This is a genomic window from Mesorhizobium sp. LNJC391B00, assembly GCF_000502535.1.
Classification (GTDB): domain Bacteria; phylum Pseudomonadota; class Alphaproteobacteria; order Rhizobiales; family Rhizobiaceae; genus Mesorhizobium.
The window spans coordinates 1-115343 of record NZ_AYWI01000007.1; the positions used below are offsets into that span (position 1 = coordinate 1).

Below are 115343 nucleotides of genomic sequence, written 5' to 3' on the forward strand. Positions count from 1 at the left end.
ATCGGTCCATTCTGTTACCTATCTATCCGGTTCGGACACCGGCACCTTCTCCCCGTATAGTGACGGGGAGAAGGGGGACCGTGTGCCTCGGCGCCCTTGCCCGCAGGGCTGGTGATTGGCGAAACCTTGGGCGCCGGCGACCTTTCTCCCCGTCACTTACGGGGAGAAATGCCCGGCATGGCAATGAGCGGCAGCGCTGGGCCGACAGTATCGCCTTCCCAGTTACCGCGTCCGCGATTTCAGCGGCAGCCTGCTTGCGCCGTCTCGTATGCAGTGCGGCGCGCCGTCAGGCGAAACGGCATGTCGCCGAGTTCGCGCTCCGACATGGTGTCGAGCACGGGATGCGACAGCGGATCGGTCACCCAATTGAGGACATCCCCGTCAGGGCGCCGCCGCGTGTAGCCGGCGGCAAAGACTTTGAGCAATGATACGATCGTCACCATCCTCGCCTCCTCGGTCTGGTTGTCTTTGCTAGAATCTGCCCTGTGTCGCCGTCTTTCAATTGAGATTTCGGCCGCGCCGGTTTAGAAAAACTGGAATGGCCATGCTGAACCGCGTCCATCTCAACGGCTTGCGCGCCGTCGAAACCGTCGCCCGCCTCGGCTCGCTGGCGGCGGCTGCCGGCGAGCTCAACGTCTCCGTCAGCGCCGTCAGCCAGCAGATCAACCGCACCGAAAAGCAGCTTGGACAGGCGCTGTTCGAACGAACGGCGAGCGGGCTGGTGCTGACCGAGTTCGGCACGGTTTTTTCCGCCCGGCTTGGCGCCGGTTTTCGCGAGCTGGCGCAAGCGGTGGCGCTGGCCGACGAGGCAAGCCAATGCACGCTGGTGGTTTCGGTGGCGCCGGCCTTCGCTTCGAAATGGCTGCTGCCGCGATTGTCGCGGCATTTCGACCGCCATCCCAACGTGCTGCTGCGCATCGACGCCTCGGTGCGGCTGGCCGATCTCGAGCGCTCCGACATCGACATCGCCATCCGGCTTGGCGACGGCAAATGGCCGGGCGGCCGGGCGGAACTTTTGTTGGCGCAGGAAGTCTTTCCGGTCTGCGCGCCGGTGATCGCCAAGAAACTGAAGTCGATCGAAGACCTGGCGCAGACCTGCGCCATCACCGACGAACGGGCGATGATCAACTGGGAGAGCTGGTTCAAGGCTGCCGGGGCCGAGCCGGTCAGCTTCCGCAAGGGCGCGCGCTTCACCGACCCGATGCTGTGCCTGGAATCGGCGATCGCCGGCCATGGCGTCATGCTCGGCTGGCAATTGCTGGCCGCCGATGCGCTGGCCGACGGCCGCCTCGTCGCGCCTTTCGGCGTGCGGGCGCAGAGCGGCCTCGGCTACTGGCTGGTGACCTCGGCGACCAAGACCGAAAGCCGCAAGGTGCGCGATTTCAAGATCTGGATCCGCGAGGAAATCGCGGCGACCGTGGCGCAGTTTAGCGCGCTGGAAAGCGCTGCCTAGGGCTGTCCGTCGCGACGGTGCTGGAAAGGACAGCCGCGCCGGCCTATGTTGGAACTCTCACTCCCGGACCAAGGCAGGCAGGATCATGACCACACATTCGCGCGGCGTTTCCGCAACGATCGACCCGGTGAAGCTCGACAGGCTGGCGGAAGTCGCCATCAAGGTCGGGCTGCAATTGCAGCCGGGGCAGGATCTGGTGCTGACCTCGTCGATCGCCGCACTGCCGCTGACCAGGCGCATCGTCGAGCACGCTTACAAGGCGGGCGCCGGGCTGGTAACGCCGATCTTCAACGATGACGAGATCACGCTGGCGCGCTTCCGCTACGGCGCGGATGCCGGCTTCGACCGCGCCGCCGGCTGGATGTATGAAGGCATGGCGAAGGCCTTTTCCAACAATGCGGCGCGGCTTGCCGTGCGCGGCGAGGACCCGTCGCTGTTGTCGGCGCAGGACCCGGCGAAAGTGGCGCGCGCCAACAAGGCGAACTCGATGGCCTACCAGCCGGCGCTGGAAAAGATCACCGGCTTCGACATCAACTGGAACATCGTCGCCTACCCGGATCTCGCCTGGGCAAAACAGGTCTTCCCCGGCGATGCCGACGATGTCGCCGTGGTGAAGCTCGCCGATGCGATCTTTTCGGCATCACGGGTCGATGTGGAAGACCCGATCGCAAACTGGACGGCGCACAATGCAGCGCTGCGCGGCCGCACAAAGTGGCTGAACGAGCACAATTTCCATGATCTGCATTTCAGCGGCCCGGGCACCGACCTCACCGTCGGGCTGGCCGATGGCCATGAATGGATGGGCGGCGCCTCGACTGCCAAGAACGGCGTCACCTGCAATCCGAACATCCCGACCGAGGAGGTCTTCACCACGCCGCATGCACGGCGCGTCTCCGGCCGTGTATCCTCGACCAAGCCGCTGTCCTACCAGGGCACGCTGATCGACGATATCTCGGTGCGTTTCGAAGAGGGCAGGATCGTCGAGGCCAAGGCTTCGAAGGGCGAGGACGTGCTGAAGAAAGTGCTCGACACCGACGAGGGTTCGCGCCGGCTCGGCGAGGTGGCGCTGGTGCCGCATTCCTCGCCGATCTCGGCCAGCGGCCTGCTGTTCTTCAACACGCTGTTCGACGAGAACGCCGCCTGCCACATCGCGCTCGGGCAGTGCTATTCAAAATGCTTCGTCGACGGCGCCTCGCTCACCCAGGACGAAATCGCCCAGCGCGGCGGCAACAAGAGTTTTATCCACATCGACTGGATGATCGGCTCCGACAAGATCGACATAGACGGCGTGCACAAGGATAGCCGCAAGGTGCCGGTGATGCGCAAGGGTGAGTGGGCGTAAGCTCGCGGAGGGCGGATGGGTTTCGACCTGACGGTCAAGCGAATTTACGAAGCACCCGCGCCCGATGACGGGCAGCGGGTGCTGGTTGATCGCATCTGGCCGCGCGGCATCAGCAAGGAGGATGCCGCGCTGACGCTGTGGCTGAAGGAGATCGCGCCGAGCGATGAATTGCGGAGGTGGTTCGGACATGAGCCGGCGCGATGGGCGGAGTTTCAGGTGCGGTATTCGGTCGAGCTGGATGGGAATAGAGAAGCGGTGGCGAAACTGCGTGGCTTGCTCGGCAAGGCCAAGGTGACGCTGCTTTATAGCGCACATGACGAGGCGCATAACAATGCGGTGGCGTTGGCGGGGTATTTGCGCTGGACGGGTTGAGAGACAGCGAACCGCTGCATACGCCGCAAGCGAAAGCCTGCACAATTAGCGATCGCCCTCCACGCGTTCGTCATCCTTGGGTCTGCGCTGCGTCGCTTCGCTCCTTGCTACGCCATAGGCTGACGAGGCAAGGCTACGCTACTTCACCACCCCTTCATAAGCCTCCGGCTTGAACCCCACCAAAATCTCATCCCCGACCTCGAGCACCGGGCGCTTGATCATCGTCGGGTTGGCCAGCATCAGCTTCCTGGCCTTCTTCTCGTCGAGCCCTTGCTTGTGCTTGTCGGGCAGTTCGCGGAAGGTCGTGCTGCCCTTGTTGAGCAGCTTTTCCCAGCCAACCTTGCCGATCCATCCATCCAGTCTGCCCACCTCTATCCCCTCGGCCCGGTAGTCGTGAAAACGGTAAGGCACATCGTGGCCCTCCAGCCAGGTGCGCGCCTTCCTGATCGTGTCGCAGGTGGTGATGCCGTACATGGTGATCGTCAAAACGCACTTCCCTTGGGCTGGTGGTCGAATCCGCCGGACAGCCTAAAACCGTCCTTCCCGCTTTGCCAGCACCCCGGTCACATCAGCCCATTTTTAGGGCTTGCCAATACTAAGGAATTTTCCTAAGTATCTTTCCATACCCGTCGACGGACCTCAGGATCGCCCATGCCAAGCCTCCACGCCCCAACTACAAGTCTCCCGCCGATCGACGGCATCTTCCGCGCGCTGGCTGACCCGACGCGGCGGCGCGTGGTCGAGCGGTTGAACCGCAGTCCGGCCTCGGTCAGCGAGTTGGCGCAGCCTTTCGAGATGGCGCTGCCTTCCTTCATCGAGCATCTGAAAGTGCTGGAAGGCTGCGGACTGGTGCGATCGGAAAAAATCGGCCGCACCAGGACCTATCAGCTGGCGCCCGAACCGCTGCAGCTCGCCGAAAACTGGCTGGCCGAACAGCGCACGCTGTGGGAGCGCCGACTCGATCAATTCGACGCCTATGTGATGAGCCTCAAGGAGCAAGAAAAGTGAGCTATCCCTTCAAGCCCGACCCCAGACTGGACCTGACTCTGGAGCGCAAGCTCGACGCGCCGCGCGAACTCTTGTGGAGCGCGATGACGGTGCCGGAGCATGTCAAGCAATGGTTCACGCCCAAGCCCTGGCTGATCACCGATTGCGAGATCGACCTTCGTCCGGGCGGACTGTTCCGGACGCGCATGCAATCGCCCGACGGCAAGGAGGTCAACGACCGCCATTGCTGCTATCTCGAGATCGTGCCGAACGAGCGGCTGGTGTGGACCGATGCGCTGCTGCCGGGCTATCGGCCCTCGGGCGAGCCCTTCATCACCGCAGTCATTTCGCTTCAGTCGGATGACAAGGGCACGCGCTACACGGCAACGGCCATCCATCGCGACCAGGCTACCCGCAACAATCATGAAGAGATGGGGTTCTTCGACGGCTGGGGCACGGTGGCCGATCAGTTGGCGCAGTATGTGAAGACCATTTGAGCTCTTCCCACTGCGGCCAGGACTTTGTCCCGGCCGCCTGGTTTTTGGGTCGTGCAGCGAAGCGCGCCGGAACCCGACGGCACCCGGGCTCAGTAGTAGAAGCGCTCTTCGGTGATCTTGCCGTTCTTGACCGTGTACAGGCCAACCTCGTCCATGGTGACCCGTTCGCCGGTGGCCTTGGGCGTTATGTCGAACTTGAAGCGCACCGCGAACTGGTCGCCGTTGACATAGGGGCCTTCGACAGAGCCGCCATGGACTTCGTGGTTCTCTTGCCACCATTCGCCCTTTTGCCTGAGAGCCTCCTTGCCACGGGCGATGGCCATCGGCCCCTCCATGGCTTCGAGGCTGACGATATCATCGGCATTGTACTTTTCACCAGCACCCAGGTGATCCCCCTGCTGGAGCATTTCAGTGAAATCCTTGGCAACATCCGCGATGGTCATGTGTGTTCCTCCTGTTCAGACTGGTTTGAAGTAGGGAAGCGCTTGCCGGCCCGCCACCTTTACCCGCACGACAGCTGACAAGGTGTGTCAGGACGATGATATAGCGCGGCTGTGTGACGACGATTGCGGCGGCGTCGGACAGCGACTTCGGTTGCAGACAAAAGCCAATTCCGCAATGCTGGGTGCATGTGCAACCTCTACAACATCACGACGACGCAAGAGGCGGTCCGCCAATGGACCCGCACATTGCGCGATATCAGCGGCAACCTCGAACCTTCGCTTGATGTCTATCCCAATCAACCTGGGCTTGTCGTTCGCAACAGGACGGATGGGGAGCGTGAACTGGCGAAACTGCTTTGGGGTTTGCCAACGCCGCCCGAGCGCATGAAAGGTAAGGCCGACTACGGCACCACCAACGTTCGCAATCCGCAATATTCGCACTGGCAGCAATATGTGGGCGTCGAGCACAGATGTGTCGTGCCGGTGACCAGCTTTGCCGAGCCCAGCCCTGCGGCGAACGATAAAGACCCGGAAACAGGAATCCAGCGAAATTACTGGTTTGCCCGTGGCGAGAGCCGGCCGCTGTTCTTCTTCGCTGGTTTCTGGATGTCTTGGCAGGGCCTGCGAAAGGTCAAGGACGGTCCCGGCGACTTCGAGCTATACGCCTTCATGACCACCAAGCCTAATGCTCTCATTGCGCCGATACATGAGAAGGCTATGCCCGTGATCCTCACCACGCCGGAGGAAACCGAGGCTTGGCTGACGGCGCCATGGTCGGAAGCACGGCGTTTGCAGCGGACGGCGCCCAACGACGCGTTGGTGATCGTTGAGAAGCCAGCCACACAGATCAAGTTCCCACCACAGGCCCCGGCCCAAGGGTCTCTGTTTTAGCCCGAAATCGGCTCTCCTCAATCGTCGTCTCGCCAGATTACCCGGCGAACCATGCGGATTTCGACAAGACGTCTGACGCGAATTTTAAGGCGTTCAGCAGCGCTTGGCAGAATGATGCCTGCATCGAGCTCACGACCTTTGCAGCGCTCGCACCGCATGTGCCGCTCCACATCCCAAAAGGGGATATCACCAACCAGCTTTGCGAGATCGCCAGGCAGATAGTGTCGAGTGATGTTGCAGTTCCGACATCGAACACGAATTAGCTGCCCGACTTCATGCGCCAAGCAGAGGGTTTGCACATTTCGGCGCGGTCGGGTGCTTAGTTCGGGCATCCCGCAAAGTAGGAATATGTTCCTTTGCGAGTCAATTCACACTTAATTCCACCTTGGCGATCTTCACAGCAGGTTAAATCCAACCGTCGATGATGGGATTGGGTTGGATCAGCTTGGCAGCATAGGGCAGTTGGCACCACGGCGCAGGCTGATATGCGCCACGTCGCCGACGCTGAATTGAAAGCCCTCGGCCTGGCGCGGCGCATCGATCACCACCGGCAATCCCTGCCCGAGCTCAGCATGCAGCCGCAGCGTGCGGCCGTGGAAGACGATGGAGTTGACGCGCGCCGGCGCGGTGCCGGCGGCGGCATCGGTGGTGGCCAGCAAGTCCTCGGGGCGAACGCCGATGGTGCGCTCAGTGCCTTCGCCGGGCGTGTCGCCGGTTTCGGATGTTGCCTCCAGCGAGAGCCCGCCGGCGGCAAAGCGCAGGCGGTCGCCATCGCGGCCGATGAAGCGCGATTGCAGCAGGTTCATCGTGCCGATGAAGCTCGCGACGAATTTCGTCGCGGGCCGGTCGTAGAGCGTGGCCGGCGGCGCGATCTGTTCGATGCGGCCCTTGTTCATGACGACGATGCGGTCGGAGATCGACAGCGCTTCGGTCTGGTCGTGGGTGACCATGACGAAGGTGGTGCCGAGCCGCGACTGCAGCCGCTTCAGTTCGACCTGCATCTGTTCGCGCAGATGCGCATCGAGCGCCGACAGCGGCTCGTCGAGCAACAGCACGCGCGGCTCGCAGACGATGGCGCGGGCGAGCGCGACGCGCTGGCGCTGGCCACCCGACAGTTCGGAAACGCGGGCGCCGAGCTTGTCGGCGAGGCCGACCATGTCGAGGGCTTCGCGGACGCGCTTTGCCTGCTCGGCGCCGGACAGTTTGCGCAGCGACAGGCCGAAGCCGACATTCTCGGCGACGTTCATATGCGGGAACAGCGCATAATCCTGGAACACGGTGTTGACGGGACGCTCGAAGGGCCTCAGCGCGGTGATGTCGCGACCATCGAGCAGCACCTTGCCGCCCGAGGGGCTTTCGAAACCGGCAATGACGCGCAGGCTGGTGGTCTTGCCGCAGCCCGACGGCCCGAGCAGCGTGATGAACTCACCGCTGATAATAGCGAGATCGACGGCATCGAGCCCGACAATGCCGCCGGGGAAAACCTTCGAGACCGTGTCCAGCCGCACCAGGGCGTCAGGCGCCATCGCGCACCTCCGAGGGTTTGGTGGTGTTGACCCAGAGGATCTGGCAAGGCTCGGTGCCGGGATTGCGGAAGGCGTGCAGAAGCGTGCTCTTGAAGGCAAAGGAGTCGCCGCTCTTCAGCACGTATTTTGTCGAGTCCACCACCAGTTCGACCTCGCCCGAGACGACATAGCCGAATTCGTGGCCGATATGCGCATAGGCTTCCGCCGTGCCGCCATCGGCTTCCACCGTCACCAAGAGGCCGGTCAGCGCCGCGCCCGGCGGCGACAGCAGCGCCTTGGCGATGCCTTCCGACTTGACCGGGAGCTGCCGCCTTTTGTCGGCGCGCACGCAATAGAGATCGTTGGCGGCTTCGTTGCCGTCGGTGATCAGCGCCGAAGGCTCGATGTCGAGCGCGGCCGCAAGCGGCCAGATCACCTTGACGCGCAGCGAAGACAGGCCGCGCTCGATCTGGCTCAGCGCACCGATGGAGACGCCGGCTTTTGCTGCCAGCTCGGCCAACGACAAATTGCGCTCCAGCCGCAGCGCCCGCACGCGCCGGCCGACGCGAATGTCGGCGTCGGCCTTTGGTTTCGCTTCAAGCATGTCCATCAGTTGGTCCTTGTTGCAGTCTTTGGCGCGGCGGCAAGACCCGCGGGCTTCAGGAGATTAGTCACAATTACCTGCCGTCGGCGCTGCCCCTCATTGTCCTGCCGGACATTTCTCCCCGTATAGTGACGGGGAGAAAGCGGCTGGTCGCAAACTCGGCGCCATTTCTGCAACGTTTGCGATTTGCGAAATCGCTGGTGACAGCGCCCCTCTCCCCGTCACTATACGGGGAGAGGATGCCGGCAGGCAGGTGAGGGGCAGCGCAACCGTCGGCGATGGATCCCTCAGCCGCCCGCCTTCACTTTCTCGAACATCTTCGCCACATCGTCGTTCTGCTTCATCGGGCCGGTGAAGATGGTGGTCTTCAGCATCACCTCCGGGTCCGCCGGCAATTGCAGCTTGTCCAGTTCGTCCTTCGCCACGCCGGCGAAGGCGGTGCTGAGCGAGCTGCCATAGCCGTAGGCCTGGATCAGGTACTTACCCGAGTCGGCGTCGAGCCGGCTGTTGATGAAGTCATAGGCGAGGTCGACGTTTTTGGCGTCCTTGAGCATGACGAAGCCGCAGGCCCAGGTCAGCATGCCCTCCTTCGGCTTCATGAACTCGACCGGCACGCCCTGCTTCTTCAGCGAGGTTGCCGACGCGTTCCAGGTCATGGCGGCGACCAGCTGGCCGCTGGCCAGCGCCTGTTCGACCGAGGTCATGTCGGTGGTGTAGTTGGAGAGGAGGGGACGCTGCTCGCGCAACTTTTCCGCCACCTTGTCCATCTGCTCGGGCGTCATGTCGAAGGGGTTTACGCCGGCCAGAAGTGCGGCAACGATCGGGGTGTCATGCACGGCATCGATGGTCGCCATGCGGCCGGCATATTGCTTGTCCCACAGAAGGTTCCAGCTCGCTTCCGGGTTCTTCACCAGATCGGTGCGGTAGAGGATCGAGGTGTTGCCCCAATCCCACGGCACCATCCAGACCTTGCCGTCGCCGGCCTGGATGTCGGGCAGGTTCTTGAACACCGGGAAGATCGAATCCCAGTTCTTGATGCGCTTGGTATCGATCGGCTGCAGCAGGCCTTCCTTGTTCCAGCGCGCCACCTTGTCGTAGCAGGGATGGGCGATATCGGGGCGGAAGCCGGCCTTGACCTTGGTGAAGGCATCGTCGTCGTCGCCGAAGATCGAGGCCTCGACGCCATCGGGATGGGCCGTCAGGAAGCTCTTGTTGAAGTCGGGCAGTTCATAGCCGGACCAGGTGAAATATTGCAGCTTGTCGGCGGCGAAGGCGACAGTCGACGACAGGACGATTGCAAGCGCGGCAAGCCCGGTGCGGGCTGTCTTTGCAGTGATCGATTTCGGGCCAGTGATCGATTTCAGCCCAGTAATTGATTTCGGGTCGAATGCCATTTCGGTTCTCCTCTTTTGTTATGGTTCAGGCTGGACTGGTGGGCGCCGNCGGGCTGTGCTCAGCCCGCGATGGCGCAGGATTTCGGCGATGCCGGCGATGATGACGGACACAGCAAGGATAGCTGTCCCCAGCGCCATCACGGTCGGCAGCGAGCGAGGAAAACGCAGTTGGCTCCAGATGTAGAGCGGCAGCGTCGGCTCGGTGCCGGCGAGGAAGAAGACGACGATGAACTCGTCGAAGGAAATCAGAAAGGCCAGCATGAAGGCCGAGACGATGGCCGGCAGCGAGAGCGGCAACATCACCCGCCGGAAGGTCGTCCAGTCGGAAGCGCCGAGATCGAGTGCGGCCTCGCGAATGGTTTTCGGAATTGCGGCAAACCGGCCGCGCATGATCACCACGGTGGTCGGCAGCGCCACCAGCATGTGGCCGAGAACGATGGCGATGCGCGACGGGCCGAGGCCGATGAGATTGACGAGGATCAGCAACGATATGCCGACGATGACGCCGGGGATCAGGATCGGCAGCCTGGAGATGGCGCTGATGGTGGCGGCGAGCGGCGAACGACCGTAGAGGTCCATATAGGAGACGGTGATGCCGCAGAGCGTGGCGCCGGCGGCGGCCACGACGCCAATGACGAGACTGTTCAAAAGCGCGTCGGACAGCGCCGGATTGCCATAGAGCGTGGCATACCATTCGAGCGTGAAGCCCTGCAGCGGAAACGCGGCCTGGATGGAGTTGTTGAAGGAAAACAGCGGGATCAACAGCACCGGCAGATAGAGGAAGACGAGATAGGCAAGCACATAGACGCCGAGCCAGCCGCGGCCATCATCTCTCCGCGCCGCGCTCATGTGCGGCTGCCGAATTTGCGGTCGGCGCCGCGTGCGACCAGCACCACGCAGAGGATGACCAGCATCACGCAGACTGAAAGTGCCGCCCCGAACGGCCAGTCATTGGCCTTGCCGAACTGCGACTGGATCAATGTGCCGATCATGGTGCTGGCGGGACCGCCGACCATGGCCGGGGTGACATAGTCGCCGACCGTCGGCACAAAGACGACGAGGGCGGCCGCCAGAACGCCCGGCATCGAATTGGGCAAGACGACGCGGCGAAACGCCGTGAACGGTCTGGCGCCGAGATCGGAGGCGGCTTCGAGCAGTGATTTCGGGATGGTGTCCAGCGCCACATAGATCGGCAGGATGGCGAAGGGCGCATAGGCATGCGCCAGCGTGACGACCACCGCCGCCGGCGTGTTGAGGAAGGCCAGCGTCGGCTCCGACCAGATGCCGCTTTCGATCAGCGCCGAGTTCAAGACGCCGTTGTAGGCGAGCACGATCTTCCAGGCGAAGACGCGCAGGAGATAGCTGGTCCAGAACGGCAGGGTCACCAGAAACAAAAGCAGGCTGCGGCGGCGGCCGGCATAGAAAGCGAGATAGTAGGCGACGGGATAGGCGGTGACGACGGTCGCCAGCGTCACCAGGCCGGCGATCACCAGCGAGCGCAGCGTCACCGTCCAGTAGAGCGGATCGGAGACCACGGTGATGAAGTTGCCTGCCGTGAAGCCGGCGCCGAGCAGCGAACCGTCATTGCCGCGAAGTGAGAGGAAGAGCACAAGGCCAAGGGCAAACAGGATCAGGAACAAGGTGACCAGCCCGCCCGGCAGCAACATGGCGAAGCGGAAGCCTCGGGACGACCCTGCCGGCGCTTCTGTTGCAACGATGCTCGACATCGGACTGCTCAACGGAAATATGAAATCGGCTTAGCTTTTTTCATATTTGTGAAACTGTCAAGCTGAATCCACGAGGCCTAGGCGACCGGCACCCAATCAGCGCTCGAAGGCGTCGAGCATCCGGTACCAGGCGATGGTCGCGGCGACGCCGACCTGGCGGAAGGCGTGGAACGGGATCGGCCGGACCGGCGACAGCGGGAACGGCAATTGATTGACATCGCCGCCCGCGAGGTAGCCCGCCATGCGTTTTCCCAGCGCGGTCATCAGGCCGACGCCCCTGCCCTGGCAACCAACCACGGCGAGCAGGCCCTTTTCCGGCTCATGGATGTGCGGCAGGTGATCCGGTGTCATCGCCACGCGGCCGAACCAGCGCTTCTCGATGACGACATCGGAGAGCGCCGGATAGAGCCGCACCAGCGCGTGCTGCAGATGCGCCCAGTCGGCCTCGCTCCTCGGCCGCGCCATGCGGCCGCGGCCGCCAAGCACCAGATGGCCGTCGGCTGTTTTGCGGTAGTAGACGAGAATGCGCCTGGAGTCGGACACCGCCTGCCCTTCCGGCAGGATCGTCGCCGCAAGGTTGGATGACAGCGGCGCGGTCGCGACCTGGAAGGAATGCAGCGGCACGATCGTTTCCGCGAGGCCCGGAAGCAGTCCATCGGTATAGGCGTTCGTCGCCAGGACAACCGCTTTCGCCCGCACCTCGGCGCCGCTTTCGGTTGAGACACGCCAAAGGCCGGCCTCCTTGCGGAGTTTCACCACCTTCTGCCGCTCGGCAATGCTGGCGCCGGCGGCGGCGGCGATGCGCGCCAGTTCCACTGTATAGGCGAGCGGATCGATGATGCCGGCGCGGCGGTCGAGCCAGCCGCCGAGATAGCCTTGCGCGCCGGTCATATCGGCGATCTCGCTTTCATTCAGAAGCCGGACATCGGCGCCACGCGCCCGCCATTGACCATCCCTGTTCGCCGCCGCTTTCAATGCGGTTTCGGTATGCGCGGCCTGGATCCAGCCCTTGCGGGTGAGCGGCACCGCCAGCTTTTCGTCGCGGATGAGATCGAACACCGTATCCGCCGCCGAGGCGGCGAAATCGACCAGCGCTTGGCCACGCTCGGGGCCGAAATGCTCGAGCAGCCATTCGGGATCATATTTCAGGCCGGGAATGACCTGGCCGCCATTGAGGCCCGAGGCGCCCTGGCCGATCTCGCCAGCCTCCAGCACCTGTACACCGAGACCGAGCCGGGCTGCGTGCAAGGCGGTCGACAGGCCCATGAAGCCGCCGCCGACGATGGCAACGTCGACCGGCGCAGTGACGAGCAACTGGAAGGCGGATGCGGTCTGCGGCTTCTGCCAGATCGGAACGGAAAACGGTGCGGGCAAGGCTTCACCTGGAGTATGCGGAAAATGAAAATACTAGTGCCAGTTTCATTTTTTTGAAAGGGCGGGCCTCATGTCAGAACCGACAATTGCCTGCGCCACGGGATAGACCTTTGGCGTGAATCCGGTGAAAGTGCAGCGGCCCAGCTGCCATCTCGATCATCAAAGGACCGTAAGCCATGACGAACCCAACGCAGCTTCCCGCCGACGGGCTCTTCATCGGCCGAGCCAGGGCAAGCGATGCCTCGCATCCGCTGGTGGTCACCGTGCGCGACGGCATCGTTTTCGACGTCACCTCGACCACCGCACCCACAGTGCGCGACATCTGCGAGATGGCCGATCCGGCCGGACACGTGCGCTCTGCCAAGGGCGAACCGATCGGCTCGCTCGACGCGATCGCCGCCAACAGTTTTCAGGCCACCCGCGATCCGGCAAAACCCTATCTGCTCTCGCCTGTCGACCTGCAGGCGGTGAAGGCGTCGGGCGTGACCTTCGTGGTCAGCCTGCTCGAACGCGTCATCGAGGAGCAGGCGCGCGGCTCGGCGGAAAAGGCCGACGCCATCCGCGCCGACATTGCCGGGCTGATCGGCCACGATCTGTCGAAGCTGAAGCCCGGCTCGCCTGAGGCGATGGAGATCAAGGCCAAGCTCATCCAGCGCGGCGCCTGGTCGCAATATCTGGAAGTCGGCATCGGCCCCGACGCCGAGATCTTCACCAAATGCCAGCCGATGGCGTCCGTCGGCTTCGGCGCCGATGTCGGGCTGCATCCTGTCTCCACCTGGAACAACCCCGAGCCGGAGATCGCCATGATCGCCGCCAGCACCGGCAAGATCGTCGGCGCGACCATCGGCAACGACGTCAATCTGCGCGACGTCGAGGGACGCTCGGCGCTGCTGCTCGGCAAGGCCAAGGACAACAATGCCTCGGCCTCGCTTGGGCCCTTCATCCGGTTGTTCGACGCAAGCTTTTCCATCGACGATGTCAAGCGCGCCACGGTGGGGCTGAAGGTCGAGGGCGAGGACGGGTTTTCGCTGGAGGGCGCGAGCTCGATGGCCGAGATCAGCCGTTCGCCCGAAGAGCTGGTCGCGGCCGCCATGGGGCCGCACCACCAGTATCCCGACGGCTTGGCGCTTTATCTCGGCACCATGTTCGTGCCGTCGAAGGATCGCGGCGAGAAGGGCAAGGGATTCACCCACAAGATCGGCGACATCGTCACCATCTCGTCGGAGAAATTCGGCGCGCTGGTGAACCGCGTGCTTCTGTCGCCCGATTGCCCGCACTGGACCTACGGCGCCAGCCATCTCATGCGGGACCTCGCCAAGGCCGACCTGATCTGATTTCGGAGCAGCGGGACGAACGGATAGCCGATAAACGTTCGCATCCGGTCCCTGTAAGCCGTTTGTTAGCGGAATCCGGGTGACTGTATCGGAAATTCGCTCCAGGATCGGGGCGCGGTCTGTGGGGGCCGAATCGCATGCTCGGTTTGCCGATGATATCGGTGCGCAATCTCGCCATGCGTTATGGCGGCGTTGTCGCGCTCAGGGATATGAACCTGTCTGTCGGACAGGGGACCATCCATGCTGTCGTCGGTGAAAGCGGCGCCGGAAAGTCGACGCTGGTGAAGGTGCTTGCCGGCGTGCTCCGGCCCAACAGCGGCACCATCCGCGTCGGCGACCAGATCGTCACCGTCGACAGCCCGATCGCTGCACGCAAGCACAGCTTCGGCGTCGTCCACCAGGGGCTCGGCCTGTTTGCCGACCGCTCGGTGCTGGCCAATCTGTTCGTCAATCGCGAGCCGTTGCGCAATGGCTTCGTCTCCAGGCGCGAAATGGAGGCACGCAGCCGCACCTTGCTTCGGCAACTCAAGCTCGACGTCGATGTCCACGCTCCTGTGGGACAACTCGGCATGGGCGAACGGCATTATGTCGAACTCGGCCGCGCAATTCTGGAAGGCCCGAGGCTGCTGATCCTCGATGAACCGAATTCTGCGCTCGACCGGCGCCAGACCGAGCACCTGTTCACCGTACTAAGTGACCTCAAGGCCAAGGGCACGAGCGTGCTCTATGTCTCGCACCGGCTGGAGGACGTGTTTGCGATCGCAGACCAGGTCACCGTGATGCGCAACGGCCGTGACGTGCTGACAAGTGAGCGCTCGGCGTTGAGCGAAGCCGATGTGATCGACGCCATGATCGGCCAGCAGCGCGGCAGCCTGTTCCCGCCTGCACTGCCGGCCAATGCCAGCACGATAAGGCCGCGGATCACGGTGGAGGGTCTGAGCGGCGGCCGGATTTCCGGCGTCAGCTTCACCGCCCGCTCCGGCGAGATCCTCGGCTTGGCCGGGCTTGAGGGGTCGGGCGTTGAAGACCTGTTCGAGATGCTGTTTGGCCTGCGCGAGGCGCAAAGCGGCAGGGTGCGGCTCCCCGACGGCTACGGCTTGCCTGGAAATCCGACCGAAGCGGCGCGGCGCGGCATCGGCCTGGTGCCGGCCAACCGCCTGTGCAACGGCCTGATGCCCGACCGGTCGCTGGCCTTCAACATAGGCAACATCGCTACCGGCGCCCGCAACTGGGGGTCGCGCCGCTACTCGCCCAAGGCCGCGATCGCCGCCGCCGCAAGGCAGATCGATGCGCTGCGCATCAAGGGCCTGCCGGACGCGCCGGTGAATTCGCTGCTGGCCGGCGATCAGCAGAAGATCGTAGTCGCCAAATGGCTGGAGACGGCGCCGCAAGTGCTGCTCCTAGACAATCCGGCTGGCGGTATCGAGTCGGCTGCCAAGCGCAAGATCTATGCGCTGATCCGGCAGATGGCGGCCAATGGCTGTATCGTTTTGCTGCGTTCGGTCGAGCCGTCCGAACTGACCAACCTCAGCAACCGCGTCCTTGTCTTCCACCGCGGCCGGGTCGCCGGCGAGCTGTCCGGCGCCGAGATGAAGCGAAGGACAGTGCTGCAACTGACCACCACCGGCGAGATGCCGGAGGCGGAGCGGCCGAAAAAGAAACTCGTGGGAGCCATGGCATGACACGATTGGATCCCATGCTACAGCTTGCCGGTTCGGCTGCCCACCCGAAGCGCAGCCTTCACCTGCCCGTCGAACTCAGGCCGCTCATCGGGCTCGTTGTCCTGGTGGCGATTACAGGCTTTGCCCGGCCGGATTTCCTCGACGAGGCCAATGTGCTGTCGTTGCTGGAAACCGCTGCGTATCCCGGCATGCTGGCGATCGGCATGGTGTTCGTGCTCGCACTCCGCGAGATCGACCTTTCCGTCGGCTGGATATTCCATCTCGCGGCCCTTCTCACCGCATTCCTTCTGGCCGCCGGCATCGACCCGTGGCTTGCCGCCCTTGCCGGCGTGCTGCTCGGCGCCGGGCTCGGCCTCGTCAACGGCCTGCTGGTGGTGGCGCTGCGACGGCCGGCCATCGTCGTTACGCTGGGCACCTTTGCAATGTTCCGGGGCCTGGCGGCGGTGGCCGTCAAGATGCAAGCGACAGCTCCGGCCAGCCCAGGCGGCGACTTCTTTGAGATCGTTCACGGCAAGCTGTTCGGCCTTGTGCCGACGGCTGTCTTTGTCTTCGTCGCAATGGCGGTGGTGCTGCACCTCGTGCTTCACCGCAGCCGCTTCGGCTACCGGATCCAGGCCGTCGGCAGCAATCCGCAGGCGGCGCTCTATGCCGGCATCCCGACAGGTGCTGTGCGGCTGCAGACGCTGGTGCTGATGGGCATCGTCTCGGGGCTGGCGGGCGCGCTGTGGCTTGGCTCTCCCGTTACCGACGTCGACCAAGGCGGCGGTTTCGTGCTGATGGCGATTGCCGCGGCGATCATCGGCGGCACCTCGCTTTCCGGCGGGCGCGGCACCGTCTTCGGTGCGGTGATCGGCATGCTGATCGTCCAGGTCATCTTGAGCGGCGTGACCCTGTTCGGCATCGACGCCGCATGGAGCCCCTTCGTGATCGGCGCGGTGATGGTGCTGGCGCTCGCGCTCGACCGGCTGGACAAGGTGCTGCGCATCCGCCAGGCCGAGCGCTTCCAGGAAAATCCGCGCGCCTGAGTTTAAGCCCCGCCTGCTTGCCGGGAAATATCTCTATCTCTTGGTTGACGCAATTCCGGACGGAAAACCGTTTCACACTTTTCCTGGAATTGCCCTCTAACTGATGCGATCTGATGGGATCGATGATGGCGCGTTGCATCGCGCCACCATCCATTGGGCGGATAGAGGCTTGCCATCGGCCGCAAAAGAAGATGCTCTGCGCATCCGGGTCGGCGCTGGCAGGAGGAGAGGATCAAGGGCATGGCCCGGATCATCGCCGGACGTGGAGGTCGTTTTTCAACATGGGAGGAAAGCAAATGCTGACGAGGCTACGATTACTCGTGCTTGGCTTGATTGTGGCGCTGGCCGTTCCGGCGGCGGCACAGGCCAAGACGTTCTACTGGATTTCACATGGCGGCCCGGCCGACCCGGTCTGGACCTACTTCCTGGCCGGCGCCAAGCAATGGGCGAAGGACACCGGCAACACCGTCAACACCTCGTTCCACAATGGCGACGTTGCCTCGCAGCAGGAGGCCGTGCGCGCCGCGATCTCGGCAAAGGCCGACGGCATCGTCACCACCAGCCCCGATCCGGGCAGCCTGATCGAAATCGCCAAGGAAGCCAACACGGCCAAGATCCCGATCATCAACTTCAACACGCCCGATCCCAAGGCAAGCTTCGACGCCTATGTCGGCGGCGACAACGTCACCTTCGGCAAGCACTGGGCGCAATATCTGGTCGACAAGGGCCTGGTGAAGAAGGGCGACTTCGTCTGGATGCCGGTCGAAATCCCCGGCGCCACCTACGGCGTCCAGGAAGAGGAAGGCATCAAGAGCGTCTTCGAACCGCTGGGGATCACCTATGAGATCACCGAAGCGACCCTCGACCAGGCCGAAGCCATCAACCGCATGGTCGACTATCTCACCGCCAACAAGGCCAAGGTCAAGGCAATCATCGGCCTCGGCGATCTGGTCACCGGCTCGATCAAGCGGGTGTTCGACCAGGCCGGCATCAAGCCGGGCGAAATCCCGGTCGTCGGCTGGGGCAACTCGCTCGACACCACCCAGGAAGTGCTGACCGGCTACGTCAATGCCGGCCAGTGGCAGGACCCGCAGGCGACCAGCTACGTCGCGCTGTCGCTGGCCAACATGGCGGCGTCAGGCATTCCTCCGGGCTTCAACGTCATCACCGGCGCGCTCTATGAAAAGGACACCGCGCAGGTCTACGACGACATCCTGTCGGGCAAATAACCCAGACCTTCAACAGTCGCGGCCGCAGCCGCGGTCGCGACTGTCTTTTCGCCGAGCCCTTCGCGTTGCGCGCTGGGCTCAGCCTTCCCCTTCCTGTCGCAGGTTATCAGTGGAAAACCGTTCGCTCATCCAACGCCTGATCGCGAGGCCGGAATTCGGGCCCTTCGTTCTGCTCATCGTCGAAATCGCGGTGTTCTGGAGCATCAACCACGATTTCCTGTCGCCGCAGAACATCTCCAACACGCTGGCCTTCACCGTCGAGCTCGGGCTGATCGCGCTGGCGATGACGCTGTTGATGACGTCGGGTGAATTCGATCTGTCGGTCGGCTCGCTGTTCGGCTTTTCGCCGGTGCTGATGTGGACGCTGTTCAACAGCGGCCTGACCTCGCTGGAGGTCGGCTTCCTCGCCGCGCTGCTGATCGCGGCCTTCATCGGCCTGGTCAATGGCTGGTTCGTCACGCAGCTGAAAATCCCATCCTTCCTGGTGACGCTCGGCATGCTGCTGGTGGTGCGCGGCACCGCGCTGTTCGTCACCGACGGCTTTCCGCAGCGGACGTGGAGCGCCGAGGGCAGCTGGCTGGCCGAAGCGCTGGTCGGTGATTTCTTCATCGGCCCGTTCCGCATCTACATGTCGCTCTTCTGGTTCATCGCGGCGGCCATCGCACTGGGCTACGTGCTGACGCAAAGCCGGACCGGCAACTGGATCCAGGCAGCCGGCGGCAATCCAGGCGCCGCAAGGGCGCGCGGCGTCAACGTCAGCGGCGTCAAGATCGGCCTGTTCGTGCTGTCGTCGGTGATGGCTTCGCTTGCCGGCGTCATCTCGTCGCTGCGCACGTCGGCCGCCAACCCCAACAGCGGCACCGGCTACGAGCTCGAAGTCATCGCCATGGTGGTGATCGGCGGCACGGCGCTGACCGGTGGGCGCGGCACCATCATCGGCACCGTGCTCGGCATCCTCATCCTGCGCGTCATGCGCAACGGCATCGTGCTGATCGGCGTGCCCGGGCTGGCCTACAACATCTTCATCGGCGCCATCATCCTCGGCATGATGGCGCTGCACTCATGGCTGGAACGCCGGCATCAGGCAGGGACCTAGAACCATGGCTGAACCGCTCATCCGCATGTCCAACATCAAAAAGTCCTACGGGCGCGTGCAGGCGCTCGAAGACGCCAATTTTCATGTCAACGAAAGGGAGATCGTCGGCCTGCTCGGCGACAATGGCGCCGGCAAATCGACGCTGATCAAGGTGTTGTCGGGGGCGGTGCCGCTGACCAGCGGCGACATTTTCATCCGCGGCAAGAAGGTCAATCTGCGCAGCACCAGCGACGCCATCGCGCACGGCATCGAGACGATCTACCAGGATTCGGCACTGGTGACGCAGCTGTCGATCGCACGCAACCTGTTCCTCGGCCGCGAGCCGATCAAACCGCCGCGCTTTTTGAACCGCATGGACCAGGAGGCGATGAACAATGTCGCGCGCGACCTGCTGAAACAGGTCGGCATCTCTAAGAACATCCCGCCGACGACGCCGATCGGCTCCCTGTCCGGCGGCGAGCGGCAGGCCGTCGCCATCGCGCGCGCCATGCACTTCGACAGCGACCTGATCATCCTCGACGAGCCGACCAACAATCTCGGCGTCGCCGAGACGCGAGGCGTGCTGAGCTTCGTGCGCAACGCGCGCGATTCCGGGCATTCCTGCATCTTCATCGCCCACAACATCCACCATGTCTTCCAGGTGGTTGACCGCATCGTCGTCATGCGCCGGGGCAAGGTGGTGGCCGACGACATCGACCCGAAGAAGACCAGCGTGGCCGAGGTCGAACGCATCATCACCGGGATGTCGGACAAGGAGATCCGCGACGCCATCATCGAAGGCGGGCCATCGCACGGCTGAACCGTCTTCGCGCCGTCTGGCACGGAAACGCATCCGCTCTAACTCGTTGTAGAGCATGACCTTTTGACAAAACGGTTCCCGTTTGTCCGAGAAAACCGGTTCCCACTTTTCGGGATCATGCTCTATGACTACAGCCATGAAAGCCACCGTTGCCGACATAGCCAGGAGCTGCGGCCTGTCGACCGCGACCGTCGACCGGGTTCTGAACAACCGGGCCGGCGCGAGCGCCGCCAACCGCCAACGGGTGATGGAGGCGGCCAAGCAGCTCGGCTATTTGCCGGTGGTCGATCAGGTGACGCTGCCGTCGCGGCCGGCGCATCTTGAATTCTTCCTGCCGATCGGCGCCAACGGTTTCATGATCGACCTCGCCGGGCACATCGAGGACTATGCGGGGCGCCTGCCGCTGGTCGCCTCGTGCCGGATCCACAATCTCGGCGGCATCTCGCCGGCAGCGCTGCAGGCGGCGGTTGAAAATCTGTCGCTGAAGGCCAATGGCGTCGGCGTCATTGCCGTCGATCATCCGCGAACGCGCAACATATTGCGCGATGTGGTCGAGGCAGGCATCCGCCTTGTCACGCTGGTCTCCGACGTTCCAGCCGCCCCGCGTTCGGCCTATGTCGGCATCGACAACCGGGTTGCCGGACGCACGGCGGCGCTGTTGATGGGGCGCTTCCTCAATGGCCGCCAGGGTCATCTGGCGATGGTCGTCGGCTCGCGTTCCTATCGCGGGCACGAGGAGCGCGAGATGGGCTTTCGGTCGGTGCTGACAGAGGAATTCCCCAATCTCACGGTCTCGAGTGCGGTCGAGATCAATGACGAACCGGAGGGCAGCTACACCGCAACGATGCAGGCGCTGCACAACGAGCCGGAACTGCTCGGCATCTATTGCGTCGGCGCCGGGCGCTCAGGTGTGGCGAGAGCGCTGCTCGAGGCCAAGCCAAAGAAGAAGCCGGTCTTCATCTGCCACGACCTGACCAAGGAAACGCGCGGCTATCTCGTCGACGACCTCGCCGATGTCGTCATCGACCAGAATGCGCGGCTGATCGCGGAGCAATCTGTGATCCGCCTGCTTGGCTCGATCGCATCCGCCGCGCCATACCTGACGAAGAAGTTCATCGAGCCACGGCTGATCTTCAAGGAAAACGTGCCGGTGCAGTGAAGTCGCGCCGTGGCGGTTTGTCCGATTTGTACGACAAGTCGGGGTAGATGCCGCAAATCTGCACAGCAGCCATGCAACTTTCATTGTTGCCGAATCATTGGGCAACTCGTACTCATCTGGGTGTCGGCCATCTACTCCTCCCAGATGCGATGCCGACGCTGAGCGCGGTGCACCTCCTCCCGCATCTCGTTCGAAATCGGCCCGCTGCCACCTCCTCCCGGCAGCGGGCTTTTTTCATTCTCAAATGAATCTAAATTAGAGTTGACGGGCAAGTTCGGAGAATAGCCAAAAGCCCCGCCGGATGATGGGGACTCCTCAACTCCGAAAGCTGGAATTCAGCGCGCCCTGAAAGAGCTGATCAGGCCTTCAGCCATGCGCACGAACTGCGTGCTGGGGCCTTGGCAGCCCATGGTCTGCACGCTGACGCGCGCCCCTTCGAACAGCAGCGACAGCGTATCGGCCAGAAGCTCGGCCTGACCGATGCCCGCATCCCGGCACAGCGCAACGAGGCGATCGCGCTGAGCGCTCTTGAGCTCCTTGATCACGCTCCTGGCGGGATGGTCCGGCTCGGTCAATTCGGCGGCGGCATTGGCCATGTCGCAGCCGCGACCGTCAGCCGCCAGGCAAGCAGCGGCCATGCGAATCCAGGCATGCAACTGGGCGAGCTTGTCGCCGGGATGCTCAGCCTCGAATTGGTCCCACATCGCGGCGCCTTTAGCCGCCGACGCGCGCAGGCACTGGACGATCAGTTCGTCCTTGGACTCAAAATGACGGTAGAGCGTCATCTTGTTGGTGCCGGCGGCTTCCGTGATGGCGTCGACACCGACGCCCTTGATGCCATGCTTGTGAAACATGTCCTGCGCCGTCTCCAGGATTCGATCCCGGGGGCGCACACGATCAGTAATGCCGTCTGCCATCGCAGTCTCCTTGTCTCCCTAAAAATTCGGTTCACCTCTTGACTAGGGTGTTACCGGTCTGTAACTATCCGAATGTTACTTACTGGTAACACCTATGTGGCCTTCCGTCAATAACAAGGCCGTGAACTGGTCCTGCCAGATCACAAAGGGTGAAAATTGCAGGTCATGCGGCTCCGGCCGGTGAAGAGATGAAAACCGGTTCGCGATCATCCGATGCGGGCCGCTGGAATGGAGACGCTCCAATGTCGCAGCGCAAGGATTTGACCATCGATGAAGCCATCCGGGATCCGATGATCCGGCTGGTGATGAAAGCGGACCGCGTCAACCCGCGCGCCTTCGAAGCGATGCTGAGGACCGTTGCCGATGAGCAGGGCCTCAGCGGCGCGGCGCCGTCTTCGTATTTTTTGCAGGACCCGGGTTCGGTGCGCGGCAGGCGGCTGTCCCGGTCTGCCCATTCTTTTAAAGAGGCCGGTTCTTCTAAAGAGGTTTGCGTGTCGTGGTAAATTATTTCATCCATCGTCCGATCTTCGCCTCGGCCATCGCCATCATCATGGTGCTCGCCGGGACGATTTGTTATTTCCTTTTGCCGGTTTCGCAGTTTCCCGACATCACGCCGCCGCAGGTCGTGGTCAGCGCGCATTATCCGGGCGCCAGCGCGCAAGTGGTCGCCGATACGGTGACGACGCCGCTGGAACAGCAGATCAACGGCGTCGAAGGCATGACTTACATGTCGTCGTCGAGCTCCAATGACGGCTCCTCGACCATCACCATCACCTTCGATGTCGGCTATTCCTTGAGCACCGCGGCCGTCGACGTCCAGAACCGCGTCTCGCAAGCGGCCTCGTCGCTGCCGGCGATCGTCAACCAGGGCGGCGTGACGATCAAGAAGCAGAACCCGAATTTCGTCCTCATCGTCAACCTGACCTCGCCCGACAGTTCGGTCGATCCGGTGGCGCTGAGCAACCTCGCCTATCTGCAGGTCGTCGATCCGCTGAAGCGGCTGCCTGGCGTCGGCGACGTGCAGATATTCGGCGAGCGCCGCTATTCGATGCGCGTCTGGCTCGACCCGGACAAGCTCGCCAATCTTGGCATCACCGCCGTCGACGTCCAGAATGCCATCTCGGAACAGAACGTCCAGGTGGCCGCCGGCAAGATCGGCCAGTCGCCGGCGCCCGCCGGCACCGCCTTCGAGATGCAGGTCAACGCCGTCGGCCGCCTGAGCGACCCCAAGGAGTTCGGCGACATCGTCGTGCGCGCCAACACCGGCACCGGCTCGCTGGTGCGGCTCCGCGACGTCGCCCGCATCGAACTCGGCGCGCTGCAATATTCGTCGTCGGCCTTCTTCGGCAAGGACCCGACGGTGGTGCTGGCCGTCTACCAGATGCCCGGTTCCAACGCGCTCGATCTGCAGCAGCACGTCAAGGACAAGATGCAGGAACTGTCGGCCCGTTTTCCCAGGGGCGTCAGCTACGCCATGCACTACGACACCACGCGCTTCGTGTCGGCATCGATGCATGACGTGCTGATCACGCTCGGTGAAGCGCTGGTTCTGGTCGTGGCCGTGGTGTTCATCTTCCTGCAGAGCTGGCGCACGACGATCATCCCGACCATCGCCATTCCGGTGTCGCTGGTGGCGACGATGGTCGTCATGGAAATGATGGGCTTCTCGCTCAACATGCTCTCCCTGCTCGGCATGGTGCTGGCCATCGGCCTCGTCGTCGACGACGCCATCGTGGTGGTCGAAAATGTCGAGCGACAATTGGAGGCGGGCCTCAAACCGCTGGCGGCGACCAAGGCCGCGATGGCCGAGGTCACCGGACCGATCATCGCCACCACCGCAGTGCTGATGGCCGTCTTCGTGCCCGTTGCCTTCATTCCCGGCGTCTCCGGCAAGCTCTACAATCAGTTCGCGCTGACGGTGGCGATTTCGGTCGGCATATCCGCCTTCAACTCGCTGACGCTCAGCCCGGCGCTGAGCGCCGCCTTCCTGCGCCATCGCGGCGAGACGCAGTTCGCCCCGTTCCGCTGGTTCAACACGGGCTTCGACAGACTGTCGTATGCCTATGCGCACGGCGTGCGTATCCTCATCCGGCTGCGCTGGATCATGCTCGGCTTGTTCGCGGCCGGCCTGGTGGCCACCTACTTCGTCTGGCAGAAGTTGCCCTCGACCTTCCTTCCGGTCGAGGACCAGGGCTATTTCTTCGTCGTCATCCAGCTGCCTGACGGCGCCTCGCTGGAGCGCACCGACGCGGTAGCCCAGAAGGCGCGCGACATCCTCCAAGCTACGCCCGGCGTCGAGATTGTCGGCTCGATCAGCGGTCTGAACTTCCTGACCAGTGCGGCGCAGTCGAACTCGGCTGTCGAGTTCGCCATCCTGAAGCCGTGGGAAGAGCGCGGCCCCGACCAGAGCGCGTCGAAGCTCGTCGCCGACGTGCGCGGCAAGCTGATGCAGATTCCGGAAGCCTTCGCGCTGTCCTTCGATCCGCCTTCGATCCCGGGTATCGGCACCACGGGCGGCTTCGAATTCGTCGTCGAGGATCTCACCGGGCGCGGCAGTTCAGCTCTCAACGACGCGACGCAAGCCGTGATCGCCGAGGCGCGCAAGCAGCCGGAAATCAATCCGCAGCAGCTGTTCTCGCCGTTCTCGACCTCGACGCCGCAGTTCAACTACGACCTCGACCGCAGCAAGGCCAAACTGCTCGGCCTCAACCTGCCCGACGTCTTCAACACGCTGCAGATCTATCTCGGCTCGCTCTACGTCAACGACTTCAATCTGTTCGGCCGCACCTTCCGGGTGACCATCCAGGCCGACAAGGATGCACGTGCCGACGCAGGCGACCTTTCGCGACTCTATGTGCGCAACGCCTCCGGCGGCATGGTGCCGCTGAGCACACTGGGCAAACTGGTGCCGTTCGTCGGCCCGGAAACCGTGCCGCACTACAACAACAACGCCTCGGCCACGATCAATGGCGGCGCAGCCCCCGGCTTCTCGTCGGGCCAGGCGGTTGCCGCGATGGAACGGGCCGCCGCCACCGCTTTGCCCAGGGATTTCGGTTTCGAATGGACCGGCATCACCTTCCAGGAGCTCAAGGCAGGATCGATCGCGTCGGTCGTCTTCGGCCTCGCCATCGTCTTCGTCTTCCTGATCCTGGCGATGCAGTATGAGAGCTGGGCGATGCCGTTCATGGTGCTGCTGGCGGTGCCACTGGCCCTGTTCGGCGCCTTCGCAGCCCTGTTCCTGCGCGGCATGCAGATCGACGTCTACTCGCAGATCGGCTTCGTCATGCTGATCGGCCTCGCCGCCAAGAACGCGATCCTGATCGTCGAGTTTGCAAGGCGGCGGCGCGAGGAAGGCTTGAGCATTGTCGACGCGGCGATGGAAGCCGCGCGGCTGAGGCTGCGGCCGATCCTGATGACGGCCTTCGCCTTCATCCTCGGCGTGCTGCCGCTGATGTTTGCGACGGGTGCGGGTGCGGCAAGCCGGCAGTCGATCGGCACCACCGTGTTTGGCGGCATGGTCGCGGCGACCATCCTGTCGCTGGTGTTCGTGCCGGTCTTCTACGCGGTCATCGAGCAGCTGCGCGAAGGCCGCGTGCGCAGCGAACTGAACGCCGCTCATGACCAGGACAATAATGAACCGACTGCCGAACCAGCGCCGATGCGCCTGGCCGAAGCAGCCGAATAGAATTGGAGACCAAAATGCGTAAATGGAAAATAGCTTTGGGAACGGCCGTCGCCCTGGGAGCGATCTCGGTGGCAAGCGTCCACTTCCTCGACATGGGCAATCTCAGCCTCAATGCCGGCACGGCGGCAGCGACGGCAGCACCTGCGGCATTCGTCATGCCGGTGCCGGTGACGAGCGTGGTCAAGAAGACGATCCCGATCTACCTCGACTACGCCGCCCGCATCGAGGCGATCCGCAGCGTCACCTTGCAGGCCCGCGTGCCCGGCTATCTGCAGGAGCAGACGGCTGAGGACGGCGCGGATGTGCGCCAGGGTGATCTGCTCTACAAGATCTCGCCCGACGACTTCAAGGCGGCTCTCGACCAGGCCAAGGCCGAAGTGCAGCGCGACCAGGCGAGCCTCGACTATGCGCGCTCCAATCTCGGCCGCGGCTCCGAACTCGCCAAGAGCGGCTATCTGGCCAAGGATGGGTTCGACCAGCGTACGAGCACCTTGCGCCAGGCCGAAGCGTCGCTTGCCGTCAACCAGGCGGCGGTGCGCACGGCCGAGCTCAATTTGAGCTACGCCGAAATCCACGCTCCGTTTGCCGGCCGCGTCGGCCGCAACCAGGCTTCGGTCGGCACGCTGGTCAGCGTCGCCGGTACGGTGCTGAACACGCTGGTGCAGCTCGACCCGATCTACGTCACCTTCAATCCGAGCGAGACGGACCTGGCCGAAATCGAACGGGCCCGGGCCGCCGGCCCGATCGAGGTGGAGGTGCTGCTGCCCGGCGAGACCGAAGCCAGCCAGAAGGGCGAACTCACCTTCATCGACAACACGGTCGACCACTCGACCGGCACGATTACGGCGCGCGCCACCATCGGCAATGCGAAGTTCCCGCTGCTGCCGGGCCAGTATGTCCGCGTGCGGCTGCACATCAAGCAGCTGCCCGACGCGCTGATGGTGCCGCAGGTGGCGCTGGGTTCGAGCCAGCTCGGCAAATATGTCTATGTCGTCGGCAAGGGCAACACGGTCGACCAGCGCATCGTCTCGCTTGGCGCGACCAGCGGCGACCTTGTGGCGGTCCTCAGCGGCGTTGCCGAAGGCGACCAGGTGATAACGGGCAATCTGCAGAAAATCGGACCAGGAATGCCGATCTCGCCGTTGCCCCAGGAGAAACCGGCCAGCTGATAACCCCCATCAGCCCCGGTCCTGCGGCGCCTCCGGCTTCCACGCCGAGGGCGCCGTTTTTTTATGGAGCGCCGCACGCCGTTTTTGGGGTAACCGCAAGGCACAAGAATCCGGAACAGACATATTGTAGGATTGTCGACAATCTGCTTGTCTGTTTCCGGCTCTCGCTGGAGTGACGGAATGGCCAAGGTGGACTTCAATCCGATCGCGGATACGACACGCCGGGCCGAGATCGTTGCGCTGTTGCGGCGGGCGATCCTGACCGGCCAGCTGGAACCCGGCCAAAAGCTGAGCGAGCTGAGGATCGCCGAGCAGATGCGGGTCAGCCGCGCGCCTTTGCGCGAAGCTATGCGCGAGCTGGTGCAGGAAGGCATCCTGACCAGCATTCCCTATGCCGGCACCTTCGTCATCGATGTCACCGCCAAGGACATTGACGACGCCTACTCGCTGAACAAGGTGCTCGATGAATTCGCCATCGAGCGGACATGGAAGCTGCGCGACCAGCGCTTCTTCGATGAACTCGACCGCCGCCACGAAGCGGTGAAGCAGGCAACGCGCGCGCGCGACACCACCCGCCAGATCGAGACCGCACTGCAATTGCACGGGCTGATCTATGAATGGGCCGACAATTCGGTGCTGCTGGAAACCTGGCAGCGGCTGACCAGCCGGCTGCAGATGTACTTTGCCCTGCACCAGCGGGCCCGCAACGAGCCGGTGCCGGCCGAAGATCTCCACGAAACCTATGTGCGGCTCTTGAAGGGCGCCGACATGCGCGCTGCCCAGCGCCATGCGCGCGAGCATATCGACCTCGATTTCGAAGAGCTGCTTGCCTATGCGCGTGGCCTCGATCAGCGGAACATCGAAGGGCTGACCCTCCTCAACGCCTAGAGACAACGGACAGACAAGTGCAGATCAAAACCATCAAGGCCTATCGCGTCGTGCAGCCCTTCGTGGACGGGCCCTACCGCATGTCAAAGGGGCGGGTTGCAGACTGCTTCGACGCGGTGATCGTCGCCATCACCTCCGACAGCGGCGTGACCGGCTGGGGCGAGATGGCGCCGCTCGGCAATTTCTATTCGGCCGCGTTTCCGGCGGGAACGCGCGCGGGCGTGGTCGAGATCGCGCCGCACCTGATCGGCCAGGACCCGCGTGGCCTCGCCGGCATCGGCCGATTGATGGATACGGTGTTCAAGGGCCATCCCTACATCAAGTCGGCGCTCGACATGGCCTGCTGGGATCTGGCGGCCCGGGCCGCCGACGTGCCGCTGGTGACCATGCTTGGCGGCCGCGAGAGCGACATGGCGGAGACCTACCGCGTCGTCACCCACGGCACGCTCGACCAGATGGCGGCACTGGCCAAAAGGATCATCGCGGAAGGCTGCCGGCGGCTGCAGGTCAAGGTCGGCGGCAATGTGCATGACGACATCGAGCGGGTGAGCGCAGTCGCTTCGGCCGTGCCGAAAGGCACGGTGATTTTCTGCGACGCCAATGCCGGCTGGACGCCCTATCAGGCACGGCAGTTCGCCGACGCAACGCGCGGCATCGACTACACGTTCGAGCAGCCCTGCACGACGATCGAGGAGAACATGTCGGTGCGCCGCATGCTCGACAAGCCGATGGTGCTGGACGAGAGCGTCATCTCGCTCGAGGCGATGGTGGAAATCTATCGCCTGGGCGCCGCCGATGGGCTGACGCTGAAGATTTCGCGGCTGGGCGGCGTAACCAGGACAAGGCAAATCCGCGACGTCGCCGTCGATCTCGGTTTCATGATCACCGTCGAGGATACGGGCGGCGCCGAGATCGACACGGCGGCGATGGCGCATCTGTCGCTGTCGACGCCGGAAGAACGCCGGCTGCATGCCATCGCCTTCCATGAGTGGGTGACGGTGCGCACGGCCTCCAACGCCCCACCGGTCACCGGCAGCCACATGGGCATTCCCGACGGGCCCGGCCTCGGCATCGATGTCGTGCCCGACCTGCTCGGCAAGCCTTTCCTAGAGATCGGCTGAGATCAAGCGCAGCATGAAGCTGTCACCCCACGAATCCTCCGTGGGAGATTTGGTCCTGCAGCCATTCTCCGATTTGCGGGTTGAAATATTTTTCAAATGGAAATAGGAATGTTCAAAATGATGATTTGACGCTGCGGCGCGTCGTGACTGGAGGAAGCGATATGGCCCATCCGCAATTTGCAGCGGAACTTCTGCAGCGCGCTGAAGCCCAAGGGCCCATCACCATCGGTCTCGCCGGCGCCGGGCAGATGGGCACCGACATCGTCGTCCAGGTGGCGCTGATGCCGGGCATGCGGATCGGTGCCGTTTCCGAGGTGCGCCCGCAAGCGGCGATCGATGCCGCACTGCTCGCCGGCCATGACCGCTCCGACATCGTCCAGGCTGCGAACGCCTCTGCCATCGACCGCGCCATCGAGGCCGGCAAGATCGCTGTCACCGAAGATCTGCATGCGCTGGCCGCGGCCGGCCGCATTGATGTCATCATCGACGCGACAGGCAATCCCAACATCGGCACGCTGTTTGCGCTCGAAGTGATGAAGAACGGCAAGCACATCGTCATGCTCAATGTCGAGGCGGACATTACGATCGGCCGCTTCCTCAAGGAGGAAGCGCGCAAGGCCGGCGTGGTCTACACCGGTGCGGCCGGCGACGAACCCGCCTGCACGCTGGAGATCATCGGCTTCGCCAAGAGCCTCGGCTTCAACATCATCGCCGCCGGCAAGGGCAAAAACAACCCGCTCAAGATCGACGCCATGCCCGCCGACTACGAGAAGGAAGCGGCCGAGCGCAACATGAATGCGCGCATGCTGGTCGAGTTCGTCGACGGTTCCAAGACGGCGATCGAGATGGTGGCTATCGCCAACGCCACCGGGCTGGTGCCCGACGTGCCGGGCATGCACGGCCCGACGGCGACGCTGGAGGAACTGGCCAGCGTGCTTTGCCCGCGCGAGGATGGCGGCGTGCTGCACCGCAAGGGCGTGGTCGACTATTCCATCGGCAAGGGCGTGGCGCCCGGCGTGTTCTGCATCATCGAAACGAGGCATCCGCGCGTGCTGGAGCGCATGGTCGACCTCAAGGTCGGCAAGGGCCCCTATTTCACGATCTACCGTCCCTATCACCTGACAAGCCTTGAAGTGCCACTGTCGGCGGCGCGCGCCGTTGTCTACAAACGCGCCGACATGGAGCCCCTCGACCATCCGGTCGCCGAAGCGGTGGCGGTGGCCAAGAGCGATCTCGGCGCGGGCCAATCGCTCGGCATGATCGGCGAGAACGACTATCGCGGCTTCGCCATGACCTGGGAGGACGCCCGCGCCAAGGGCGCGCTGCCGCTCGGGATTGCCGAACGCGCCAAGGTGGTCAAGCCGGTCAAGACCGGCGACTTCCTTACCTATGAAAATTGTGTACCCGACGATTCGATGGTGATAACGCAGATCCGCCGCCGTCTAGACCAGTCGGATGGACAGTTTGTGACCAACGCCGCCTGAACCTTCGGGATCTCCCTGTGATGGACGATGTCGTTATCGGGATCGATGCCTCGACGACGGCGGTGAAGGCGATCGCCTTCACCGGCGACGGCGCGGAGCTGTTCCAGGCGCGCGAGGCCTATCCGCTGGCCAATCCGAAGCCCGGCCATTTCGAGCAGGATGCCGAACATTGGTGGGCAGCCCTCATCAGTGCGCTGAAGCAGGTTGCCGACAAGGTCGGCGCCGCGCGCGTGGCGGCAATTGCCATAGCCCATCAGCGCGAGACCTTCACCCTGATCGATCAGGCCGGCACGCCGCTCATCCCGGCGATCCTGTGGCTTGACGAGCGCGCCCGGCCTCAAGTCGCCAGGCTGTCGGCCGAGCTTGGCCGCGAGACGATCCGCGACTGGAGCGGCAAGCCGCCGGATCCGACGCCGGCGCTCTATGCCATCGCCTGGCTGGCCGAACACCAGCCGCAGGTGCTGGCCAACGCCGCCGCCCTGGTCGATGTTCATGGCTTCTTCGTTCACCGGCTGACCGCACGGCTGGTTACCAGCACGGCAAGTGCCGACCCGCTCGGCTTGCTCGATGTCGCGACAGGCGAATGGCACCCTGAGCTTGTCGCGGCTGCAGGGCTGCAGCCACGGCAGTTGCCGGCGCTGATCGGCCCAGGCGAAATCTGCGGCGGCCTTGCCGAAAGCATTGCCCAGCTGACTGGCCTCAAAGCGGGCACGCCAATTGTCGCCGGCGCCGGCGATGGCCAGGCCATGGGTCTCGGCATGGGCGTCTATGGTGCCGGCAAGAGCTATCTCTCGCTCGGCTCCGGCGTCGTCAGCGGCTGCTATTCCGGCACGGTCACCACATCGGACGCGTTTCGCACGCTTGTCTCGCCCACCGGCTCGGGCTTCATGCTGGAAACCGTGCTGCGCTCGGGCATGCAACTGGTCGACTGGATCGTGCGCACCACCGGCGCGTCTTCCGCGGCAGAACTGGAGAAGGGTGCGGTCGATGTTGCGGCCGGCGGCGACGGTCTTTTGGTCATGCCCTATTGGGCCGGCGTCATGAGCCCCTATTGGGATGGCGCGGCGCGCGGCGCCGTTGTTGGCCTTTCGCTCGACCATGAGCCCAGGCATCTCTTCCGCGCCACGCTGGAAGGCATCGCTTTGGAGCAGGCCATCGCCAGCGAGGCGATGGAGGCCGAAAGCGGCGGCAAGCCGGGAGAGATGATTGCCGCCGGCGGCGGCACCAATTCGGCGCTGCTGATGAAGATCATGGCCAGCGTGCTGGAGCGGCCGCTGTTCGTGTCGCCGGTCAACGAGGCGGCGGCCCTTGGCGCGGCCATGCTGGCGGCTTCGGCGATCGGCTGGTTCGCCTCGGCGGAAGACGCCGCCAAGGCAATGGCGGCGGCGCCGGCCAGGCGTGTCGATCCGGATATGACGCTGGTGCCGGCTTACCGGGCGCGCAAGGCGATCTACCGCGACCTCTATCACGCGACACGCGACATCCACGCGCGGCTCGGTGCGATCTGAGTTCAAGCGCAGCTTGCCTGCGTGAGGCTCCCATGCCCAACCTGCCCAGCTTGCCGATTTTGCGTCCTGCCCGGCCAATGCTAGACTCATCGGGCTCATGAAAGCAGTATTTCACCTTGCCGCCCTGCCCTGGATTGTCGCGCTTGCGGCAGCTCCGATGACGGCGCGTGCGCAGGACGAGCCGCCCTTCGAGGTCACGCTCGACATGGACAATGACGGCAGGATGGATCGGGCCGCGATCGCGGCGGATTCCGACAGCGGGCTGGCGGATCTCTCGATCTATCTGGCTGCCGGCGAAGGAAAGCTCGATCCTTCGCGCAAGCCTGACTTTGTCAAAAAGGCGCTGACGCAGGACCGTATTCTCGGGCTCGAAAGCAAGGGCAAGGGATCGCTTGTCGTCACCTCGTGCTTCGGCTGCGGCGCCAACAAATCATGGGATACAACGCTGACCATCGTCTGGCGCGGCGGTAAATTCCTTGTCGCCGGCTACAGTCGCGACTGGGACTGGAATGTGCAGAAAGCCGACGGCTCGGTCGAGACGACGCTGGGCGGTTGCGACATCAATTTTCTCACCGGCAGAGGCGTTGCCTCAAAGGACCTGGACGACGGCAAACCGGTCGCGGGAAAATTCGTGCCGATCGCACTGGCCGACTGGTCGGACGACAGTCGTCCGGAGCCCTGCGAATTCTGACCGACGCCGGACAGCGCTCAACGGTTGAGCAGGCCTTTGGCCGCATCTTCATCGGTAATGAGCACCGTAATCCTGGTGTTGGCGAGCGCCGCGCGCATGACGGCGACCTTCTCCTGACCGCCTGACACCAGGATGATGCTCGGAATATCGGACAGATCCTGCAGCGGATAGGCGCAGACGCGGCGGTTGACCTCATGGTCGACAGGGTGGCCCTCGGCGTCGATGAAATGGCACAAGAGGTCGCCGACCGCGCCGGCCGCCTGCAATTCCTCGAGTTCGCTCGGTTTGATGAAGCCGTAATTGGCGATCGGGCTGTCCTTGGAAAACGAGCCGACGCTGAGCACGGCGATGTTGGCGCGGCGCGCGCGGAAGACCACATCCTGAACGCTGCGCTGGCTCATGAAGGCATCGCGCTGTTCCGGCTTGTCGGCATAGACCGGCACCGGCAGCAGGAAACATTCAGCGCCGATCTTTTCGGCGAACTCCCAGGCGCTTTCGGTCGGGTTGAGCGGCTGCGCGTGGGTGAGGCCGCCGAGCATCGAGACGACCGTCGTCCTGGCAATCGGCCGCCTCGGCAATTCGTTGATGGCGAATTTCAGCGTCCGGCCCCAGCCCAGCGCAATGACGTCGCCGGCATTGACGTTGTCGGCGAGATAGGCGGCAGCCGCGTGGCCGATCATCAGCGGCGCGTTGCTGCGGTCGGCGGCCGACGGCACCACGACCGCCTGGCTTAGCCCAAAGCGCTGCTTCAGGCTCTCCTCGAGTTGCACACATTCGACGACACTGTCGCGAATGCGGAACTGCACGATGCCTTCCTCGCGGGCAGCCGACAGGATCCGGTGCACCTTGATGCGGCCGACGCCAAGAATCTCGGAGATGCGCTCCTGCGTCAGGCCCTCGACATAGTAATGCCAGGCAGCGCGGGCCTTCAGCTCGGCATCGGGGAAGCGCGAGGCCTTCTCATTTTCGACGGTCGCCATCTTTTGCCCTCCCGCGGCAGATTTCGGAAATCTTTTCCGCAAAGCGCCGCCCCCTGGCCTTCCCTAGGACAAACCGCCCGGTGGCGCAAACCTTCGCCGAATGGCGCAACGGCTCTTGACAATTTTCTAATGAACAGTTTAGCTGAACAAAATTGCATATCAAAGATAAATTGTTCACAGGGAGGTGCCTGGTGAACAAGAGCGGACGGCAGGCCATTGTCGTTTCGCTGACGGAGGAGACGAAGTGGCCGTGAGTAATGATGCAAGCGAGTCGAAGGCGGGCGAGTTGAAAGCCGCGCCCGGCACTCAAGGTGCGACGGCCGCGAAGCTTTCGGCGCTGTTTGCCGGAACCATGGGGCCGCTGATCGGGCTGCTGCTGCTTTGCCTGGCGCTGACGTTGACCACCGACACGTTCCTCACCGTGCGCAACATCCTCAACGTGCTCGACCAGATCACCGTGCTCGGCATCATGGCAATCGGCATGACGCTGGTGATCCTGATCGGCGGCATCGATCTCTCGGTCGGCTCGGTGCTGGCGCTGGCCGCCATGGTGATGGGCTTTGTCTCCCATCCCGACTATCTCAATCTCGGCCTTGCGGCCGGCGTCGTTGCAGCACTGGTCGTCGCCGGCCTTTGCGGACTGGTGTCCGGCCTGCTGGTGACCGTCACCCGGCTGCCGCCGTTCATCGCGACGCTGGCGATGATGTCGGTGGCGCGCGGCCTTGCCAACATGATCACCGACGGCTCGCAGATCGTCGGCTTTCCCGACTGGTTCACCAGCCTGTCGATCATCCGCCATTTCGGCTTCCTGTCGGTCACAGTCGGGGTGATGATGGTGCTGGCGATCGTCTTCGCCATCTTCCTCAACTACCGCGCCACCGGCCGCAGCCTTTACGCCATCGGCGGCAGCGCCGAGGTGGCGCGGCTCTCCGGCATTCCGGTGAAGTCGCTGACCAACTGGGTCTATGCCATCTGCGGCGTGCTTGCGGGTCTTGCCGGCATTGTGCTTGCCGCGCGGCTGGATTCGGTGCAGCCGAGTTCCGGCCTCGGCTATGAGCTCGACACCATCGCGGCGGTGGTGATCGGCGGCGCCAGCCTCTCGGGCGGCGTCGGTTCGATCGGCGGCACAGCGGTCGGCGTGCTCATCATCGGCGTGCTGCGCAACGGCCTCAATCTGCTCGGCGTCTCGCCCTTCATCCAGCAGGTGGTGATCGGCGTGGTGATCGCGCTGGCCGTCGCCAGCGACACCTGGCGGCGCAGGGCGCGATAGAGAGCGGGGCACAATTGAGAATTCGCCCGGAACGTCCGGGCGATAGACGGATCGGTCGATCCGAAACTGGGATGTTCCAAGGGGCGCGATGCGCTGGCGGGACAGTTTGACTATCAACGGAGGAAACACATGCTCACCAAACGTTCACTGCTGCTCGCCGCTGCCGCAATCATTCCCCTGCTCGGCCTGACCGACATGGCCTCGGCCAAGGAGGCCAAGAAACTCGGCCTCGCGGTGGCCAATTTGCAGGCCGACTTCTTCAACCAGATCAAGCAGTCGGTCGAAGCCTACGGCAAGGAGAAGGGCATCGAGATCGTCACCGTCGACGCCAAGGGCGATTCGGCAACGCAGGTCAGCCAGGTACAGGATTTGATCACGCAGAACATCGACGCGCTGATCTACATTCCGGCCGGCGCCACAGCCGCCACCGTGCCGACCAAGACCGCCAAGGCCGCCGGCATTCCGGTGGTCAATGTCGACCGCAACGCCGACGGCGCGCCCGGCGACACCTTCATCGCCACCAACAGCGTCGCCTCGGCGCAGGCGGTGTGCGACTACATCGCCAAGCAGGCCGGCGGCAAAGGCGAACTGATCATCATCCACGGCCAGAAGGGCACCACGCCGGAAGTGGATCGCTCGAAGGGCTGCGGCGAAGCGCTCAAGGCCTATCCCGATATCAAGGTGGTCGGCGAATTGTGGAGCGAAGGCTGGCACCAGGACGAAGGTTTCAAGCTGACGCAGGACCTGCTGCAGTCGCATCCCGATGTCTCCATCGTCATCGGCCAGGCCGATGCGCTGGCGCTGGGTGCGGCACAGGCGGTCAAGGTCGCCAATCCCGGCCACAAGGTCTGGGTCGCCGGCTTCGATGGCGACGTGGCCGCGCTCAAGGCGCTGAAGGACGGCGTGTTCGACGTCACCGCGACGCAGCAGACGCAAGGCATGGGCCGTCTCGCCGTCGATGCGGCGATCAAGCTGGTGGCCGGCGAAAGCGTTCCGGCCGAGCAGCTGCAGGATGCGACGCTGACCACCAAGGACAATGTCGAGCAGTTCATCGCCAAGCATCCGTAACGAACGGCACCGCTTAAGAGAGCACCACGATGTCTCCTGATCCTCGCCACAGCGAAAGCCCGCACAACGGGCTCTTCGTCAACGGCCTTTGCAAGAGCTACGGACCGGTCCAGGTCCTGGCCGATGCAAGCTTTGAGGTGCGGCCGGGCGAGGTTGTGGCGCTGCTCGGCGAAAACGGCGCCGGCAAGTCGACGGTGTCCAATATCATCGCCGGCTCGACCCGGCCCGACGCGGGCACCATCATCTGGCGGGGGAAGCCCTATTCCCCCGCCTCGCCTGCCGCGGCAATCGATGCCGGTGTGGGCATGATCCATCAGGAACTGAAGCTGCTGCCGGATCTGTCGGTGGCGGAAAACGTCTATGTCGGGCGCCTGCCGATGCGCGGCGGCCGCATCGACCGCGCCGAGATGAACGCCAAGGCCTCGGCGCAGTTGAAGCGGCTTGGCCTCGACGTCTCGCCCGAGCGCAAGGTGGGCACGCTGCGCATCGCCGCCCAGCAACAGGTCGAGATCGCCAAGGCGTTGACGCTCAATGCCGAATTGCTGATCTTCGACGAACCCACCGCAGCGCTCGGCGGCGAGGAAACGGAGCTTTTGTTCCAGCAGATCCGCAAGCTCAAGGCGGAGGGCATGTCCTTCATCTACATCAGCCATCGTCTCGACGAGATCGCGCAGATTGCCGACCGCGTGGTGGTGATGCGCGACGGCCGCATCGTCGCCCGCCACGAGCGGGCCGATATTCCCGTGCGCACCGTGGTCGAGCAGATGGTCGGCCGCTCGGTCGAGCGGATGTTCCCGCATCTGTCGCCACCGCGCGACGAAACGCTGCTCGAGGTCGAGAACCTGTCCTCGCCGGAGAAGAGTTTCAACAACGTCTCCTTCTCGGTCAAAGCAGGCGAGATCCTCGGCATTGCCGGGCTGATCGGCGCCGGCCGCACCGAACTGGTGCGGGCGATCGCCGGCGCCGATCCGATCTCGTCGGGCTCGGTGCGCGTTGCCGGCAAACCGGTGCATCTCAGCGGGCCAGCGGCAGCCATCAAGGCCGGCGTCGTGCTGGTGCCGGAAGACCGCAAGGCGCAAGGCGTCGTGCTCGACCAGACCATCGGCGAGAATTTGGCGTTCGGCAATTTCGACCATGTCGCGCCGAAAGGCTGGGTGTTTCCGAAAGCGGTGCAGAAATTCGCCGAAGCCGGCATCGCAAGGCTCGGGGTCAAGGGCAAACCTGGCCAGGCGGTCAGCAAGCTTTCCGGCGGCAACCAGCAGAAGGTGATCATCGCCAAATGGGTGTCGCGACCGCCGAAGGTGTTCATCCTCGATGAGCCGACGCGCGGCATCGATGTCGGTGCGCGCGCAGCGATCTACGACGTCATCGCCGACCTCGCCCGCTCCGGTATGGCGGTGGTGGTGGTCAGCTCCGACCTCGAGGAGGTGCTGGGGCTGTCGCACCGGGTGCTGGTGCTGAGCCGCGGCCGCCAGCGCGGCATTCTCGACCGCAGCGAGGCGAGCAATGTCGCGGTGATGGAACTCGCCACGAGCTGAGGACAGGAGTCGGAACAAAGCGCAGCAGGTGGTATCCTCCCAAGGACCGGACCGCGCGGGGCGCCAGCAAAAACTGGCGCCCCTTCATTTCAGGAGGGGGAACAACATGAAACTATTCGATCTCAGCGGCGACGTAGCGCTGGTAACAGGCGCCGGCAGCGGCATTGGCCAGGCCATTGCCATCGGGCTCGCCGAAGCCGGCGCCGACATAGCCTGTTTCGGCCATGCCTCGAAAGGCGGGCTGGATGAGACCGCGCACAGGATCGCCGTGCTTGGCCGCAAGGCGGTGGTGCTGACCGGGACGGTGACGTCGGAGGCCGACCTGGCGACCGCAGTCGAGCGCACGGAAAAGGAGCTCGGCGCGCTGACCATCGCCGTCAACAATGCCGGCATTGCAGGAGCCGAGGCCGCCGAGACGCTGTCGCTGGAGAAATGGCAGAAAATCTACGACGTGAATGTCAGCGGCGTGTTCCTGTCCTGCCAGGCCGAAGCGCGCGCCATGCTGACGCGGCGCAAGGGCTCGATCATCAACATCGCCTCGATGTCGGGTTCGATCGTCAATCGCGGCCTGACCCAGGCGCATTACAATTCGTCGAAGGCGGCGGTCATCCACATGTCGAAAAGCCTCGCCATGGAATGGGCCGATCGCGGCCTGCGCGTCAATGTGGTGAGCCCAGGCTACACGCTGACGCCGATGAACAAGCGGCCGGAGGTCGCCGAACAGATCAAGATCTTCGAACGCGACACGCCCATGGGGCGCATGGCGACGCCGGAAGAAATGGTCGGCCCGACCGTGTTCCTGGCCAGCCGCGCCGCGAGTTACGTCACCGGCATCGACCTGATCGTCGATGGCGGCTTTGTCTGCTGGTAGGAGAAGAAAAGTGCAGAAGCGTTTTGAAGGCAAGACTGCTGTGATCACCGGAGCCAGCGGCGGCATCGGCGCGGCGATGGCGAAGCGCTTCGCCGCGGAAGGTGCCGCGGTCGTGGTCAGCGCCATCGATGCCCGCGTCGAAGAGGTTGCCGCCAGCCTGAAAGCCGCGGGCGCCAAGGTCGCGTCGATGCGCATGGACGTCACCAGGAAGGATGAGGTCACAGCGCTTTACGATCTCGCCGAGAAGGAATTCGGCCGTGTCGACATTTCGGTGCAGAATGCCGGCGTCATCACCATCGCCCGCATCGAGGCAATGACCGAAGCCGAGTGGGACAAGGTGTTGGCGGTCAACACCAAGGGCGTGTTCCTGTGCTGCCAGGAAGCGATCGCCCGCATCCGCAAGCATGGCGATGGCGGCCGGCTGATCAACACGGCGTCGGGCCAGGCGCGGCAGGGTTTCATCTACACGCCGCACTATGCGGCGTCGAAGTTCGGCGTCGTCGGCATCACCCAGAGCCTGGCCAAGGAAGTGGCCAAGGAAAAGATCACCGTCAACGCGATTTGCCCCGGCATTATCGACACTGACATGTGGGCTTACAACGACGCCGCCTGGGGCAAGCTGATGGGTGACTACAAGCCCGGCGAGCTGATGGCCGAATGGGTGAAGAACATCCCGATGGGACGCGCCGGCAGCGGCGAGGACGTGTCCGGCCTGGTCAGCTTTCTCGCCAGCGACGACGCCACCTACATCACCGGCCAAACCATCAATGTCGATGGCGGCCTGATCATGTCGTGAACGTCAGCTCTGGCGGTTGGCAATCGCCAGTCTGAAATTCCGCAGTGCACAGGGCATCAGCCGTTGCGCCGCATGAACGTTGGTATATATAATTTCATCTCATGAAACGGCCTGGCGGGGATGGGGCTTGCCGGCCGAGACCATGGGACCTTGATGGCTCGCACGTCTGAGAGCGCCGCTGGAGCGGCGATCGATCTGTTGACGATTGCTCACGCAGCAATCCATCCGATGCCATGACGCGGGCCCGCCCGACATCACATAAACACCAAGTCGAGCAACCATTTCGCCTGCGCAAGTTGCGGCTGCGGCACTGGCTTGGTGCGAACGAGCTTGCGTAACGACCCGCCTTTCCAACACAATCAAGAAAAGACGCAAGAAGGGAACGATCAAGAAATTTCCACATGGTTTGACAGGAGAACAAGCATGTCATTTCGCAGTGTGATTTCGAACCTATCAATGGGAGCCTTGGCGCTTGCCGCCGCAAGTGCGCTTACATCACCGGTCCACGCAGCAGCACCTGAATCCAACGACCCGATCAAGATCGCGCTGTTCGACTGGACCAGCGTCAACCTCAACGCCAAGATCCTTGGCGGTATCCTCGAAAAGCTCGGCTATACCGTCGAATATCCGACAGCCGACTACCTCTCCAGCCTGACCACCGGCCTCACCAATGGCGACCTTGATGTCGGCCTGGAGTTCTGGGACACGACGGCCGGCGAAGCGATGAAGGCTTCAGACGCCACCGGCCAGACCGAGCGGCTCGGCAAGCTCGGGCCGAAGGCCAAGGAGGAATGGTGGTTTCCCGAATATATGAAGGAGAAATGCCCCGGCCTGCCCAATTGGGAAGCGCTGAAGGACCCGAAATGCGCCGAGGCGTTCTCGACAGCGGAGACGGCGCCGAAGGGCCGCTATCTCGGCGGCCCGGTAACCTGGGAAGGCTTTGACGACGAGCGCGTCGAGGCGCTGAAGCTGCCCTTCACCGTCATCCATGCCGGCACCGACGCGGCGATGTTCGCCGAGTTGGACTCGGCCTATCAGCGCAAGGCGCCGATCATGCTGTGGATCTATTCGCCGCATTGGGCGCCGGCCAAGTACAAGGGCGAGTGGGTCGAATTCCCGGAGTATACGCCCGAGTGCTACACCGATCCGAAATGGGGCACCAACCCGGATGCCAAATACGATTGCGGCAAGCCGCATGGCGAGATCTGGAAATACTCCTGGTCCGGCATGAAGGACAAATGGCCGATCGCCTACAAGGTGGCCAAGGCCTACACGATCNCACCGATGAGCTCAACAAGATGAGCGGCGAGATCGATCTTGGCGGCAAGACGCCGGAAGACGTCGCCGCCGCCTGGATCGCTGCCCACGAAGCCGACTGGAAAGCCTGGGCGCAGTGATCGCCTGACTGGAAGCCAGACCCGGCCCTGGCGGCCGGGTCTTATCTCCATTTTCCAGAAGGACCATTGGATGACGGAAGCGACTGAACCGCAGGCGGCTGGCACGCCGGAGGATGCGCGGCCGATAAAGCTTGCCTGCCGTAATGTCTGGAAACTGTTCGGATCGAACGCGGCCAGCTTCATCCGCGAGCGTAACGGCAAGGCCAGCATCGACGATGTCGCTGCCGCCGGACTGGTCGGCGCGGTGCGCGCCGTCGATCTCGAAATACGCCAGGGCGAGATCTTCATCATCATGGGGCTGTCCGGCTCCGGCAAGTCGACGCTGGTGCGCTGCATGTCCAGGCTGGTCGAGCCGACCCACGGCAAGGTCGAATTCGAAGGCAAGGACCTGCTCAAGATTTCCGACGCCGCGCTGATCGAACTGCGGCGCCATCGCATGGGTATGGTGTTCCAGAATTTTGCGCTGCTGCCGCATCTTAACGTGCTCGACAACATTGCCTTTCCCCTGAGCATCCAGGGCCAGGACCGACCGACGCGCGAAGCGAGAGCGCGGGAGGTGATCGATCTCGTGGGCTTACGCGGCCGCGAGCATTTCTATCCGCGCGAACTCTCCGGCGGCCAGCAGCAGCGCGTCGGCATCGCCCGCAGCCTCGCGACCAAGCCGGAGATCTGGTTCCTCGACGAACCGTTCTCGGCGCTTGACCCATTGATCCGCCGCGAGATGCAGGACGAGCTGATGCGGCTGCAGACCATGCTGCACAAGACCATCGTTTTCATCACCCATGATTTCGACGAGGCGATCAGGCTCGCCGACCGCATCGCCATCATGAAGGATGGTGAGGTCATCCAGACCGGCACGCCGGAACAGCTGGTTGTCAACCCAGCGACCGACTATGTCGCCGAATTCACCCGCGATGTCGACCGCGCCAAGGTGATTTCGGCGCGCAGCCTGATGCGTGCCTGCGATGGCGCCGAACATGGCGGCACGGTTTCGCCCGACGCCAGGATCGCCAGCTTCTCGGCCAGCATCGTCGCTTCGGGAAAACCGTTCGCGGTGGTCAACGGCAGCGGCAAGTCGATCGGCGAGGTGACGCCGCAAGCCGTTATCGGACTGCTGGCCGGCCTCGACAAACCGAGTGCCGGCGCATGATTGTGACGGCAAGCGCCAGCGAGACAAGAACGCCGGTTCAGCGCTGGCTGCTGGTCTGGGCGCTGGCACTTGCCGCCGTGCTCGCGGTGTTCCTGCTGCAGGACAGGCTGCCCTGGGCCGTCAACTATCCGGCCGAGGCGGTTATCCCGGTCGCCGACTGGGTCAGTGCGCTGATGCGCTGGATCAAGTCGAACTTGTCCTGGCTGACCCGCTCGATCACCGCGGTGCTCGGCGTTCCCCTCGATTTCGCGCTCGACCTGCTGGCCAAGAATTTCAAGATTGGTCACGGTGCCGATGCCTATGTCCTGCCGCGCCTGTCCTGGATCGGCGTCTGCGTAGCCGCCTTCATCGCCGGGCACGCCGTGGGCGGTAGAAAACTCGGCATGCTGGTCGGCGGCTGTTTCCTCTACACCGCGCTGTTCGGCCAATGGACCAGCGCCATGCTGACACTGGCACTGATTTCCATCGCGTTGCCGTTCTGCATCGTCACCGGCCTGTTCGCCGGCATCTGGGCGTGGCGCAAGCCATGGGCCGAGCGGCTGATCATCTCCCCTGCCCTCGATTTGATGCAGACCATCCCGACCTTCGCCTATCTCATCCCGATGCTGCTCCTGTTCGGCAACAGCCCGGTCTCGGCGATGATCGCCACCGCCATCTTCGCCACGCCGCCCATGGTGCGAGCAACGATGCTGGGTCTGTCGCGGGTGCCCTCCGAGATCGACGATTTCTCAGAGATGGCCGGCTGCACGGCGCGGCAGAAATTGTGGCGCGTGCTGCTGCCGTCGGCGCGGCCGACACTGATGATCGGCGTCAACCAGGTGATCATGCTGGCGCTGAACATGGTGATCATCGCCTCGATGATCGGCGCCGGCGGCCTCGGCTATGATGTGCTGCTGGCGCTGCGTGCGCTGAAGGTCGGCGAAGCGATGGAAGCCGGGCTCGCCATTGTGGCGCTCGCAATCGCGCTCGACCGGCTGAGCCAGGCGATCGCGCATAAGCAGGCAAAAGGCCACGTTCAACGGCAGGCGAACCAGAGCGTTTGGCGGCGCTATCCCAATCTGTCGCTGGCCATCGCCATCCTGGTCGTGACGACGCTGCTCGGCCTGTTCGTACCGGCCTTCGCGGCGGTGCCGAAGGCGATCACCTTCACCACTGCGCCACTGTGGAAGGCGGCGGTGAGCTGGGTGACGATCAACTTCTTCGACGTGATCGAAGCGTTTCGCGTGGCGCTCATCCTCAATGTACTGAACCCGCTGCGCGCCTTCTGCGAAGGCTTTCCGTGGCTCGGCGCGGTGGCCCTGCTCGGCCTCGCCGGCTACCAGTTCGGTGGCCTGCGTCTCGCCGCCCTCGTCGCCGCGCTGACCGCCTTCTGCGCCGTCACCGGCCTGTGGGAAAAGACCATGGCGACGGTTTATCTCTGCGGCATCTCGGCCTTCATCGCTTGCCTGATCGGCATCCCGATTGGCCTGATGGCCGCGCGCAGCGACCGCTTCGAAAAGATCGTCACGCCCATCATCGACACGCTGCAGGTGCTGCCGTCCTTCTGCTTTATCATTCCCGTGGTGATGCTGTTCCGCGTCGGCGACGTGACCGCCATGATCGCCACCGTCGCCTTCGCCGTGGTGCCGGCGATCCGCTACACCAATCACGGGATCCGGCAGGTGCCGCCGGCGCTGATCGAGGCGGCGAAGGTTTCCGGCTGCACGCCGCGCCAGACCTTCTTTCGGGTACAATTGCCACTGGCGCTTCCCGAAATCATGCTCGGCGTCAACCAGACGATCCTGATGGCGCTGGCGATGATCATCATCTGCGCCATGGTCGGCACACGCGACCTCGGCCAGGAAGTCTTCATCGCGCTGTCCAAGGCCGATTCCGGACGCGGCATTGTCGCGGGTCTCGCCATCGCTTTCATCGGCATCGTCGCAGACCGGCTGTTCAATGCCTGGACGGCGAAGGCGCGGGCAAGACTAGGATAATTGTTGAATGTCCAATCCCGGCGAACCGCCTTTTGCCGTACTCGTCTTCGACATGGCCAAGACCGGCGAGCCGGACGGGGAGCACGTAGTTTCGGGGTTTGAGACGCTGGAGGCGGCGACGTCCTACGCCATTGCGCGGGTTCGCGCCTCGGTGGAGGAGTTGCGCAAGCCCGGCATCGCCACTGCTGAGCTTCGCCAGCTCTGGCACTTCTATGGCGAAGACTGTTCGGTGCTGAACGCCGGAGTGCGCGGCAGCGATCTACTCGACGATTTCATTGCGACGCCGTCGATGCCGGCCGAATGCAACTGGCAAGTTCTCGCACCAAGGCTGCGCCGCTTCCGCGCCTCGCTACTGATCTCCAACGGCAACAACGAATCCGTCTGGGCGGGCGGCTTCTTTCGCTCGACCTACAGGCTGACGCGAGACGGCCTCCTCGAGCGCTTTGGCGACGACGCCATTGCCGCCTTCAAGGCCAAGGGGATCGAGCCGGCGGAGCCGACGAAGCTCATGGTCGCCAATTACTTCGAGCTGCCCGACCCGCCCTACCCGCCGCCAGGCGTGACGCTGCGATCCTGGAAGGTCGAGGTCGGTTTCGTCTGCCATGACGTGAAGTTCGGCGGCGACGCCGCCGGAATCTTCGCCTGGCCGCAAGAGCCCACCGACTGGGCGCTCAGAACCATGCAGCTCCTGCTGATGGCCGACATGATGGCCATGCGCGGCGATGGCCCCGACTGGGCCAACGACTGCGAGATACTAACCGCCAAAGTGACCGAGACGGAGGCGCCTCCCGACTATCCGCTGGATTGAAGTGATGATCATCACCTGCCCCGTGGCCGGCACACGCGATCTCGGCCAGGAAGTGTTCATCGCACGGTCCAGGGTCGCGGCATTGTCGCGGGCTGGCAACAACCTGCCATCAACATCATCGCGGTCGGTTTCCGACCCCTGAGCCGCGAAAGCTCAAGCACGGCTCGGATAGACGGTTTCGCCTCTTCTGGAGTTCGCCTCTTCTGGAAATGGCAGGCCGCGCTCCAGCTCTTGACTTGGCGCATTTTCGCGCGGAAAGCTGCTTCATCCTCGACCAGCCTGAGCTTGCTGCCGAATGCCCGATCAGCGCGAACCGCCTTTTACTGTCGTCGTCTTCGACAAGGCCAAGACCGGCGAGCATGTGGTTTCGGGGTTTGAGACGTTGGATGCGGCTACGTCCTACGCGATTGCTCGGGTTCGCGCCTCGGTGGAAGAGCTGCGCAAGCCCGGCATCGCAGCAGCCGAGCTCCGGCGGCACTGGCATATCCATGGTGAGGATTGCACGGTGCTGAACGCCAATGTGCGCGGCAGCGATCTGCTTGAGGATTTCATCGCGACGCCGGGGACACCGGCCGAATGCGACTGGCGGGCGCTGGCGCCACGACTGCGCCGTTTCTACGCCGCTGTGAACGTCTTCAACAACGACGGCAAATCTATCCGGGTCAGCGGCTTTTTCCGCGCGACCTACCGGTTATGGCACGCTGGCCTGCTCGCAAGATTTGGCGACGACGCCATCGCCTCCTTCAAAGCCAAAGGCATCACGCCGGCAGTGCCGACGAGAGTCTCGGTCGACCATCACTTCGAGCAGCCCGATCCGCCGCGCCCGCCGCCCAGCGATATCAGGCCGTTGCTGTCCTGGAAGGTCGAGATCGATTTCGGCTGCACCGATGTGAGGTTCGGCGCCAAAACCGACGGCGTCTTCGCCTGGCCCGAGGAGCCGACCGGCCGGGCACTCAACGACATGACACATCTGCTGATGGCTGACAGGCTGTCTATGTACGGCACCGGCCCGGAGGGCGCCTATTATAGCGAATTGGTGTGGGTCAAGGTGACGGAGACCGATGCGGCTCCCGACTACCCTCTGAATTGAAACCGGGCCGGTGCCGGCGCATTGTTTTGCATCACGCCGACCTATTCCGCCGCGACGCCCTTTACCTGAAGATAGCTTTCCATCGAGTCGTCCAGCGCCTGCAGCCAGGGCGTATGGTGCAATGGCGCCATGGTGCCGGTCATCAGCGAGCGGTAGGCGTGGTCGCGAAAGCTCATAATGTCTTCCGCCTTGTGGTGCTCCCATTCCATGAAGGTTTGGTTGACCGCCTCGACGTCGAAACCGGGATAGTCGGTCTGGTCCATCAATTCCTTGGTGTAGTCGCCCTGGAACCAGATCATCTGCTCGGCGTCTTCCAGCGTCTCTTCGCGTGCCCGCCACTTGGCGCCGTGCTCGGCCATCGCCTGTACCGACGGCAGCTTGATACGGCCCATGATGACGTCGCGGGCGAACCAAGCCTGGGCGTCGAACATGTTGAAAGTGTAGAACTGGTCCTGCATGCCGATATAGGACAGTTTCGGGTTCTTCTCCCACACGACGCCCTCATAGAGCCCGTCCGGCCACATGCGATTGGCGGTCTTCAGTTTCAGCTCTTCCGTGAGGAACGGGAAGGAATGCAGGTAGCCGGTGCACAGGATGATGGCGTCGACGTCCTTGGTGGTGCCATCCTTGAAGTGCGCCGTCTTGCCGACGACCTTCTGCAGCAGCGGTACTTCCTTCCAGTTCTCCGGCCATTTGAACCCCATCGGTTTGGAGCGGTAGCTGGAAGTGATCGATCTGGCGCCGTATTTGTAGCACTGCGAGCCGATGTCCTCGGCAGAATAGGAGCGGCCGATGATCAGTATGTCCTTGCCCTTGAACTCCATGGCATCGCGGAAATCATGGCTGTGCAGGATACGGCCGTTGAACGTCGAAAAGCCTTCGAAATAGGGAACGTTGGGAACCGAGAAATGCCCTGAGGCAATGACGACATTGTCGAACTCCTCGGAGTAGGTGACGTCGTTCGTGCGGTCATGCGCGGTGACGGTGAATTTTCTCGTCTCGTCCGAGAAGGTGACCATGCGCACCGGGCTGTTGAAGCGCACCCATTTGCGCAGGCCTGATTTCTCGACGCGACCCTTGATGTAATCCCACAAAACGGCGCGCGGCGGGTAGGATCCGATCGGGCGGCCGAAATGCTCCTCGAACGTATAGTCGGCGAATTCCAGGCATTCCTTCGGTCCGTTCGACCAGAGGTAGCGGTACATCGAGCCGTGGACGGGGTCGCCATGCTCGTCGAGGCCGGTGCGCCAGGTGTAGTTCCACAGGCCGCCCCAGTCCGACTGCTTTTCGAAGCAGACGATTTCGGGGATCTCGGCGCCCTTGTCGGCAGCCGACTTGAAGGCCCTGAGCTGGGCCAGACCGGATGGCCCCGCTCCAATGACGGCAACGCGCGTTTTCATGGCAGGCCTCCCGGTGTCATTCGATTTTTGGAATTGCTCTTACGAAACAAATTTCACTCACAGGACAGTAATTGCCTCTTGGATGCTGTCAACAGGCCTTGTGGAGAAACCGCGTTTCGCCCCAGCGGATTTCCGGAAAAACGGATGACGGCGTAAATCCTGTTCGGACACCATTCGACTTAAGGGGCTTGCTGCGCGGTTGCGTTTCTGTATCGGCACCGAATATGTTCACCTGGAGTGAAATAATCATGGGGATTCGGAGGCGAGATGGCGAAGACAAGTTCCGATTCCAAGACTGCTTCGACAAGGGCAAAGCCACCGGCAAAGGCCTCCGTGGACGGAAAAACCATCCGCGCGCCGCTGACGCAGAATCCGCACGCCATTCGCGACACGCGCGAAAAAGTGCTGGAGGTGGCGATCGGGCGCGAGGTGCGCGCCTTCCGCAAGAAGCTCGGCATCACCGTCGCCGATCTCGCCGTCGCCACCGATATTTCGCTGGGCATGCTGTCGAAGATCGAGAACGGCATCACCTCGCCGTCGCTGACCACACTGCAGGCGCTGTCGAGGGCGCTCGGCGTTCCCGTCACCGCCTTCTTCCGCCGATTCGAGGAAGAGCGCAGCGCCGTCTTCGTCAAGGCCGGCGAAGGGCTAGATGTCGAACGCCGCGGCACCCGCGCCGGCCATCAATACAATCTGCTCGGCCATATCGGCTCCAACACCAGCGGCGTCGTCGTCGAGCCCTATCTGATTACGCTGACCGAGGATTCGGATGTGTTCCCGACCTTCCAGCATGAGGGCATGGAATTCCTCTATATGCTGGAGGGCGAGGTGGTGTACCGGCACGGCAGCAACCTCTATCCGATGAAGCCGGGCGACAGCCTGTTCTTCGACGCCGACGCGCCGCACGGGCCGGAGCAACTGACGAAACTTCCGATGCGGTATCTGTCGATTATTTGCTATCCGCAGAGCGCGGGGTAGTCGGACCGCCGCAGCCCGCTCACCCGGATTGCCCCGAGGGGAGAGGAGTCTGGCGTCAGCGCTGGCGATCTCTTCTCCGCTCGGGGAGAAGGTGGCCGCGCAGCGGCCGGATGAGGGGGCCTTTAGTCCGGCCCGAACCCCGGTGACGTCGCACTGCCATCATCCAGCTTCGACAGCCATTCCACCAATGTCGGCCGATACCGCGTCAGGCCCTTGTAGGTGGCCAGCTCTTCCGGCAAATCCCGGATCACCCGGTGCAGTCGCCTTGCCCATTTCGGCTGTGTCACCAGTTCGTCCATCTTGATCAGATAGCAGCGGATCGGGAAGACGATGCCGTTCGAGCGCGGCAGGCGCCAGAAGCTTTGCAGTTCGACGCGCAGATGCACCTTGTCGCCGACATTTTCGGGCGTCACCGTCGCGCGGTCCGGGCCCCATTTGTGGTAATTCTCCGGACTGGTGTCGAGGCGCGGGTTGATGGTCATCGTCCAGTTGAGACGCCGCGCCGGCTTGCCCTGCTGGATGTTGGTGAGGAACTTCAGCGCCCTGACGAAAATCCCCTTCTCATGCGCCAGCGGCACCGGCGCGTGCCATTCGAAGAAATTCATGCCGATGTCGAAATCGAGCGACCAGTCGGCCTGAGTGGTGACCATGCCGGCGTCCATCCAAAGATTGCCGTCGCGCTGATCGAGAATGCAGAAATCACCCTGGCTCTGGCGGGTGATGTACTCCATCGGCCCGTAAGGCAGTGTCGAGGTGTCGCCGAAGGTGAAGGTGTCGTCGATGCCGAGCGGCCGGTTGATCCAGCGCCAGCGGTCGCCGTCGCGGGTCAGGGTGAAATGCTCGGGATAGCCAAGTGCCTGTTGCTCCATCAAAAGTTCGAGCAGGTCCCAGCCGGCCAGCGTCATATGCGGCAGCGACTGGCAGCGCAGCGGATCGTCGGCCAGCACCAGTGCACGGTCCTGCATCTCGGCGACATAGTGCTCGTCGACGTCGATCAGGTTTTCCAGAACGCTGCCCTTGGGGCCAACCACATGCGGCTCGATGTTGACCGCATACATGTAGGCGTCTTCGTGGAACGGGAACGGAAACCGCCTGATGTGTTCCGGGCTGTTCCTGAAGGTGAAATCGTCGCGAAACGTTTCCTTGCGAAAGGTGATGCCCAAGCTGGCCTCCTATCTTTCCAGGACCAGCGACTTGCCTTCGAAGCGCGACACGCACGGCATGATCTTGCAGCCGGAACGATGGTCTTCCTCGCTGAGCCAGTGGTCGTTGTGGATGAACTTGCCGTCATACGAGACGACGTTGGTCTCGCACTGGCCGCAGACACCGCCGCGGCAGAGATAGGGCGGATCGACGCCGGCGGCCTCGATCGCTTCGAGCAGGCTCTGCTGCTCGCCGACGCGGATGGTCTTGCCGCTAACGGCAAGTGTGACGTCGAACGGCAGGCCGGGCTGGGGTGCCGCGAAATGCTCGTAGTGCACGGTCTCCGCCGGCCAGCCGAGAGCCGCAGCGCGCTCGCGCACCCAGTTGATCATGCCGGCCGGGCCGCAGACATAGAGATGGGTGCCGAGCGGCTGCGAGGACAAGAGACGGTCGAGTTCGATGCGCTCGTCGCGGTCGTCGTGATAGAGCCGGACGCGACGGCCATAGCGCTCCTGCAGCACATCGGCATAGGTGCCGAGCGAGGCGGTGCGGCAGGTGTAGTGCAGCTCGAAATTGCCGCCGGACCCGGCGAGCTGCGCGGTCTGCGCCATGAACGGCGTGATCCCGATGCCGCCGGCAAGCATCAGATGCTTCTTTGCCCTGAGGTCGAGCGAGAACAGATTGACGGGGTAGCTGACCACCATCTCCAGGCCAGGCTTGACGCTCCGGTGCATGAACAACGAGCCGCCGCGGCCGACATCGTCGCGGCGCACCGAGATGGTGTATTCGCGGGTGTCGAGCGGCGATCCCATCAGCGAATAGGGATTGAGCCTTGTGCGGTCGCCATCGCGCATCTCGACCACGACATGGGCGCCGCCGGAAAAGGTCGGCAAAAGCTCACCGTCACGGCGGCGGAAATGGAAGCGCGTCACCAGTTCGTTGACCGGGACGACGTCGCTGACGACGACATCGAGCTTGGTGGTGCCGGTGCTCATGGGAAGACCTCCTCTATGGGAGGGATCTCCGAGCGATCCTCGGCATTTATGCAGACGCCCTGGAATGCTGCCAGCCGTCGCGAATAATGATCGCGCACCAGAAGCAGCAGGCCGCAATGCGCGCAGGTGGCCGGCTGCGTCGTCACATTTTCGGTGATGCCTTTGCAATGCACGCACTGCATGCGCCGCGCCAATGAGCCGCGATGCTCGGTCTGCATGGAGGTATGATCGATGCCGGCTTCGAGCGCCACCTGCATGGCCTGGCCGATCAGCCCTTCGGTGCCGGCGAGATAGAGGCGCAGGCCCATATGCGCGTTGGCAAGCGTCTGCTTCAGCCGGGGCAGCAGGCTGGCGAAGGTTGGCGCGACATGAAATTGCGCGGACTTCAGTGCCTCAAGAGCGGCAACGTGCTTGCCGTCGGCCCCGGGAATGAAGACGATTTCGGCGCCGTCGAAGAAGCCGGGGGGCGCCGTCCTTGCCATATCGACGATCGCCAGCGCGCCTTCCGCATCCGCCACGAAAAGATGATGCTTGCCGGGCTGCGGGGACAGGGTTCCGTAAATGGGCCGGCTGATGATCGTTTTGGCTGCCATTCTCTACTTCGTACCTCGAAACCCCTCGCTGTCGATTGTGCCTCAGCCTTTCGCCGTGCGCTTGGTCTTTTTGGGATCGTCGAAGGGCAGAGGCTGCGCCGTCGCCCTGATCGAACCGCTCTTGTTGCGGATCTCGAGCTTGGTGTCCTTGACCGCGCAGTCGACGTCGAGGCGGGCGATGCCCATCGATTTCTCGACCAGCGGCGAATACATGGCGCAGGTGACCACGCCCACCTTTTTGCCGTCGCGATAGACCGGCGCGCCCTCATCCGCGGGTTGCTTGCCGTCGAGCAGCACGCCGTAGATCTTGAAGCGCTCCTTGCCCTTGAGGCGGTAATGCTCTTCGGCGCCGCGAAAGCCGGTCTTGCCGGGGCTGACGGTGAAGTCGAGGCCGAGCTCCCACAGCGTGTCGCCGGGGCCTTCGTTCTCGAACGGATATTTCTGCGAGTTGTCATAGGGATAAAACAGCAAATAACTTTCGACGCGCAGCATATCGAGCGTGGTGAAGCGGCACGGAATGATGCCGGCGCTCTTGCCCTCGTCGAGGATCCTGTCCCAGATCGTGCCGGCGTCCTGGCCGCGGCAGAATATCTCGTAGCCGCGCTCGCCGGTATAGCCGGTGCGCGAGATCATGACGGGAAAGCCGAACAGCTGCGTCTGCATATGATGGAAATAGTTGAGGTCGCGAATGCCCGGCACATGCTTTGAGAGATAGTCGACCGCGGTCGGTCCCTGCAGCGACAGGTCGTGCAGATTGTCGTCGAAGCGCAGCGATACGTCGCGGCCGACGGAAGCGCGCTGCAATTCCTCATGGCCGGTGCCGGAGCCGTGCACCACCATCCAGGCGTTCGGCCCGGTGCGGTAGAGGATGCAGTCGTCGGTGAATTTTCCGGCCTCGTTCAGCATGCAGGCATAGGCCGACTTGCCGGGATAGATCTTCTCCACGTCGCGCGTCGTTGCCAGGTCGATGAGGTGTGAGGCGTGCGGCCCGGTGATGTGAACCTTCTTCAGGCCCGACACATCCATCAGCCCGGCCCTGGTGCGGATGGCGGTGTATTCCTCGTCGGCGTCCTTGTCGTAGGTCCAGGCGGTGCCCATGCCGCTCCAGTCTTCGAGCTTCGAGCCTAACGCGCGATGGCGATCCGCCAGGGTCGAAAATCTCCAGGATGCCGTCATCCGCAAATCCTCCGTTCGAAAATTCTATTGTGTTCCCGGCTCCCTGCGCGAGGCGGGAGCATTTGGTCGAATATTGATCGCAAACGTCCTGATGCCGCAATACCCGGAAGCAAATAATTTCATTGTCAGGCAAAATTCGCGGCTGGGGACAAACGGTTAACCCAACGTAGAATCGGCTTGACAATTGCTGGATTCGGCCCGAATTTATGAAAAAAATTTCACTCTGTTGAAAGAGGGCAGCGGGCGGCCAATTCGGGGTCGGGCGCTGGAAAAGGGGAAACCGATGTCAGACCTGCAGCAGCGCATCGAAGCGCTGTACCGTTCCGACCTGCGCGGATCCGCGCTCCTGATCATCTGCCTTTGGGCGACGATCCTCTTCGTGCTTGTCATGACATGGCCCTACATCCCGGACACCGGGATCAAGATCGTCGTCGCTATCGCTGCCGCCGCCGTGCTGATCTTCAATACGGCCGCCATCCTGGCGATGGTCAATCACTACAAGGAAGACAAGGACTTCATCTACGGTCTCGACATCAAGAACGCCGACGCGGCCCGCAACCGCAAGTCCTGAAAACAGAACGTCCTGAGGGGTAGAAGTCATGTCGCGCTACACGCCGCCGGAACAAGGCAAGGCCGGGCAGATTTTCGATATCGTGGTCGTCGTGGTCGCCATTTTCGTGGCGCTGTGGCTGCCATTGAAACTCGGCCTGGCGGGTGCGGCGAAATCCATCGACGCGCTCGATGCCAAAACCTGGGAAGCGTTGGGACAGAACCCGACCATGGCCTCGATCTGGGAAAAGCTCGGCTATACGCCGGAGACCGCGCACGACATCATCCAGAACCGCTTCCACTACATCATCGACTGGCCGACGCTGATCATCATGGCGGCGGTGCTGATCGGCTATTTCGTCTTCCTGTTCCGCGCCTCCGACCGCGAATATCGCGACGTCATCAACGAAAAGTTCGACGACAAGTAACGCCAGAGATTTTGGGGAAGCACGCTCATGTGGGTCGCACTCTCTTACGCATCGTGGGGCATCTCGGTCGTGCTTGCGCTGTGGATGCTCTACGACTGGTTCAAGATCGACACGACCTATTCCGAGGAGGTGCTGACTTCCTCGCGCGAAGGCGAGCTTGAAGCCGCTTCCGAAAAACACCGGATCTGAGTGGGGATTGAACAATGACGATCACGCTTGAACCGGCAATACACGGCGACAGGGTTTCACTGCTACGCGTGCTCGGCCCGGCCCATGTCTGGGCGCTTGGCGTCGGCATCGTGCTGGTCGGCGAATTCACCGGCTGGAATTTCTCGGCCGACAAGGGCGGCGCACTGGCGGCGCTGATCGTCTGCTGGGTGGTCGGGCTCTTGTACACTTCGGTCGCCATGATCGACTCCGAGGTGACATCGACGGTTGCCGCCGCCGGCGGCCAATACGCGCAGGCCAAGCACATTGTCGGGCCGCTGATGGCCTTCAACGTCGCGCTGTTCCTGGTCTTTGCCTACACCATGCTGGAGGTTTCGGACGCCATCCTGCTCGGCGACACCATCGTCGCCAAGGCCGGCGTCGAAGGGCTCACCCACAACTCCTTCATTGCCGCCACCATCGTCGTGCTGGCATGGCTGAACTATCGCGGCGTGCTGATGACGCTCAACGTCAACTTCGTCATCACGGCGATAGCCTATGTCTCGATCGTTATCCTGTTCTTCTCGGTCAGCCCCTGGACGCAGGGTGCTGTGCTGAAGCTCAACGAACTGGTCACCCCCGGCAATGCGCTGCCCTATGGCTGGATCGGCGTCATCGCGGCCTTCCAGTTCGGCATCTGGTACTATCTCGGCATCGAAGGCACCACGCAGGCCGCCGAGGAAGTGCGCTCGCCGGCGCGTTCGCTGCCTTACGGCACCATGGCCGGCATGATCACGCTTTTGATCGCCGCCGCCATGACCTGGTATGTCTGCGCCTCGCTGATGCCCTGGGAGTACCTCGGTATCACCTATTATCCCTTGTGGGACGCCGGCAAGCTGACCGGCAGCCCGCTGCTGGAAAACCTGTTGTTCGTCGCCACGCTGCTCGCGGCACTGGCGTCGGCCAATGGCTGTATCAACGATGCGGCCCGCGCGTGGTTCTCGCTTGGACGCGACCGCTATCTGCCGACATGGTTCTCGGCCGTGCACCCGAAATACCGCACGCCCTATCGCTCGATCCTGTTCCTGTTGCCGATCGCGCTCGCCTTCGCCTTCATCGCCGACCTCAACCAGGCGATCACCTTCTCAATCCTGTCGGGCGTGCTGCAATACACCTTCATGAGCATAAACATCATGATGTTCCGCAAAAAGTGGCCGCTGGGCACGATCCGCCGCGGCTATACGCACCCGTTCCACCCGATCCCGGCGATCGTGCTGTTTTGCCTCTGCGTGGTGACCTTCTTTGCGATCTTCCTCGGCTACGGCACGCAGCTGATCGCCATGGTCGCCTTCTACTTCCTGATCTCGCTGTGGTTCCACTTCTACCGTTACCGCTATGTGCGCCGCGGCGACCAGTTCACCATGCCGTGGCCGAAGCCGCAGGGCTATTGACAGGAGAGGGCCTGCCGGTCTGGGCGGGCATGGCGTGACGAGGTGTCTGACGTGACGACAGCATTGCTGGCCGGGGCGGTCGCCGTGGCTCTCGTCCTGCACCTCGCCTGGCATACGCGCGCCAGCCGCAAAAAGGCCAAGGCTGATCTTGCAGCCGAGGCAGCCAGCATCCGGACCGTCATCACAGATGCCGTTGATGTCTCCGATGGCACAGCCGGCGTTGTCACCTGGGCCGGCACATGGAACGGACAGCGCGTGCAGCTGCGCACCATCGTCGACACGCTGGCAACGCGAAAGCTGCCGGCGCGATGGTTGAGTGTCACGATCACAGAGCCGGTTGCGGTGCCGGCGACCTTCGACATGATGATGCGGCCGGGCTCGCCGACGACCTTCTCCAATTTCGATCATCTTCAGCATACGCTGCCGAAGGCTCCGGGATTTCCGGCTGAAGCCGTGCTGCGAACCGACCTCAGGGCGGCGCGCTTTCCGCAGAACCTGATCGCCAGCCATCTCGACATCTTTGCCGAAGGCCGCGCCAAGGAACTCTTGATCACCCCGAACGGCGTGCGCATCGTCTGGCTGCTGGCCGAGGCCGAGCGGGCGCGCTACGGCGTGTTCCGGCAGGCCGCATTCGGCGGCGCAAGGCTGGATCCAACGCTGGTCGAGAGACTGCTGACCTCGGCCTCAGTGCTGCGCGATGCCATCAACCGACAGGAAAGGCAGGTCGCATGAGCGCACCCGCACCGACAAACCCGTATCTGGTGCTCGGCGCTGCCATCGTCTTACCGGCCAGCGGCCACGTCATTCTGGGCGTGCCCGTGCGCGGCCTGCAGTTCCTGTTCTTCATGGTGATCCTCGCCTGGGTGACGGCCAAGATCGCGCCGGCCGATGCCAGCTTCGTCGGCCGCCACGCCGGCGGCTTCCTGATCTATGCGCTGTCGATCCTCGATGCCTACAGAATAGCCCGCATCCGCACCGCCACATGGATTCACAGCGCCCGCGACGGCGGCGATAGTTCACAAGGCCGCATCGAGCCGGATACGTAACTACAGGAATATTTTTTTCATACGATTGAATTCGCACGACGCATTCGATACATCATCGTCTAGTGGTAACGTCGGGAGGCTGACATGTGTGGAATCGTCGGACTTTTTCTGAAAGACAAGTCGCTTGAGCCGCAGCTCGGCTCGATGCTGTCGCAGATGCTGATATCGCTCAGCGATCGCGGCCCCGACAGCGCCGGCATTGCCATCTATGGCGCGCCTTCCAGGAATGAAGCCAAGATCACCATCCAGTCCGCGAAGCCCGAGCGCGATTTCCGCGGCCTCGACGCCGAACTCGCAAAGGCCATCGGCGCGCCGGTGAGCATAGCGGTGAAGTCCACCCATGCAGTGTTGAGAACCGCGCCCGACAAGGTCGATGCCGCGCGCGAAGCGCTGCAGTCAATCCGCCCCGACGTGCGCATCATGGGCGCCGGCGAAGCGGTGGAAATCTACAAGGAAGTCGGTCTGCCGGAAGCGGTCGTCGACCGCTTCGACGTCCGCTCGATGACCGGCACGCATGGCATCGGCCATACCCGCATGGCGACGGAATCGGCCGTCACCACTATGGGCGCGCATCCGTTCTCGACCGGCGCCGACCAGTGCCTGGTGCACAATGGCTCGCTGTCCAACCACAACAATGTGCGGCGTGAGCTGGTGCGGGAGGGCATGAAATTCGAGACCGAGAACGACACCGAGGTCGCCGCCGCCTATCTCTCCTCGCAGATGGCGCATGGCAAGAACCTCGGCGAGGCGCTGGAAGGCACGCTGTCCGACCTCGACGGCTTCTTCACCTTCGTCGTCGGCACCAAGAACGGTTTCGGCGTGGTGCGCGATCCGATCGCCTGCAAGCCCGCCGTCATGGCCGAGACCGACCAGTATGTCGCCTTTGGCTCGGAATATCGGGCGCTGACCAAGCTGCCCGGCATAGACAATGCGAGGGTCTGGGAGCCGGAACCCGCAACCGTCTATTTCTGGGAGCATTGAGCCCATGCCGGCAACCAAACTTTCGAAGGCGGCGCAAGACCAGGCGTCCCGGGTCTTCGATCTTGATGTGTCGTCGCTGCGCGAGCTCAACCAGGCGCTTCACAATCTGACGCCCGGCTCCAACGAAACGGCGTGGGAAGTGCTGCACCCGAAGGGCAGCCATTCGGTTGCGGTCGGCGTCGACCAGCCTGTCAGCATCGATGTGCGCGGCAGCGTCGGCTACTACTGCGCCGGGATGAATGACGGCGCTGCCATCACCGTGCACGGCTCGGCCGGACCTGGCGTCGGCGAAAACATGATGTCGGGCTCGATCGTCATCAAGGGCGACGCCAGCCAGTATGCCGGCGCCACCGGCAAGGGCGGGCTGCTCGTCATCGAGGGCAACGCCTCGTCGCGCTGCGGCATCTCGATGAAGGGCATCGACATCGTCGTGCACGGCAATATCGGCCACATGTCGGCCTTCATGGCGCAGTCCGGCAATCTGGTGGTGCTGGGCGATGCCGGCGACGCACTTGGCGATTCCATCTACGAAGCGCGGCTGTTCGTGCGCGGCAAGGTCGAAAGCCTGGGCGCCGACTGCATCGCCAAGGAGATGCGGCCCGAGCATATCGAACTGCTGCAGGGACTGCTCGACCGCGCCGGCGTCACCGGCGTCAAGCCGTCGGAATTCAAGCGCTACGGCTCGGCGCGCACGCTCTACAATTTCAATATCGACAACGCCGACGCGTATTGAGGCAGCATGACCTACAAGAACCCGCCGACGACGCCGCGCAAATCCGCGACCTTCGACGACTACACGCTTTCCGAAATCCGCCGCGCCGCGGCGACCGGCATCTATGACATCAGGGGCGCCGGGGCCAAGCGCAAGCTGCCGCATTTCGACGACCTTTTGTTCCTCGGCGCCTCGATCTCGCGCTATCCGCTGGAAGGCTATCGCGAGCGGTGCGACACGTCGGTCGTGCTGGGCTCGCGCTATGCCAAGAAGCCGATCGAGCTGAAAATCCCGATCACCGTTGCCGGCATGAGCTTCGGGTCGCTGTCCGGCCCGGCCAAGGAAGCGCTCGGCCGTGGCGCTACGCTCTCAGGCACGTCGACCACCACGGGCGACGGCGGCATGACCGAGGAAGAGCGCGGCCATTCCAAGCAACTGGTCTACCAGTACCTGCCGTCACGCTACGGCATGAACCCCAGGGATTTGCGCCGTGCCGACGCCATCGAAGTCGTTGTCGGCCAGGGCGCCAAGCCCGGCGGCGGCGGCATGCTGTTGGGACAAAAGATTTCCGACCGCGTCGCCGAAATGCGCACGCTGCCGAAGGGCATCGACCAGCGCTCGGCCTCACGCCATCCCGACTGGACCGGGCCGGACGATCTCGAGATCAAGATCCTCGAGCTGCGCGAGATCACCGACTGGGAAAAGCCGATCTACGTCAAGGTCGGCGGCGCCCGCCCCTATTACGACACAGCACTTGCGGTGAAGGCCGGCGCCGATGTCGTCGTCGTCGACGGCATGCAGGGCGGCACGGCGGCCACCCAGGAAGTATTCATCGAAAATGTCGGCCAGCCGACGCTTGCCTGCATCAGGCCGGCGGTGCAGGCGCTGCAGGATCTCGGCATGCACCGCAAGGTGCAGCTGATCGTGTCGGGCGGCATCCGCAATGGCGCCGACGTCGCCAAGGCGCTGGCGCTCGGCGTCGACGCGGTGTCGATCGGCACGGCAGCGCTCGTCGCGCTCGGCGACAACGACCCGCGCTGGGAGGCCGAATACAATGCGCTCGGCACCACCGCCGGCGCCTATGACGACTGGCACGAGGGTCGCGACCCCGCGGGCATCACCACGCAGGACCCCGAACTGATGAAGCGGGTCGATCCGATCGCCGCCGGACGGCGGCTGGCGAACTACCTCAAGGTGATAACGCTGGAGGCGCAGACCATTGCGCGTGCCTGCGGCAAGAACAGCCTGCACAATCTCGAGCCCGAGGATCTCGTAGCCCTCACCATCGAAGCCGCCGCCATGGCTGGCGTGCCGCTGGCCGGCACCAACTGGATACCGGGGAAAAACGGCTTCTAAAAAACACATCAAAATAAGCGAGGAACTATAATGGGGAACGATCTCGCCGCATTCGCCAAAGAGAACGGCGTCAAATATTTCATGATTTCCTACACCGACCTGTTCGGCGGCCAGCGCGCCAAGCTGGTGCCGGCGCAGGCGATCGCCGACATGCAGAAGGACGGCGCCGGCTTCGCCGGTTTCGCCACCTGGCTCGACCTCACGCCGGCGCATCCTGATATGCTGGCGGTGCCGGATCCGGATTCGGTGATCCAGCTGCCGTGGAAGCCCGATGTCGCCTGGGTCGCCGCCAACTGCATCATGGACGACAAGGAAGTCGAGCAGGCGCCGCGCAACACGCTGCGCCGGCTGATCGCGGAAGCCGCCACTGACGGCATGCATGTCAAGACTGGCGTCGAGGCAGAGTTCTTCCTGATCTCGCCGGACGGCAGCGTCATCTCCGACAAATACGACACGGCTTCAAAACCCTGCTACGACCAGCAAGCGGTGATGCGCCGCTACGATGTCATCGCCGAGATTTGCGACCACATGTTGGCGCTGGGCTGGAGCCCCTACCAGAACGACCATGAGGACGCCAACGGCCAGTTCGAGATGAACTGGGCTTTCGACGATGTGCTCGCCACCGCCGACAAGCACTCCTTCTTCAAGTTCATGGTCAAGTCGGTGGCCGAGAAACACGGCCTGCGCGCGACCTTCATGCCAAAGCCTTTCCAGGGCCTGACCGGCAATGGCTGCCACGCCCATATTTCGGTCTGGGACAAGGCCGGCAAGGTCAACGTCTTTGCCGATAACGCGATGGAACTCGGCCTGTCGGCCAAGGGCAAGAATTTCCTCGGCGGCATCATGAAACATGCCTCGGCGCTGGCCGCCATCACCAACCCGACGGTGAACTCCTACAAACGCATCAACGCGCCGCGCACCATTTCGGGCGCCACCTGGGCGCCGAACACGGTGACCTGGACCGGAAACAACCGCACTCACATGGTGCGCGTGCCCGGCCCCGGCCGCTTCGAGCTGCGGTTGCCGGACGGCGCCGCAAACCCTTATCTGCTGCAGGCCGTCATCATTGCCGCCGGTCTCGACGGCATCCGCTCCAAGGCCGATCCCGGCAAGCGCTACGACATCGACATGTACCAGAACGGTCACACTGTGAAGGGCGCGCCGAAGCTGCCGCTCAACCTGCTCGACGCGCTTCGCGAATACGACAAGGACAAATCGCTCAAGGCGGCGCTGGGTGAGGAATTCTCGTCGGCTTATCTAAAGCTGAAGCAACAGGAATGGAATTCCTATGCTTCGCACTTCACGCAATGGGAGCGCGACCACACGCTGGACATATAATCGTCCTAGCGGTGCGAGCGACCTCGGAATGACCTGATGAAATATTCGATCTTCTCGCTCGCCCGTGCTGCCCTTTCCGGCCACAAGAACTGGCAGCGCACCTGGCGCGATGCGGCGCCCAAGGACCACTACGATGTGGTGATCATCGGCGGCGGCGGCCATGGGCTCGCCACCGCCTGGTTCCTCGCCAGCGAGTTCGGCATCAGAAACGTCGCCGTGCTGGAAAAGGGCTGGATCGGCTCCGGCAATGCCGGCCGCAACACCACCATCATCCGTTCCAATTACGGCCTGCCCGGCAATACCGGCTTCTACGAGCTTTCGATGAAGCTTTGGGAGCGGATGGAGCAGGACCTCAACTATAACGCCATGGTCAGCCAGCGCGGCGTCCTCAACCTCTATCATTCCGATGCGCAGCGCGACGCTTATGCGCGGCGCGGCAACACCATGCGCATCAATGGCATCGATGCCGAACTGCTCGACCAGGCAGCGCTGAAGAAGATGCTGCCGTTCCTGAATTTCGACCATGCGCGCTTTCCCGTGCAGGGCGGCCTCCTGCAGCGCCGCGGCGGCACCGCGCGGCATGACGCGGTGGTCTGGGGCTATGCCCATGCGGCGAGCGAACTCGGCGTCGACATCATCCAGAACTGCGACGTCACCGGCTTTGTCCGGGACGGCAACGGCAAGGTGACTGGCGTCGAGACGTCGCGCGGCAAGATCGGCGCCGGCAAGGTCGGCATGGCAGTCGCCGGGTCATCGTCGCGTGTCGCAGCGATGGCGGGCATGCGCCTGCCGATCGAAAGCCATGTGCTGCAGGCTTTCGTCTCGGAGGCGATCAAGCCGCTCATTCCTGGCGTCATGACCTTCGGCGCCGGGCATTTCTATGTCAGCCAGTCCGACAAGGGCGGGCTGGTCTTCGGCGGCGACATCGACGGCTATAATTCCTACGCCCAGCGCGGCAATCTGCCTGTGATGGAAGATGTCTGCGAAGGCGGCATGGCGCTGATCCCGATGATCGGCCGCGTGCGGCTTCTGCGCCAGTGGGGCGGCATCATGGACATGTCGATGGATGGCTCGCCGATCATCGACAAGACGCCGGTCGACGGGCTCTACCTCAACGCCGGCTGGTGTTATGGCGGCTTCAAGGCGACGCCCGGTTCCGGCTTCGTCTTTGCCCATCTGCTGGCGCGTGACGAAACGCACAAGGAGGCGGCGCTGTTTCGGCTCGACCGCTTCCGGACTGGCGCCATGATCGACGAAAAGGGCCAGGGCGCCCAACCGAACCTGCACTGAGGCTGGCGAGATGCGTATTGTCTGTCCCTTCTGCGGCGAACGCGAACTCGGCGAGTTCAGCTATCTCGGCGACGCCAAGCCGGCGCGGCCGGCGGCGGGTGCCGGCGAGGATGCTGTCTACGACTACGTCTATCTGCGCGACAATGTCGCCGGCGTGATGGCTGAGAACTGGTATCACGGCGGCGGCTGCCGGGCCTGGCTGAAGGTCACCCGCAACACGCTGACGCACGAGATCTCGGCGGTGCAGCCGGCGGCGGGCGCCGGGGCGAGGCAGGTGGCGAAATGAGCTATCCTGTCGAAATCGTAGCCGTCGCGAAAAGCGCCAGCCCCCTACCTCCCCCTTGTGGGGAGGTCGGACCGCAGGTCCGGGTGGGGGNCCCCCACCCCGCTGCTGCGCAGCGACCCTCCCCACAAGGGGGAGGGTAAGGGGCGGCGCCATCCTTCGCCATGACACCATATGGATCAGAGGCTGGACATCGTGACCTCTCATCGTCTCTCATCCGGCGGTCTCATCGACCGTTCCACCCCCCTCACCTTCCGCTTCGACGGCACGACATCTTCCGGCTTCCAGGGCGACACGCTGGCGTCGGCGCTGGTCGCCAATGGCGTCAAGCTGGTCGGCCGCTCGTTCAAATACCATCGTCCGCGCGGCATTCTGACTGCGGGCTCGGAAGAACCCAACGCGCTGGTCGAACTGCGCACCGGCGCACGGCGCGAGGCCAACACCAAGGCCACGACGGCCGAACTCTATGAAGGCCTCGAAGCGGCCAGCCAGAACCGCTGGCCGTCGCTGCGCCACGATGTGATGTCGGTGAACCAGCTGTTCGCACCGATCTTCGTCGCCGGCTTCTACTACAAAACCTTCATGTGGCCGGCAAAATTCTGGGAAATGGTCTACGAGCCGGCGATCCGACGCGCCGCGGGTCTGGGTCGCGCGGCGGTCACCCCCGATCCGGATCACTACGACAAGGCCTGGGCGCATTGCGATGTGGTGATCGCCGGCTCCGGTCCGGCCGGTCTCGCCGCCGCACTCGCTGCAGGCCGCAGCGGTGCGCGCGTCATCCTGTGCGAAGAAGATTTTGCGCCCGGCGGCCGTCTGTTGTCGGATGGCGGCACGATCGACGGTCTGCCGGCCGCGGAGTGGCTGTCGCGCACACTGGCCGAGCTCAGCTCGATGCCGGATGTCCGCATCATGACCCGCACGACCCTATTCGGCGTCTATGACGGCGGTACCTATGGGGCGATCGAGCGGGTCAACGATCATCTGCCGGTACCGCCCGAGCATCAGGTGCGCCAGCGCCTGTGGCGCATCGTGGCCAAGCGCTGCGTCGTCGCCGCCGGCGCGATTGAGCGTCCCATCGTCTTTGCCGGCAATGACACGCCCGGCGTGATGATGGCGTCCGCCATCCGCACCTACGTCACACGTTATGCGGCGACGCCGGCAAAGCGGATCGCGCTGTTCACCAACAATGAGGATGGCTGGCGCACGGTCGAGACGGCACTCGGCGCCGGGCTGCAGATCGCGGCGGTGATCGACGCGCGGCCTGACGTCTCGCCTGCCCATCGTTCTCTCGCTTCCAGGAACGGCTTCACCGTGCTGCATGGTTCGGTCAGCGGCGTCGGCGGCGGCAAGGACGGCGTAAGAAAAATAGCGGTGTCGCTGACCGGCGGCGCGCGCGCCGAGGTCGAGGCCGACGGGCTTGCCGTTTCCGGCGGCTGGAACCCGGCGGTCGGGCTCACCTCTTACCATCGCGGCCGGCCGAAATGGCGAGACGACATCGCCGCCTTCGTGCCGGACGGCGCGCCGCCCGGTATGGTCGCCGCAGGTGCGGCTAACGGCGACTTCGGGCTAGGCGCCTGCCTGCGCGCAGGTTTCGAGGCCGGCGCCGCAGCGGCGCGGGACGCCAGCCGGATCGGCAATGCGGGATCGGCACCGGTCGCCGACGACGAGGCGTTCTCGCTGACCCCGCTCTGGCATGTCGCTGGCAAAGGCAAGGCTTTCGTCGACCAGCAGCATGATGTCACCGCGTCCGACATCGAGCTGGCGCAGCGCGAGGGTTTTGAATCGGTCGAGCACCTGAAGCGCTACACCACGCTCGGCATGGCGACCGACCAGGGCAAGACGTCCAACGTCGCCGGCCTCGCCATCATGGCGGCGGTGTCGGGCAAATCCATTCCCGAGACCGGCACGACCATCTATCGCCCGCCGTACGTGCCGGTCGCCATCGGCGCCTTTGCCGGCCACCATCGCGACGAAAATTTCCATGCGACGCGGCTGACGCCGTCGCATCACTGGGCGGCCGAACAAGGCGCGATCTTTGTCGACACCGGCCTGTGGAAGCGCGCGCAATGGTATCCGCGCGCGGGCGAGAAGGACTGGCTGGAATCGGTCACCCGCGAGGTCAAGGCGGTGCGCTCGGGCGTCGGCTTCTGCGATGTCTCGACGCTGGGCAAGATCGATGTGCACGGCCCCGATGCCGGCGCCTTCCTCGACCGCGTCTACATCAACACCTTCTCAAACCTTGCCGTGGGAAAAGCCCGCTACGGGCTGATGCTGCGCGAGGACGGCCTCGTCTATGATGACGGCACGACCTCGCGGCTGGCCGAGGACCATTATTTCCTCACCACGACCACGGCGAAGGCCGGGCTGGTGATGCAGCATCTCGAATTCTGCCGGCAGGTGCTATTCCCCGAACTCGACGTGCAACTGACCTCGGTCTCCGACCAGTGGGCGCAGTTCTCGATTGCCGGGCCAAGGACGCGAGACCTGTTGAAGGAAATCGTCGACCCTGCCGAGGACCTTTCGAACGAAGGTTTTCCCTTCATGGGCGTGCGCGAAGTCGCTTTGCGCGGCGGCATCAAGGCGCGGCTGTTCCGCATCTCCTTCTCCGGCGAGATGGCGTTCGAGATTTCGGTGCCGGCGCGTTACGGTGAAGCGATGGCACGCAATTTGATGCTGGCGGGAAAACCGTTCGGCGTGACGCCGTATGGCACAGAAGCCCTCGGCGTCATGCGCGTTGAAAAGGGCCATGTCGCCGGACCGGAACTGAGCGGCATGACGACCGCCGCCGATCTCGGCCTCGGCAAGATGATGTCGACCAAGAAGGATTTCATCGGTCGCGTCATGGCCGGCCGCGAGGCGCTGGTGGCGCCGGACCGGCAGGTCGTGGTCGGCATCAAGCCGATCGACAAGGCGCGCCGCCTGCGCTCCGGCGCGCACATCATCCCGAAGGGCCAGACGCCCGGGCCTGATAACGACCAAGGCTACGTCACCTCGGTCTGCTTCTCGCCGACGCTCGACCAGTGGATCGGTCTCGGCCTTGTCGAGCGCGGCCGCGAACGCATCGGCGAGATCGTCCACGCGCATGATCCGCTGCGCGGTGAAGACTATGATGTCGAGCTCTGCAATCCCGTCTTCTACGATCCCGATGGAGGGCGCCAGCGTGGCTGATTTTTCCTGGGATGTTCGTAGCCCGCTCGAGCGGGCACTTGTTGTCGGGCCTTACGGCGCGAACGGCAATGTCGGCGTGTTGCTGACCGAAATCCGCAATTTCGACCTGATCCAGGTGATGGCGCGGCGCGGCAAGGCGGGAGATTTGGCCAACGCTGCGAAGGCAAGCTTCGGTGTTGCGGCTCCTGAGACACCCAAGGCGGTGCAGACTTCGGATGCGACGCTGATCTGGTCGGGACCGGACCAGTTCTTCGTGCTGTTGAAGGGCGGCAAGCATGGGACTGAAGCACTCGCCCAGACGTTCGCGTCTTCCGCTTCGCTATCGGACCAGTCGCATGCGCGAGTGCTGATCAGTATCTCCGGTACCAAGGCGCGGGCGATGCTGGGCAAGCTGTCGTCGATCGATCTGCATCCCGATGCATTTCTGGTTGGGGCGGCTGCCGCGACCTCGATGGATCACACCAGCGTCACGCTCTGGCGCGGGAATGACCGGCCGGATGGGCAGGCGGTGTTCAACGTGCTGATGTTTGCGACATTTGCTGAAAGTCTGTGGCACACGATGCTGGATTCGGCGGCGGAGTATGGTGTCGAGATCGGGCATTCCGAGGATTTGGCGTAGCGCTTGTGCGCTTCTTCCTTCTCCCCTTGTGGGAGAAGGAAGATCGGCGCGTTAGTGCCGAGACGGATGAGGGGTGTTCCAGGGTACGCCAACGTCTCACCGCTGGAACACCCCTCATCCGTCGCCTGCGGCGACACCTTCTCCCACAGAGGGAGAAGGGGGAGCCAGCCTTGCCAAACGCAACTGCGCTGCTATTCTTGCAGCTAAAGTAATTTTACACACAGGCAAACTTGTTTCTCGAACCGCAAGGCTGAGATGAGCCAGTCGCCCTACCCTTCAGTGACAGCCGGGCCGCCCCGGCCAAGCCTCATCCTGCGGCCCGGCCAGATCGCGCTGCCGCCGGGCATGGAGCGGTATGCGGCCCCCGGTAACGGCGCGGTGCTGATCGATATCGAGGCCGGCGATACATTTGCCATCCGCAATGTCGAGGGCGGCCAGGCCTGCGAGCTTTTGGCCTGGGACAAGTCAGGCGCCACCGACCCCGCCATCTTCGGCGAAAAGTCCAATAGCAATGCCGCCGGGATCAAGGCGCTATTGGCCGAGGGCGACGATAGCCTCGCTTCCGTGCGCCGCGGACTCGAGCGCCGCCAGGTGCAGCTTGACCAGGCCAAGGCGGTGCGCGTCTTCGGCGGCGCCACGCCGGCAGGCACCGAGCAGGCCTTCACCGTCGCGCGCGATGGCGGCTTGCTGATTGCAGCGCCTAGCGGGCCGATGCTGGTCGACGGCCACGACACGGCAACGCCGCTCACCGTCATGGTGCGCCGCGCCACCGTGCGCCTGAAGACAAAGTCGCAGCTGGCCGATCCGCTTGCCGATCCGGTGCTCGATCTGCGCGTCCATTCGGCGACAGCCGAACCCTATTTCGTCAAGGCGGGCGACTACCTGCAGATCATCGATGTCGACGGCCGCCAGTGCACCGATTTCCAGTGCTTCTCGGCGCGCAAGCTGGACAAGGGGCTGGACCATCCGCTCGACGTAACGACCACGCGCACGCTGATGGGGTCGAGCTACCCGATGCCCGGCCTTCACTCGAAATATTACGACCAGGACATGGAGCCGTTGGTCGAGGTTATCCAGGACACATGCGGCCGGCATGACGCGTTCGCGCTGGCGTGTGCCGCCAAATATTACGACGACATCGGCTATCCCGGCCACACCAACTGCTCGGAGAATTTCAACCGCGCGCTGGCCGACAAGGGTGTCACCCCACGTGCCGGCTGGATGGCGATCAACTTCTTCTTCAACACGGCGATCGACGCCCATGGCGTCATGGTGTCGGATGAGCCGTGGTCGCGCGCCGGCGACTATGTCCTGCTCAGGGCGCTCACCGACATCGTCTGCGTCTCCTCCGCCTGTCCCGACGACACGACACCGGCCAATGGCTGGAACCCGACCGACATCCATGTGCGAACCTATTCCGGCCAACACAAATTCTCGCGAGCGATCGCCAGACGCATGACGCCCGATTCGGAACCGAAAATGACCCGCGAGACCGCCTTCCATTCAAGCTTCGCCAAGCACACCCGCAACTTCGTGGAATACCGGGGTTATTGGCTGGCCAATTCCTTCGCCAAGGAAGGCGCCATCGCCGAATACTGGGCCTGCCGGCAGGATGCCGTGATCATGGACCTGTCGCCGTTGCGCAAGTTCGAGGTCACCGGCCCGGATTCCGAGGCGCTGCTGCAATACACGCTGACCCGCGACGTCAAGAAGCTCGGCGTCGGCCAGGTCGTCTATTCCGCCATGTGCTACGAGCATGGCGGCATGATCGACGACGGCACGCTGCTGCGGCTCGGCAAGGACAATTTCCGTTGGGTCGGCGGCGACGACCTGTCCGGCGAATGGCTGCGCGACACCGCGAAAAAGCTTGGCCTCAACGTGCTGGTGCGTTCCTCCACCGATCAGATGCACAATGTCGCTGTCCAAGGGCCGAAGAGCCGTGACATTTTGCGAGAGGTGGTCTGGACCTCGCCGCTGCAACCGTCGATCGACGAACTCGAATGGTTCCGCTTCGCTGTCGCGCGCATCGGCGGCGGCAATGGCATTCCGGTCGTGGTGTCGCGCACCGGTTATACCGGCGAGCTCGGCTACGAAATCTGGTGCCACCCACGCGACGCCGAAAAAGTGTTCGATGCCATCTGGGAGGCCGGCCAGCCGCACGGGCTGAAGCCGATGGGCCTGCAGGCACTCGACATGGTGCGCATCGAAGCCGGGCTGATCTTCGCCGGTTACGAATTCTCCGACCAGACCGACCCGTTCGAGGCGGGCATTGGCTTCACCGTACCGTTGAAGGCCAAGACCGACGATTTCATCGGCCGCGAGGCTCTGATAAGGCGCAAGGAACATCCGCAGCACAAGCTCGTTGGCCTCGACATCGACAGCAATGTCGCCGTCGGCCATGGCGATTGCGTCCATATCGGCCGCGCCCAGATCGGTGTCGTCACCTCGGGCATGCGCTCGCCGGTGCTGAACAAAAACATCGCTCTGGCGAGGCTTGACGTCACCCACGCGGCAATCGGCACAGAGGTGGAGATCGGCAAGCTCGACGGTCATGCCAAGCGGCTGCCGGCGCGCGTCGTGGCCTTCGCCCACTACGATCCGCAAAAGACCAGGCCGCGATCCTGAGGGTTGCACCCCCGGCCCTTCGCAGGCTCAGGGCGTTCGAAGCTCGAAAGCAATTGGCTTTCCGTCCGCTACCGCGGACCGCTTCTCACCCCACAAGGGGAGAAGGACAAAGCGAGCGTTTCGCAACCGTGATGTGCACGACGCCACAAATCACTTGACGTGAAAGCGCGCCGGATCAATCTTCACTGTTAAGAAAAAAATACGACTGAGTGGAAACACTGGAGTCGTGCGGTCATGTACCGGGGAACAAGCTTCGCGAAGCCGAGGCATCACCGGCCGGGAACACAAAATGGGGAATTCAGACAGATGAGCACGATTACCACTGCCCTGGAGCAGCCCGCTGAAGGCAAGCTGCTCCGCAACATCGACTGGCGCGGCGCCTTCTGGGTGGCGAGCGGCGTTCCTGCCCTTGTCCTGTTTTCGATCGGCGGCATTGCCGGAACGACGGGAACGCTGGCCTTCGGGATCTGGATCGCTTCCATGATCATGGGCTTCCTGCAATCCTTCACCTATGCCGAGATCGCCGGCCTGTTCCCGAACAAGTCGGGCGGCGCCTCGATCTACGGCGCCACCGCCTGGCTGCGTTATTCCAAGTTCATCGCGCCGCTGTCGGTGTGGTGCAACTGGTTCGCCTGGTCGCCGGTGCTGTCGCTGGGCTGCTCGATCGCCGCCGCCTATATTCTCAACGCGCTGGCGCCGGTGCCGCTGTTCACCGAGGCGTCGCCGGATGTCGTCGCCTATATCGCGGCGCACGCCGGAACGGTGCCTGCCGACGCCATCGCCGCGGTGACCGCGGCGACCACGCCGGCGATCCGCAACTGGACACTGTTCAGCCACACGCTGGGTCCTGTCTCCTTCACCCTCAATGCCACTTTCTTCATCGGCGCGGTGCTGATGCTGATCATCTTCTCGATCCAGCATCGCGGCATTCTCGGCACCGCCAATGTGCAGAAGTATATCGGCCTGCTGGTCATCATCCCGATGCTGATCGTCGGTGTCGTGCCGATCGTCACCGGCCAGATCAACTGGGCGAACTTTTCGCCGCTGGTGCCGCTGGCGGCGGCTTACGCGCCGGAGCCCGGCTCGTGGAACATTGCCGGCTGGACGCTGGTGCTGGGCGGCATGTTCATCGCCGCATGGTCGACCTATGGTTTCGAGACCGCCGTCTGCTACACATCGGAGTTCAAGAACCCGGGCACCGACACGTTCAAGGCGATCTTCTATTCCGGCCTGCTCTGCATGCTTCTGTTCATCCTGGTGCCCTTCACCTTCCAGGGCGTGCTGGGCCTCAACGGCATGCTGGCGACGCCGATCGTCGACGGCTCGGGTGTCGCCGATGCACTGGCCGGCATGGTCGGGGGTGGCGCATTGATCCACAGCCTCTTGGTGATGCTGATGATCCTGGCGCTGGTGCTGTGCATCATGACGGCAATGGCCGGCTCGTCGCGCACGCTCTACCAGGGCTCGGTCGATGGCTGGCTGCCGCGCTATCTCAGCCACGTCAACGAGCATGGCGCGCCGACGCGCGCCATGTGGACCGATCTTGTCTTCAACCTGATCGTGCTGGCCATCGCCTCGGCCGACGCGACGAGCTTCTTCTTCATCCTCGCCGTGTCGAATTGCGGCTACATCATCTTCAACTTCCTCAACCTCAATGCCGGCTGGATCCACCGCATCGACAACGGCCACATCGTCCGGCCGTGGAAGGCGCCGAGCTGGCTGCTCGGCCTCGGCGCCATCTTCGCCTATGTCAACGCCATCTTCATGGGCGCCGGCGCCAAGGTGTGGAACCCGATGGCGCTGTGGGCCGGCCTGATCACAGCCGCCTTGATCATCCCGGTGTTCTGCTACCGGCACTACGTCCAGGACAAGGGCAAGTTCCCCGACCACATGCTGGCCGACCTCGGCATGGCGGGCGCAGACCTCTCGGTCAAAAAGGCAGGCATGCTGCCCTACCTGACGCTGGTCGCCGGCCTGGTGGTGATGCTGCTCGCCAACTGGTACTTCGTCATCTGACAGTGATGGCTTGAAAAGAATGAGCGCGCTTCGGCGCGCCCGTTTCTTTTTGTGGCAGACGTCAGCCGGCCTTGCGAATGGCCGCTTCGGAGCCTTCGAAGAACCGGTTCGGCGGACGCTTCAGGCCGAGATTCTCGCGCAAGGTCGTGCCCTCATACTCGCGCCGGAAGAGCTTTCGCCGCTGCAGCTCGGGCACCACCTTCTCGGCGAAGTCGTCCAACCCGGCGGGCAGATAGGGGAACATGACATTGAAGCCGTCTGACCCTTCGGCAAACAGCCATTCCTCCATCGAATCGGCGATGGTTTTCGGCGTGCCGACGAAAGCAAGGCCGGAATAGCCGCCGAGCCGCTGCGCCAGCTGGCGGACGGTCAAATTCTCCCGGCGCGCCAGTTCGATGACGCGCTCACGGCCGCTCTTCGAGGCATTGGTCTCGGGGATTTCGGGCAGGGGCGCGTCGGGATCGAAGCCGGATGCGTCGTGCCCTAGCGCGATCGACAGCGAGGCAATGCCGCTCTCGTAATAGACCAGGCTGTCGAGCTTGGCGCGTTTGGCCTGTGCTTCCTCGACACTGTCGCCGACGATGACGAAGGCGCCGGGCAGGATCTTGATGTCGTCGCGCGAACGGCCGAGCTTCTCGGCCCGGCTTTTGACATCGGCAAAGAAGCGCTGCCCGGCCGCCAGATCGGAATGGGCGGCGAAGATCACCTCCGCCGTTTCGGCTGCCAGCTGCCGCCCGGCCTCAGACGCGCCGGCCTGGACGATGACCGGCCAGCCCTGCACCGGCCGCGCAATGTTGAGCGGGCCGCGCACCGAGAGATGCTCACCCTTATGGTCGAGCACATGCAGCTTCGCGGGATCGAAATAGAGCCCGCTCTCGGCGTCGCGGATGAAGGCGTCGTCGGCAAAGCTGTCCCAGAGGCCGGTCACCACATCGTAGAATTCCCGCGCATTGTGATAGCGCTCGTCGTGCTCGACATGCTCGTCGAGGCCGAAGTTCAGCGCGGCGTCGGGATTGGATGTGGTGACGATGTTCCAGCCGGCGCGGCCGCCGCTGATATGGTCGAGCGAGGCGAAGCGACGGGCAATGTGATAGGGCGCGTCGAAGGTCGTCGATGCGGTGGCGACAAGGCCGATATGATCAGTGACGGCGGCGAGCGCCGACAGCAGCGTGAACGGCTCGAACGAGGTCACCGTGTGGCTGCGCCGTAGCGCCTCGATCGGCATGTTGAGAACGGCCAGATGGTCGGCCATGAAGAAGGCGTCGAACTTCGCCGCCTCAAGCGTCTGCGCGAAGCGCTTCAGATGGGCGAAGTTGAAGTTGGCATCGGGATATGAGCCGGGATAGCGCCAGGCCCCGGTGTGAAGACTGACCGGACGCATGAAGGCGCCGAGCCGCAATTGCTTATTGTCTACCATGGGATGATCACCTGATGCGAATGAGCGTTGCCGCTCCGATATGTAAGCAGGATCGGACGGCTTTGCCGTCCTGGAAAGGAATTCTGTTTTGCAAAACCGGCGCCGCGAAGCATTTTCATACAGGTGGCCGTTCAACCTATTTTGATGAACCCGCCTGGTGTTGAGATACTTGCCTGGGTGCTCGATGCCACCGGCAAGGAGAAAGCCAGAACGCCGCACGTCAAGCGTACGGCGTTCCAGCATTTTCCAAGGAAGATCCTGTGCCCCAGCAGCGCCTACTCGGCGGCCAGCGCCAGTGGCGGCCTGTCATTGTCCTGCACCGCCTCATCAGCCGGCTTCCTGCCTTTCTTCGGCTCGCGGCCGAAGAACAGCGCGTAGCCTGCCGGCAGCACCAGGATGGTGAGTACGGTGGCGACGAGGATGCCGCCCATCATGGCGTAGGCGAGCGGTCCCCAGAACACCGCACGCGAGATTGGGATCAGCGCCAGCACCGCCGTCATCGCCGTCAGCACGATTGGCCGGAAACGGCGCACGGCCGAGCCGATGATGGCCTCCGATCGGTCCATCCCCCTGGCGATGTCCTGATCGATCTGGTCGACCAGGATAATCGAGTTGCGCATGATGATGCCGAGCAGCGCGATGACACCGAGGATGGCGACGAAGCCGAACGGCGCGCCGCTGATCAACAGAGCCGCCGCCGCACCGATGATGCCGAGCGGACCGGTGGCGAGCACGAGCATCGCCTTGCCGAAATGCTGCAGCTGGATCATCAGGAGCACGACGATGACGGCCAGCATGATCGGCGCCTTGGCGGCAATCGAGGCCTGGCTTTCGGCGGAATCTTCCGCACCGCCCTGGATCTCGATCTTGTAGCCGGGCGCCAGGCCGGCGCGCATGCCCTGCATGTCATTGTAGAGCTTGGTGACGACGTCGTTCGACTGCACGCCATCCGGCAGCGTGGCGCGCACCGAGATGGTCGGCAGGCGGTCGCGCCGCCATTCGACGCCCTGCTCGAGCACCGGCACCACCTTGGCCACCTGCGACAGCGGCACGAAGCCGCCGAAATCGGTCGGGATATAGACCGAGTCGACCGAGGACAGCAGGCTGCGGCTGGCGTCCGGTTCGCGGGCGACGATGGAAACCGTCTCCTCGCCATCACGGAAGTCATCGAGCGGCGCGCCGGACATCGCTGCCTGCAGCATCTGGCGGATGCGTTGCGAGGTGACGCCAAGAGCACGGGCGCGGTCCTGGTCGATGATCAGCTTCATCGCCGGTACCGGCTCCAGCCAGTCGTCATGGACGGCGCCGAGCAGCGGATTTTCGGCGAATTTCGCCTTCACCTGGTCGGCGATGCGGCGCACCTCCTGGCGGTCCGGACCCATGATGCGCATCTGCACCGGCCAGCCGGTCGGCGGGCCGAGGAACAGACGGTCGACCTTGGAACGGATCGAGGGGAAATCCTGCGCCAGGATTGAGCGCAGCTTGAGGATCAGCCGCTCGCGTGCCGGCTCGTCATTGGCCATCACCAGAAGCTGCGCATAGTTCGGATTGCGCAATTGCTGGTCGAGCGGCAGGAAGAAGCGCGGCGCGCCTTCGCCGATATAGGTGGCGATGAAGCGCTTGTCCTTGTCGTCCATCATCCGGGCTTCCAGCGCCTTGGCCTGCGTCTCGACTTCCTTGATCGAGGTTCCCTCAGGCAACCAGAGATCGACGAGGATTTCCGGCCGCGAGGATTGCGGGAAGAAGTTTTGTGGGATGAACTGGAACGCCCACAGGCTGGTGGCGAAGGTGACCAGCGTCATCACCAGAACGATGATGCGGTGGCGCACCGCCCAGCCGACCGTGGCGCGCAGCCGCCGGTAGAAGCCGGTGTCGAAGGCGTCATGATGGTTGCCGGCATGCTTGCGCTGCTTGAGGATCATGTAGCCCAGCCACGGCGTGAAATAGACGGCGACGAACCACGACACGACGAGCGCGATGCCGACGACATAGAACAGCGTGCGCACATATTCGCCTGCGGTCGAGGCGGCGAAGCCGACCGGGATGAAGCCGGCGATGGTGATCAGCGTGCCGCTCAGCATCGGGAAGGCGGTCGAGGAATAGGCGAAGCTCGCCGCATCGATCTTGACCAGCCCCTCTTCCAGCTTGCGCTCCATCATCTCGACGACGATCATGGCGTCGTCGACCAACAGCCCGAGCGCGATGATCAGGGCGCCGAGCGAAATGCGCTGCAGATCGATGCCGAGCTCGTACATGATGGCGAAGGTGGCGGCCAGCACCAGCGGAATGGCAATGGCGATGACCAGGCCGGAACGCCAGCCGATCGACAGCAGCGAGACAGCAAGCACGATCAGCAGCGCCTCGCCGAGCGCCTCCATGAACTCGTTGACGGCGTCCTTGACAACCTCGGGCTGGTTGGAAATCTGGTCGACCGCAACGCCGTAGGGCAGCGCTTCCTCAAAGCGCTTGTAGGTCGCCTCGACATCCGTGCCGACGTCCCTGACGTTAAAACCCTTGGCCATGACGACGCCGACCTGGACGCTTTCGTGGCCGTTGAAGCGGTACTTGCGCTGATAGGGATCTTCGAGACCGGAACTCACGGTGGCAATATCGCCAAGACGTGTCACCTGACCACCGGCGCGCAGGCGCAATTCCCTGATGTCGGCAGCCCTGGTGACATCGCCCTCGACCGAGATGCGCACCGAGCGCAGGCCGGTGTCGACGGAGCCCGCCGGATCGACATTGTTCTGGCCCTTGATGGCGTTCTGCAGGTCGGTCAGCGTCAGGCCGCGTTCGGCCAGGGCCTTGGACGAGACGTCGATATAAAGCTTCTCCGGCTGGTCGCCGATGATGACGGCCTTCTCGACGCCCGGCGTCGTCAGCAGCATGTCGCGAGCCTGGGTGGCGAATTTCTTCAGCTCCGGATAGCTGTAGCCGTCGCCGCCGATCGAGTGCAGGGTGATGAAGGTGTCGCCGAACTCGTCGTTGAAATAGGGCCCGAGCAGGCCTTGCGGCAGGTCGCCGGAGATGTCGCCAACCTTCTTGCGCACCTGGTAGAAGGCGTCCTTCACCTCCTCTGCATTGGTGTCGCCCTTGATCTGGACGGTGATGATGGCGCTGCCGGCGCGGGTGTAGGAACGGACGAAGTCGAGGTGCGGCGTTTCCTGCAGCTTGCGCTCGATCTTGTTGACGACCTGGTCTTCCATCTCCTGGATCGAGGAGCCCGGCCAGATCGCCTGGACGACCATGACGCGGAAAGTGAAATCGGGGTCTTCCTTCTGGCCCATGCGCATCAGGCCGAGCGCGCCGGCAATGATGATCAGACCGAACAGGAAGCGCGCGATCGAGGGATGGCCGATGGCCCAGCGCGAAAGATTGAAAGGCTGCTTTTCAGTGCTGTCGGTGGTGGTCATCGGCGTCAGTCCAATTCGTTGATCGTGCGCGCATGCGCTTTGCATGCAGCTAGGATATTCCGATGCTGGCTTCCGGGCGGCGAGGCTTTCCGAGCGGAGAGACACTCATCGCGGTGGGACGCGCGGATCGATGCGGGGGAACTCGATCTTGGCGTCTCGACCATCGGGCGCTCGCCGCCCGGAAACCCTGAATTCGCTTGCCCAGCCCTTTCGCCGAAGCGACGATCAAGCCGGCTTCATGCCTGCGGTCAGCGCAGGGCCTTTGCGGCATCGCCTTCCGCAGAGGCGGCCTGGACCGCATCGCCGGCCAGCTTGACTTTGAGATTCTCGGTCATGAACTGGGTGCCGGCGGCAACGACGACATCCCCCGGCTTGAGCCCGTCGGCGACGCTGACGCCGTCGGCGGTGAACTCCGCAACCTTGACCAGGCGCTCGTGCACCGTCTCGCCGGCGCGGTCGACGGTCCAGACAATCTTGCGACCATCCTTTTCCGCAAGCGCGCTAAGCGGGATCGACACCATCTCCTGCTTCTTGGCCACCGAGGCCTCGATGTTGGCGGTCATGCCGAGCAGCACGCGCGGGTCGTCGGGCAGCGAGACGCGGACGGCAAAGGTGCGCGACTGCTGGTCGGCGCTGCCGGCGACTTCACGCACTTTGCCGGAGAGCGCCAGCGCGTCATCGGACCAGAAGCTGGCCTTGACGTCCTTTCCCGGCTTGAAGGCGGCGATGTCCATTTCGGGAACCGCGATCAGCACTTCCTTTTCGCCGTCAACGGCAACAGTCATCACAGGCGTTCCGGCGCCGACCACCTGGCCGACATCGGCCGAGACCGCCGTGACGATGCCGTTCTCGCTCGCCTTGAGATCGGTGTAGACGACCTGGTTCTGCGCCTGGGCAAGGGTAGAGCGGGCGGCATCGCGCGTCGCTACCGCCTGGTTGTAGCTCAGCGTCGCCTGTTCGAGCTGCGACTTGGAGGTGAAGTTCTTGGCAAAAAGCTGTTCGGCGCGCTTGCGGGACAGATCGACCGTCTCGACCTGCCGCTCGGCGGCGTCGAGGCTGGCCTTGGCGCTCTTGACCGACAACTCATAGTCCGTGGGATCGATACGGGCTAGCACATCGCCTGTCGTCACATGCTGGCCGATGTCGACCAGGCGCTCAGTGACCTTGCCCGAGATGCGAAAGCCGAGGTTCATTTCGGTACGGGCTCGCACCGAGCCGGAATAGGTGAGTTCGCGACTCTTTTCGGCCTGGCCGATCTCGACCACCTTGACCGGACGGATGATGTCCTGGACCTCGGTCTTCTCCTGGCTGCAGGCGGCGAGCCCGAGCGTGGCGACGATCAGGCCGGCGACCGGCAGCTTGCGGATGATGGAACTGGACAAAGACACTTTCGTGCTCCCGACTGGAGATGAACGGTCGACACCGGCGCCCGGCGGGCGGCGGCTATTACTTCAGAGCCTTGATCGCGTAATCGATGAGATCGTCGGGCATCGCCCGATTGGTCTTGGCAAGGCACTGCGCCACCATTTGCGGGTGGCACAGAATGACGGTGGCGGCGCCGAAGCAGCGCGATGCGATGACCGGATCCTGGTCGGCAAACTCGCCGGCCTCGATGCCCTCGCGGATGACCTCGGCAAACAGGTCGTGAATGCTGTCGATATGCTTGTCGATGACGCCCCAGTCGCGCTCGAGCGCGACGATGACCATTTCGTGGACCTTCTGGTCGTCGAGCATGACTTCCAGCGTCATCTTGTACTGCGCATGCACGTAGCGGCGCAGCCGCTCCTCGGCGCTGATCGGCAACCGGGAAATCTCGTAGGCCATGTTGTAGCTGGCGAGGAGCATGCGGCCGCAGACGGCCTGGTGGATTTCGACCTTGGAGGCGAAGAAACGGTAGATGTTGGCCGGCGACATGCCGAGTTCGCGGGCGATGTCGGCGACATTGGTCTTGCCGTAACCATAGTGCCGGAACAGGCGTTCGGCACAGTCGAGAATGCGGGTGACATTCTCCTGGCGGGTGGAGTCGGCCATTATGCTGGCGGCTTCGGACATGGCTCTCTGTCGATTTATGAGTGATGAATTTTAACTTTCGTCAGTCGTAAATCGAAAAGAGGGAAGTGTCAATGCGAATTCGACGTACGCGTATAATTTGGTGACGGATGGTGACGGAGGGGTGCGCGAACTCGACCTTGCGTGCCGTTGCGCTCTGGAACTAAGATACCTTTGCCATTTCCCGCAGCTGAAACTTCTGGATCTTCCCCGTCGATGTCTTCGGGATCTCGGCAAAAATCACCGCCTTCGGCACCTTGAAGCGGGCGAGCAGCGCGCGGCAGTGTTCGATGATCTCGGCCTCGCTTGCCACCTTGCCGGGCTTCAGCTCGACATAGGCGACCGGCACCTCGCCCCATTTGTCGTCTGCCTTGGCGACGACGCCGCAGGACGCCACGGACGGGTGTTTGTAGAGGGCTTCCTCGACCTCGATCGATGAAATGTTCTCGCCGCCGGAGATGATGATGTCCTTGGAGCGGTCCTTGAGCTGGATGTAGCCGTCGGGATGCATGACACCGAGGTCGCCGGAGTGGAACCAGCCGCCGGCAAAGGCCTCTTCGGTCGCCTTCCTGTTCTTCAGATAGCCCTTCATGACGATGTTGCCGCGGAACATGACCTCGCCGATGGTCTCGCCGTCGGCCGGCGTCTTCTGCATCGTCTCCGCGTCCATCACCGTCAGGCCTTCGAGTGCGGCATAGCGCACGCCCTGCCTGGCCTTTCTGGCGCTGCGTTCGCCCTTGTCGAGACCGTCCCAGGCGGTGTGCCATTCGTTGACGACCGCCGGGCCATAGGTCTCGGTCAGGCCGTAGAGATGGGTGACGGCAAAGCCGGCATCGGCCATGCCTGACAGCACGGCTTCCGGCGGCGGCGCGGCAGCGGTGTTGAAGGTAACGGTCTGCGGGAAGTGGCGCTTGTCCTCATCGCTGGCGTTGATGAGCACCGACATGACGACCGGCGCACCGCAAAGATGTGTGACGCCGTGGTCGGCGATGGCATCGTAGATCGGCTTCGGCCGCACCCAGCGCAGGCAGACATGGGTGCCGGCCTGGACGGCCATTGTCCATGGGAAGCACCAACCATTGCAGTGGAACATCGGCAGCGTCCACAGATAGACGGCGTGCTTGGCCATGCCGGCATGGATGGTGTTGGTGTAAGCCATCAGGGCAGCGCCGCGATGGTGGTAGACGACGCCCTTCGGATTGCCTGTCGTGCCGGAGGTGTAGTTGAGCGAGATGGCGTCCCATTCGTCGTCGGGCATCGACCAGGCGTAGCCCTGGTCACCGCCGGCGACGAACGCCTCATAGTCGATCGCGCCGATGCGCTCGCCCTTGGGATAGGGTGCATCGGCGGCATAGTCGGGATCGTCATAGTCGATGACCAGCGGCTTCACCTTGGCCAGTGCCAGTGCCTGTTTGACGACAGCAGCGAATTCGCGGTCGACGATGAGCACCTTGGTCTCGGCATGGTCGAGCTGGAAGGCGATGACAGCTGCATCAAGGCGGGTGTTGAGCGAATGCAGCACCGCCTTGGTCATCGGCACGCCGAAATGCGCCTCCAGCATCGGCGGCGTGTTCGACAGCATCACCGTGACGGTATCGCCCTTGCCGATGCCGCGCTTCGACAGCGCCGAGGCCAGCTTCAGCGAGCGCCGCCAGAAGGTGCGATAGGTGATGCGCTGGCTGCCATGGATGATGGCGACATGATCGGGATAGGTGCTTGCCGCCCGCTCCAGATAAGTGAGCGGCGTCAGCGGCTGATGGTTGGCGGCGTTCTTGCCGAGATCCTGCTCGTAGGGACTGCCCATCCCGTGCTCCCCGAATTTTCATTGTTGAGAACTTCTAACCACAGGTTCCCGCCACGTCACCATCGGCGATTCCCGACCGGGCACATTTGGCGCAATGATCGTCCAGATTCGATGGGCAAAGAGGTATCGTGTACCCACGCCAGTTTGACTTTTGTCGAGAGGCGTGAATAATGTCAGCCGAGGAGACGGCATGGCGATCCGACCGGCAGAACAGCTTATCCACAAGGCCGCATGGCTCTATTATGCCCATGGCCTGCGCCAGGACCAGGTCGCCAGCCAGCTTAACATCTCCCGCGCCTCGGTCGCCATGTATTTGCGCAAGGCGCGCGAGACCGGCATCGTCAACATCTCGACCTCGACGCAGCTGTTCACCGACGACGTGCTTGCGCGCCAGCTCGAGGACGCGCTCAAGCTTGATGCGGTGTGGATCGCGCCGGAGAATGCCTATGTCGTCGACCCTTCGACGGACGTTGCGGTGCTGGCGGCGGGCGTCTTTCTCGAACTGGTCAAGAAGGGCGACCGGATCGGCGTCGCCTGGGGCCGCACCGTCTACACCATCGCCGACGTCATGTCCTATGCCGACCTGCAGGACGTCACCGTTGTGCAGCTCTGCGGCAATCTCGGCGCGCCCTACTCCTACCGTCCCGACCAGTGCACGATGGAGATCGCCCGGCGGCTCAACGCCAAGGGCCTCAATTTCTACGCGCCGCTGGTGCTGACGACGGAATTGCTGGCGCATGGGCTGCGCGCCGAACCGGTGATCCGCGAACAACTGGCCGATATTGCCAACTGCGATCTGGCGCTCTATTCGGTCGGCACCGTCGATGGCGACAGCCATGTCGTCAAATGCGGCGCGCTCAGCCCCGGCGAGATGGGGCTGTTGCGCGAAGCGGGCGCCGCCGGCGTCGTTGCCGGCCAGATCATCGATGCCGCCGGCAAGGCGCTCGACTGCAGCTACAACCGCCGCGTCATCTCGGCCTCGCTGTCGTCACTGCGCCAGATCGAAAAGCGGCTGATGGTGGTGCAGGAAGACAGCAAGTTCGAACCGCTGCTCGCAGCACTCGCCGGCGGACTCTGCACGCATCTCGTCGTCGGCGCCAGCATGGCGCGGCGGCTGCTCGACCATGCCGGAGCCAGTGCGGGGGCAAAAAAGGCTTCCTGACCAACGAAATCCCAGCAGCAGGCGCATTGTCATCAAGGCGTCGCGGTACTCCTGTTCACAGCAACATCAAAGACAGCAAAGCGGACATGGCGAAATGAAGAACCTTTGGAATGACGGCGACGCGGAAAGACTGGTTGCCGACTATGCGAAAAAGGGCGTTGCCCGCGACCTCGCGTTGCGCGTCTACACCACCCGGCTGCTCGGCGGCGAGCCGCGGCTGGTGCTGCATGGCGGCGGCAACACCTCCTGCAAGACCAAGGCCACCGATCTCGTCGGCGACGAATGGGACGTGCTGTGCGTCAAGGGCAGCGGCTGGGACATGGGCGTCATCGAACCGCAGGGCCTGCCGGCGGTGAAGATGGGCCCGCTCTTGAAGGCGCGCGCGCTTGCCAGCCTCGCCGACGAAGATATGGTGGCGCTGCAGCGCGCAAACCTCATCGATCCCGCCTCGCCCAATCCGTCGGTCGAAACGCTACTGCACGCCTTCCTGCCGCACAAATTCGTCGACCATACGCATTCGACCGCGATCCTCGCCATCGTCGACCAGGCGGACAGCAAGGCGCTGATCAAGACCGTGTTCGGCGACAAGATGGGGTACGTGCCCTACATCAAGCCGGGCTTCGACCTCGCCAAGGTGGCCGCCGATGTCTACGACGCCGACCCCAGCGTCGAAGGCCTGATCCTCGACAAGCATGGCATCTTCACCTTCGGCGACGATGCCAGGCAGGCTTACGACCGGATGATCCACTATGTGAACGTGGCCGAGGACTATGTCGCCAAGCACGCCAAGCCGCAGCCGGCCAAGGTCACGCTGCCGGCAAAGCTGGCGACGCCCGCGGCAATCGCGCCCATGCTGCGCGGCGCGGTGGCGGTATCGCGTGACGAAGGCCGCTTCGATCGCATGATCAGCGACTTCCGCACCTCGGATGCCATTGTCGATTTCATCAATTCGGCCGGCATCGCCGACTATGCCGCACGCGGTGTGTCGACGCCGGACCTGTCGATCCGCATCAAGACCGGGCCGATGGCAGTTCCGGCGCCAGACGCCGACAAGGCCGGCGACTACAAGGCCGTCATCAAGAGCCATGTCGAGGCCTTCGCCAGCGACTATCGCGCGTATTTCGAAACCAACGACGCGCTGGACGACGTCGAGCGCACCATGCTCGACCCGATGCCGCGGCTGACGCTGGTGCCGGGCCTCGGCATGTTCGGCCATGGCCGCACGCTGAAGGATGCGAAGATCGCATCTGATGTCGGCGAGATGTGGATCGAGGCGGTGCGCGGCGCCGAGGCCGTCGGCAGCTTCCATCCTCTATCGAAGGCCGACCTCTTCCCGCTGGAGTACTGGTCGCTTGAGCAGGCCAAGCTCGCCTCCAACAAGCCGAAGCCGCTGACCGGCCAGGTGGTGCTGATCACTGGCGGCGCCGGCGCGATCGGTGCTGCGACGGCAAAACTGTTCGCCGCCAATGGCGCGCATGCCGTCGTCGTCGATCTCGATGCGGCCAGGGCGGCCGAGGCGGCAAAGGCAGCCGGCAACAATTCGATCGGCGTCGGCGCCGACATTACCAACCCGGCCGAGCTGCGCGCCGCCTTCGACAAAGCTGTCGCTGTCTATGGCGGCGTCGACATTCTGGTCTCCAACGCCGGTGCCGCCTGGGAAGGCCGCATCGGCGAGCTCGACGATGCCCTGCTGCGCAAGAGTTTCGAGCTCAACTTCTTCGCCCACCAGTCGGCGGCGCAGAACGCGGTGCGCATCATGCTGGAACAGGGCACCGGCGGTGTGTTGTTGTTCAACACCTCCAAGCAGGCGGTCAACCCGGGTCCGAAATTCGGCGCCTATGGTGTGCCGAAGGCGGCGACGCTATTCCTGTCCCGGCAATATGCGCTCGACTACGGCGCGCACGGCATCCGCTCCAATGCGGTCAACGCCGACCGCATCCGCTCCGGCCTGTTGACCGACGCCATGATCGCCAGCCGTTCCGGCGCGCGCGGCGTGTCGGAGAAGGAATACATGTCGGGCAATCTGCTCGGACAGGAGGTGACGGCAGAAGACGTGGCGCAGGCCTTCCTGCACCAAGCATTGGCCGAACGCACCACCGCCGATGTGACGACGGTCGACGGTGGCAACATCGCCGCAGCGCTGCGCTAGACATAGACCTGGAGCGGTTCATCGTTCACCAAAACGACGAACCGCTCTCCCACCTGAAGGACTCCAGGCGGAGAACTGCTTTTGCAGGTCGTGCTGAAAAACTGCTCGAACTGGTCAAAATCCACTCCAATCCTTGGCCTATTGCTCGACCACTTTAGGGCGCGCCTTGTGTTTCGCATGCGAGCTCCGACCCTGATCCTTGGTGGAGTTGTCGATGGCTGCGAAGAGACTTCGTGTCGGCGTGCTGTTCGGCGGGCGCTCCGCCGAGCATGAGGTTTCGCTGCTTTCGGCAACCATGTCATGCGTACTCTGGATCGGCGAAATACGACTCCGTTCCCACCTTCGTCACCCGCGAAGGCCAATGGCTGCTAAGCGATTTCAAGGACGGCGCGCTGGCGACACCGTCTGATGGGACGCAGCTTTGCCTGCCGCCGGGCGGGCATGGCGGATGCTGGCGATCCCGCCAAGGGCGCCGCATGACCTGCCTGCCATCGAATATGGTGTTCCGGTGCTGCACGCCTGCATGGCGAGGACGGCGCGGTGGCTGGTGCGCGTCGGGCGGTCATGATGCAGGGGCAGATTCCTAACAGATATTGTTAGATCTTGTTGGCTGCATTATAATGTGGGTATGAAAAACGAACCTATGCGCACCCTCACCATATCCCTTACCGCGCAGCAGATAGCTCGCCTGCAAAGCGCTATCGAAGGTGGCGGTTATGCTTCCAACAGCGAGATTGTCCGCGACGCCCTGCGCTTATGGGAGCAGCGCGAGGAATTGCGCACGCTCGAACTCCAGCACTTGAAGCGGGCCTATGCCGACGGGATGGGCAGCGGCAAGCCAGTGGCTGTCGACCACACCGAGTTCATTCGCAGCCTGAAGGCAGAACGCCGCGCCCGTGGCTAGCCATCGGCTCACACCGCGCGCTTCGCAGGATTTGCGAGACATCTGGCACACCATCGCCGCCGACAATGAAAAGGCAGCAGACAGACTGTTGATGCGCATTTTCGAAAGACTGGAGCTGGCGGCGCAGCACCCCAAGATGGGCAGCGCACGGCCCGAGTTAAGCGCAACGGCCCCGCGTGCTCGTCGAAGACCGCTATATCATCATCTACGAGCCGCAGCCCGATGGTGTTATCGCTGTGGCGATTGTCCCCGGGATGCGCGATCCAGACCATTGGTTGTAGGCCGGCAGGCTTACCATCAATATGAAAAGAGCGGCCCATAGCCGCCCTTCGCATCTATCAGACGACCGATCCTACTTCGCGTTCGGGTTCGGCATCCAGGCCGGCATGGCGACATCGGCATGGGCGAATTGCGGCAGCTTGGCCGACAGGTCCTCCATGTTCTTGATGTCCTTGTCGATCAGGTCCTTCTGGGTGATCAGCGTCGGCGGCACGACGACGTTGTGGCCGGGATCTTCACCGGCGAGCAGCTGCGCCAGCGCGCGCACCGAGACCTGGCCGACGACGGCAGGGTTGGTGGCGGCGGTGGCGGCCCAGGCGCTGTCGGTCTCGCGCATGGCCGCGATGTCCGAGGTAGAGATGTCGGCGGAGTAGATCTTGATCTTCTTGTTCAGCCCCGCCTCGTCGACGGCGATCTTCACACCCTTGGCGAACTCGTCATAGGGCGCGAACATCACATTGATGTCGGGATGCGCCTGCAGCACCGAGCGCGCCTGGTTGGCGACCGAGTTGGCGATCGGGTTGTCGAGCGTGCCGAACATCGCGACTTCCTTGATGCCGGCATGTTTCTTCTTCACGTCGACCCAGGTCTCGTTGCGGCGGTCGAGCGGCGCGATGCCAGCGACATAGACATAGCCGGCGTTCCAGCTCTCGCCATTGTCCTTGACCGCCTGCTCGAGCGCCAGGCGCGCAAGGTCCTTGTCGGACTGTTCGATCTGCGGGATCTTGGGGTTTTCGACATTGACGTCGAAGGCGACGACCTTGATGCCGGCATCGACCGCGCGCTGGGCGGCGTCCTCCATCGATTCCGTCAGGCCGTGCTGGATGATGATGCCCTGCACGCCGAGTGCGATGGCCTGGTCGACCATGTCGGATTGAAGGGCGGCGTCCTGGCGGCTGTCGAGCACGCGCAGATCGATGCCGAGCGCCTTGGACTGGGACTCGACGCCCGAGAGATAGGCCTGGAAGAAATCGCCGGTCGAGAGATAGCGCACCAGCGCGATCTTGACGCCGGGCTTGTCGAACGGCGCCGGCTTGTCGGCGGCAAAGGCCGGGACCTGCATCAGCATTGTTGCGCCGGCCAATCCGAGCGCGACCTTCCCCAAAAGTCGTCTTGTGATGTTCACGTTCTTTCCTCCGTTTGTTGAACCCAAAACTGTCCCGGCAGCCATTCTATCTCCTGCCCCGGCCGGAAAGGGCGAAGGTAAAGACAAGGGCGACGACGAGAACCACGCCCTTGACGAAATCCTGCGTGTAGTAAGGCGCGTTCATCATCGTCAGGCCTTGCAGCAGGATGCCGACGAACAGCGCGCCGATGGCGGTGCCGAAGGCGTTCGGCTTGGCGGCGCCGAGCACCGCGTAGCCGATCAGCGCCGCGGCAACCGCATCGAGCAGCAGATTATTACCCGACGCGATGTCACCGCGTCCAAGCCGTGCGGCCAGCAAAATCCCGCCGATCGAGGCAAAAACTCCTGAAATGACGTAGGCCCAGATCTTGTATGCCTTGACAGGCGCGCCGGCGAGTTCGGCGGCCCGTTCATTGCTGCCCACGGCATACATCATGCGGCCGAAGCGTGTGTATTCGAGGAAGAACCAGATCAGCACGGCGAGCACGATCAGCACGACCACCGAGACCGGAATGAGGTTCGGGATGAAGAAGTCGAAGCGGTGGCGGCCGAGCGCCAGGAAGGCGTCGGAGAATTTGCCGTTGGCGACCGAGCCGTCCGGCATTGTCATACCGGTGGCGATGGAGCGTCCTTCAGTCGGGATGCGCTGCAAGCCGACGAGCAGGAACATCATGCCGAGCGTCGCCAGCAGATCGGGCACGCGCATATAGACGATCAGCCAGCCATTGATGAGGCCGACAAGGGCGCCGATGAGCAGGCAGATGAGGACAGCGACGACAACGTTCTGCTCCAGCACCACCATGACATAGGCAGCCGCCATCATGGCCGATGTGGCGACCGAGCCGATCGAGAGATCGAAGCCGCCGACAACCAGTGTGGCGGTGACGCCCAGCGCCAGCACGCCGGTGATGGCGACCGACTGGAAAATGAAGACGGCACTTTGCGGCGAGACGAACCCGTCGGCGGCGATGGCGAAATACGCGATCAGCCCGAACAGAAGCACGATGAACCCGTAGCGGATAGCGTAATCGCGCAGCGTCATTCAGCGCCCGCCGTCAATACCCAACTCAAACCCGTGCACTCCATTCCAACCCTCAGTTCTTCAATCATCGTGGCTCAGGCCGCACTGTGCAACGGCCCGCCCGCGACTTCGGCCAGCAGACGGTCGAGATCGACATCGGCGTTGCGGTGTTCGCCGACGATGGTCTGCTCGGACATCACCAATATGCGATCGGCCGTCTCCAGTGCCTCGTCGAGTTCGGTGACGAACAGCAGCGTGGCGCGGCCATTGGCGCTGGCCCTCAGCTTGGCGGCGATGTCGCGCCTGGCGGAGATATCGACGCCCTGGAACGGTTCGTCGAGAATGAACAATCGGGCGTCCTGCGCCATCCAGCGGGCCACCATCACCTTCTGCTGGTTGCCGCCCGACAGAGTGGTCATCTCGTCCTTCTCCGAGCGGCAGACGATGCCGAGATCCTCGATCTGCCGGCGGGCAATAGTGCGTTCAAGGCCGCGTTTGAGAACTGAAAAGCGCGACATGCGCTTGTGGAAGGGCAGGCTGATGTTTTCCTGGATGTTGAAGCCGCCGACGATGCCGTTTTCGCCACGGTCCTTGGCGACCAGAAACACGCCGGCGGCGATGGCTTCGCCGGTCGACGCGGGCGCATAGGGCTTGCCATATAAAGTCATCGTACCGGACAGCGGCTTGCGCAGGCCGAACAGCGTCTCGGCGAGCGCTGTCTTGCCGACGCCGACGAGGCCGGTAATGGCAACGACCTCGCCGTCGCCGAGAGTCAGCGAGAATGGCCGGGCACCAGGGGCGATGCGGAAGGCATCGACGGTCAGGATCGGCTCGGCAGAACTCCTGGCTTCGATGCGGTCAAGATGGATCTTGCGGCCGAGCATGGCGTTAACGGCGCCCTCATAGTCGAGAGGCTTGCTGTCGAAGATGCCTGAGATGACGCCATCGCGCATCGAGACGATGCGGTCGGCCAGCCGCCTGATATCCGACATGCGATGCGAGATGTAGAGGATGGCGACGCCCTGCTCGCGCAAGCGGTCGAGCAGCGCAAACAGCCGGTCGGCCTCGGCGCTGGACAGCGACGAGGTCGGCTCGTCGAGGATCAGCACTTTCGGCTGGTGCGCCATGGCGCGCGCGATGGCCACCATCTGGCGATCGGCCAGCGACAGATCGCTGATGCGGGCCTTGAGGTCGATGGCGAGCCCCATGCGGTCGGCCACCGCTTTGGCTTCGCGGCGCACCCGGCCGGGGTTGAACAGCAGCGGCGCGCCCTTGCCGCTCAACCTATCCAGCGTCAGATTGGTGGCGACATCGAGATCGGCGACGACGCCGTCATTGATGTTTTGATGCACGGTGACGACGCCTGCGCGGATCGCCTCGGCCGGCGTGTTCGGCGCGAAATCATGACCGGCCAGGTGCATGGTGCCGCCGGCATGGTCGTAGACGCCGCTGATAATTTTCACGAGGGTGGACTTACCGGCGCCATTGGCGCCCATCAGCACGGTGATCTCACCGGCATGCAGTTCGAGCGAGACGCCGCCAAGCACCTCGATATGGCCGAAGGACTTCCTCAGCCCGTCCACGCGGAACACGGCATCATTGCCCATTCGTTTCCTCCCTGACCATGACGCTATGGGCTACGTCATCAATTGTCAACTCGATTGACAATTGCCAGTCAGCTTCCTAGCTTGGCCTCACCGCCATCGCTCCACTATGATTGAGCGAGCAAGCGGGAGGGTGAGGAATGACTGCGAAATTGCCGTTCGAAGCACTGTCGGTGGAGACGCTTGCAACGCGCCTCGGCACGAACGAAGCGCTGTGCGCAAAAATCGGCCCCGATACCGGTGCCTGGAAGGTGCGCGAGGTCGGCGACGGCAATCTCAACCTCGTCTTCATCGTCGAGGGCGTGTCGGGTGCGGCCGTGGTCAAGCAGGCCCTGCCCTATGTTCGCCTCGTCGGCGACAGCTGGCCGTTGCCGCTCAAACGCTCCTTCTTCGAGTATCACGCGCTGACGCGGCAAGAGGCGCGCGCGCCGGGTTCGGTGCCGGCGATCCTCCATTTCGACGAAGCCCAGGCGCTGATCATCATGGAATATCTGGCGCCGCCGCACATCATCCTGCGCCGTGCCCTGATCGGCGGCCGCGAGTTGCCAAATATCGCCCGCGACATCGGCCTGTTCATGGCCCGCACTTTGTTCCGCGGCTCCGATCTCTCCATGCCGACCAAGGACCGCAAGGCCGACCTGGCGCTGTTCGCCGACAATGTCGAGCTCTGCGGCATCACCGAAGACCTGGTGTTTTCCGATCCCTATTTCGACGCCAAGCTGAACCGGCACACCTCGCCGCAGCTCGACGGCCTGGTCGCCGAGCTGCGCGCCGACCGCGACCTCAAGGTCGAGGCGCAGCGGCTGAAGCATATCTTCGCCGCCAACGCCGAGACGCTGCTGCATGGCGACCTGCATTCGGGCTCGATCATGGTCACCGACACCGAGACGCGGATGATCGATCCGGAATTCGCCTTCTACGGTCCGATGGCCTTCGACGTCGGCATGCTGCTCGCCAATTTCTGGATGTCCTACTTCTCGCAGCGCGGCCATGAACACAAGGGCAAGCGTGACGCCATGCGTGCCTATCTGCTCGGGGTGACCAATGACACCTGGACGGTGTTCCGCGCCGAGTTCTCGCATCTATGGCGCACCGAGCGCACCGGCATGCTTTACCAGAAGAGCCTGTTCGAGGATCAGGGCGACATTCTCGCCTCGGAGCAGGCGCTCGACCATGTGCTGCACCAGATCTGGACCGACCTCTTGGGCTTTGCCGGCATCGAGGTGCACCGGCGCATCCTCGGCCTCGCCCACAATGCCGATTTCGAGACCATCGAGGACGAGGATCTGCGAGCCTCCTGCGAGGCCAAGGCGCTGAAATTCGGCCGTCACATCGCCGTCAACCGGCGCCAGATTCACGGCATGGACGAGGTCAATAATCTGGCCGCTTTGATCGAACGGGAGAGCAGGATTTGAACGTCGGCGAGCGCCACTACCGCACCATCTGGCTGAGCGACGACCAGCGTTCGGTCGAGATCATCGACCAGCGCTGGCTGCCGCACGAGTTCCGGGTCGAGACGATCGGGAGCGTTGCCGGCATCGCCACCGCGATCCGTGACATGTGGGTTCGTGGCGCGCCGCTGATCGGCGTCACCGCGGCCTACGGCGTCGCCATCCAGATGGCGGACGATCCGTCTGACGAAGCGCTCGACGCGGTCTGGGAGACGCTGCACAAGACGCGGCCGACTGCGATCAATCTACGCTGGGCACTGGACGAGATGCGGCGGTTCCTCAGGCCGATCGTATTGGGACAGCGCGCGGAGGCGGCCTATAAGCGCGCCGCGGAAATCGCCGACGAGGATGTCGATCTCAATCGCGCCATCGGCGAGAACGGGCTTGCCATCATCAAGGAGATCGCGGCACGCAAGAAGCCGGGCGAGCCGGTCAACATCCTCACCCATTGCAACGCCGGTTGGCTGGCGACGGTCGATTACGGCACCGCCACGTCGCCGATCTATCTCGCCGTCGAGGCCGGCATTCCGGTCCATGTCTATGTCGACGAGACGCGCCCGCGCAACCAGGGCGCCCAGCTGACCGCCTGGGAGATGGCCGGCCACGGCGTGCCGCACACGCTGATCGTCGACAATGCCGGCGGCCATCTGATGCAGCGTGGCGCGGTCGACATGGTGATCGTGGGCACCGACCGCACCACGGCCAATGGCGACGTCTGCAACAAGATCGGCACCTATCTCAAGGCGCTCGCCGCCTCCGATAATGAGGTGCCCTTCTACGTCGCTCTGCCCTCGCCGACCATCGACTGGACAGTGGGTGATGGCCTCACCGAAATCCCGATCGAGGAACGCTCCGGTGACGAGGTGTCGCTGGTCTGGGGCAAGACGGCGGACGGCAAGATCGCGCAGGTTCGGGTTTCGCCCGAAGCGACGCCGGCGGCCAATCCGGCGTTCGATGTGACGCCGGCACGGCTGGTGACGGGGCTGATCACCGAGCGCGGTGTGGCCAAGGCTTCGCGCGAAGGGTTGAAGGCGATGTTCCCCGAACGCGGATAATCTCCCCCCTTGAGGGGGAGATGTCGCCAAAGGCGACAGAGGGGTCGGCGCGTCCTGACGCGACCTCCCAGCACCGACAGATGATGCTAGCGCTCCAGTCGAACCGACCCCCTCTGGCCTGCCGGCCATCTCCCCCTCAATGGGGGAGATTAGCGCCTCACCGGCTGGCTACCGGATTTCAGCCCTGCAACAAGAATTGCGGCCTCGATGGCCGCTGACGGTTGCGGTTCTGGCGAAATCCGGCCAGAAGCATCTAGGCCGGCAATCGGCCGGCCCGCGACGTTGCGCTTGAAACCAGATATGGGAGACTATTGGGTGGCTCGCATAACACTGAGACAATTGCTCGATCACGCCGCCGAGTACGGCTACGGCGTACCCGCTTTCAACATGAACAATATGGAACAGGGCCTCGCCATCATGGAGGCGGCCGAGGAGACCAAGTCGCCGGTCATCCTGCAGGCCAGCCGCGGCGCCCGCGCCTACGCCAATGATGTGGTGCTGGCCAAGCTGATCGACGCGCTGGTCGAAATCCACCCCGACATTCCGGTCTGCATGCATCTCGACCACGGCAACAACGAAGCCACCTGCGTCACCGCCATCCAGTACGGCTTCACCTCTGTCATGATGGACGGCTCGCTGAAAGAGGACGGCAAGACGCCGGCCGACTATGCCTACAATTCCGGCATCACCCGGCGCGTCGTCGACATGGCGCATTGGGGCGGCGTGTCGGTGGAAGGCGAGATCGGTGTGCTCGGTTCGCTTGAGAGCGGCGGCGGCGAGCAGGAGGACGGCCACGGCGTCGAAGGCGCCATCAGCCACGACCAGCTCTTGACCGATCCGGAACAGGCGGTCGAGTTCGTCAAGGACACCCATGTCGATGCGCTGGCAGTCGCCATGGGCACCAGCCACGGCGCCTACAAATTTTCGCGCAAGCCAGACGGCGCGGTGCTGGCGATGAACGTCATCGAGGAAATCCACCGCCGCCTGCCCAACATGCATCTGGTGATGCACGGCTCGTCCTCAGTGCCCGAGGACCTGCAGGAAATCATCAATAGATATGGCGGCCAGATGAAGCCGACCTGGGGCGTGCCGGTGGAAGAGATCCAGCGCGGCATCAAGCACGGCGTGCGCAAGATCAACATCGACACCGACAACCGCATGGCGCTGACCGGCGCCATCCGCAAGGTGCTTACCGAAAACCCGTCGGAGTTCGATCCGCGCAAATATTTGACGCCGGCCATGGCTGCGATGCGCAAGCTGTGCAAGGAGCGCTTCGAGCAGTTCGGCACCGCCGGCAACGCGCAGAAGATCAAGCCGCTGCCGGTGGCCGAGATGGCCAAGCGCTACAAGTCGGGGAGCCTTGATCCGAAGTTTGGGTGAAGTCCCCTGGCGCCTCTTCCTTCTCCCTTGTGGGGAAGAAAGAAGAGCTATTGACATAAAAAAGGCCGGGCGCGAAAGCGGCCCGGCCAAAAGAAGGTCAAGAACCTTCAGAGGGGAACACCGCTCGGTGGAATGGGAGGAAACCGCCGAACGATAATTCCTATATGCGCGTATTCGCCGCATATGGCGACGAACGGCTTTCTAAAACAACGCGAGATTCGGAAATTTCGTTCTCGTTTTGAAAGATTTCAGCCGGTGAGGCGTCGGTTTCCAGAAGATCGGCATAGTGCCGGCGCGCCACGTCGGGATGCGAGCGCAGGCGGCTCTTCAGCACATTGGTGCCGACATTGCGAAACAGCGGGTTGTCGGGATCGCTGGCCGGCCCCCGCGCCTCGGCCGCTACATCCTCGGGCAGGTCGAGCAGCGGAATCGTGGCGTCGAGCCGGGCGCTGAAGAAGAACGGGACCGAGACGCGCTCGACGCCGGCCGGCGGTGTCACCACACGGTGGACTGTCGCCCGGAGATAGCCGTTCGACGCCAGTTCGAGCAGTTCGCCGATGTTGACCACCAGCGTGTCGGGCAGCGGATCGACGTCGACCCAGGCGCCGTCATATTCGACCTGCAGCCCCTTGTTCTCGTCCTGCAGCAGAAGCGTCACGAAACCGCCATCCTTGTGCGCGCCGACGCCCTGGTTGTCGCCGGTGGCGTCGCGGCCGGGGTAGCGCACGATCTTCATGCGATGGTTGGGCTCGGCCCGGTAGATCGGATCGAAGGCGTCCTCGGCCTGGTCGAGCGACAAAGCGAAGGCCCTAAGCAGCCGGATCGCCACCGCGGTCGCCTTGGCCTGCCATGCGAGCAGCGCCGGCTTCAGCTCGGGCAGCGTGGCCGGCCACTGGTTGGGCCCTTGCAGCCGCGTCCAGGCGGGCACGCCGGGGCCTTGTTCGATGGCCGCGCGTTCGACGCCGATGTCGAGCTGTTCGCGCCAGTCGGCCTTGCCTTTGGTCAGCTCGCCGCCGGCGCGCGTGTAGCCGCGGAACTGCGAGGACTTGACCATTTCAATTGCCAGTTTGTCGGCTTCCGGCAGGGCAAAGAAGCGGCGCGACGCGTCGAGCACTTCTGCGGTATCCGCAGCCGATATGCCGTGGCCGGTCAAATAGAAGAAGCCGACATCGCGCGCGGCCGTGCGCAGGTCGAAGAGAAACGTTCGCCGTTCCGAAGCGCCCTGCTCGAGGCGGCCGAGATCAAGCACGGGTACGATCCTGGGCATGGTCAAGCTCCTTGTTTCGCTGTCACGGTGGCACGCAGGCCGGTCCGATCAAAGCAACGCGCAATCCAATCTCGGCCCCGATAGAGAAAGCCGACGCTGCGTTTGGCAGCCTGCCGGCAAATAACGTTCGTGGCCGCTCATCCGCGCCGGTCCAGCCTGGCGACCAGCCGGTCGCCGACCCACTGGATGCCGCAAACGAGAATGATCAGCAGAATGACCACGGCGACCATGACGCTGGTCTCAAAACGCTGGTAGCCATAGCGGATGGCGAGATCGCCGAGCCCGCCGGCACCGATGGCGCCGGCCATGGCCGAAGCGCCGATCAGCGTTACCAGCGTCACCGTGAAACCGGCGACGATGCCGGGCAAAGCTTCGGGCACCAGCACCTCGCGGATGATCGTCCAGCGGTTGCCGCCCATGGCGCGCGCCGCCTCGATCAGGCCGCGATCGACCTCGCGCAGCGACACTTCGGCGATGCGGGCATAGTAGGGCGTCGCCGCAATCGACAACGGCACGATCGCCGCCCAGGTGCCGATCGAGGTGCCGACGATCAGCCGCGTCACCGGGATCAGCGCCACCAGAAGGATGATGAAAGGCACCGAGCGGAAGCCGTTGATGACGGCGCCGAGCGCGCGGTTCACCCACAGGCTTTCGGCAATGCCGCCGCGCTCGGTGGCAATCAATGCCAGGCCGAGCGGCAGCCCGAAGACGAGCGAGATGAGGCCCGATGCCGCCGTCATCAGGACCGTCTCCCAGATCGAGCGCAGCAGAAGTTCAAACAGAACCGGCGACATGGCCAAGCACCTCCACCCGTGCGTCGCGGGCCTTCAGGAATGCGATTACTTTCGACAGATGTTTCGGATCGTTGCCCGCGACCGCAAGGAACAGCGTGCCGACCGGCTGCTGCTGGACATGGTCGATGCCACCATGGACGAGGCGGAACGGCCCCGGCACCGCCACCGCAAGATCGGACAGCAGCGGACCGCGCGCGGCCTCACCTGCGACGTCGACCCTGAGGATGAGCTCGGCGCCGCCTCCGGGAGCAAGCCGGCCGGCAATCTCGGCCGGCAGTTGCGGGCGGATGCCGCCGAGCAGGCTCCTGGTGATTTCGGAACGCGGCTCGGCAAAGACCGACCACACCGGGCCTTGCTCGACGATGCGCCCGGCATCGATCACCGCGACGCGGTCGGCGATCGAGCGGATCACCTCCATCTCGTGGGTGATGAGCAGGATGGTCAGGCCGAGCTGCCGGTTGATGTCTTTCAGCAAGGCCAGGATGGAGCGCGTCGTCTCCGGATCGAGCGCTGAGGTCGCCTCGTCGGACAGCAGCAGCGCTGGCCGCGCGGCCAGCGCCCTGGCGATGCCGACGCGCTGCTTCTGGCCGCCCGACAGCGAGGACGGATAGGCCTTCGCCTTCTCCGACAGGCCGACGAGGTGGAGCAATTCGGCGGCGCGCGCCAGCCGTTCGGCCTTTGGGCGGCCCTCGATCTTCAGCGGCAGCGCGACATTGTCCTCCACGGTCTTGGCCGACAGCAGATTGAAGTGCTGGAAGATCATGCCGATGCGACGCCGCAGCGGCTGCAATTCACGCTCGCCGAGCCGGCCGATCTCGCGGCCCTCGATGAAGACGTCGCCGGAGTCCGGCCGCTCCAGCCCGTTGAGGCAGCGGATCAGCGTCGACTTGCCGGCTCCGCTGCGGCCGATGATGCCGAGGATCTCGCCCTTCTTCACCGTCAGCGAGACGCCGTCGAGCGCAGGCGTCGCGCCAAAGCGGCGCTTGAGGTCGACGAGGCGTACGACATCTTCTTGCCCGGCCGATATATTGACCGGACCGGATGCCTCGGCCGTGACGTGCTGGTTCATCTCACTGTCCGTTTCAACGCTCGACAAATGCGACAGCGGCCCGCTCAACAGCGGGCCGCCTGCTCCTGACAACCAGGCGCCAATCAATAGGCGCTGATCCCGGTGCCCTTGTAGACCTTGTCGAACTCGGCCTTGACCGCCTCGTTCTGGTAGGACGCGACCATCGTCTTCACCCACGCCTCGTTCTCGTTGCCGGATTTCACGGCGATGAAGTTGCGGTAGGGGTTGTCGGCCACTGGCTCCTGGGCGATGCGGTTGTCCGGGCCGAGACCGCTCTTCAGCGCCCAGTCGGTGTTGACGACAGCCGCGTCGAGATCCTCGACCGAGCGGCCGACAATGCCGGCGTCCAGTTCCTTGATGACGACCTTCTTAGGGTTCTCGGCAATGTCGGCGGTGGTCGCCAGGATGCCGGTGCCGTCCTTCAGCTTGATCACGCCTTCGTTCTGCAGAACGCGCAACGCGCGGCCCTCATTCGAGGGGTCGTTGGGCAAGCCGATGACGGCGCCTTCGGGCAGGTCGGCAACCTTGGTGTATTTCTTGGAGTAGAGGCCGATCGGCCAGACGCCGGTGTAGCCGACGCGCACGATGTGGTACCCTTGGGTCTTGATCTGGTTGTCGAGATAGGGCTGGTGCTGGAAGGCGTTGGCGTCGATCTCGCCGCGCTCGAGCGCCTCGTTGGGCTGGGTGTAGTCGTTGAACACCACGGTCTCGACGGTCAGGCCTTTTTCGGCGGCCTGGGCGACGACGACGCGCCAGACATCCTCATCCTCGCCGCTGATGATGCCGACCTTGATAGACTTCTTGTCCTCGGCGAAGGACGGCGTCGGCTGAGCCAGACCGGCAAGCGTGACGGCCGAGGCAAAAAGTGCCGCAAGGGCAGCTCGCCGGCTGATGGCTGAAAAAAGAAGAGAGCTGGAAGCGTTTCCGCGTTCGGACATTGTCGATCCCTCGTAATCCTGAAGTCATTGCGGCGAGGTGGAATACCAAGCCTTGACGACATCATCGGCAATGCTGCTTGCCGGATCAAAGAACCGCATTTCTTCTCAAACACGAAGCCGGGAATATTCTCTCAAAGATTTCGCAATTGCGAGAACGGTCACGCCGGACCGGTCAGAATGTCTCGACAAAGGGCCGCAGCTCGACCTCGAAGCTCCAGGCGCTGCGATGCTGGCGATGGGTCGCGAGATAGGTCTGCGCGATCGCATCGGGCGACAGCTGGCTGTCCGGTCGCTCGGGCTTCGTCCCGACCGGCTCGATCTGGCCGTCGATAATGAAATGGGCGACATGGATGTTCTTCGGGAAGAGTTCGCGCGCCATCGACTGAGCCAGACCGCGCAGGCCGAATTTCGGCATGGCAAAGCCGGCGGAGTTGGGAAAGCCCTTGATGCTGGCGGAGGCGCCGGTGAAAAGAATCGAACCGGAGCCGCGCGCAAGCAGCCGCCGCGCCGCTTGCTGGCCGACCAGGAAGCCGCCATAGGCGCCGACAAGCAAGGCTTGTTTGACCGCATCGGGATCGACCTCGGCGATCGGGCCGCGCGTGCGGCCGCTGGCATTGAAGACGGCAAGGGCCAGCGGGCCTTGCTTGTCGGCGGCGTCAAACAGGCCGGCGACGGAGGCCGGATCGGCGACGTCGGTTTCGACGGCCAGCGCGCCGGTTTCCCCGACCAGCGCCGCGAGTTTGGCCGTGTTGCGGGCGGCCAGCACCACAAGATAGCCTTCCGTGGTGAGAAGGCGTGCCAAAGAGGCGCTCAGGCCCGCACCCGCGCCGGCGATCACTGCGACTTCGGATGCCATGTCGTTTCTCCTTGGCGATGACGTGTTCGTCTCATAGCTGGCGTCTTGAGCGGCGAGACGCAAGAACGGCGTTGCTCGATTTTCGCTGTTCGGTGAAAAACTCTGCCGGCAGGTTCGGAGCAATCGACCGCGGCCAGGGTCTTGCCTGGCGAGACAATCCGTCCGACAGGTGATTGCGTTGGAATCGCAAACGGTGTCGCAAGGGAGTCGACCGTGGAACCAATCTGGGCCGTCGGCCTGATGACCGGCACCGTGCTTGACGGCAATATCGACGTGGCGCTGATCAAGACCGATGGCGAGCGGATCGCCGATTTCGGCACCTATACGCTGGCCCCCTACCCCGCAGCGATCCGTGCCTTGCTGGAGGAGACGCTGCGTCAGGCCCGGGTGTGGAATTTCGACGGGCCCGAGCCGGCGATCTTTGCCGAAGCCGAGGAGGCGCTGACGCGGGCGCAGTCGGCGGCGGTGAAGGACCTTGTCGAAAGCTACGGCCTAACCATAGGCGATATCGGCGTGGTCGGTTTTCACGGCCAAACCGTGCTGCATCGTGCCCCGCAACCCGGGCGGCGCGGCGATACGCGCCAGTTGGGCGATGGCGCGCTGATGCATTCCATTTTGGGCGCCAAGGTCGCCTATGATTTCCGCTCGGACGATGTGCGCGCTGGCGGCCAGGGCGCACCACTGGCGGCTGCCTACCACGCGGCGCTTTTGAGGGAAGCCGACGCCAGCGGGGACACCGCTGTGCTCAATCTCGGCGGTGTCGGCAACGTCACTTGGTGGGACGGCAAGGACAACATCGTCGCCTTCGACACTGGCCCGGCCAACGCGCCGCTCAACGATTTCATCAAGGCAAACGGCCTCGGCGAGATGGACCGCGACGGCGCACTGGGCGCGGCCGGCACCGTCGATGAAGTGCGGCTGGCCAAATTGCTCCAGCATCCGTATCTGACCAAGCCCTATCCGAAATCGCTCGACCGTTTCGACTTCGGCGCCGCCATGGCCGACGGCCTCAGCGCAGAGGATGGGGCGGCGACGCTGACGGCCTTCACCGTCTCGGCCGTCGGCAAGGCGCTCGATTTGTTGCCGCGCCGGCCGAAGCGCCTAGCGGTCAGTGGCGGCGGCCGCCGCAACCCGACGATGATGGCGATGCTGGCGAGGCGCGCCAACGTCGAGGTGGTGCAGGCCGAGACACTGGGCTGGAAAGGCGATGCGGTGGAGGCCGAATGCTTTGCCTTCCTTGCCGTGCGCGTGCTGCGCGGCCTGCCGATCAGCTTTCCCAGCACCACCGGCGTGCCGCGGCCGATGCAAGGCGGGCGGCTGGCAGGTTAGAGCTTCTTCTGCAGGAAGATGCGGCTGCGGCCGATGGGAAAGTCAGGCAGCTCGCCGAAACGCCGGTAGCCTTGCCGCTCATAGACTTTGGCCGCTGTCGGATTGAACGTGTCGATCCAGGCGGTCTGGCAGCCCCGGGCGACTGCTTCGCGCTCGGCAGCGTCCAGCATGTCGCCGGCCATATGCTGGCCGCGCAGGCGTTCGTCGACCCACAGCCATTGCACATAGAGCCAGCCCCAGGCGGTGTATCCCGAAATGCCGGCGACGACAGCGCCGTGCTCGTCACGAACGAAGACCGCGATCGGCTTGCGGCCGGAGGGGCCGACATCGCCGTCATTGAACGCCGTCAGCCGCTCGGCCAGGAAGGCGAGGTCGTCTGACGAGGGGTCGGCAGTGGTTTCAAGCGTCGTCTTCATCCGGGCGGGGCTCGCATGGCAAGCCAAGCTCTAGCGAAGGACGGGATGAGGACGCAAGCTTTACGGCTTGATGGGCGGCGGCGACCGCCATGACCCCGCTGCTGCCGCAACCAGCATCAGCACGGCGGCAACGATCGCGCAGATGGCAAAGCCGAATGTCGAATAAAGCGGCCCGAAGCTGGTGGTGCCGATGAAGACGGCGAGGTAGGTGACCGAACTGTTCAGGCCCATGATGGTGCCACGGCGCGACGGATCGAGCGCGGTAAGGCGCATCACCAGCACGTTCAGGCCGAAATGATTGGCAAGGCCCCATATGGCGATCATAGCCAGGATCAGCACGAAATTGCTGCTTGCGAGCGCGATGGCGACATAGACGACGGCGACCAGCAGATAGGCGAAGGGCATGACGCGCCGCGCGCCGATGCGGTCGATGACGCCGTCGAGGAAGGCCGCGGCGCCGAAGCCGGCGCCATAGGCGAGCGCGGCCAGCGCATTGGCGCTGACGGGCTCGCCCAGATCCTGGTGCAGATGATCGCCGAGATAGCCGTAGACGCCGTAAAAAGCGGTCATGAAGGCGGTGCAGGCGATGAGCAGCGGCACGATCCCCGGAATGGCCAGCGCAACGAACGGCGACGGTGCCGGGCCGCTCTTCCTGACGTCGCTGAGCGAGGTCATCGACAAGGCAGCAAGCGCAATGGCGGAAAGCACCGCGACGGCGGCGAAGACGGCGCGCCAGTGCACGAGATCGGCAAGCACGGCCGACAGCGACACGCCGGCCACCATGGAGACCGTCCAGCCGGTCAGCACGACGCCGATCGTGCCGCTTTCGCGGCCGGGCGGCGCAATTGCCGCTGCACTGGCATAGATGGCCGGCATGGCGACGCCGGCGGCGATGCCGGCGACGGCCTGGGCCGCGACCAGCATGATCACCGTCGGCGCCAGCGCGCTGGCGAGAAGCCCGACGGCCAGAAGAAGCAGCGCGCCCTGCAGCATGCGGCGGGCGCCGACGCCGTCGATATAGCGGGCGAGGAACAACGCGCTGGCCGAAGTGCCGAGGCCGAAGGCGGCCGACGCGGCCATCACCGCCGGCACGCTGGTGCCGAAGGATGCGGCGACTGCCGGAGCAATTGGACCCAGGACCAGCGAGTTCGAGCCGATGACGGCGATGCAGCCGGTCAGGAGATAGGCCAGCGCCGGGATCGGCTGATGGAGCGTTGCAGCTTGATGCGCGTTCGTCATCGGGTCATAATGGCCGAACTGAATTCCGCGACAACAAGGAATTTCGATATGGACGAAGAAACAGATGGGGTTCTGCAGAACAAGGTAGCTCCCCGAGAGCTCGACGCAATCGACCGAAAAATATTAGGCGTGCTGGTCGAGGATGCGACGATCAGCTACGCCGAACTTGGCGAACGCGTCTGCCTGTCGCCGCCGGCGGCGCATGAGCGGGTCAAGCGCCTGCGGCGCAGCGGCGCCATCCGCGGCACGGCTGTGATCATCGACCCGAAGGCGGTGAAAAAGCCGCTGCTCACCTTCGTGCATATCGATACCAAGGGCTGGGGCAAGACGCCGGAGCTGATGGCCGTTTCGCAATATCCTGAGGTCGAGGAAATCCATTCGGTGGCCGGCGACACCTGCCTGCTGCTCAAGGTCCGCACCGAGGACACCAGGGCGCTCGAAGGCCTGCTGGCGCGTCTCTACGAAACGCCCGGCGTCACCTCGACGCGAAGCTATGTCGTGCTGTCGACCTATCTCGAGCGCCCGGTGCAGCCCGAGATCACGGCGCAATGGCCGACGCCCCGGCATATGGCCACGCCGTTGTACTGATCTGCGCTATCTTCGTCTTGCCGGGGCCACAACAATCCTTCACAAACGGCACCCTATATTGATGCCAGGCATTGATTTGGGGTGACGAGAGGCGCGGCTTGGAATTCGAACTGAAAACCATCGAGGCGCTGGCCCCCGATCAGGCGTCGCTAAGCGCCGCCTCGAAGCTCACCAAGCGCTCGAACTGGCCGCGGCTGGAGAAGAACGAGCAGCAGGCGCTGATCTGGGGCGAATGCCAGGGCTCGGGATCCAACCCCTATCGCACCGTCGTCGACACCGGCGACCACGGCTACAAATGCACCTGCCCGTCGCGAAAATTTCCCTGCAAGCACACGCTGGCGCTGATGTGGATCGCCGCCACGGCGCCGGCCAGCTTCACATCAGCCGAAACAACGCCGGAATGGGTCAATGACTGGCTTGGCCGGCGCAGGAAGAGTGCGCCCCCGCCGGTCGACGCAAAGTCTGGCAGGGGCGCGTCTGGCAAGAGCATTGGCGAGGCCTCGCAGGCAGAGGAAAGCACCGTCGATGACGCCGCCGCGACGGAGCGCCGCGAGACGGCGCAGCGCAAGCGGGCGGAAGATACGCGCACCGCGGTGGCAGGCGCGCTGGACGAACTCGACCAGTGGATTGCCGACCAGCTGCGGCTCGGCCTTTCCGCCTTTGCCGACGCCAGCAGCGAGCGCTGCCGCCGCATTGCCGCCAGGCTGGTCGACATGAAAGCAACGGCGCTTGCGGGACGCATCGACGAAATCCCGGCCCGGCTAATGGCGCTGCGCAGCGAGGAACGGCCGGACGCGGCGATCCGCGAACTCGGCAAGCTGGTTTTGCTGGCCAAGGCCTGGCGCTCGGCGCCAGACGATCCCGAATTGAAGCGGCTGGTGTCGGCATCCGAAACCCGCGACCAGGTGCTGGCCAATCCCGATGCAAGACAGGTCGACAGCCAGTGGGAAGTCATCGGCGAGAAGATCGAGACCCGCCGCGACGGCCTTGTCAGCCATTCTACCTGGCTGCTCGACCTGAAAAGCCCGACGCCGCAATTTGCGCTGCTACTCGATTTCTTTCCGGCCTCGGCCGGCCGCCGCTCTGCCGCGTTCACACCTGGCGACCGGTTCGATGCAAGGCTGGTGTTCTATCCGTCACGCCAACGGCTGCGGGCGCTGGTAGCGGAGCGCAAGGGCGATGTCGTGTCGGGCGCCTGGCCGGATTTCGGCCTCGGCATTGTCAAGGATCCGCTGGCGGCGCATGCGGCGCACCAGGACGCAGCACCCTGGTCGACCGATAGCCCGCTGATGCTGCCTGCCGGCGCGATCCTGCTCGATGAGCGCGGCACCGCCTGGTGGCAAGCGGCGCACGACCCGCAAGGGATCGCCCTGCCTGTCGCCGGAACCGTCGATCAAACCGTGCTCGGTCTCGACCTTTCGGCAACGGCAGCCCTGTGGAACGGCGCGCGGCTCGATCTGCTCGCCGCGCAAAGCGGCTTCGGGAGGCTCGATCTGTCATGAACGAGCTCGAGCAAACCGGCCTGGCGACGATGCGCGACTGCTGGATCACCGGCGGAACTGCGTTCGATCTGGCGCCAGCCGCGTGGAAGGAAATCGCCGGCGGCGCAAGCCCGGACGAACGGGAGCGGCTGTTGCTGGCCATCGCCGCGCAGGCGCTCGATGTGGGCTTAAGGCCAGCCGCGCCGAAGTCGCTGAAGCGGCGCCCGCCGCTGCCGAGGCTTGGCCTGCCGCTGCTGCCGGAGCGGTTGCGGCCGCTGTTGCGGGCTGCCTTGAAGAACACCGCCGATGCGCGGCGCAAGGCGCGCGTGGCGACGCTCGTCGCCGGCCGTGGCTACGTGCTGCATCCGATGGACTGGATGCCGTCGGCATCAGACCAGAACAGCCCTGACATCTATGCGCCGTGGATCGACTGGCAGGCCAGCGTCGAGGGGCTGAAGATTGCGCCGCAGGAGCAACTGACGGTGCAGAACTGGGATGACTTTTACCCCGCCGCGCGCCGTATCGCGTTGACCGAGATGCGCCGTCGCGATCCGGCCACGGCCCGCAGCCTGATGGAAGCGAAGGCGCCCGGCGAGCCGGCGGAAGTCCGGCTGGCACTGATCGAACTCATGCATTTCGGCCTGACGCCTGAGGACGCGCCGTTCCTGAAAAGCCTGGCCACTGACCGCTCCGGCAAGGTGCAGGAACTGGCGAGCCGGCTGCTGGCGAGGTTGGGCGAGCACGGTCGTGTTGGTGGCGGTGCCGACGATCCCGTTGCCGAACTTGCCGCCTTCATCGCAGAAGGCAAATCCGGCTTTATCCGCCGCCGCACCACCTACACGCCGGCAAAGCTCAAATCGCCGGCGCAGGAAAAGCGCCGCGCCGAACTGTTCGAGACCTGCAATCTGGTCGACCTTGCTTCCCGATTTGGGGTCAGCGAACCCGATTTCATTGCAGCCTGGCAGTTCGGTGCCGACAACAATGCGGACATCCAGATCTCACGAATGGTCGCAGCGTCGGGCAGCGACGCTGCAGTAACGCAGATGGCCGACACGCTGATCGCCGAGGGTGGCAAGCCGGCACTGTTCGTGCTGCACCTGACACCGCGCCTGGATAGCCGCAGGAAGCGTGTCCTGGTCAGACTGATCCTGAAAGATACGCCGCAGTATGTTAGCACGCTCACCCTTGCCGAGGGCTTCGAAGCCAACTGGCTGGATTGGCCCGACCTGACGAACGGCCAGAGCTTGGCGGTGTTGCGTTCGGCTGTCGCCGGCAATGATGACGCGATGAAGCGAACCGTCGACGACCTGTTGGAAACTTTGGGCTTTCTGGCCACTGCGGCGACAGCGGAAAAATTGATCGAGCATGTCGTTGCGGCCGGCATGCCGCCGGCGGCAGCCTCGCTCGCTTTCCTGCGCCTCAACGCGGCCCTGACGGGAACCAACCCATGACAATCCGGAGAACAGCACCATGAACGCAGCCATCCGCCTCCCCGTCGAGCAGGCCTATGCCGCTGAACTGCAGGCGCTGGCGCGCAATGACGACAAGCAAAAACCTGCGGGATGGAGCCTGTCGCCAAAGGCCGTTCTGACCTACCTGCTCGGCGGCAAGGCAAGCGACGGCACCGTGATATCGCCAAAATATGTCGGCCGCCGCCGGCTGATGGAAACGGCGGTGGCGACACTCGCCACGGACCGCGCGCTGCTGCTGCTCGGTGTTCCCGGCACCGCAAAATCCTGGGTGTCGGAACATCTCGCCGCCGCCATCATGGGCAATTCCACGCTGATCGTGCAGTGCACGGCCGGTACCGACGAGAACCAGGTCCGCTACGGCTGGAACTATGCGCAGCTTTTGGCCAAAGGGCCGAGCCAGGAGGCGCTGGTGCCGACGCCGCTCTACCGCGCCATGGAGAGCGGCAAGCTATGCCGCCTGGAAGAGTTGACGCGCATGGGCTCCGATGTACAGGATACGCTGATCACCGTGCTGTCGGAAAAGATGATGCCGATCCCGGAACTCAACACGTCGCTCTATGCCCAGCGCGGCTTCAACATCATCGCCACCGCAAACAACCGCGACAAGGGCGTCAACGAGCTGTCCTCGGCGCTGAAACGCCGCTTCAATGTGGTGGTGCTGCCGCTGCCCGAGGACATGGCGGAAGAGGTGGCGATCGTCTCCAAGCGGGTCGACGAGATGGCCGGCGGGCTCGACCTGCCGGTGCCGAAAAATGTCGGCGAGGAGATCGCTCGAGTGTTGACCATTTTCCGCGAGCTGCGCTCGGGCGCAACCGCCGACGGCAAGGTGACGCTGAAGACGCCTTCGGGTTCGCTCTCGACCGCCGAGGCGATCGCCACCATGGTCGGCGGCCTCAGCCAGGCGGCGTGGTTCGACAGCGGCAAGCTCGGCGCCGAAGGCCTCGCCGCCAGCCTTGTCGGCGCCATCGTCAAGGACCCGGTGCAGGACAAGGTGGTGCTGGAGGAATATCTCGAAACGGTGCTCAAGAAGCGGCCGGACTATGCCGGCTATTACGCGGCGCTGAACGCAGCGATCTGAGGTCATGAGCGACGTCGCCTATTTCGGCATCCGCCATCACGGGCCGGGCTCCGCCGACAGCCTGGTGCAGGCGCTGCGGGACTTGCAGCCGGTCGCGGTGCTGATCGAAGGGCCGAGCGACGCGTCCGCCCTGCTGCCATTGCTGGCGCGCCCGCAGATGCAGCCGCCGGTGGCGCTGCTCTGCTACCCCGAGGACGATCCGGCCGCGACAAGTTTCTGGCCGTTCGCCGAGTTCTCGCCGGAATACCAGGCGGCGGTGTGGGCGGTGGAGAACAAGGCGGCATTGCGGTTCATCGACCTGCCGTCATCGGCACGGTTCGCGGCACCGGCAACCGACGACACCGACAAAACGGCTGACGCCGACAAGCCCGAACCCAAGGACGAAACCGGTGAGGATGGCGAGCCTGCATCGCATCGCGACCCGATCGGCACGCTGGCTGCGGCCGCCGGCTATGAAGATGGCGAAAGCTGGTGGGCCGACATTATCGAGCAGAATCCGCAGCCGGGTCCAATCTTCGCTGCCATCACCGATGCGATGACGACGCTGCGCGACGGCGAAGGTGCGATCGCGCCGTTCGAGGCCAAGCGTGAAGCGCATATGCGATTGGAAATCGCCGCCGCGCGCAAGGAATTCGCCGGACCGATCGCCGTCGTCTGCGGCGCATGGCATGTGCCGGCCCTGCAGGCCGCGCACACGCAGAAGAACGACCAGGCGCTGATCAAGGGAATTGCCCGGCGCAAAAGCATCATGACATGGGCGCCATGGACCGGGCCGCGTCTTGCGCTGGGCTATGGTTATGGCGCTGGCGTCATCGCGCCCGGCTGGTGCAAGCATCTGTGGCGCACACGAGGGCGGCGCGACGCCGCGACGCTGTGGCTGGCGACGATCGCGGCGGTGCTGCGGGCGAAGGGCCATCAGGTGTCGACCGCGTCGCTGATCGAGGCCGAGCGGCTTGCGCGCACACTGGCTGCCATTCGCGAGCGGCCGAAGCCCGGCTTCGAGGAATTGCGCGATGCCGCGATCGCGGCGCTGTTCAACGGCGAAGCGGTGCTGTGGGCGCTGGTCGAGGCCGAGCTGCTTTTGGGCGCGGATGTCGGCGAGATTCCGCCCGACACGCCGCTGGCGCCGCTGATCGAGGACCTGCAGCGCAACCAGAAGGCGGCGCGGCTGAAGCCGGAGGCGCTGGAACGCGAGCTGTCGGTCGATCTGCGCAGCGAAAGCGGACTGTTTCGTTCGACATTGCTGCACCGGCTGAACGTGCTTGGCGTGCAATGGGGCAGGCTGGCCGACGCCGGCCGCAGCCGCGGCACCTTTCGCGAAAAATGGACGCTGGCCTGGGAGCCTGAATATGCCGTGCGCCTGGTCGAGAACCTGATCTACGGCCCGACTATCGAAAAGGCCGCCAATGGCCGCCTGATCCAGATGCTCGGTGCGGCCGCGAGCCTCGATACGCTTGCCGCCCTTGTCCAGAGCGCCATTACGGCGGATCTGTCGGAGGCCGCGAGCGCCGGCCTTGTAGCGTTGGAGGCGCGCGCAGCGCACAGCAGCGAATGCCTGGAGATGCTGGCCTCGGTGCCGCCGCTTGCCGACATCATCCGTTACGGCGAGGCGCGCAAGACCGAAACCAACCGGCTGTCCGGTTTGTTGGAACGGTTGATCGTCGAGGGCGCGATCGCGCTGCCCTATGCAGTGCGCGACCTGGACGAGCAGGCCGCCACCACGCTGGTCGGTGCTGTGCGCAAGGCCGACACGGCGATCCGGCTGGTCGAGCCCGGCGAAGACGTGCTCGATGCATGGCGCAACGGCCTGACCGGCGTGCTGGAAGGTCCGCGCTCGACGGCGCTGCTCGCCGGCTGCGCCGCGCATCTGCTCTATGAAGCCGGCCAACTGCCGGCAGAGGACGCCGCCGGGCTGCTCGGACGCAGGCTATCGCCGGGGACGCCGGTCGCCCAGGCAGCGGGGTTCTTCGAAGGTTTCTTCAGCACTGCCGGCCAGCGGCTGATCTACGACGAGGGCCTGCGCAGCGCCGTCGATGGGTGGCTTAAATCGCTCGACGAGGACGCTTTCATCGCGCATCTTCCGTTGCTGCGCCGCGTCTTCTCCAATCTGGACTCGATGGAGCGGCGGCGGTTGATCGAGGCCGTGCTCGGCCGCACCGCAAGGTTGCCGGCCGGCCTGACGCCGGCGCCGGATGGCGGCGAGGGCTGGCGCCGTCACCTGGAGCGGCTTGGGCCATTGCTGGCGGGCGGAGTGTGACAATGGATGACGAAGCCGAAGTGCCCGAACCCGGCCCAGCATCCTCCGATAGCGGGCGCGAGCGCCGCTGGCGGCTGGCGATCGGCGCCGATGACGAGGCTTCCTCCGCCCTTTCCAGTGATGACAAAAAACTGTCTTCGGCGCTCGATGCGCTTTACGGCGACGGCGCCAATGCCGATGCCGACCCGCGCAAGCGGCGCGGCGGGCTCGGCCGCTCGGCGCCACGCATGGCGCAATGGATGGGCGATATCCGCTCCTTCTTTCCCGCCCAGGTGGTCCAGATCGTCCAGAAGGATGCCTTTGAGCGGCTGAACCTGAAGCAGATGCTGATGGAGCCGGAATTCCTCAAGGCGATCGAGGCCGACGTCAACCTCGTCGCCGACCTGATCTCGCTGCGTTCGGTGATGCCGGCCAAGACCAAGGACATCGCCCGCACCATCATCGCCGACATCGTTGCCAAGCTGATGCAGCGGCTGGAGCAGAAGACCGCCGAGGCGATCCGTGGCGCGCTCGACAAGTCGCGACGCACCAACCGGCCGCGCCAACGCGACATCGACTGGCCGCGCACCATCTCGGCCAATCTTCGCCACTACCAGCCTGAGCACAAAACCGTCGTGCCGGAAAAACTGGTCGGCTTCATGCGCAAGCAACGCCGGCTGGTCGATCTCGACGAAGTGGTGCTGTGCGTCGACCAGTCCGGCTCGATGGCGAGCTCGGTGATCTACGCCTCGATTTTCGCCGCGGTGATGGCGTCGCTGCCGGTCGTGCGCACCAAGCTGGTCTGTTTCGACACGGCCATCGTCGACCTGACCGAAGAGCTCAGCGACCCGGTCGAGGTGCTGTTTGGCGTGCAGCTCGGCGGCGGCACCGACATCAACCAGGCGGTCGCCTATTGCGCCGACCGCATCGAGCGGCCGACCAAATCGCACTTCGTGCTGATCACCGACCTCTATGAGGGCGGCAACGGCCAGGACTTGCTGCGGCGCCTTGCGGCGCTGGTCCGGTCCGGCGTCAATGTCATCGTGCTGCTGGCGCTGACCGATCAGGGCCGGCCGGGCTATGATCCGGCGATGTCGGCTTCGGTCGCGGCACTTGGCATACCGGTCTTCGCCTGCACGCCGGACCTGTTTCCCGACATGATGGCGGCGGCGTTGCGGCGCGAGGATATCGGCGCCTGGGCAGCCGGCGCCGACATCAAGCTGATCCGCGCCGAGACGGAGCCGAGCAGTCAGGCCTGACTATTCGAACGAATAGGCAAACCCGTCAGTGGAAGCGCTGACGGTCACCTTGGTCATCTTCTCGCCGTCGAGCGACCGGTTCAGCACGCCGCGGCTGAGTTCCGGCAACAGCGTGTTGGTGAGGATGGCGTCGATCATGCGGCCACCGGACTCGATTTCGGTGCAGCGCGCCTTGACCAGCGCCATGACGCCGTCGCCGATCACCAGTTCGGCGTCGTGGCTGGCGCGCAGCCGCCGCCCGATCTTGCCGAACTGATGGCGCGTGATGGCCTCGATCATCGAATCCGAGAGCGGATAGTAAGGGATGGTCACGACGCGGCCGAGGAACGCTGCCGGAAAGACTTTCAGCAGTGGAGCGCGCAAGGCTGCATCGAGGCCGTCGAGCCCCGCCCTCACCGTGCCGTTTTGCGTCCGCTCCATGATGACTTCGGAGCCGACATTCGATGTCAGCAGGATCAGCGTGTTCTTGAAGTCGATGCGTCTTCCCTCGCTGTCATCCATCATGCCCTTGTCGAAGACCTGGAAAAAGATTTCGTGGACGTCGGGATGCGCCTTCTCGACCTCGTCGAGCAGGATCACCGAATAGGGTTTTCTGCGCACGGCCTCGGTGAGAATGCCGCCTTTGCCGTAGCCGACATAGCCGGGAGGCGCGCCCTTGAGCGTCGAGACGGTGTGGGCTTCCTGGAACTCGGACATGTTGATCGAGATCAGGTTCTGTTCGCCGCCATAGAGCGTCTCGGCCAAGGCCAGGGCCGTCTCGGTCTTGCCGACGCCGGAGGGGCCGCAGAGCAGGAACACGCCGACGGGCTTTTCCGGCGCTCCGAGCCCGGCGCGGCTGGTCTGCACGCGCTTGGCGATCATCTCCATGGCGTGATCCTGGCCGACGACTCGTTCGGACAAAGTGTCGGCGAGCTTGAGCGCCTTTTCGGTCTGGCTGGACAGCATCCGTCCCGTCGGGATGCCGGTCCAGTCCTGGACCACGGCAGCTACCGCATTGCGGTCGACCGACGGCAGGATCAGCGGCGTCTCGCCTTGCGCCGTGGCAAGCTCGGCCATGAGTTCACGCAGCCGCGCCAGATCGGCGACAGGATCTGACGGCGCAGCTTCGGCAGCCGGCGCTTCGGTCTCGGACGCTTTGGCCTTCGGCTTTTCAGGCTCGGACGTTTCGGCCTTGGGCGGTTCAGCCTTGGGGACCTTGGTCTTTTCTTCGTCCGGCGCTGCTGGTTCGGCATCGGCCTCAGCTGCCGCCACCGCATCTAGCGGGACGCCGTCGCCGCGCAGCCGCGCGCGCAGTTCGAGGATCTCGGCAACCAGCGCCTTTTCGCGCTCCCAGCGCTCCTCGGCGGCGGCGAGCATGGTCCCGGTCTCAGTGAGCCCGGCCTCGACCCGCGCCTGCCGGTCAGTTACTTCGATGCCGATCGCTGCCTCGCGGCCGATGATGCCGCTTTCGACCTCGAGCGCCTGGCGGCGCCGCAAAATGTCCTCGACCTCGGCCGGCGTCGCATGCTGCGAGATCGCGACCCTGGCGCAAGCCGTGTCGAGCAGGCTGACCGCCTTGTCGGGCAATTGCCGCGCCGGGATGTAGCGATGCGACAGGCCGACCGCCGCCTCGATCGCCTCGTCCAGGATCTGCACCTCGTGATGCTGTTCGAGCACGCCGGCTACACCGCGCAGCATGAGCACGGCCACCGCTTCCGACGGCTCGTCGATCTTGACCACCTGGAAACGGCGGGTCAGCGCCGGGTCCTTTTCGATGTGCTGCTTGTACTCGGCCCAGGTCGTTGCCGCGATGGTGCGCAGTTCGCCGCGCGCCAGCGCCGGCTTCAAGAGATTGGCGGCATCGCCGGTTCCCGCCGCACCGCCGGCGCCGATCAGCGTGTGTGCCTCGTCGATGAACAGGATGACCGGCGTTTCGGATGACTGAACTTCGTCGATGACCGCCTTCAGGCGCTTTTCGAACTCGCCTTTGACGCTGGCGCCGGCCTGCATCAGGCCGATGTCGAGCATGCGTACGCTGATACCCTGGAGTGGCGGCGGCACGTCGCCCTGGGCGATGCGCAGGGCAAAGCCCTCGACCACCGCAGTCTTGCCGACGCCGGCCTCGCCGGTCAGGATCGGGTTGTTCTGCCGGCGCCGCATCAGGATATCGATGATCTGCCGGATTTCCGGATCGCGGCCGACGACCGGATCGATCTTGCCGTCATGGGCGCGCTGGGTCAGGTCGGTGGCGTATTTGGCGAGGGCCGAATCCCCGCCCGGAACCCGCCGCGGCGCCTCGGCAGTGGGAGCCGCGGCGGCAGTGGCGCCGGCTTCGAGCGAGCCCTCCACCACCTCGGCAAAGCGGGCGATGACCGCGTCGGCGTCGATCTTGTCGAATTCGCCGCTGATCTTCGACACCAGGCCTTCCAGCACCGGCGTCTTCAGGCAGGCGAGCACGATATAGGCGCTGCGGACCTCCTCCATGCGGAATTCCAGCGTCGCCAGGTTCCAGGCTTCCTGGATGGCGTGGAAGATGTGGTCGGAAAACTCCTCGATCGAGGTGGCGCCGTAGGGCAGCTTGTCGACGGCGCGGGTCATGTCGCTGGTAATCCGGCTGGCATCCAGCCCGGCATCGGCAAGGATCATCTGCACATCCGAGCGCTCGGACAGCACCAGCTGCTCGATGAAATGGACGAGTTCGACGTAAGGATTGCCGCGCAGCTTGGCGCTGTCGGCGGCGGCCTTGAAGGCGCGCAGGCAGACCGGATTGAGCTTGCCAACCAGTTCCTTGCGTTTGAAACCCTTCGACGACCGGCGCTGTTCCATCGAACGTGCTCCTGCAATCTGCCCGTCGACAGCCTGCCACATAAGCAGCCGCTTGACAAAGCGCTTGATGCAGCCGGCCTTTTCCCTTTGTGGAGAGTCCCGCGCCGCCAAATGCAGACAACCACGATTTTTTCTAATCCTATGCGATGCGCTTCACATACGAGGTTGGCCAGGCACGCCATGAATTGCGCCATCCGAGACGCAGTTGCACCGACATTCATTAGCGCTCGTTAACTTTTGAGCGGATGGCGAATTGTGGGAATATGCAACCGTGTGCTAACGTTGGGTCACGTACGGTTTTAGAGCCGGTCGCCGGGGGTATCTGTGATCGATCTCGCACTCTGGCTTGCTCCGCTGGACGGTGAAAATCCGTCAGGCGAAGACTTGCGCAACGATCCGGCTTTTCATGAGCTGGAGCGGCTCACGGAGCCGCAGGTCAAGGTCGTCCATGACGGGCGCAACAAGCCAGCCGCGCAATCGACCATTCCGGTCGACTGGCCTGCCGTGCTCGGCAAGGCCGAGGAGTTGCGTTCGCATGGTCGCGACCTGCGCCTGCTCGTCATTGTCGCCCGGGCGCTGGCCAATGAAGAGGGATTGGCCGGACTGGCACAGGGCCTGACCCTGATTGCAAGGACCTTCGAGACGCATTGGGAGACGATGCACCCGGCGCTGCGGGCCAGCCCCCAACCACGCGAGGCCGCCTTGCGCCGCCTCAACGCGCTGGCCGACCTGCAGAACGGCCAGGAAGGCCTGCTGGCGAACCTCAGGCAGATGGTCTTCTTCGCGCCGCGTCCCATCGGGCCGATCAGCGGACGCGATCTCGAACAGGGTGCGCTCGACGATCGCGTCATGCTTCAGGAAGCGGCGTCGGGATTGAATGCCACGGAGAAGGCAGCACTGGTCAGCGCGCACGGACAGCTCCTGAACCGGGTGGGCAGCGGTTGTGCCGCCCATCAGGACCAGGCCGGTGAACAGATGACGGCGCTCATCGCCGGGGCGCACGCAGCGATCGAGGCGCTCGACGCGGTCGATGCGGCGCTGAATGCCCGCCTTGACAGCAACGGGGCCGCCGTCCCGGACCTGAAACGATTTTTGCAGCGCGTGCTGACGACGCTGGAACGCAATACGGCGGTCGAGACCACGGAAGAGGCAGCGACGAAGGGGGCGGCCAGCCCGGCTGCTCCCCCGGCAAGCCCGGCCGCGCCGGTCAGAAACGGTCATGGAGCCGAGACGATGGCAAGCTACGCGGAGACCGGTGCGGGGCTCCCGGACAGGATTTCCTCGCGCGACGATGTGGTGAAGTGCCTCGACCTTGTGGTCGCGTTCTACGACCGCACCGAGCCGTCGAGCCCGATCCCGCATCTCGCCCGCCGGGTGCGCAGGATGGTGCACATGGATTTCGTTGAACTGATGGAAGACCTCGCCCCGTCGGGGCTCAAGGAATTCCGGCTGCTCGCCGGCGTTCCCGACGCCAAGAAGACTGCCCAGAAGGATGAAAGGTAGCAACACATGCCAGCCGAAAGCAAAGCGAAGGTCATCGAGCGAAATCGCGCCCCGCGCGTGCAGATCGCCTACGATGTCGAAACCTACGGCAGCCCGACGACGATCGAACTGCCGTTCGTCATGGGCGTGATGGCCGACCTGTCGGGCGCATCGCAGACCAGGGAAGCGTCCAAGACGGTGCTCGACCGTTCCTTTGTCGAGACCGATGCCAACCGCTTCCCCAAATTCATGGAAGCGCTGGGACCCAGGGTCAAGGCGCGGGTGAAGAACACGCTGCCGCAGGCCGAGGGACAGGAGCGCGACGAAGAACTGGCGCTCGACCTGACCTTCACCAAGATGGGCGATTTCGCCCCCGACAAGATCGCCGAACAGGTCCCGCAACTGGCCGAAATCCTCAAGATGCGGCGCCAGCTCGAGGAGCTGCTCGGCTTCATGGACGGCCGCGTCGATGCCGAAAAGCGCATCGCCCAATTGCTGAACAACCAGCCGCTGCTTGGCCAGATCGCCGCCCAGGCGCTGTCCGACGACAAGGGTGAGGAATAGATCATGGCCGAACAGCAAAAGACCGCAGCATCCGTCGCCGAGGCCGAGGCCGTCGATCTCGGCGAATTCAGCCAGCTCTTGGAGAAGGACTTCAAGGTCAAGAAGGACGACAGCGAGAAGCTGCAGCAGCTGGTTCGCAACCTGGCTCTGGCGGCGCAGTCGCGCTCCGAGACGACGACGATTTCGTCCAACTCGATCAAGTCGATCAAGTCGTTGATCGCCGGCATCGACAAGATGCTGACGACCCAGGTCAACGAAATCCTGCACGCGCCGGAAGTGCGGCAGATGGAAGGCACCTGGCGCGGCCTCTGGTACCTCATCAACAACACCGAGACGGATCAGAAGCTGAAGATCCGGGTGATGAACATTTCCAAGGAGCAGCTGGCCGATACGCTCGAAGACTATGAAGGCCAGATGTGGGACCAGAGCCCGATCTTCAAGAAGGTCTACACCGACGAGTATTCGATGCTCGGCGGCGAACCGATCGGCTGCGTCATCGGCGCCTACGAGTTCTCCAACCACCCGCGCGACGTCGGCCTGTTGCGCAACATCTCCGGCATCTGCGCCTCGGCGCACACGCCATTCATCGCCGCCGCCTCGCCACGGCTGTTCCGCATGGACAGCTGGCAGGAACTGCCCAACCCGCAGGACCTGCAGCAGATCGTCTCCAACCCGGCCTACGCCTCGTGGCAATCGCTGCGCGAGAGCGAGGATGCGCGCTATATCGGGCTGACCATGCCGCGCGTGCTGGCGCGGCTGCCCTACGGCTCGGAGACAGTCCCGGTCAAGGGCTTCTCCTTCGAGGAGGAAGTGCAGGGCGATCACAACAAATATGTCTGGATGAACGCTGCCTTCCCGATGGGCGTCAACATCAACCGCAGCCACAAGCTCTATGGCTGGGGCACCCAGATCCGCGGCGTCGAAAATGGCGGCACTGTGCTTAACCTGCCGGTGCACTCCTTCCCGACCGATGACGGCTCGATCGCGATGAAATGCCCGACGGAAGTCGCCATCGACGACCGGCGCGAGGCGGAACTGGCCAAGCTCGGGCTGATGCCGATCCTGCACCGCAAGAACACCGATCTCGCGGCCTTCATCGGCGCCCATTCGCTGCAGGACGATGAGACGCGGGCGGGCCGCCTGGTCGACCCCGACGCCCAGTCCAACGAGCGGCTCTCCGCCAACCTGCCCTATCTGTTCCCGGTCTCGCGCTTTGCGCACTACCTCAAGGCGATTGCGCGCGACAAGGTCGGATCGTTCAAGGAACGCACCGACATGCAGATCTGGTTGACCGAATGGATCAACCGGTACGTGCTGGCCAACCCGGCCTTCGCCGACGACAAGGCGCGCGCCAAGCGTCCGCTTGCCGCCGCCGAGGTGCAGGTCGACAGCGTGGAGGGCCGGCCGGGCTACTACAACGCCCGCTTCTATCTGCGCCCGCACTACCAGCTGGAGGGCATCAATGCCTCGCTCAGGCTGGTGTCGGAATTGCCGTCCGTGAAGACCTGATTGCAGCAACCAAACCTTTGTTTGAAAGCGTGGAGAACGAAAATGCCCACAATGAAGATCGACGGTTTTCTGAAAGTTCCGGATATCAAGGGGCCCAGCACGCGCGACGGCCATGACGACGAGATCGAAATCCATGGCGTCGATTACAAGATGGTCGCGCCCTACGACCCCAATTCCCTCTCGCGCCGAGGCCGCGTGTCGATGGGCATGATCAAGTTCACCAAGCACTACGACAAGGCCTCACCCTATCTGGCCAAGGCCCTGTTCGAAAACAAGGCGCTGGACGAGGTCAAATTCTCCGCTCGGCGGACCATCGACGGCGAGAGCAAGGACTATCTGGTCGTTACCCTGACCGACGCCTCGATCATGGAATACGACATGTCGCAGGCCGATGATGAAGCCGACCTGATCCAGGAGGAAGTCTCCTTCGCCTACAAGAAGATCAAGTTCGTCTATGACGACAATGACGAAGCCGAAATGGATGTCTATGTCGGCAAGTGAGGGGCGAGCAAAGCGCCCTGCCGCCGACAAGGTACAGGCGGGCGGTTCACGGGCCAAGCGCGAGGCGGTACAGCCTTCGCTGTGGGACCGCCTCGTCAACGACCTGCCGGGCCTGAGCTCGGAGATAGACGGGCTCAGGCAGGCTCTGCAGGAGGAGCTTGGCGCAGAGCGCCTGGACGAGCTGCTGGCAGACGGACCGAGGCGCATCGACGCCGATGACGCATTGAACCCCGATCAGAAGCGCCGGCTGCACCGGCTGGCGTTTCAGAACCGGCACCGTGGCGAGCTTGAAAGCCGAGGCATCGTGGTGTCGCCCGATGTGCTGCGCGAGGCCGTGCGGCGCGACATCGAGGCGCTGTTCAACACCGAGCGTTTCGAATCCGCGCCGCTGCTATCCGATCTCGAGGCCGAGCAGATGACCGACAGTCCGACATCGCTGGCCGACTTTCCGGAGGTGCGCCGCAGCGTTGTCAATTATGGCGTGCCGTCCTTCTCCGGCCGGTCGTCGCGCGACTTCGATCGCGATGTTCTGGCACGCGAGATCCGCGCCGTGCTCGCCGCATTCGAGCCGCGGCTGAAGGAGAGCGCGACGAAAGTCACGGTCAACCTCGGCGACAAGACCGGCCTGAAGATCGAGATCGACGCCGTGCTGATCATGACGCCGACGCCCGAGCGCATGCGCCTGCGCACGACGATCAATCTCGACAACGGACTGGCGCGCACCGAGTTCAGGGAAGCCTGAGAGATGGACCGGGTCTTCGTAGAATATTACGAGGAGGAACTGTCCCACATACGCGGGCTGGCGGCGGAGTTCGCCGACATGCATCCGGCGGTTGCCCGCAATTTGTCGCTGGATACGGTGCCGTGTCCCGACCCCTATGTCGAGCGGCTGCTCGACGGCGTCGCCTTCCTCGCCGCGCGCACGCGCCTGAAGGTGGATGCCGAGCGCTCGCGGTTTTCGCGCAGCATCCTCGACGTGCTTTATCCCGATCTCGTCACGCCGGTGCCGGCAACCGCCATGGTGGTGCTGAAGCCCGGCCAGCAGGTGCAGACAATGCTTGCCGGCCACGTCGTCAAGCGCGGCACGCGGCTGGTCTCCAGCCTGCAGGCCGGCCTGTCGACACGCTGCACCTTCACCACCGCGCAGGACATGACTCTGTTTCCGATCGCGATCAGTTCGGTCGGCTATTTCCAGGACCGCAGCGCGCTTGCCGCCGCCGGCATCGGCCTGATCGCCGGCAAGGCCGGCGAAGCGGCACTTCGCATCACGCTGGCGCGGACCGGCAAAGGCAAGCTCGACGAACTGGCGCTCGACCGGCTCGACTTCTATTTCGCCAACCGCACCAAGGCGCCGCTAATCTTCGACGCCATCTTCGGAGTCTGCTCTGGTGTCGGCGCTCGACCGGAAGGCAAGACCAATCCATTGTCGCCGCTACCGCCGCCGGAGATGGTCGGCATTGCCGATGCCGAGGCGCTGATGCCGCGCACGCGGCCGACCTTCGAAGGCTACCGCCTGCTGCGCGAATATTTCATGATGCCCGAGCGCTTCCATTATGGGCGCGTCACCGGCTTGCTGCCGGTCGTGCGCAAATGCCAGGCCGGGCTCGAAATCATCTTCCTGTTCCGGCGTCCGGTGCCCGAACTCGCCGATCTGACGCCGGCGGATTTCGATCTCTTCGCCACCCCGATCATCAATCTCTTCGAGCGCGAGTGCAACATCGTCGAGCTCGACCAGCGCAAGACACGCCAGGTGCTGCATGCCGACCGCACGCGGGCGCGCGACTTTGAAATCTACCGCGTCATCCGCGTCGAAGACGCCGATGCCGAGGGACCCGACGCGGAGATACCGGAACTCTTCAGCCTTGGGCAAAATCGCGGCAGCGGCTGGGTCTATTCGACGGAGCGGCGGCCGCGCCGGCCGACCGAGGACGAGCGGCGCCAGGGCGTGACGCGGACCTCCTATGCCGGCGACGACGTCTTCCTGGCGGTTTCGCGCCCAGTCAACAGTCAGGCCAACCGGCCGCTCAAGCGC

At 63.9% G+C, this 115343-nt stretch carries 99 protein-coding genes and 2 pseudogenes (1 of these 101 running past the window's edge); 69 read left to right on the forward strand and 32 right to left on the reverse strand.

Features of this window, described 5'->3' with window-relative positions:
* Positions 1-239 precede the first annotated feature (239 nt).
* Positions 240-443: a hypothetical protein gene (locus X750_RS146625; RefSeq protein WP_023747932.1), complete on the reverse strand. Its 204-nt coding sequence runs from the start codon at positions 441-443 to the stop codon at positions 240-242.
* A gap of 95 nt (positions 444-538) precedes the next feature.
* On the opposite strand from X750_RS146625, the gene X750_RS146620 reads away from it, so the two are divergent.
* The 3 genes from X750_RS146620 (at position 539) to X750_RS146610 (ending at position 3167) form a co-directional block, all read left to right on the forward strand.
* Positions 539-1453, forward strand: coding sequence for a LysR substrate-binding domain-containing protein (locus tag X750_RS146620; protein ID WP_023687096.1), 915 nt, complete (start codon positions 539-541; stop codon positions 1451-1453).
* Between the two features lie 85 nt (positions 1454-1538).
* On the forward strand, positions 1539-2795 hold the full coding sequence (locus X750_RS146615) for an aminopeptidase (RefSeq protein ID WP_023747933.1): 1257 nt from the start codon (positions 1539-1541) through the stop codon (positions 2793-2795).
* 15 nt (positions 2796-2810) lie between these two features.
* Positions 2811-3167, forward strand: coding sequence for a DUF488 domain-containing protein (locus X750_RS146610; protein WP_023745515.1), 357 nt, complete (start codon positions 2811-2813; stop codon positions 3165-3167).
* A 138-nt stretch (positions 3168-3305) separates the two neighbouring features.
* On the opposite strand, the gene X750_RS146605 is transcribed toward X750_RS146610, so the two are convergent.
* Positions 3306-3653 (reverse strand): ArsC family reductase, encoded by a 348-nt coding sequence (locus X750_RS146605; RefSeq protein ID WP_023687095.1) that lies wholly within the window; start codon positions 3651-3653, stop codon positions 3306-3308.
* Between the two features lie 165 nt (positions 3654-3818).
* Between X750_RS146605 and X750_RS146600 the strand changes: the two genes are divergently transcribed.
* Together X750_RS146600 and X750_RS146595 are read left to right on the forward strand one after the other, a co-directional pair.
* Positions 3819-4175, forward strand: a complete 357-nt coding sequence (locus X750_RS146600; protein ID WP_023687094.1) for a metalloregulator ArsR/SmtB family transcription factor — start codon at positions 3819-3821, stop codon at positions 4173-4175.
* Positions 4172-4651: an SRPBCC family protein gene (locus X750_RS146595; protein ID WP_023716130.1), complete on the forward strand. Its 480-nt coding sequence runs from the start codon at positions 4172-4174 to the stop codon at positions 4649-4651. Before X750_RS146600 ends, X750_RS146595 begins: the two co-directional genes overlap by 4 nt.
* 89 nt (positions 4652-4740) lie before the next feature.
* Here X750_RS146595 and X750_RS146590 read toward each other — a convergent pair whose 3' ends face one another.
* A complete protein-coding gene (locus tag X750_RS146590; RefSeq protein WP_023684393.1) occupies positions 4741-5094 on the reverse strand; it encodes a nuclear transport factor 2 family protein in 354 nt (117 codons plus the stop codon).
* Positions 5095-5280: 186 nt separating this feature from the next.
* Here X750_RS146590 and X750_RS146585 point away from each other — a divergent pair, with 186 nt between their 5' ends.
* On the forward strand, positions 5281-5985 hold the full coding sequence (locus X750_RS146585) for an SOS response-associated peptidase (RefSeq protein WP_023745516.1): 705 nt from the start codon (positions 5281-5283) through the stop codon (positions 5983-5985).
* A gap of 440 nt (positions 5986-6425) precedes the next feature.
* On the opposite strand, the gene X750_RS146580 is transcribed toward X750_RS146585, so the two are convergent.
* The 6 genes from X750_RS146580 to X750_RS146555 form a co-directional block, all read right to left on the reverse strand.
* Entirely contained in the window at positions 6426-7511 is a 1086-nt protein-coding gene (locus tag X750_RS146580) for an ABC transporter ATP-binding protein (protein ID WP_023745517.1), read from the reverse strand.
* Positions 7501-8100, reverse strand: a complete 600-nt coding sequence (locus tag X750_RS146575; RefSeq protein WP_023745518.1) for a cupin domain-containing protein — start codon at positions 8098-8100, stop codon at positions 7501-7503. The genes X750_RS146580 and X750_RS146575 overlap by 11 nt, the downstream gene beginning before the upstream one ends.
* A gap of 281 nt (positions 8101-8381) precedes the next feature.
* Entirely contained in the window at positions 8382-9488 is a 1107-nt protein-coding gene (locus X750_RS146570; protein ID WP_023668506.1) for an ABC transporter substrate-binding protein, read from the reverse strand.
* A gap of 18 nt (positions 9489-9506) precedes the next feature.
* Complete coding sequence (locus X750_RS146565; protein ID WP_023745519.1) at positions 9507-10337, reverse strand: ABC transporter permease; 831 nt, start codon at positions 10335-10337, stop codon at positions 9507-9509.
* Entirely contained in the window at positions 10334-11215 is an 882-nt protein-coding gene (locus X750_RS146560) for an ABC transporter permease (RefSeq protein WP_023747934.1), read from the reverse strand. The genes X750_RS146565 and X750_RS146560 overlap by 4 nt, the downstream gene beginning before the upstream one ends.
* A 96-nt stretch (positions 11216-11311) precedes the next feature.
* Positions 11312-12589 (reverse strand): FAD-binding oxidoreductase, encoded by a 1278-nt coding sequence (locus X750_RS146555; RefSeq protein ID WP_023747935.1) that lies wholly within the window; start codon positions 12587-12589, stop codon positions 11312-11314.
* Positions 12590-12765: 176 nt separating this feature from the next.
* Between X750_RS146555 and X750_RS146550 the strand changes: the two genes are divergently transcribed.
* From X750_RS146550 to X750_RS146520, 7 genes are all read left to right on the forward strand, one after another.
* On the forward strand, positions 12766-13923 hold the full coding sequence (locus X750_RS146550; protein WP_023747936.1) for a fumarylacetoacetate hydrolase family protein: 1158 nt from the start codon (positions 12766-12768) through the stop codon (positions 13921-13923).
* Between the two features lie 137 nt (positions 13924-14060).
* Positions 14061-15605 (forward strand): sugar ABC transporter ATP-binding protein, encoded by a 1545-nt coding sequence (locus tag X750_RS146545; protein WP_023747937.1) that lies wholly within the window; start codon positions 14061-14063, stop codon positions 15603-15605.
* Complete coding sequence (locus X750_RS146540) at positions 15602-16630, forward strand: ABC transporter permease (RefSeq protein WP_198020353.1); 1029 nt, start codon at positions 15602-15604, stop codon at positions 16628-16630. Before X750_RS146545 ends, X750_RS146540 begins: the two co-directional genes overlap by 4 nt.
* Positions 16631-16926: 296 nt before the next feature.
* On the forward strand, positions 16927-17859 hold the full coding sequence (locus X750_RS146535; RefSeq protein ID WP_023687083.1) for a substrate-binding domain-containing protein: 933 nt from the start codon (positions 16927-16929) through the stop codon (positions 17857-17859).
* 109 nt (positions 17860-17968) lie between these two features.
* Positions 17969-18955, forward strand: coding sequence for an ABC transporter permease (locus X750_RS146530; RefSeq protein WP_023668514.1), 987 nt, complete (start codon positions 17969-17971; stop codon positions 18953-18955).
* A 4-nt stretch (positions 18956-18959) separates the two neighbouring features.
* On the forward strand, positions 18960-19754 hold the full coding sequence (locus X750_RS146525) for an ATP-binding cassette domain-containing protein (protein WP_023747938.1): 795 nt from the start codon (positions 18960-18962) through the stop codon (positions 19752-19754).
* 136 nt (positions 19755-19890) lie between these two features.
* Positions 19891-20913 (forward strand): LacI family DNA-binding transcriptional regulator, encoded by a 1023-nt coding sequence (locus X750_RS146520; protein WP_023668516.1) that lies wholly within the window; start codon positions 19891-19893, stop codon positions 20911-20913.
* Between the two features lie 335 nt (positions 20914-21248).
* On the opposite strand, the gene X750_RS146515 is transcribed toward X750_RS146520, so the two are convergent.
* Complete coding sequence (locus X750_RS146515; RefSeq protein WP_023668517.1) at positions 21249-21830, reverse strand: TetR/AcrR family transcriptional regulator; 582 nt, start codon at positions 21828-21830, stop codon at positions 21249-21251.
* A 242-nt stretch (positions 21831-22072) separates the two neighbouring features.
* Between X750_RS146515 and X750_RS146510 the strand changes: the two genes are divergently transcribed.
* The 8 genes from X750_RS146510 (at position 22073) to X750_RS146475 (ending at position 32376) form a co-directional block, all read left to right on the forward strand.
* A complete protein-coding gene (locus X750_RS146510; RefSeq protein ID WP_023704858.1) occupies positions 22073-22333 on the forward strand; it encodes a hypothetical protein in 261 nt (86 codons plus the stop codon).
* Positions 22327-25515: a multidrug efflux RND transporter permease subunit gene (locus X750_RS146505; protein ID WP_023747941.1), complete on the forward strand. Its 3189-nt coding sequence runs from the start codon at positions 22327-22329 to the stop codon at positions 25513-25515. Before X750_RS146510 ends, X750_RS146505 begins: the two co-directional genes overlap by 7 nt.
* A gap of 14 nt (positions 25516-25529) precedes the next feature.
* Positions 25530-26684, forward strand: coding sequence for an efflux RND transporter periplasmic adaptor subunit (locus X750_RS146500; RefSeq protein ID WP_031243080.1), 1155 nt, complete (start codon positions 25530-25532; stop codon positions 26682-26684).
* A gap of 180 nt (positions 26685-26864) precedes the next feature.
* Positions 26865-27572 (forward strand): GntR family transcriptional regulator, encoded by a 708-nt coding sequence (locus X750_RS146495; RefSeq protein WP_023747943.1) that lies wholly within the window; start codon positions 26865-26867, stop codon positions 27570-27572.
* A 17-nt stretch (positions 27573-27589) separates the two neighbouring features.
* Entirely contained in the window at positions 27590-28693 is a 1104-nt protein-coding gene (locus X750_RS146490) for a mandelate racemase/muconate lactonizing enzyme family protein (protein ID WP_023687077.1), read from the forward strand.
* A 161-nt stretch (positions 28694-28854) separates the two neighbouring features.
* On the forward strand, positions 28855-30177 hold the full coding sequence (locus X750_RS146485) for a homoserine dehydrogenase (protein WP_023747944.1): 1323 nt from the start codon (positions 28855-28857) through the stop codon (positions 30175-30177).
* Between the two features lie 20 nt (positions 30178-30197).
* Positions 30198-31685: an FGGY family carbohydrate kinase gene (locus X750_RS146480; RefSeq protein WP_023747945.1), complete on the forward strand. Its 1488-nt coding sequence runs from the start codon at positions 30198-30200 to the stop codon at positions 31683-31685.
* 97 nt (positions 31686-31782) lie between these two features.
* Entirely contained in the window at positions 31783-32376 is a 594-nt protein-coding gene (locus X750_RS146475; protein ID WP_023745533.1) for a hypothetical protein, read from the forward strand.
* Between the two features lie 17 nt (positions 32377-32393).
* On the opposite strand, the gene X750_RS146470 is transcribed toward X750_RS146475, so the two are convergent.
* On the reverse strand, positions 32394-33356 hold the full coding sequence (locus X750_RS146470) for a sugar-binding transcriptional regulator (protein WP_023745534.1): 963 nt from the start codon (positions 33354-33356) through the stop codon (positions 32394-32396).
* A gap of 337 nt (positions 33357-33693) precedes the next feature.
* Between X750_RS146470 and X750_RS146465 the strand changes: the two genes are divergently transcribed.
* From X750_RS146465 to X750_RS1000000163780, 10 genes and pseudogenes are all read left to right on the forward strand, one after another.
* Positions 33694-34626 (forward strand): ABC transporter permease, encoded by a 933-nt coding sequence (locus X750_RS146465; RefSeq protein WP_245260056.1) that lies wholly within the window; start codon positions 33694-33696, stop codon positions 34624-34626.
* 129 nt (positions 34627-34755) lie between these two features.
* Positions 34756-35694, forward strand: coding sequence for a sugar ABC transporter substrate-binding protein (locus X750_RS146460; RefSeq protein WP_023684414.1), 939 nt, complete (start codon positions 34756-34758; stop codon positions 35692-35694).
* Positions 35695-35723: 29 nt separating this feature from the next.
* Positions 35724-37232, forward strand: coding sequence for a sugar ABC transporter ATP-binding protein (locus tag X750_RS146455; RefSeq protein WP_023747946.1), 1509 nt, complete (start codon positions 35724-35726; stop codon positions 37230-37232).
* Between the two features lie 106 nt (positions 37233-37338).
* Positions 37339-38103, forward strand: a complete 765-nt coding sequence (locus X750_RS146450) for an SDR family oxidoreductase (RefSeq protein ID WP_023701501.1) — start codon at positions 37339-37341, stop codon at positions 38101-38103.
* Complete coding sequence (locus X750_RS146445; RefSeq protein WP_050588784.1) at positions 38081-38899, forward strand: glucose 1-dehydrogenase; 819 nt, start codon at positions 38081-38083, stop codon at positions 38897-38899. Before X750_RS146450 ends, X750_RS146445 begins: the two co-directional genes overlap by 23 nt.
* A 423-nt stretch (positions 38900-39322) precedes the next feature.
* A pseudogene (locus X750_RS12275) lies at positions 39323-40296 on the forward strand (ABC transporter substrate-binding protein).
* A 70-nt stretch (positions 40297-40366) separates the two neighbouring features.
* Entirely contained in the window at positions 40367-41446 is a 1080-nt protein-coding gene (locus X750_RS146440; protein WP_023747950.1) for a glycine betaine/L-proline ABC transporter ATP-binding protein, read from the forward strand.
* Positions 41443-43422, forward strand: coding sequence for an ABC transporter permease subunit (locus X750_RS146435; protein ID WP_023747951.1), 1980 nt, complete (start codon positions 41443-41445; stop codon positions 43420-43422). The genes X750_RS146440 and X750_RS146435 overlap by 4 nt, the downstream gene beginning before the upstream one ends.
* Positions 43423-43429: 7 nt before the next feature.
* Positions 43430-44230: a hypothetical protein gene (locus X750_RS1000000163775; RefSeq protein WP_023747952.1), complete on the forward strand. Its 801-nt coding sequence runs from the start codon at positions 43430-43432 to the stop codon at positions 44228-44230.
* A gap of 295 nt (positions 44231-44525) precedes the next feature.
* Entirely contained in the window at positions 44526-45320 is a 795-nt protein-coding gene (locus X750_RS1000000163780) for a hypothetical protein (protein ID WP_023747953.1), read from the forward strand.
* 41 nt (positions 45321-45361) lie between these two features.
* Here the strand turns inward: X750_RS1000000163780 and X750_RS146430 are convergent, their stop codons facing one another.
* Entirely contained in the window at positions 45362-46720 is a 1359-nt protein-coding gene (locus X750_RS146430; RefSeq protein WP_023747954.1) for an NAD(P)/FAD-dependent oxidoreductase, read from the reverse strand.
* Positions 46721-46987: 267 nt separating this feature from the next.
* On the opposite strand from X750_RS146430, the gene X750_RS146425 reads away from it, so the two are divergent.
* Positions 46988-47698 carry an XRE family transcriptional regulator gene (locus tag X750_RS146425; protein WP_023687066.1) on the forward strand — a complete coding sequence of 237 codons (711 nt, stop codon included), beginning with the start codon at positions 46988-46990 and terminating at the stop codon, positions 47696-47698.
* A gap of 122 nt (positions 47699-47820) precedes the next feature.
* Here the strand turns inward: X750_RS146425 and X750_RS146420 are convergent, their stop codons facing one another.
* Genes X750_RS146420 through X750_RS146405 form a run of 4 tightly spaced genes read right to left on the reverse strand, consistent with a single transcriptional unit; the run spans position 47821 to position 51605 of the window.
* Positions 47821-48861: a DUF3445 domain-containing protein gene (locus tag X750_RS146420; protein WP_023687065.1), complete on the reverse strand. Its 1041-nt coding sequence runs from the start codon at positions 48859-48861 to the stop codon at positions 47821-47823.
* Positions 48862-48870: 9 nt separating this feature from the next.
* Positions 48871-49836 (reverse strand): PDR/VanB family oxidoreductase, encoded by a 966-nt coding sequence (locus X750_RS146415; protein WP_023687064.1) that lies wholly within the window; start codon positions 49834-49836, stop codon positions 48871-48873.
* Entirely contained in the window at positions 49833-50429 is a 597-nt protein-coding gene (locus tag X750_RS146410; RefSeq protein ID WP_023668542.1) for a dimethylamine monooxygenase subunit DmmA family protein, read from the reverse strand. Before X750_RS146410 ends, X750_RS146415 begins: the two co-directional genes overlap by 4 nt.
* A gap of 42 nt (positions 50430-50471) precedes the next feature.
* Complete coding sequence (locus tag X750_RS146405) at positions 50472-51605, reverse strand: aminomethyltransferase family protein (RefSeq protein ID WP_023668543.1); 1134 nt, start codon at positions 51603-51605, stop codon at positions 50472-50474.
* 184 nt (positions 51606-51789) lie between these two features.
* On the opposite strand from X750_RS146405, the gene X750_RS146400 reads away from it, so the two are divergent.
* The 16 genes from X750_RS146400 (at position 51790) to X750_RS146325 (ending at position 69614) form a co-directional block, all read left to right on the forward strand.
* The gene (locus tag X750_RS146400) at positions 51790-52176 is read left to right on the forward strand and encodes a hypothetical protein (protein ID WP_245261080.1); all 387 of its coding nucleotides are present in this window, start codon (positions 51790-51792) and stop codon (positions 52174-52176) included.
* A 28-nt stretch (positions 52177-52204) separates the two neighbouring features.
* Positions 52205-52582, forward strand: coding sequence for a hypothetical protein (locus tag X750_RS146395; protein WP_023668545.1), 378 nt, complete (start codon positions 52205-52207; stop codon positions 52580-52582).
* A 27-nt stretch (positions 52583-52609) separates the two neighbouring features.
* Positions 52610-52771, forward strand: a complete 162-nt coding sequence (locus tag X750_RS1000000164785; protein ID WP_023668546.1) for a hypothetical protein — start codon at positions 52610-52612, stop codon at positions 52769-52771.
* Positions 52772-52785: 14 nt separating this feature from the next.
* Positions 52786-54180, forward strand: coding sequence for an APC family permease (locus X750_RS146385; protein ID WP_023668547.1), 1395 nt, complete (start codon positions 52786-52788; stop codon positions 54178-54180).
* Positions 54181-54222: 42 nt separating this feature from the next.
* Complete coding sequence (locus X750_RS146380; RefSeq protein ID WP_023704841.1) at positions 54223-54912, forward strand: hypothetical protein; 690 nt, start codon at positions 54223-54225, stop codon at positions 54910-54912.
* Complete coding sequence (locus tag X750_RS146375) at positions 54909-55226, forward strand: hypothetical protein (RefSeq protein WP_023668549.1); 318 nt, start codon at positions 54909-54911, stop codon at positions 55224-55226. Before X750_RS146380 ends, X750_RS146375 begins: the two co-directional genes overlap by 4 nt.
* A gap of 84 nt (positions 55227-55310) precedes the next feature.
* Complete coding sequence (locus X750_RS146370) at positions 55311-56207, forward strand: glutamine amidotransferase family protein (RefSeq protein WP_023668550.1); 897 nt, start codon at positions 55311-55313, stop codon at positions 56205-56207.
* 4 nt (positions 56208-56211) lie between these two features.
* Entirely contained in the window at positions 56212-56940 is a 729-nt protein-coding gene (locus tag X750_RS146365; protein ID WP_023668551.1) for a GXGXG domain-containing protein, read from the forward strand.
* 6 nt (positions 56941-56946) lie between these two features.
* Positions 56947-58275 (forward strand): FMN-binding glutamate synthase family protein, encoded by a 1329-nt coding sequence (locus X750_RS146360; RefSeq protein ID WP_023687061.1) that lies wholly within the window; start codon positions 56947-56949, stop codon positions 58273-58275.
* A 30-nt stretch (positions 58276-58305) separates the two neighbouring features.
* Positions 58306-59613, forward strand: coding sequence for a type III glutamate--ammonia ligase (gene glnT, locus X750_RS146355; RefSeq protein ID WP_023684436.1), 1308 nt, complete (start codon positions 58306-58308; stop codon positions 59611-59613).
* Between the two features lie 36 nt (positions 59614-59649).
* Positions 59650-60903 (forward strand): sarcosine oxidase subunit beta family protein, encoded by a 1254-nt coding sequence (locus X750_RS146350; protein ID WP_023747956.1) that lies wholly within the window; start codon positions 59650-59652, stop codon positions 60901-60903.
* Between the two features lie 10 nt (positions 60904-60913).
* Positions 60914-61189 (forward strand): sarcosine oxidase subunit delta, encoded by a 276-nt coding sequence (locus X750_RS146345; protein WP_023747957.1) that lies wholly within the window; start codon positions 60914-60916, stop codon positions 61187-61189.
* 171 nt (positions 61190-61360) lie between these two features.
* Entirely contained in the window at positions 61361-64354 is a 2994-nt protein-coding gene (locus tag X750_RS146340) for a sarcosine oxidase subunit alpha (RefSeq protein WP_023747958.1), read from the forward strand.
* Entirely contained in the window at positions 64347-64973 is a 627-nt protein-coding gene (locus X750_RS146335) for a sarcosine oxidase subunit gamma family protein (protein ID WP_023687059.1), read from the forward strand. The genes X750_RS146340 and X750_RS146335 overlap by 8 nt, the downstream gene beginning before the upstream one ends.
* 255 nt (positions 64974-65228) lie before the next feature.
* Positions 65229-67598 carry an aminomethyltransferase family protein gene (locus X750_RS146330; protein ID WP_023701513.1) on the forward strand — a complete coding sequence of 790 codons (2370 nt, stop codon included), beginning with the start codon at positions 65229-65231 and terminating at the stop codon, positions 67596-67598.
* A gap of 306 nt (positions 67599-67904) precedes the next feature.
* The gene (locus X750_RS146325) at positions 67905-69614 is read left to right on the forward strand and encodes an APC family permease (RefSeq protein ID WP_023747959.1); all 1710 of its coding nucleotides are present in this window, start codon (positions 67905-67907) and stop codon (positions 69612-69614) included.
* Positions 69615-69675: 61 nt separating this feature from the next.
* Here the strand turns inward: X750_RS146325 and X750_RS146320 are convergent, their stop codons facing one another.
* From X750_RS146320 to X750_RS146300, 5 genes are all read right to left on the reverse strand, one after another.
* Entirely contained in the window at positions 69676-71031 is a 1356-nt protein-coding gene (locus X750_RS146320; protein ID WP_023747960.1) for an LLM class flavin-dependent oxidoreductase, read from the reverse strand.
* A 275-nt stretch (positions 71032-71306) separates the two neighbouring features.
* Positions 71307-74444 (reverse strand): efflux RND transporter permease subunit, encoded by a 3138-nt coding sequence (locus X750_RS146315; RefSeq protein ID WP_023729265.1) that lies wholly within the window; start codon positions 74442-74444, stop codon positions 71307-71309.
* Positions 74445-74692: 248 nt separating this feature from the next.
* Positions 74693-75832 (reverse strand): efflux RND transporter periplasmic adaptor subunit, encoded by a 1140-nt coding sequence (locus tag X750_RS146310; protein ID WP_031243088.1) that lies wholly within the window; start codon positions 75830-75832, stop codon positions 74693-74695.
* Between the two features lie 58 nt (positions 75833-75890).
* Positions 75891-76496: a TetR family transcriptional regulator gene (locus tag X750_RS146305; protein WP_023668564.1), complete on the reverse strand. Its 606-nt coding sequence runs from the start codon at positions 76494-76496 to the stop codon at positions 75891-75893.
* A gap of 160 nt (positions 76497-76656) precedes the next feature.
* Positions 76657-78297 (reverse strand): acyl-CoA synthetase, encoded by a 1641-nt coding sequence (locus tag X750_RS146300; RefSeq protein ID WP_023747962.1) that lies wholly within the window; start codon positions 78295-78297, stop codon positions 76657-76659.
* A gap of 190 nt (positions 78298-78487) precedes the next feature.
* On the opposite strand from X750_RS146300, the gene X750_RS146295 reads away from it, so the two are divergent.
* The 5 genes and pseudogenes from X750_RS146295 (at position 78488) to X750_RS1000000164795 (ending at position 82834) form a co-directional block, all read left to right on the forward strand.
* Positions 78488-79459, forward strand: a complete 972-nt coding sequence (locus X750_RS146295; protein WP_023668566.1) for a sugar-binding transcriptional regulator — start codon at positions 78488-78490, stop codon at positions 79457-79459.
* 94 nt (positions 79460-79553) lie between these two features.
* On the forward strand, positions 79554-81608 hold the full coding sequence (locus tag X750_RS146290) for a bifunctional aldolase/short-chain dehydrogenase (RefSeq protein WP_023747963.1): 2055 nt from the start codon (positions 79554-79556) through the stop codon (positions 81606-81608).
* Between the two features lie 208 nt (positions 81609-81816).
* Positions 81817-82157, forward strand: a pseudogene (locus tag X750_RS1000000167045) (D-alanine--D-alanine ligase A); the annotation flags it as partial.
* 94 nt (positions 82158-82251) lie between these two features.
* Complete coding sequence (locus X750_RS146285) at positions 82252-82512, forward strand: type II toxin-antitoxin system ParD family antitoxin (RefSeq protein ID WP_023704832.1); 261 nt, start codon at positions 82252-82254, stop codon at positions 82510-82512.
* Positions 82505-82834 (forward strand): type II toxin-antitoxin system RelE/ParE family toxin, encoded by a 330-nt coding sequence (locus X750_RS1000000164795; RefSeq protein WP_348524478.1) that lies wholly within the window; start codon positions 82505-82507, stop codon positions 82832-82834. Before X750_RS146285 ends, X750_RS1000000164795 begins: the two co-directional genes overlap by 8 nt.
* Before the next feature lie 30 nt (positions 82835-82864).
* Here the strand turns inward: X750_RS1000000164795 and X750_RS146280 are convergent, their stop codons facing one another.
* The 3 genes from X750_RS146280 to X750_RS146270 all read right to left on the reverse strand — a co-directional run bounded on the left by X750_RS146280 (position 82865) and on the right by X750_RS146270 (position 86545).
* Entirely contained in the window at positions 82865-83917 is a 1053-nt protein-coding gene (locus X750_RS146280) for a substrate-binding domain-containing protein (protein ID WP_031243090.1), read from the reverse strand.
* A gap of 46 nt (positions 83918-83963) precedes the next feature.
* The gene (locus X750_RS146275; RefSeq protein WP_023668572.1) at positions 83964-84959 is read right to left on the reverse strand and encodes an ABC transporter permease; all 996 of its coding nucleotides are present in this window, start codon (positions 84957-84959) and stop codon (positions 83964-83966) included.
* A gap of 74 nt (positions 84960-85033) precedes the next feature.
* Complete coding sequence (locus tag X750_RS146270; RefSeq protein ID WP_023747965.1) at positions 85034-86545, reverse strand: sugar ABC transporter ATP-binding protein; 1512 nt, start codon at positions 86543-86545, stop codon at positions 85034-85036.
* A gap of 137 nt (positions 86546-86682) precedes the next feature.
* Between X750_RS146270 and mtnK the strand changes: the two genes are divergently transcribed.
* The 3 genes from mtnK to fba all read left to right on the forward strand — a co-directional run bounded on the left by mtnK (position 86683) and on the right by fba (position 90428).
* A complete protein-coding gene (gene mtnK, locus X750_RS146265) occupies positions 86683-87957 on the forward strand; it encodes an S-methyl-5-thioribose kinase (RefSeq protein ID WP_023735629.1) in 1275 nt (424 codons plus the stop codon).
* Complete coding sequence (gene mtnA / locus X750_RS146260; protein WP_023668575.1) at positions 87954-89048, forward strand: S-methyl-5-thioribose-1-phosphate isomerase; 1095 nt, start codon at positions 87954-87956, stop codon at positions 89046-89048. The genes mtnK and mtnA overlap by 4 nt, the downstream gene beginning before the upstream one ends.
* A gap of 315 nt (positions 89049-89363) precedes the next feature.
* Positions 89364-90428, forward strand: a complete 1065-nt coding sequence (gene fba / locus X750_RS146255) for a class II fructose-bisphosphate aldolase (protein ID WP_023687044.1) — start codon at positions 89364-89366, stop codon at positions 90426-90428.
* 160 nt (positions 90429-90588) lie between these two features.
* Here fba and X750_RS146250 read toward each other — a convergent pair whose 3' ends face one another.
* The 5 genes from X750_RS146250 to X750_RS146230 form a co-directional block, all read right to left on the reverse strand.
* Complete coding sequence (locus X750_RS146250) at positions 90589-91695, reverse strand: isopenicillin N synthase family oxygenase (protein WP_245271872.1); 1107 nt, start codon at positions 91693-91695, stop codon at positions 90589-90591.
* A gap of 137 nt (positions 91696-91832) precedes the next feature.
* Positions 91833-92489: a methionine ABC transporter permease gene (locus X750_RS146245; protein WP_031243093.1), complete on the reverse strand. Its 657-nt coding sequence runs from the start codon at positions 92487-92489 to the stop codon at positions 91833-91835.
* Positions 92470-93558, reverse strand: coding sequence for a methionine ABC transporter ATP-binding protein (locus X750_RS146240; protein ID WP_023704825.1), 1089 nt, complete (start codon positions 93556-93558; stop codon positions 92470-92472). Before X750_RS146240 ends, X750_RS146245 begins: the two co-directional genes overlap by 20 nt.
* An 83-nt stretch (positions 93559-93641) precedes the next feature.
* The gene (locus X750_RS146235; RefSeq protein ID WP_023747968.1) at positions 93642-94496 is read right to left on the reverse strand and encodes a MetQ/NlpA family lipoprotein; all 855 of its coding nucleotides are present in this window, start codon (positions 94494-94496) and stop codon (positions 93642-93644) included.
* 172 nt (positions 94497-94668) lie between these two features.
* Positions 94669-95352, reverse strand: a complete 684-nt coding sequence (locus tag X750_RS146230) for an SDR family NAD(P)-dependent oxidoreductase (RefSeq protein ID WP_023704824.1) — start codon at positions 95350-95352, stop codon at positions 94669-94671.
* A 213-nt stretch (positions 95353-95565) separates the two neighbouring features.
* Between X750_RS146230 and X750_RS146225 the strand changes: the two genes are divergently transcribed.
* Positions 95566-96681 carry an anhydro-N-acetylmuramic acid kinase gene (locus X750_RS146225; protein ID WP_023709179.1) on the forward strand — a complete coding sequence of 372 codons (1116 nt, stop codon included), beginning with the start codon at positions 95566-95568 and terminating at the stop codon, positions 96679-96681.
* Here X750_RS146225 and X750_RS146220 read toward each other — a convergent pair.
* Together X750_RS146220 and X750_RS146215 are read right to left on the reverse strand one after the other, a co-directional pair.
* Positions 96678-97097 (reverse strand): GNAT family N-acetyltransferase, encoded by a 420-nt coding sequence (locus tag X750_RS146220; protein ID WP_023692175.1) that lies wholly within the window; start codon positions 97095-97097, stop codon positions 96678-96680. The genes X750_RS146225 and X750_RS146220 overlap by 4 nt on opposite strands.
* Positions 97098-97157: 60 nt before the next feature.
* Positions 97158-98336, reverse strand: coding sequence for an MFS transporter (locus X750_RS146215; protein WP_023704822.1), 1179 nt, complete (start codon positions 98334-98336; stop codon positions 97158-97160).
* 48 nt (positions 98337-98384) lie between these two features.
* Here X750_RS146215 and X750_RS146210 point away from each other — a divergent pair, with 48 nt between their 5' ends.
* From X750_RS146210 to X750_RS146185, 6 genes are all read left to right on the forward strand, one after another.
* On the forward strand, positions 98385-98924 hold the full coding sequence (locus tag X750_RS146210; RefSeq protein WP_023724276.1) for an Lrp/AsnC family transcriptional regulator: 540 nt from the start codon (positions 98385-98387) through the stop codon (positions 98922-98924).
* A gap of 98 nt (positions 98925-99022) precedes the next feature.
* The gene (locus X750_RS146205) at positions 99023-100426 is read left to right on the forward strand and encodes an SWIM zinc finger family protein (RefSeq protein ID WP_023684463.1); all 1404 of its coding nucleotides are present in this window, start codon (positions 99023-99025) and stop codon (positions 100424-100426) included.
* Positions 100423-101856, forward strand: coding sequence for a DUF5691 domain-containing protein (locus X750_RS146200; protein ID WP_023738416.1), 1434 nt, complete (start codon positions 100423-100425; stop codon positions 101854-101856). Before X750_RS146205 ends, X750_RS146200 begins: the two co-directional genes overlap by 4 nt.
* A 19-nt stretch (positions 101857-101875) precedes the next feature.
* The gene (locus tag X750_RS146195; protein ID WP_023673899.1) at positions 101876-102955 is read left to right on the forward strand and encodes an AAA family ATPase; all 1080 of its coding nucleotides are present in this window, start codon (positions 101876-101878) and stop codon (positions 102953-102955) included.
* Between the two features lie 4 nt (positions 102956-102959).
* Complete coding sequence (locus tag X750_RS146190) at positions 102960-105212, forward strand: DUF5682 family protein (protein WP_023738415.1); 2253 nt, start codon at positions 102960-102962, stop codon at positions 105210-105212.
* 2 nt (positions 105213-105214) lie between these two features.
* Positions 105215-106450: a VWA domain-containing protein gene (locus X750_RS146185; protein ID WP_023738414.1), complete on the forward strand. Its 1236-nt coding sequence runs from the start codon at positions 105215-105217 to the stop codon at positions 106448-106450.
* Here the strand turns inward: X750_RS146185 and tssH are convergent, their stop codons facing one another.
* Positions 106451-109255 (reverse strand): type VI secretion system ATPase TssH, encoded by a 2805-nt coding sequence (tssH, locus tag X750_RS146180; RefSeq protein WP_031243096.1) that lies wholly within the window; start codon positions 109253-109255, stop codon positions 106451-106453.
* A 324-nt stretch (positions 109256-109579) separates the two neighbouring features.
* Between tssH and tssA the strand changes: the two genes are divergently transcribed.
* The 6 genes in view from tssA to tssF are tightly spaced (at most 51 nt apart) and all read left to right on the forward strand, a layout consistent with a single transcriptional unit that may run on beyond the window.
* Positions 109580-110758, forward strand: a complete 1179-nt coding sequence (gene tssA / locus X750_RS146175; protein WP_023687034.1) for a type VI secretion system protein TssA — start codon at positions 109580-109582, stop codon at positions 110756-110758.
* Positions 110759-110764: 6 nt separating this feature from the next.
* Positions 110765-111301, forward strand: coding sequence for a type VI secretion system contractile sheath small subunit (gene tssB / locus X750_RS146170; protein WP_023673718.1), 537 nt, complete (start codon positions 110765-110767; stop codon positions 111299-111301).
* 3 nt (positions 111302-111304) lie between these two features.
* Positions 111305-112810, forward strand: coding sequence for a type VI secretion system contractile sheath large subunit (gene tssC / locus X750_RS146165; protein ID WP_023682611.1), 1506 nt, complete (start codon positions 111305-111307; stop codon positions 112808-112810).
* Positions 112811-112861: 51 nt separating this feature from the next.
* On the forward strand, positions 112862-113311 hold the full coding sequence (locus X750_RS146160) for an Hcp family type VI secretion system effector (protein WP_023673716.1): 450 nt from the start codon (positions 112862-112864) through the stop codon (positions 113309-113311).
* Positions 113298-114053, forward strand: coding sequence for a type VI secretion system baseplate subunit TssE (tssE, locus tag X750_RS146155; protein WP_023673715.1), 756 nt, complete (start codon positions 113298-113300; stop codon positions 114051-114053). Before X750_RS146160 ends, tssE begins: the two co-directional genes overlap by 14 nt.
* A gap of 3 nt (positions 114054-114056) precedes the next feature.
* Positions 114057-115343, forward strand: partial view of a type VI secretion system baseplate subunit TssF gene (tssF, locus tag X750_RS146150; protein ID WP_023747970.1) — the 5' portion only. The gene runs 588 nt beyond the window's last position; the window shows 1287 of its 1875 coding nt (coding positions 1-1287); its start codon is at positions 114057-114059; its stop codon lies beyond the right edge, outside the window.

Coding starts and splice junctions, on each gene's coding strand:
- X750_RS146250 (WP_245271872.1), bottom strand. CDS start 91,695: ATGCCCAGGATCGTACCCGTGCTTGATCTCGGCCGCCTCGAGCAGGGC.
- X750_RS146610 (WP_023745515.1), top strand. CDS start 2,811: ATGGGTTTCGACCTGACGGTCAAGCGAATTTACGAAGCACCCGCGCCC.
- X750_RS146230 (WP_023704824.1), bottom strand. CDS start 95,352: ATGGCATCCGAAGTCGCAGTGATCGCCGGCGCGGGTGCGGGCCTGAGC.
- X750_RS146445 (WP_050588784.1), top strand. CDS start 38,081: ATGGCGGCTTTGTCTGCTGGTAGGAGAAGAAAAGTGCAGAAGCGTTTT.
- X750_RS1000000163775 (WP_023747952.1), top strand. CDS start 43,430: ATGTCCAATCCCGGCGAACCGCCTTTTGCCGTACTCGTCTTCGACATG.
- X750_RS146220 (WP_023692175.1), bottom strand. CDS start 97,097: ATGAAGACGACGCTTGAAACCACTGCCGACCCCTCGTCAGACGACCTC.
- X750_RS146600 (WP_023687094.1), top strand. CDS start 3,819: ATGCCAAGCCTCCACGCCCCAACTACAAGTCTCCCGCCGATCGACGGC.
- X750_RS146455 (WP_023747946.1), top strand. CDS start 35,724: ATGTCTCCTGATCCTCGCCACAGCGAAAGCCCGCACAACGGGCTCTTC.
- X750_RS146620 (WP_023687096.1), top strand. CDS start 539: ATGGCCATGCTGAACCGCGTCCATCTCAACGGCTTGCGCGCCGTCGAA.
- X750_RS146535 (WP_023687083.1), top strand. CDS start 16,927: ATGCTGACGAGGCTACGATTACTCGTGCTTGGCTTGATTGTGGCGCTG.
- tssH (WP_031243096.1), bottom strand. CDS start 109,255: ATGGAACAGCGCCGGTCGTCGAAGGGTTTCAAACGCAAGGAACTGGTT.
- X750_RS146440 (WP_023747950.1), top strand. CDS start 40,367: ATGACGGAAGCGACTGAACCGCAGGCGGCTGGCACGCCGGAGGATGCG.
- tssB (WP_023673718.1), top strand. CDS start 110,765: ATGCCAGCCGAAAGCAAAGCGAAGGTCATCGAGCGAAATCGCGCCCCG.
- X750_RS146405 (WP_023668543.1), bottom strand. CDS start 51,605: ATGACGGCATCCTGGAGATTTTCGACCCTGGCGGATCGCCATCGCGCG.
- X750_RS146435 (WP_023747951.1), top strand. CDS start 41,443: ATGATTGTGACGGCAAGCGCCAGCGAGACAAGAACGCCGGTTCAGCGC.
- X750_RS146365 (WP_023668551.1), top strand. CDS start 56,212: ATGCCGGCAACCAAACTTTCGAAGGCGGCGCAAGACCAGGCGTCCCGG.
- X750_RS146370 (WP_023668550.1), top strand. CDS start 55,311: ATGTGTGGAATCGTCGGACTTTTTCTGAAAGACAAGTCGCTTGAGCCG.
- X750_RS146160 (WP_023673716.1), top strand. CDS start 112,862: ATGAAGATCGACGGTTTTCTGAAAGTTCCGGATATCAAGGGGCCCAGC.
- X750_RS146275 (WP_023668572.1), bottom strand. CDS start 84,959: ATGACGCTGCGCGATTACGCTATCCGCTACGGGTTCATCGTGCTTCTG.
- X750_RS146345 (WP_023747957.1), top strand. CDS start 60,914: ATGCGTATTGTCTGTCCCTTCTGCGGCGAACGCGAACTCGGCGAGTTC.
- X750_RS146385 (WP_023668547.1), top strand. CDS start 52,786: ATGACGATCACGCTTGAACCGGCAATACACGGCGACAGGGTTTCACTG.
- X750_RS146485 (WP_023747944.1), top strand. CDS start 28,855: ATGGCCCATCCGCAATTTGCAGCGGAACTTCTGCAGCGCGCTGAAGCC.
- X750_RS146340 (WP_023747958.1), top strand. CDS start 61,361: ATGGATCAGAGGCTGGACATCGTGACCTCTCATCGTCTCTCATCCGGC.
- X750_RS146395 (WP_023668545.1), top strand. CDS start 52,205: ATGTCGCGCTACACGCCGCCGGAACAAGGCAAGGCCGGGCAGATTTTC.
- X750_RS146285 (WP_023704832.1), top strand. CDS start 82,252: ATGCGCACCCTCACCATATCCCTTACCGCGCAGCAGATAGCTCGCCTG.
- X750_RS146330 (WP_023701513.1), top strand. CDS start 65,229: ATGAGCCAGTCGCCCTACCCTTCAGTGACAGCCGGGCCGCCCCGGCCA.
- X750_RS146190 (WP_023738415.1), top strand. CDS start 102,960: ATGAGCGACGTCGCCTATTTCGGCATCCGCCATCACGGGCCGGGCTCC.
- X750_RS146590 (WP_023684393.1), bottom strand. CDS start 5,094: ATGACCATCGCGGATGTTGCCAAGGATTTCACTGAAATGCTCCAGCAG.
- X750_RS146325 (WP_023747959.1), top strand. CDS start 67,905: ATGAGCACGATTACCACTGCCCTGGAGCAGCCCGCTGAAGGCAAGCTG.
- X750_RS146570 (WP_023668506.1), bottom strand. CDS start 9,488: ATGGCATTCGACCCGAAATCAATTACTGGGCTGAAATCGATCACTGGC.
- X750_RS146235 (WP_023747968.1), bottom strand. CDS start 94,496: ATGTCCGAACGCGGAAACGCTTCCAGCTCTCTTCTTTTTTCAGCCATC.
- X750_RS146375 (WP_023668549.1), top strand. CDS start 54,909: ATGAGCGCACCCGCACCGACAAACCCGTATCTGGTGCTCGGCGCTGCC.
- X750_RS146415 (WP_023687064.1), bottom strand. CDS start 49,836: ATGAGCACCGGCACCACCAAGCTCGATGTCGTCGTCAGCGACGTCGTC.
- X750_RS146200 (WP_023738416.1), top strand. CDS start 100,423: ATGAACGAGCTCGAGCAAACCGGCCTGGCGACGATGCGCGACTGCTGG.
- X750_RS146215 (WP_023704822.1), bottom strand. CDS start 98,336: ATGACGAACGCGCATCAAGCTGCAACGCTCCATCAGCCGATCCCGGCG.
- X750_RS146430 (WP_023747954.1), bottom strand. CDS start 46,720: ATGAAAACGCGCGTTGCCGTCATTGGAGCGGGGCCATCCGGTCTGGCC.
- X750_RS146540 (WP_198020353.1), top strand. CDS start 15,602: ATGACACGATTGGATCCCATGCTACAGCTTGCCGGTTCGGCTGCCCAC.
- X750_RS146585 (WP_023745516.1), top strand. CDS start 5,281: ATGTGCAACCTCTACAACATCACGACGACGCAAGAGGCGGTCCGCCAA.
- X750_RS146245 (WP_031243093.1), bottom strand. CDS start 92,489: ATGTCGCCGGTTCTGTTTGAACTTCTGCTGCGCTCGATCTGGGAGACG.
- X750_RS146290 (WP_023747963.1), top strand. CDS start 79,554: ATGAAGAACCTTTGGAATGACGGCGACGCGGAAAGACTGGTTGCCGAC.
- X750_RS146410 (WP_023668542.1), bottom strand. CDS start 50,429: ATGGCAGCCAAAACGATCATCAGCCGGCCCATTTACGGAACCCTGTCC.
- mtnK (WP_023735629.1), top strand. CDS start 86,683: ATGACTGCGAAATTGCCGTTCGAAGCACTGTCGGTGGAGACGCTTGCA.
- X750_RS146360 (WP_023687061.1), top strand. CDS start 56,947: ATGACCTACAAGAACCCGCCGACGACGCCGCGCAAATCCGCGACCTTC.
- X750_RS146625 (WP_023747932.1), bottom strand. CDS start 443: ATGGTGACGATCGTATCATTGCTCAAAGTCTTTGCCGCCGGCTACACG.
- X750_RS146510 (WP_023704858.1), top strand. CDS start 22,073: ATGTCGCAGCGCAAGGATTTGACCATCGATGAAGCCATCCGGGATCCG.
- X750_RS146500 (WP_031243080.1), top strand. CDS start 25,530: ATGCGTAAATGGAAAATAGCTTTGGGAACGGCCGTCGCCCTGGGAGCG.
- X750_RS146305 (WP_023668564.1), bottom strand. CDS start 76,496: ATGTCCGAAGCCGCCAGCATAATGGCCGACTCCACCCGCCAGGAGAAT.
- X750_RS1000000164785 (WP_023668546.1), top strand. CDS start 52,610: ATGTGGGTCGCACTCTCTTACGCATCGTGGGGCATCTCGGTCGTGCTT.
- X750_RS146495 (WP_023747943.1), top strand. CDS start 26,865: ATGGCCAAGGTGGACTTCAATCCGATCGCGGATACGACACGCCGGGCC.
- X750_RS146195 (WP_023673899.1), top strand. CDS start 101,876: ATGAACGCAGCCATCCGCCTCCCCGTCGAGCAGGCCTATGCCGCTGAA.
- X750_RS146270 (WP_023747965.1), bottom strand. CDS start 86,545: ATGGGCAATGATGCCGTGTTCCGCGTGGACGGGCTGAGGAAGTCCTTC.
- X750_RS146520 (WP_023668516.1), top strand. CDS start 19,891: ATGAAAGCCACCGTTGCCGACATAGCCAGGAGCTGCGGCCTGTCGACC.
- X750_RS146320 (WP_023747960.1), bottom strand. CDS start 71,031: ATGGTAGACAATAAGCAATTGCGGCTCGGCGCCTTCATGCGTCCGGTC.
- X750_RS146480 (WP_023747945.1), top strand. CDS start 30,198: ATGGACGATGTCGTTATCGGGATCGATGCCTCGACGACGGCGGTGAAG.
- X750_RS146560 (WP_023747934.1), bottom strand. CDS start 11,215: ATGTCGAGCATCGTTGCAACAGAAGCGCCGGCAGGGTCGTCCCGAGGC.
- X750_RS146425 (WP_023687066.1), top strand. CDS start 46,988: ATGGCGAAGACAAGTTCCGATTCCAAGACTGCTTCGACAAGGGCAAAG.
- X750_RS146575 (WP_023745518.1), bottom strand. CDS start 8,100: ATGGACATGCTTGAAGCGAAACCAAAGGCCGACGCCGACATTCGCGTC.
- X750_RS146350 (WP_023747956.1), top strand. CDS start 59,650: ATGAAATATTCGATCTTCTCGCTCGCCCGTGCTGCCCTTTCCGGCCAC.
- X750_RS146475 (WP_023745533.1), top strand. CDS start 31,783: ATGAAAGCAGTATTTCACCTTGCCGCCCTGCCCTGGATTGTCGCGCTT.
- X750_RS146460 (WP_023684414.1), top strand. CDS start 34,756: ATGCTCACCAAACGTTCACTGCTGCTCGCCGCTGCCGCAATCATTCCC.
- X750_RS146315 (WP_023729265.1), bottom strand. CDS start 74,444: ATGACCACCACCGACAGCACTGAAAAGCAGCCTTTCAATCTTTCGCGC.
- X750_RS146545 (WP_023747937.1), top strand. CDS start 14,061: ATGCTCGGTTTGCCGATGATATCGGTGCGCAATCTCGCCATGCGTTAT.
- X750_RS146185 (WP_023738414.1), top strand. CDS start 105,215: ATGGATGACGAAGCCGAAGTGCCCGAACCCGGCCCAGCATCCTCCGAT.
- X750_RS146470 (WP_023745534.1), bottom strand. CDS start 33,356: ATGGCGACCGTCGAAAATGAGAAGGCCTCGCGCTTCCCCGATGCCGAG.
- X750_RS146515 (WP_023668517.1), bottom strand. CDS start 21,830: ATGGCAGACGGCATTACTGATCGTGTGCGCCCCCGGGATCGAATCCTG.
- X750_RS146295 (WP_023668566.1), top strand. CDS start 78,488: ATGGCGATCCGACCGGCAGAACAGCTTATCCACAAGGCCGCATGGCTC.
- tssE (WP_023673715.1), top strand. CDS start 113,298: ATGTCGGCAAGTGAGGGGCGAGCAAAGCGCCCTGCCGCCGACAAGGTA.
- X750_RS146300 (WP_023747962.1), bottom strand. CDS start 78,297: ATGGGCAGTCCCTACGAGCAGGATCTCGGCAAGAACGCCGCCAACCAT.
- X750_RS146525 (WP_023747938.1), top strand. CDS start 18,960: ATGGCTGAACCGCTCATCCGCATGTCCAACATCAAAAAGTCCTACGGG.
- X750_RS146210 (WP_023724276.1), top strand. CDS start 98,385: ATGGACGAAGAAACAGATGGGGTTCTGCAGAACAAGGTAGCTCCCCGA.
- X750_RS146450 (WP_023701501.1), top strand. CDS start 37,339: ATGAAACTATTCGATCTCAGCGGCGACGTAGCGCTGGTAACAGGCGCC.
- tssC (WP_023682611.1), top strand. CDS start 111,305: ATGGCCGAACAGCAAAAGACCGCAGCATCCGTCGCCGAGGCCGAGGCC.
- X750_RS146615 (WP_023747933.1), top strand. CDS start 1,539: ATGACCACACATTCGCGCGGCGTTTCCGCAACGATCGACCCGGTGAAG.
- glnT (WP_023684436.1), top strand. CDS start 58,306: ATGGGGAACGATCTCGCCGCATTCGCCAAAGAGAACGGCGTCAAATAT.
- X750_RS146240 (WP_023704825.1), bottom strand. CDS start 93,558: ATGAACCAGCACGTCACGGCCGAGGCATCCGGTCCGGTCAATATATCG.
- X750_RS1000000163780 (WP_023747953.1), top strand. CDS start 44,526: ATGCCCGATCAGCGCGAACCGCCTTTTACTGTCGTCGTCTTCGACAAG.
- X750_RS146550 (WP_023747936.1), top strand. CDS start 12,766: ATGACGAACCCAACGCAGCTTCCCGCCGACGGGCTCTTCATCGGCCGA.
- X750_RS146580 (WP_023745517.1), bottom strand. CDS start 7,511: ATGGCGCCTGACGCCCTGGTGCGGCTGGACACGGTCTCGAAGGTTTTC.